The sequence below is a fragment of the Bradyrhizobium sp. CCBAU 53338 genome, assembly GCF_015291665.1.
Lineage (GTDB): Bacteria > Pseudomonadota > Alphaproteobacteria > Rhizobiales > Xanthobacteraceae > Bradyrhizobium.
The window spans coordinates 57672-170612 of sequence record NZ_CP030048.1; the positions used below are offsets into that span (position 1 = coordinate 57672).

The 112941-nt window shown below is 65.1% G+C and carries 104 protein-coding genes, 2 tRNA genes and 1 pseudogene (2 of these 107 running past the window's edge); 56 read left to right on the top strand and 51 right to left on the bottom strand.

What is annotated here, in order from left to right:
- A protein-coding gene (pnp, locus tag XH90_RS00255) for a polyribonucleotide nucleotidyltransferase (RefSeq protein ID WP_194478661.1) crosses the window boundary here: on the top strand, positions 1–1838 show its 3' portion. The gene continues 325 nt to the left of window position 1, outside the view; only the last 1838 of its 2163 coding nucleotides appear in the window; the start codon falls outside the window, past its left edge; the stop codon is at positions 1836–1838.
- Positions 1839–1913: 75 nt separating this feature from the next.
- Here the strand turns inward: pnp and katG are convergent, their stop codons facing one another.
- Positions 1914–4079 carry a catalase/peroxidase HPI gene (katG, locus tag XH90_RS00260; RefSeq protein WP_194478662.1) on the bottom strand — a complete coding sequence of 722 codons (2166 nt, stop codon included), beginning with the start codon at positions 4077–4079 and terminating at the stop codon, positions 1914–1916.
- A gap of 113 nt (positions 4080–4192) precedes the next feature.
- On the opposite strand from katG, the gene XH90_RS00265 reads away from it, so the two are divergent.
- The 3 genes from XH90_RS00265 to XH90_RS00275 are packed head-to-tail and all read left to right on the top strand — an operon-like array spanning position 4193 to position 6186.
- On the top strand, positions 4193–5119 hold the full coding sequence (locus tag XH90_RS00265) for a hydrogen peroxide-inducible genes activator (RefSeq protein WP_194478663.1): 927 nt from the start codon (positions 4193–4195) through the stop codon (positions 5117–5119).
- Between the two features lie 9 nt (positions 5120–5128).
- Positions 5129–5593 (top strand): GNAT family N-acetyltransferase, encoded by a 465-nt coding sequence (locus tag XH90_RS00270; protein WP_194478664.1) that lies wholly within the window; start codon positions 5129–5131, stop codon positions 5591–5593.
- Positions 5590–6186: a glutathione S-transferase family protein gene (locus XH90_RS00275; protein ID WP_194478665.1), complete on the top strand. Its 597-nt coding sequence runs from the start codon at positions 5590–5592 to the stop codon at positions 6184–6186. The genes XH90_RS00270 and XH90_RS00275 overlap by 4 nt, the downstream gene beginning before the upstream one ends.
- Here XH90_RS00275 and fabI read toward each other — a convergent pair.
- From fabI to fabA, 3 genes are all read right to left on the bottom strand, one after another.
- Positions 6183–6983, bottom strand: a complete 801-nt coding sequence (gene fabI, locus XH90_RS00280) for an enoyl-ACP reductase FabI (RefSeq protein WP_194478666.1) — start codon at positions 6981–6983, stop codon at positions 6183–6185. The two genes, XH90_RS00275 and fabI, sit on opposite strands and share 4 nt — an antisense overlap.
- Before the next feature lie 141 nt (positions 6984–7124).
- Complete coding sequence (gene fabB / locus XH90_RS00285; RefSeq protein ID WP_194478667.1) at positions 7125–8348, bottom strand: beta-ketoacyl-ACP synthase I; 1224 nt, start codon at positions 8346–8348, stop codon at positions 7125–7127.
- A gap of 40 nt (positions 8349–8388) precedes the next feature.
- Positions 8389–8910, bottom strand: coding sequence for a bifunctional 3-hydroxydecanoyl-ACP dehydratase/trans-2-decenoyl-ACP isomerase (fabA, locus tag XH90_RS00290; protein WP_194482543.1), 522 nt, complete (start codon positions 8908–8910; stop codon positions 8389–8391).
- Between the two features lie 369 nt (positions 8911–9279).
- Here fabA and irrA point away from each other — a divergent pair, with 369 nt between their 5' ends.
- Positions 9280–9768, top strand: coding sequence for an iron response transcriptional regulator IrrA (gene irrA / locus XH90_RS00295; RefSeq protein ID WP_194478668.1), 489 nt, complete (start codon positions 9280–9282; stop codon positions 9766–9768).
- Between the two features lie 87 nt (positions 9769–9855).
- On the opposite strand, the gene XH90_RS00300 is transcribed toward irrA, so the two are convergent.
- Positions 9856–10386: an SH3 domain-containing protein gene (locus XH90_RS00300; protein WP_194478669.1), complete on the bottom strand. Its 531-nt coding sequence runs from the start codon at positions 10384–10386 to the stop codon at positions 9856–9858.
- Positions 10387–10696: 310 nt separating this feature from the next.
- Here XH90_RS00300 and XH90_RS00305 point away from each other — a divergent pair, with 310 nt between their 5' ends.
- Complete coding sequence (locus tag XH90_RS00305) at positions 10697–11698, top strand: D-glycerate dehydrogenase (RefSeq protein WP_194478670.1); 1002 nt, start codon at positions 10697–10699, stop codon at positions 11696–11698.
- A gap of 37 nt (positions 11699–11735) precedes the next feature.
- The gene (locus XH90_RS00310) at positions 11736–12572 is read left to right on the top strand and encodes a hypothetical protein (RefSeq protein WP_194478671.1); all 837 of its coding nucleotides are present in this window, start codon (positions 11736–11738) and stop codon (positions 12570–12572) included.
- Positions 12573–12575: 3 nt separating this feature from the next.
- Here XH90_RS00310 and XH90_RS00315 read toward each other — a convergent pair whose 3' ends face one another.
- A complete protein-coding gene (locus XH90_RS00315) occupies positions 12576–13385 on the bottom strand; it encodes a molybdopterin-synthase adenylyltransferase MoeB (RefSeq protein WP_194478672.1) in 810 nt (269 codons plus the stop codon).
- A 91-nt stretch (positions 13386–13476) separates the two neighbouring features.
- On the opposite strand from XH90_RS00315, the pseudogene XH90_RS00320 reads away from it, so the two are divergent.
- A pseudogene (locus tag XH90_RS00320) lies at positions 13477–14837 on the top strand (serine protease).
- Between the two features lie 3 nt (positions 14838–14840).
- On the opposite strand, the gene ggt reads toward XH90_RS00320, so the two are convergent.
- Both ggt and XH90_RS00330 read right to left on the bottom strand, forming a co-directional pair.
- Complete coding sequence (gene ggt, locus XH90_RS00325; RefSeq protein ID WP_194478673.1) at positions 14841–16520, bottom strand: gamma-glutamyltransferase; 1680 nt, start codon at positions 16518–16520, stop codon at positions 14841–14843.
- The gene (locus tag XH90_RS00330; protein WP_194478674.1) at positions 16480–16644 is read right to left on the bottom strand and encodes a hypothetical protein; all 165 of its coding nucleotides are present in this window, start codon (positions 16642–16644) and stop codon (positions 16480–16482) included. The genes ggt and XH90_RS00330 overlap by 41 nt, the downstream gene beginning before the upstream one ends.
- Positions 16645–16767: 123 nt before the next feature.
- Here XH90_RS00330 and XH90_RS00335 point away from each other — a divergent pair, with 123 nt between their 5' ends.
- The gene (locus XH90_RS00335; protein WP_194478675.1) at positions 16768–17508 is read left to right on the top strand and encodes a ParA family protein; all 741 of its coding nucleotides are present in this window, start codon (positions 16768–16770) and stop codon (positions 17506–17508) included.
- Positions 17509–17769: 261 nt separating this feature from the next.
- Here the strand turns inward: XH90_RS00335 and mutM are convergent, their stop codons facing one another.
- Complete coding sequence (gene mutM, locus XH90_RS00340; protein ID WP_194478676.1) at positions 17770–18651, bottom strand: bifunctional DNA-formamidopyrimidine glycosylase/DNA-(apurinic or apyrimidinic site) lyase; 882 nt, start codon at positions 18649–18651, stop codon at positions 17770–17772.
- 81 nt (positions 18652–18732) lie between these two features.
- On the opposite strand from mutM, the gene ubiE reads away from it, so the two are divergent.
- The 4 genes from ubiE to dut all read left to right on the top strand — a co-directional run bounded on the left by ubiE (position 18733) and on the right by dut (position 23048).
- A complete protein-coding gene (ubiE, locus tag XH90_RS00345) occupies positions 18733–19494 on the top strand; it encodes a bifunctional demethylmenaquinone methyltransferase/2-methoxy-6-polyprenyl-1,4-benzoquinol methylase UbiE (RefSeq protein WP_194478677.1) in 762 nt (253 codons plus the stop codon).
- On the top strand, positions 19491–21065 hold the full coding sequence (gene ubiB, locus XH90_RS00350; protein WP_194478678.1) for a 2-polyprenylphenol 6-hydroxylase: 1575 nt from the start codon (positions 19491–19493) through the stop codon (positions 21063–21065). Before ubiE ends, ubiB begins: the two co-directional genes overlap by 4 nt.
- 67 nt (positions 21066–21132) lie before the next feature.
- Positions 21133–22593, top strand: coding sequence for a bifunctional phosphopantothenoylcysteine decarboxylase/phosphopantothenate--cysteine ligase CoaBC (gene coaBC, locus XH90_RS00355; protein WP_194478679.1), 1461 nt, complete (start codon positions 21133–21135; stop codon positions 22591–22593).
- Positions 22590–23048, top strand: a complete 459-nt coding sequence (gene dut, locus XH90_RS00360; protein WP_194478680.1) for a dUTP diphosphatase — start codon at positions 22590–22592, stop codon at positions 23046–23048. The genes coaBC and dut overlap by 4 nt, the downstream gene beginning before the upstream one ends.
- A gap of 225 nt (positions 23049–23273) precedes the next feature.
- Here dut and XH90_RS00365 read toward each other — a convergent pair whose 3' ends face one another.
- The gene (locus XH90_RS00365; RefSeq protein ID WP_371748261.1) at positions 23274–24494 is read right to left on the bottom strand and encodes an integrase core domain-containing protein; all 1221 of its coding nucleotides are present in this window, start codon (positions 24492–24494) and stop codon (positions 23274–23276) included.
- Between the two features lie 349 nt (positions 24495–24843).
- On the opposite strand from XH90_RS00365, the gene XH90_RS00370 reads away from it, so the two are divergent.
- The 7 genes from XH90_RS00370 to trxA all read left to right on the top strand — a co-directional run bounded on the left by XH90_RS00370 (position 24844) and on the right by trxA (position 37248).
- Positions 24844–27348: a PAS domain-containing sensor histidine kinase gene (locus XH90_RS00370; protein ID WP_194478681.1), complete on the top strand. Its 2505-nt coding sequence runs from the start codon at positions 24844–24846 to the stop codon at positions 27346–27348.
- A complete protein-coding gene (gene tsaE / locus XH90_RS00375) occupies positions 27345–28865 on the top strand; it encodes a tRNA (adenosine(37)-N6)-threonylcarbamoyltransferase complex ATPase subunit type 1 TsaE (protein ID WP_194478682.1) in 1521 nt (506 codons plus the stop codon). The genes XH90_RS00370 and tsaE overlap by 4 nt, the downstream gene beginning before the upstream one ends.
- Positions 28866–28952: 87 nt before the next feature.
- Positions 28953–29270, top strand: coding sequence for a PilZ domain-containing protein (locus XH90_RS00380; protein ID WP_194478683.1), 318 nt, complete (start codon positions 28953–28955; stop codon positions 29268–29270).
- 123 nt (positions 29271–29393) lie between these two features.
- Positions 29394–30116, top strand: a complete 723-nt coding sequence (locus XH90_RS00385) for a nucleotidyltransferase family protein (RefSeq protein WP_194478684.1) — start codon at positions 29394–29396, stop codon at positions 30114–30116.
- A gap of 92 nt (positions 30117–30208) precedes the next feature.
- Entirely contained in the window at positions 30209–33355 is a 3147-nt protein-coding gene (gene addB, locus XH90_RS00390) for a double-strand break repair protein AddB (RefSeq protein ID WP_194478685.1), read from the top strand.
- Complete coding sequence (addA, locus tag XH90_RS00395; protein ID WP_194478686.1) at positions 33349–36858, top strand: double-strand break repair helicase AddA; 3510 nt, start codon at positions 33349–33351, stop codon at positions 36856–36858. Before addB ends, addA begins: the two co-directional genes overlap by 7 nt.
- Before the next feature lie 69 nt (positions 36859–36927).
- Entirely contained in the window at positions 36928–37248 is a 321-nt protein-coding gene (trxA, locus tag XH90_RS00400; RefSeq protein WP_007598398.1) for a thioredoxin, read from the top strand.
- A 59-nt stretch (positions 37249–37307) separates the two neighbouring features.
- Here trxA and XH90_RS00405 read toward each other — a convergent pair whose 3' ends face one another.
- The 5 genes from XH90_RS00405 to trpA form a co-directional block, all read right to left on the bottom strand.
- Positions 37308–37739, bottom strand: coding sequence for an SRPBCC family protein (locus tag XH90_RS00405; protein WP_210348711.1), 432 nt, complete (start codon positions 37737–37739; stop codon positions 37308–37310).
- 35 nt (positions 37740–37774) lie between these two features.
- Positions 37775–38515, bottom strand: a complete 741-nt coding sequence (locus XH90_RS00410) for a metallophosphoesterase (protein ID WP_194478687.1) — start codon at positions 38513–38515, stop codon at positions 37775–37777.
- Positions 38516–38535: 20 nt separating this feature from the next.
- Entirely contained in the window at positions 38536–39879 is a 1344-nt protein-coding gene (locus XH90_RS00415; RefSeq protein WP_194478688.1) for a folylpolyglutamate synthase/dihydrofolate synthase family protein, read from the bottom strand.
- Complete coding sequence (accD, locus tag XH90_RS00420; RefSeq protein ID WP_128948769.1) at positions 39876–40817, bottom strand: acetyl-CoA carboxylase, carboxyltransferase subunit beta; 942 nt, start codon at positions 40815–40817, stop codon at positions 39876–39878. Before accD ends, XH90_RS00415 begins: the two co-directional genes overlap by 4 nt.
- 173 nt (positions 40818–40990) lie before the next feature.
- On the bottom strand, positions 40991–41827 hold the full coding sequence (gene trpA / locus XH90_RS00425) for a tryptophan synthase subunit alpha (RefSeq protein ID WP_194478689.1): 837 nt from the start codon (positions 41825–41827) through the stop codon (positions 40991–40993).
- A 15-nt stretch (positions 41828–41842) separates the two neighbouring features.
- On the opposite strand from trpA, the gene XH90_RS00430 reads away from it, so the two are divergent.
- Positions 41843–42244 carry an endonuclease domain-containing protein gene (locus XH90_RS00430; protein WP_246755665.1) on the top strand — a complete coding sequence of 134 codons (402 nt, stop codon included), beginning with the start codon at positions 41843–41845 and terminating at the stop codon, positions 42242–42244.
- A gap of 79 nt (positions 42245–42323) precedes the next feature.
- Here XH90_RS00430 and trpB read toward each other — a convergent pair whose 3' ends face one another.
- From trpB to aroA, 8 genes are all read right to left on the bottom strand, one after another.
- Positions 42324–43541 carry a tryptophan synthase subunit beta gene (trpB, locus tag XH90_RS00435; RefSeq protein WP_194478691.1) on the bottom strand — a complete coding sequence of 406 codons (1218 nt, stop codon included), beginning with the start codon at positions 43539–43541 and terminating at the stop codon, positions 42324–42326.
- Positions 43538–44197 carry a phosphoribosylanthranilate isomerase gene (locus XH90_RS00440; RefSeq protein WP_194478692.1) on the bottom strand — a complete coding sequence of 220 codons (660 nt, stop codon included), beginning with the start codon at positions 44195–44197 and terminating at the stop codon, positions 43538–43540. The genes trpB and XH90_RS00440 overlap by 4 nt, the downstream gene beginning before the upstream one ends.
- A 65-nt stretch (positions 44198–44262) precedes the next feature.
- The gene (locus XH90_RS00445) at positions 44263–44655 is read right to left on the bottom strand and encodes a lipopolysaccharide assembly protein LapA domain-containing protein (RefSeq protein WP_194478693.1); all 393 of its coding nucleotides are present in this window, start codon (positions 44653–44655) and stop codon (positions 44263–44265) included.
- A 71-nt stretch (positions 44656–44726) separates the two neighbouring features.
- Positions 44727–45032, bottom strand: a complete 306-nt coding sequence (locus XH90_RS00450; RefSeq protein ID WP_007598410.1) for an integration host factor subunit beta — start codon at positions 45030–45032, stop codon at positions 44727–44729.
- A 183-nt stretch (positions 45033–45215) separates the two neighbouring features.
- Positions 45216–46196, bottom strand: a complete 981-nt coding sequence (sppA, locus tag XH90_RS00455; protein WP_194478694.1) for a signal peptide peptidase SppA — start codon at positions 46194–46196, stop codon at positions 45216–45218.
- Between the two features lie 194 nt (positions 46197–46390).
- Positions 46391–48097: a 30S ribosomal protein S1 gene (gene rpsA, locus XH90_RS00460; protein WP_188099359.1), complete on the bottom strand. Its 1707-nt coding sequence runs from the start codon at positions 48095–48097 to the stop codon at positions 46391–46393.
- A gap of 270 nt (positions 48098–48367) precedes the next feature.
- On the bottom strand, positions 48368–49006 hold the full coding sequence (gene cmk, locus XH90_RS00465) for a (d)CMP kinase (protein ID WP_194478695.1): 639 nt from the start codon (positions 49004–49006) through the stop codon (positions 48368–48370).
- Entirely contained in the window at positions 49003–50388 is a 1386-nt protein-coding gene (aroA, locus tag XH90_RS00470) for a 3-phosphoshikimate 1-carboxyvinyltransferase (RefSeq protein ID WP_371748292.1), read from the bottom strand. Before aroA ends, cmk begins: the two co-directional genes overlap by 4 nt.
- A 112-nt stretch (positions 50389–50500) precedes the next feature.
- Between aroA and XH90_RS00475 the strand changes: the two genes are divergently transcribed.
- The 3 genes from XH90_RS00475 to XH90_RS00485 all read left to right on the top strand — a co-directional run bounded on the left by XH90_RS00475 (position 50501) and on the right by XH90_RS00485 (position 51460).
- Positions 50501–50911: a TIGR02300 family protein gene (locus tag XH90_RS00475; protein ID WP_194478697.1), complete on the top strand. Its 411-nt coding sequence runs from the start codon at positions 50501–50503 to the stop codon at positions 50909–50911.
- Between the two features lie 92 nt (positions 50912–51003).
- A tRNA-Ala gene (locus tag XH90_RS00480) sits at positions 51004–51079 on the top strand.
- A 153-nt stretch (positions 51080–51232) separates the two neighbouring features.
- Entirely contained in the window at positions 51233–51460 is a 228-nt protein-coding gene (locus XH90_RS00485; RefSeq protein WP_246755915.1) for a GIY-YIG nuclease family protein, read from the top strand.
- A gap of 9 nt (positions 51461–51469) precedes the next feature.
- Here XH90_RS00485 and XH90_RS00490 read toward each other — a convergent pair whose 3' ends face one another.
- Positions 51470–51928 (bottom strand): MarR family winged helix-turn-helix transcriptional regulator, encoded by a 459-nt coding sequence (locus XH90_RS00490; RefSeq protein ID WP_194478698.1) that lies wholly within the window; start codon positions 51926–51928, stop codon positions 51470–51472.
- 156 nt (positions 51929–52084) lie between these two features.
- Here XH90_RS00490 and XH90_RS00495 point away from each other — a divergent pair, with 156 nt between their 5' ends.
- From XH90_RS00495 to XH90_RS00545, 11 genes are all read left to right on the top strand, one after another.
- The gene (locus XH90_RS00495) at positions 52085–52510 is read left to right on the top strand and encodes an organic hydroperoxide resistance protein (RefSeq protein WP_194478699.1); all 426 of its coding nucleotides are present in this window, start codon (positions 52085–52087) and stop codon (positions 52508–52510) included.
- Between the two features lie 173 nt (positions 52511–52683).
- Positions 52684–53886 carry a CaiB/BaiF CoA-transferase family protein gene (locus tag XH90_RS00500; RefSeq protein ID WP_194478700.1) on the top strand — a complete coding sequence of 401 codons (1203 nt, stop codon included), beginning with the start codon at positions 52684–52686 and terminating at the stop codon, positions 53884–53886.
- 234 nt (positions 53887–54120) lie between these two features.
- Entirely contained in the window at positions 54121–55437 is a 1317-nt protein-coding gene (gene ugpB / locus XH90_RS00505) for a sn-glycerol-3-phosphate ABC transporter substrate-binding protein UgpB (RefSeq protein WP_194478701.1), read from the top strand.
- Positions 55438–55503: 66 nt separating this feature from the next.
- Positions 55504–56385 (top strand): sn-glycerol-3-phosphate ABC transporter permease UgpA, encoded by an 882-nt coding sequence (gene ugpA / locus XH90_RS00510; RefSeq protein ID WP_194478702.1) that lies wholly within the window; start codon positions 55504–55506, stop codon positions 56383–56385.
- A 2-nt stretch (positions 56386–56387) separates the two neighbouring features.
- A complete protein-coding gene (gene ugpE, locus XH90_RS00515; protein ID WP_194478703.1) occupies positions 56388–57236 on the top strand; it encodes a sn-glycerol-3-phosphate ABC transporter permease UgpE in 849 nt (282 codons plus the stop codon).
- 4 nt (positions 57237–57240) lie between these two features.
- Positions 57241–58323, top strand: coding sequence for a sn-glycerol-3-phosphate import ATP-binding protein UgpC (locus XH90_RS00520; protein ID WP_194478704.1), 1083 nt, complete (start codon positions 57241–57243; stop codon positions 58321–58323).
- 248 nt (positions 58324–58571) lie between these two features.
- The gene (locus XH90_RS00525; protein WP_008141238.1) at positions 58572–58997 is read left to right on the top strand and encodes an Hsp20 family protein; all 426 of its coding nucleotides are present in this window, start codon (positions 58572–58574) and stop codon (positions 58995–58997) included.
- 51 nt (positions 58998–59048) lie between these two features.
- Positions 59049–59321 carry a DUF1150 domain-containing protein gene (locus XH90_RS00530; RefSeq protein ID WP_194465218.1) on the top strand — a complete coding sequence of 91 codons (273 nt, stop codon included), beginning with the start codon at positions 59049–59051 and terminating at the stop codon, positions 59319–59321.
- A gap of 221 nt (positions 59322–59542) precedes the next feature.
- Positions 59543–60184, top strand: a complete 642-nt coding sequence (locus XH90_RS00535; protein ID WP_194478705.1) for a TetR/AcrR family transcriptional regulator — start codon at positions 59543–59545, stop codon at positions 60182–60184.
- Complete coding sequence (locus XH90_RS00540; protein WP_194478706.1) at positions 60181–62868, top strand: molybdopterin-dependent oxidoreductase; 2688 nt, start codon at positions 60181–60183, stop codon at positions 62866–62868. Before XH90_RS00535 ends, XH90_RS00540 begins: the two co-directional genes overlap by 4 nt.
- On the top strand, positions 62865–63794 hold the full coding sequence (locus XH90_RS00545; protein WP_194478707.1) for a xanthine dehydrogenase family protein subunit M: 930 nt from the start codon (positions 62865–62867) through the stop codon (positions 63792–63794). The genes XH90_RS00540 and XH90_RS00545 overlap by 4 nt, the downstream gene beginning before the upstream one ends.
- Positions 63795–63829: 35 nt before the next feature.
- Here the strand turns inward: XH90_RS00545 and XH90_RS00550 are convergent, their stop codons facing one another.
- From XH90_RS00550 to XH90_RS00560, 3 genes are all read right to left on the bottom strand, one after another.
- Positions 63830–65368 carry a long-chain fatty acid--CoA ligase gene (locus XH90_RS00550; RefSeq protein ID WP_194478708.1) on the bottom strand — a complete coding sequence of 513 codons (1539 nt, stop codon included), beginning with the start codon at positions 65366–65368 and terminating at the stop codon, positions 63830–63832.
- 195 nt (positions 65369–65563) lie between these two features.
- Positions 65564–66694 carry a DUF5938 domain-containing protein gene (locus tag XH90_RS00555; RefSeq protein WP_194478709.1) on the bottom strand — a complete coding sequence of 377 codons (1131 nt, stop codon included), beginning with the start codon at positions 66692–66694 and terminating at the stop codon, positions 65564–65566.
- Between the two features lie 37 nt (positions 66695–66731).
- Positions 66732–67535 carry an SDR family NAD(P)-dependent oxidoreductase gene (locus tag XH90_RS00560; RefSeq protein WP_194478710.1) on the bottom strand — a complete coding sequence of 268 codons (804 nt, stop codon included), beginning with the start codon at positions 67533–67535 and terminating at the stop codon, positions 66732–66734.
- A 276-nt stretch (positions 67536–67811) separates the two neighbouring features.
- On the opposite strand from XH90_RS00560, the gene XH90_RS00565 reads away from it, so the two are divergent.
- Entirely contained in the window at positions 67812–68489 is a 678-nt protein-coding gene (locus XH90_RS00565; RefSeq protein ID WP_246755666.1) for a TetR/AcrR family transcriptional regulator, read from the top strand.
- 73 nt (positions 68490–68562) lie between these two features.
- On the opposite strand, the gene ptsN is transcribed toward XH90_RS00565, so the two are convergent.
- The 8 genes from ptsN to XH90_RS00605 form a co-directional block, all read right to left on the bottom strand.
- A complete protein-coding gene (ptsN, locus tag XH90_RS00570) occupies positions 68563–69024 on the bottom strand; it encodes a PTS IIA-like nitrogen regulatory protein PtsN (protein ID WP_063681444.1) in 462 nt (153 codons plus the stop codon).
- A gap of 223 nt (positions 69025–69247) precedes the next feature.
- A complete protein-coding gene (gene hpf, locus XH90_RS00575; RefSeq protein ID WP_194478711.1) occupies positions 69248–69847 on the bottom strand; it encodes a ribosome hibernation-promoting factor, HPF/YfiA family in 600 nt (199 codons plus the stop codon).
- A gap of 83 nt (positions 69848–69930) precedes the next feature.
- Positions 69931–71571: an RNA polymerase factor sigma-54 gene (gene rpoN / locus XH90_RS00580; protein ID WP_194478712.1), complete on the bottom strand. Its 1641-nt coding sequence runs from the start codon at positions 71569–71571 to the stop codon at positions 69931–69933.
- A 90-nt stretch (positions 71572–71661) separates the two neighbouring features.
- Complete coding sequence (gene lptB / locus XH90_RS00585; protein WP_194482546.1) at positions 71662–72675, bottom strand: LPS export ABC transporter ATP-binding protein; 1014 nt, start codon at positions 72673–72675, stop codon at positions 71662–71664.
- Positions 72676–72898: 223 nt separating this feature from the next.
- Positions 72899–73618, bottom strand: coding sequence for an LptA/OstA family protein (locus XH90_RS00590; protein ID WP_194478713.1), 720 nt, complete (start codon positions 73616–73618; stop codon positions 72899–72901).
- Positions 73619–73623: 5 nt separating this feature from the next.
- A complete protein-coding gene (gene lptC / locus XH90_RS00595) occupies positions 73624–74346 on the bottom strand; it encodes an LPS export ABC transporter periplasmic protein LptC (RefSeq protein ID WP_194478714.1) in 723 nt (240 codons plus the stop codon).
- A gap of 153 nt (positions 74347–74499) precedes the next feature.
- Entirely contained in the window at positions 74500–75114 is a 615-nt protein-coding gene (locus XH90_RS00600) for a ribonuclease D (RefSeq protein WP_194478715.1), read from the bottom strand.
- Positions 75115–75224: 110 nt separating this feature from the next.
- Positions 75225–76550, bottom strand: coding sequence for a UbiA family prenyltransferase (locus tag XH90_RS00605; RefSeq protein WP_194478716.1), 1326 nt, complete (start codon positions 76548–76550; stop codon positions 75225–75227).
- 255 nt (positions 76551–76805) lie between these two features.
- Between XH90_RS00605 and XH90_RS00610 the strand changes: the two genes are divergently transcribed.
- The gene (locus XH90_RS00610; RefSeq protein WP_194478717.1) at positions 76806–78077 is read left to right on the top strand and encodes an MFS transporter; all 1272 of its coding nucleotides are present in this window, start codon (positions 76806–76808) and stop codon (positions 78075–78077) included.
- A gap of 107 nt (positions 78078–78184) precedes the next feature.
- On the opposite strand, the gene XH90_RS00615 is transcribed toward XH90_RS00610, so the two are convergent.
- Positions 78185–78271 (bottom strand) — tRNA-Leu (locus XH90_RS00615).
- A gap of 137 nt (positions 78272–78408) precedes the next feature.
- Between XH90_RS00615 and XH90_RS00620 the strand changes: the two genes are divergently transcribed.
- Positions 78409–79374: a complex I NDUFA9 subunit family protein gene (locus XH90_RS00620; protein WP_194478718.1), complete on the top strand. Its 966-nt coding sequence runs from the start codon at positions 78409–78411 to the stop codon at positions 79372–79374.
- A gap of 76 nt (positions 79375–79450) precedes the next feature.
- Here the strand turns inward: XH90_RS00620 and XH90_RS00625 are convergent, their stop codons facing one another.
- The 3 genes from XH90_RS00625 to XH90_RS00635 all read right to left on the bottom strand — a co-directional run bounded on the left by XH90_RS00625 (position 79451) and on the right by XH90_RS00635 (position 82424).
- On the bottom strand, positions 79451–80191 hold the full coding sequence (locus tag XH90_RS00625; protein ID WP_194478719.1) for an SDR family oxidoreductase: 741 nt from the start codon (positions 80189–80191) through the stop codon (positions 79451–79453).
- 3 nt (positions 80192–80194) lie between these two features.
- Positions 80195–81520, bottom strand: a complete 1326-nt coding sequence (locus XH90_RS00630; RefSeq protein WP_194478720.1) for an FAD-binding oxidoreductase — start codon at positions 81518–81520, stop codon at positions 80195–80197.
- Between the two features lie 97 nt (positions 81521–81617).
- The gene (locus XH90_RS00635; RefSeq protein WP_194478721.1) at positions 81618–82424 is read right to left on the bottom strand and encodes an undecaprenyl-diphosphate phosphatase; all 807 of its coding nucleotides are present in this window, start codon (positions 82422–82424) and stop codon (positions 81618–81620) included.
- Between the two features lie 169 nt (positions 82425–82593).
- Here XH90_RS00635 and XH90_RS00640 point away from each other — a divergent pair, with 169 nt between their 5' ends.
- The 3 genes from XH90_RS00640 to XH90_RS00650 all read left to right on the top strand — a co-directional run bounded on the left by XH90_RS00640 (position 82594) and on the right by XH90_RS00650 (position 85265).
- Positions 82594–83286 (top strand): glutathione S-transferase family protein, encoded by a 693-nt coding sequence (locus XH90_RS00640; protein ID WP_194478722.1) that lies wholly within the window; start codon positions 82594–82596, stop codon positions 83284–83286.
- Positions 83235–84410 carry a tRNA epoxyqueuosine(34) reductase QueG gene (gene queG / locus XH90_RS00645; RefSeq protein WP_194478723.1) on the top strand — a complete coding sequence of 392 codons (1176 nt, stop codon included), beginning with the start codon at positions 83235–83237 and terminating at the stop codon, positions 84408–84410. The genes XH90_RS00640 and queG overlap by 52 nt, the downstream gene beginning before the upstream one ends.
- Before the next feature lie 66 nt (positions 84411–84476).
- Positions 84477–85265 (top strand): acyl-CoA thioesterase domain-containing protein, encoded by a 789-nt coding sequence (locus XH90_RS00650; RefSeq protein ID WP_194478724.1) that lies wholly within the window; start codon positions 84477–84479, stop codon positions 85263–85265.
- 10 nt (positions 85266–85275) lie between these two features.
- On the opposite strand, the gene XH90_RS00655 is transcribed toward XH90_RS00650, so the two are convergent.
- Entirely contained in the window at positions 85276–85743 is a 468-nt protein-coding gene (locus tag XH90_RS00655) for a nuclear transport factor 2 family protein (RefSeq protein WP_194478725.1), read from the bottom strand.
- A gap of 34 nt (positions 85744–85777) precedes the next feature.
- Positions 85778–86578, bottom strand: coding sequence for a carboxylesterase (locus XH90_RS00660; protein ID WP_194478726.1), 801 nt, complete (start codon positions 86576–86578; stop codon positions 85778–85780).
- Between the two features lie 252 nt (positions 86579–86830).
- Between XH90_RS00660 and infC the strand changes: the two genes are divergently transcribed.
- Positions 86831–87370: a translation initiation factor IF-3 gene (gene infC / locus XH90_RS00665; protein WP_194482547.1), complete on the top strand. Its 540-nt coding sequence runs from the start codon at positions 86831–86833 to the stop codon at positions 87368–87370.
- Positions 87371–87435: 65 nt separating this feature from the next.
- Here the strand turns inward: infC and XH90_RS00670 are convergent, their stop codons facing one another.
- Positions 87436–87834 (bottom strand): hypothetical protein, encoded by a 399-nt coding sequence (locus XH90_RS00670; RefSeq protein ID WP_194478727.1) that lies wholly within the window; start codon positions 87832–87834, stop codon positions 87436–87438.
- Between the two features lie 276 nt (positions 87835–88110).
- Here XH90_RS00670 and rpmI point away from each other — a divergent pair, with 276 nt between their 5' ends.
- Together rpmI and rplT are read left to right on the top strand one after the other, a co-directional pair.
- Complete coding sequence (rpmI, locus tag XH90_RS00675; RefSeq protein WP_027535561.1) at positions 88111–88311, top strand: 50S ribosomal protein L35; 201 nt, start codon at positions 88111–88113, stop codon at positions 88309–88311.
- An 89-nt stretch (positions 88312–88400) separates the two neighbouring features.
- The gene (gene rplT / locus XH90_RS00680; RefSeq protein WP_092239381.1) at positions 88401–88760 is read left to right on the top strand and encodes a 50S ribosomal protein L20; all 360 of its coding nucleotides are present in this window, start codon (positions 88401–88403) and stop codon (positions 88758–88760) included.
- A gap of 29 nt (positions 88761–88789) precedes the next feature.
- Here the strand turns inward: rplT and XH90_RS00685 are convergent, their stop codons facing one another.
- The gene (locus tag XH90_RS00685) at positions 88790–89203 is read right to left on the bottom strand and encodes a hypothetical protein (RefSeq protein WP_194478728.1); all 414 of its coding nucleotides are present in this window, start codon (positions 89201–89203) and stop codon (positions 88790–88792) included.
- Between the two features lie 152 nt (positions 89204–89355).
- Between XH90_RS00685 and pheS the strand changes: the two genes are divergently transcribed.
- From pheS to XH90_RS00705, 4 genes are all read left to right on the top strand, one after another.
- A complete protein-coding gene (pheS, locus tag XH90_RS00690; RefSeq protein ID WP_194478729.1) occupies positions 89356–90438 on the top strand; it encodes a phenylalanine--tRNA ligase subunit alpha in 1083 nt (360 codons plus the stop codon).
- A 74-nt stretch (positions 90439–90512) separates the two neighbouring features.
- On the top strand, positions 90513–90977 hold the full coding sequence (locus XH90_RS00695) for an endonuclease domain-containing protein (protein WP_194478730.1): 465 nt from the start codon (positions 90513–90515) through the stop codon (positions 90975–90977).
- Complete coding sequence (gene pheT, locus XH90_RS00700) at positions 90974–93382, top strand: phenylalanine--tRNA ligase subunit beta (protein WP_194478731.1); 2409 nt, start codon at positions 90974–90976, stop codon at positions 93380–93382. The genes XH90_RS00695 and pheT overlap by 4 nt, the downstream gene beginning before the upstream one ends.
- Before the next feature lie 55 nt (positions 93383–93437).
- Complete coding sequence (locus tag XH90_RS00705; protein WP_194478732.1) at positions 93438–94208, top strand: sulfite exporter TauE/SafE family protein; 771 nt, start codon at positions 93438–93440, stop codon at positions 94206–94208.
- Positions 94209–94214: 6 nt separating this feature from the next.
- On the opposite strand, the gene XH90_RS00710 is transcribed toward XH90_RS00705, so the two are convergent.
- A complete protein-coding gene (locus XH90_RS00710; RefSeq protein WP_194478733.1) occupies positions 94215–95603 on the bottom strand; it encodes an NAD(P)/FAD-dependent oxidoreductase in 1389 nt (462 codons plus the stop codon).
- Positions 95604–95789: 186 nt separating this feature from the next.
- On the opposite strand from XH90_RS00710, the gene XH90_RS00715 reads away from it, so the two are divergent.
- Positions 95790–96737 carry a YiiX/YebB-like N1pC/P60 family cysteine hydrolase gene (locus XH90_RS00715; RefSeq protein WP_194478734.1) on the top strand — a complete coding sequence of 316 codons (948 nt, stop codon included), beginning with the start codon at positions 95790–95792 and terminating at the stop codon, positions 96735–96737.
- Positions 96738–96875: 138 nt separating this feature from the next.
- Here the strand turns inward: XH90_RS00715 and XH90_RS00720 are convergent, their stop codons facing one another.
- Positions 96876–97151, bottom strand: a complete 276-nt coding sequence (locus XH90_RS00720; RefSeq protein WP_007598521.1) for a metal-sensitive transcriptional regulator — start codon at positions 97149–97151, stop codon at positions 96876–96878.
- 50 nt (positions 97152–97201) lie between these two features.
- Between XH90_RS00720 and XH90_RS00725 the strand changes: the two genes are divergently transcribed.
- Together XH90_RS00725 and nikR are read left to right on the top strand one after the other, a co-directional pair.
- Positions 97202–99646 carry a heavy metal translocating P-type ATPase gene (locus tag XH90_RS00725; protein ID WP_194478735.1) on the top strand — a complete coding sequence of 815 codons (2445 nt, stop codon included), beginning with the start codon at positions 97202–97204 and terminating at the stop codon, positions 99644–99646.
- A 57-nt stretch (positions 99647–99703) separates the two neighbouring features.
- On the top strand, positions 99704–100150 hold the full coding sequence (nikR, locus tag XH90_RS00730) for a nickel-responsive transcriptional regulator NikR (RefSeq protein ID WP_194478736.1): 447 nt from the start codon (positions 99704–99706) through the stop codon (positions 100148–100150).
- Between the two features lie 40 nt (positions 100151–100190).
- Here nikR and XH90_RS00735 read toward each other — a convergent pair whose 3' ends face one another.
- On the bottom strand, positions 100191–101138 hold the full coding sequence (locus XH90_RS00735; protein WP_194478737.1) for a hydroxymethylglutaryl-CoA lyase: 948 nt from the start codon (positions 101136–101138) through the stop codon (positions 100191–100193).
- Complete coding sequence (locus tag XH90_RS00740) at positions 101135–102313, bottom strand: CoA transferase (protein WP_194478738.1); 1179 nt, start codon at positions 102311–102313, stop codon at positions 101135–101137. Before XH90_RS00740 ends, XH90_RS00735 begins: the two co-directional genes overlap by 4 nt.
- A gap of 120 nt (positions 102314–102433) precedes the next feature.
- Between XH90_RS00740 and XH90_RS00745 the strand changes: the two genes are divergently transcribed.
- Positions 102434–103366, top strand: coding sequence for a LysR family transcriptional regulator (locus XH90_RS00745; protein ID WP_194478739.1), 933 nt, complete (start codon positions 102434–102436; stop codon positions 103364–103366).
- Positions 103367–103536: 170 nt separating this feature from the next.
- A complete protein-coding gene (locus XH90_RS00750) occupies positions 103537–104952 on the top strand; it encodes an MFS transporter (RefSeq protein WP_194478740.1) in 1416 nt (471 codons plus the stop codon).
- Between the two features lie 43 nt (positions 104953–104995).
- Here the strand turns inward: XH90_RS00750 and XH90_RS00755 are convergent, their stop codons facing one another.
- Complete coding sequence (locus XH90_RS00755; protein ID WP_194478741.1) at positions 104996–106663, bottom strand: protease pro-enzyme activation domain-containing protein; 1668 nt, start codon at positions 106661–106663, stop codon at positions 104996–104998.
- Between the two features lie 270 nt (positions 106664–106933).
- Here XH90_RS00755 and XH90_RS00760 point away from each other — a divergent pair, with 270 nt between their 5' ends.
- Positions 106934–108103 carry a hypothetical protein gene (locus XH90_RS00760; protein ID WP_194478742.1) on the top strand — a complete coding sequence of 390 codons (1170 nt, stop codon included), beginning with the start codon at positions 106934–106936 and terminating at the stop codon, positions 108101–108103.
- A gap of 142 nt (positions 108104–108245) precedes the next feature.
- Entirely contained in the window at positions 108246–108986 is a 741-nt protein-coding gene (locus XH90_RS00765; RefSeq protein WP_194478743.1) for a sulfate transporter family protein, read from the top strand.
- Between the two features lie 42 nt (positions 108987–109028).
- On the opposite strand, the gene XH90_RS00770 is transcribed toward XH90_RS00765, so the two are convergent.
- From XH90_RS00770 to nth, 3 genes are read right to left on the bottom strand one after another with little or no spacing between them, the layout of a single operon-like run.
- Positions 109029–110657 carry an MFS transporter gene (locus tag XH90_RS00770; RefSeq protein WP_194478744.1) on the bottom strand — a complete coding sequence of 543 codons (1629 nt, stop codon included), beginning with the start codon at positions 110655–110657 and terminating at the stop codon, positions 109029–109031.
- A complete protein-coding gene (locus XH90_RS00775) occupies positions 110644–111780 on the bottom strand; it encodes an HlyD family secretion protein (RefSeq protein WP_194478745.1) in 1137 nt (378 codons plus the stop codon). The genes XH90_RS00770 and XH90_RS00775 overlap by 14 nt, the downstream gene beginning before the upstream one ends.
- Before the next feature lie 29 nt (positions 111781–111809).
- Positions 111810–112559, bottom strand: coding sequence for an endonuclease III (nth, locus tag XH90_RS00780; RefSeq protein WP_194478746.1), 750 nt, complete (start codon positions 112557–112559; stop codon positions 111810–111812).
- 22 nt (positions 112560–112581) lie between these two features.
- Between nth and XH90_RS00785 the strand changes: the two genes are divergently transcribed.
- Positions 112582–112941, top strand: partial view of a DUF2244 domain-containing protein gene (locus tag XH90_RS00785; protein WP_194478747.1) — the 5' portion only. It continues 174 nt past the right edge of the window; only the first 360 of its 534 coding nucleotides appear in the window; it begins with the start codon at positions 112582–112584; its stop codon lies beyond the right edge, outside the window.

Genomic DNA, 112941 nt, shown 5'->3' on the forward strand with positions numbered 1-112941 from the left:
ACGAAACCCAGGTGATCGCCACCGTGCTGTCGCACGACATGGAGAACGATCCCGACATCGTCGCGCTGGTGGCCTCCTCGGCCGCGCTGACGCTGTCCGGCGCACCGTTCAAGGGCCCGATCGGCGCCGCCCGCGTCGGCTTCGCCAACGACGAGTTCATCCTCAACCCGACGCTCGACGAGATGGTCGACACCCAGCTCGACCTCGTCGTCGCCGGCACCGCCGACGCCGTGCTGATGGTGGAATCGGAAGCCAAGGAGCTGAACGAAGACATCATGCTCGGCGCCGTGATGTTCGGTCACCGCCACTTCCAGCCGGTCATCAAGGCGATCATCGAGCTCGCCGAGAAGGCCGCCAAGGAGCCGCGCGAAGTCACTACAATCGACAACGCCGCGCTCGAGAAGGAAATGCTCGGCCTCGTCGAGCAGGAGCTGCGCGCCGCCTACGCGATTCCGGTCAAGCAGGATCGCTACGCCGCGGTCGGCAAGGTCAAGGAAAAGGTGATCGCGCACTACTTCCCCGAAGGGCAGGAGCCGAAATACGACAAGCTGCGCATCAGCGCCGTGTTCAAGGAGCTCGAGGCGAAGATCGTTCGCTGGAACATCCTCGACACCGGCAAGCGCATCGACGGCCGTGACTCCAAGACTGTGCGCAACATCATCGCCGAAGTCGGCGTGCTGCCCCGCGCCCACGGCTCGGCGCTGTTCACCCGCGGCGAGACGCAGGGCCTGGTCGTCACCACGCTCGGCACCGGCGAGGACGAGCAGTACATCGACGCGCTGTCGGGAACGTACAAAGAGACGTTCCTGCTGCACTACAACTTCCCTCCCTACTCGGTCGGTGAGACCGGCCGCCTCGGCGGCACCAAGCGTCGCGAGATCGGCCACGGCAAGCTCGCCTGGCGCGCGATCCACCCGGTGCTGCCGCCGCATCACGAGTTCCCCTACACGATCCGCGTGGTCTCGGAGATCACCGAATCCAACGGCTCCTCGTCGATGGCCTCGGTCTGCGGCGCTTCGCTCGCTCTGATGGACGCCGGCGTGCCGTTGAAGCGGCCGACGGCGGGCATCGCGATGGGCCTGATCCTCGAAGACAAGCGCTTCGCGGTTCTCTCGGACATCCTCGGTGACGAGGACCATCTCGGCGACATGGACTTCAAGGTCGCCGGCACCGAAGCGGGCATCACCTCGCTCCAGATGGACATCAAGATCGAGGGCATCACCGAGGAGATCATGAAGGTCGCCCTCGGCCAGGCCAAGGAAGGCCGCATCCACATCCTCGGCGAGATGGCGAAGGCGCTCACCAATGCTCGCGCCGAGCTCGGCGAATACGCGCCGCGCATCGAGACCTTCAAGATCGCGACCGACAAGATCCGCGAAGTGATCGGCACCGGCGGCAAGGTGATCCGCGAGATCGTCGAGAAGACCGGCGCCAAGGTCAACATCGAGGACGACGGCACCGTCAAGGTCGCCTCCTCCGATGGCGAGGCGATGAAGGCCGCGATCAAGTGGATCAAGTCGATCGCGTCCGATCCGGAAGTCGGCCAGATCTATGACGGCACCGTCGTCAAGGTGATGGAGTTCGGCGCTTTCGTGAACTTCTTCGGTTCGAAGGACGGCCTCGTTCACATCAGCCAGCTCGCTTCGGCGCGCGTGCAGAAGACCTCCGACGTCGTCAAGGAAGGCGACAAGGTCAAGGTCAAGCTGCTCGGCTTCGACGATCGCGGCAAGACCCGCCTGTCGATGAAGGTCGTCGACCAGACCACCGGCGAGGACCTCGAAGGCAAGGACAAGGGCGGCGAGGGCGAGAAGGCCCCGCGCGAAGCGGCCGGCGAGTAGTCGCTCCGCATATCAAAAACACGAAGGGCGGCCTTTCGGCCGCCCTTTTTGTTTGCCGCTCGCTGTGCGCTGGGATCAGGCCGCGAGGTCGAACCGGTCGAGGTTCATCACCTTGGTCCAGGCCTTGGCGAAGTCCTGCACGAACTGCTGCTTCGAGTCCGACGTCGCATAGACCTCGGCATAGGCGCGGAGCTGCGAGTGCGAACCGAAGATGAGATCGGCGCGCGTGCCGGTCCACTTCACCGCATTGGTCTTGCGGTCGCGACCCTCGTAGGAGCCGTCGGCAGCCGGGGACCACTGCGTGCTCATGTCGAGCAGGTTGACGAAGTAGTCGTTGGAGAGCGTGCCCACCTTCGAGGTGAGTACGCCCGCCTTTGACCCGTTCGCGTTGGCGCCGAGCACGCGCAGACCGCCGACGAGCGCCGTGAGTTCGGGACCCGTGAGCTTCAGAAGCTGCGCGCGATCGATGAGCGCTTCTTCCTGCTGCAGGAACTGGTGCTTCTTGCCGACGTAGTTGCGGAAGCCATCGGCCCGCGGCTCGAGCGGCGCGAAGGAGGCAGCGTCAGTCTGCTCCTGCGAAGCATCCATGCGGCCCGGCGTGAAGCCGACCTTGACGTCGACGCCGGCATCCTTGGCGGCCTTCTCGACCGCGGCCGAACCGCCGAGGACGATGAGGTCGGCGATCGAGACCTTCTTGGCGCCTGACGACGCGTTGAAGTCCTTCTGGATCGCTTCGAGCTTGCCAAGCACCTTCGAGAGCTGGGCAGGCTGGTTCACCTCCCAGTCCTTCTGGGGAGCAAGACGGATGCGCGCACCGTTGGCTCCGCCGCGCTTGTCCGAGCCGCGGAACGTCGAGGCCGAGGCCCAGGCGGTCGAGACCAGCTCGGACACCGACAGGCCCGAAGCCAGGATCTTGGTCTTCAGCGCAGCAATGTCCTGATCGCTGACCAGCTCGTGGTTCACGGCCGGGATCGGATCCTGCCAGATCAGCGTCTCCTTCGGCACCAGCGGGCCGAGGTAGCGCTGGATCGGACCCATGTCGCGATGGGTCAGCTTGAACCAGGCGCGGGCGAACGCGTCCGCGAACTGATCGGGGTGTTCGAGGAAGCGGCGCGAGATCTTCTCATAGGCCGGATCGAAGCGCAGCGAGAGGTCGGTGGTCAGCATCGTGGGCCGATGCTTCTTCGACTTGTCGAACGGATCCGGAATGATGGCGTCGGCACCCTTGGCCGTCCACTGGTTCGCACCTCCCGGGCTCTTCGTCAGCTCCCATTCGTACTTGAACAGGTTCTCGAAGAAGTTGTTGCTCCACTTCGTCGGCGTCGTTGTCCAGGTCACTTCGAGGCCGCTGGTGATGGAATCACCGGCGAGGCCCGACGCATGCTTGCTCTTCCAGCCGAGACCCTGGTCTTCCAGCGCGCCCGCTTCCGGCTCGGGACCGACCAGCGACGGATCGCCGGCACCGTGGGTCTTGCCGAAGGTGTGGCCGCCGGCGATCAGCGCGACGGTCTCTTCGTCGTTCATCGCCATGCGGAAGAAGGTCTCGCGGATGTCCTTCGCCGCGGCAATCGGATCCGGCTTGCCGTTCGGGCCTTCCGGGTTGACGTAGATGAGGCCCATCTGCACGGCGCCGAGCGGCTCGGCGAGCTGGCGTTCGCCGCTGTAGCGCTCGTCGCCGAGCCAGGTGCCTTCGGGACCCCAATAGAGCTCTTCCGGCTCCCAGACGTCGGCGCGACCGCCGGCGAAGCCGAAGGTCTTGAAGCCCATCGACTCCAGCGCGACGTTGCCGGCGAGCACCATCAGGTCGGCCCAGGAAATCTTGCGACCGTATTTCTGCTTGATCGGCCAGAGCAGACGGCGCGCCTTGTCGAGGTTGGCGTTATCGGGCCAGCTGTTGAGCGGAGCGAAACGCTGCTGACCGGCACCGGCGCCGCCGCGGCCGTCGGTGATGCGATAGGTGCCCGCGCTGTGCCAGGCCATGCGGATCATGAGGCCGCCATAGTGACCGAAGTCGGCGGGCCACCATTCCTGCGAATCCGTCATCAGGGCGGTGAGGTCCTTGACGACTGCGTTCAGGTCGAGCGTCTTGAATTCCTTGGCGTAGTCGAAGTCCTTGCCCATCGGATCGGACAGGCCGGAGTTCTTGTGCAGCATCTCGATGCTGAGGTTGGTGGGCCACCAGTCGCGGTTCGCTGGCACGCGTTTGCCGCCCGAAAACGGGCACTTCGAAGTGTCGTCCATGAATACCTCCTCTGGTGGCGTCGCACTGCGCCATTGACCAGGTAGAACCACTCTAAGCGTCGCGTTCGATCAGGGGAAGTTGACTTTAATGATCGCTGCGATAGGTTTTTCTGATGATCAATCTGACGCTGCGCCAGCTGCGATATTTTGACGCGCTGGCGCGTCATGGTCATTTCGGCCGCGCCGCGGAAGCCTGTTCCATCTCGCAGCCGGCATTGTCGATGCAGATCAAGGAACTGGAGGAGGCGCTCGGCGGGCTGTTGCTGGAGCGCAGCGCGCGCCAGGTCGCGCTGACCCGGTTCGGCGAGGAACTCGCACAGCGCGTCCGCGAGATCCTGCGCTCGGTCGACGAACTCGGCGACTTCGCCCGCGCCTCGCAGGACCGCTTTGCGGGCCGCTTGCGGATCGGCATGATCCCGACGATCGCGCCCTATCTGCTGCCCAAGATCACCAAGAATCTCACGCGCATGCATCCGGAGCTCGACATCCGCGTGCGCGAGACGATGACGCCGCGGCTGATCCAGGAGCTGGTCGAGGGCCGCCTCGACACCGCCATCGTCGCGCTGCCGGTGTCCGAACCCTCGCTCACCGAGGTCGCCTTGTTCGAAGAGAAATTCCTGCTGGTGCGGCCGGGCACGGATGCGGGCACCCCAGTGCCGTCGCGCGAGATGATGCGCGAGATGCGGCTGTTGCTGCTCGAAGAGGGCCATTGTTTCCGCGACCAGGCGCTGTCGTTCTGCAACATGCAATCGGCGCCGCCGCGCGAGATGCTGGATGCGAATTCGCTCTCGACGCTGGTCCAGATGGTCAGCGCCGGCATTGGCGTCACCCTGATCCCGGAGATGGCGGTGTCGGTGGAGACGCGATCGGCTTCGGTCTCGCTGTCGCGCTTCCGCGACCCGGAGCCGTCGCGTACCATCGGCATGGTCTGGCGCAAGACCAGTCCGCTGGCGCGCCAGCTGCTCCAGATCTCCGAGGTGGTGTGCCTGTCAGCAGGCAAGGCGCGCCCGCGGCAGACCGCGCGCGGCCAGAAAGCTTGAGAGGCCGCGATGGCAGATCCGATCATCCGTCCCGCCCGCACCGATGAATATGACGAGATCGGCCGCGTCTGGATGGAGAGCTGGGTCTCGACCGGGCTTGGCGAGGCCAGCGAATTCCTGCTGGCCAATCTGCGTGCGCGCATCCGGCGCGAGGTCGAGAATGGTTGGAGCCTGTTCGTCGCCGACGACACCGGCACCATCGCCGCGATGCTGGCGCTGCATCTGCCAAACCTCTATCTCGACATGCTGTTCGTCGGGCCTGCCTATCAGGGGCAATCGCTCGGTCGAAAGCTGCTTGCCTTCACGCGCACGCAAATGCCCGACGAGATATACCTGCGCTGCGTCCGCGAGAACGAAAAGGCCTGGCGCTGGTATGAGCGCGAAGGATTCGTGTTCGAGAAGGAAGAGATCGAGCCGTCGAACGGCTTCATGATGAAGTACTACCGGTGGAAGAACAAAGGGAATGCCCCATGATCAAGCTCTATTGGTCGCCTCGCTCGCGTTCGTTCTCGACGTTGTGGCTGATGGAAGAGAGCGGCCTTCCCTATGAGCGCGTGCTCACCGACATTTCGACCGGCGCGCAGAAAGCGCCGGACTATCTGAAGATCAATCCGATGGGCAAGGTACCGGCGCTCAGCGATGGCGATGCCGCGCTCGGCGAAGCCGCTGCGATCTGCGCCTACATCGCCGACCGCTATCCCGAAACGAAGCTGGCGCCTGATGTGACCGACCCGCGCCGCGCGCGCTATCTGCAATGGCTGTTCTTCTCGCCGAGTTGCATCGAGCCGGCGATCATCCAGATCTTCACCAAGATCGAGGTGCCGACCTCGACCGCCGCCTGGGGCAGCGCGACTCAGGTCTTCGACGTGATGGAAGCGGCGCTGGAAAAGGGGCCGTGGATTCTCGGCGAGGAGTTTTCCGCGGCCGACGTCACGATCGGCTCGGGCCTGAATTTCGCGGTGCGCCTGTTCAAGATGGTGCCGTCGCGCCCGGCCTTCGATGCCTATATCGCGCGCTGCATGGCACGGCCGGCGTTCCGGCGCGCAGAGACAATCGCGGCCGGTTAGCTTTCCGCCTTCAAATCGTCCGGCCTCGGCATCAGCACGATGTTGTAGCCGGAATCGACATAATGGATCTCGCCGGTCACGCCGCCCGAAAGTTCGGACAGCAGATACAGTGCCGAGCCGCCGAGCTCGTCGAGCGTGACGCCGCGGCGGAGCGGTGAGTGCTTTTGCATGAAGGCGAACATCGCACGCGCCTCGCCGATGCCGGAGCCGGCGAGCGTTCGGATGGGTCCGGCGGAGATCGCGTTGACGCGAATGCCGCGCGGTCCGAAATCGGAGGCGAGATAGCGCACCGAGGATTCCAGCGCCGCCTTGGCCACGCCCATCACGTTGTAATTCGGCATCGACCGCTCGGAGGCGCCGAAGGTCAGCGTGATCATGCTGCCGCCGTCCGTCATCAGATCGGCCGCGCGCTTTGCAACCTCCGTGAAGGAGAAGCAGGAGATCACCATGGTGCGCGAAAAATTCTCGCGGCTGGTGTCGGCGTAGCGGCCCTTCAGCTCGTTCTTGTCGGCAAATCCGATCGCGTGAATGACGAAATCGAGCTTGCCCCACTTCTCGCGCAAGACGTCGAACGTGGCATCGACGCTGGCGATGTCCTCGACGTCACAAGGCAGTACCAACTCGACACCAAGAGATTCCGCAAGCGGCTTGACGCGCTTGCCGAGCGCTTCGCCCTGGAAGGTGAAGGCAAGCTCGGCGCCATGGGCGTGCAGCGTCTTCGCCATGCCCCAGGCGATCGAATGATCATTGGCGATGCCCATGACCAGACCGCGCTTGCCTTTCATCAAACCTTCCATTGCAGGATCACCTTCCGCTTTCATGCCGGGCGCCGGGTTCAAAACGTGGATGGCCGGGACTCAGGCGAGCGAAGCGACGCCGTCCTTCGGACGGCTATGCCCGGCCATGACGAGAAAATCAACGATGCGCCAACAATGCCGTCACACATCCATCCGGCTGAACACCAGCGTGGCGTTGGTGCCGCCAAAGCCGAACGAGTTCGAGAGCACGGTGCCGATCTTGACGTTGTCGATCCGCTTGCGCACGATCGGCATGTCGGCGAACACCGGATCGAGCTCCTGGATGTGAGCGCTTTCGCAGATGAAGCCGTTGTTCATCATCAGCAGCGAGTAGATCGCCTCCTGCACGCCGGTCGCGCCCAGCGAGTGGCCGGTCAGCGCCTTGGTCGCCGAGATCGGCGGGCACTTCTCGCCGGAGCCGAAGACGCGGCGGAGCGCGTCGATCTCGGGCGGATCGCCGGCCGGCGTCGAGGTGGCGTGCGGGTTGATGTAGTCGACCTTGGTCTTCACCGTCGACATCGCCATGCGCATGCAGCGCTCGGCGCCTTCGCCCGATGGGGCGACCATGTCGTAGCCGTCCGAGGTCGCGCCATAGCCGACGATCTCACCGTAGATGCGCGCGCCGCGCGCCCTGGCATGCTCGAGCTCTTCCAGGACGAGCACTCCCGCGCCACCGGCAATGACAAAACCGTCGCGGTTGACGTCGTAGGGCCGCGAGGCGGTGGCGGGCGTGTCGTTGTACTTCGAGGACATCGCGCCCATGGCGTCGAACAGCACCGAGAGCGACCAGTCGAGCTCCTCGCAGCCGCCGGCGAAGACGACGTCCTGCTTGCCGATCTGGATCGTCTCATAGGCATTGCCGACGCAATGGTTCGACGTCGCGCAGGCCGAGGAGATCGAGTAGTTCACACCCTTGATCTTGAACCAGGTGGCGAGCGTTGCGGACGCCGTGGACGACATTGCCTTCGGCACTGCAAACGGACCGACGCGCTTCGGTCCCTTGGTGCGGGTGATGTCGGCGGATTCGACGATGGTGCGGGCCGACGGTCCGCCGGAGCCCATGATGATGCCGGTGCGGATGTTGGAGACTTCGTCGGGCGATAGACCGGAGTCCTGAATCGCCTGCTCCATCGCGACGTGGTTCCACGCGGCGCCCTGGCCGAGGAAACGCATCGCGCGCCGGTCGACCACCGTCGAAGGATCGAGCGTGGGCGCACCTTGTACCTGCGAGCGGAAGCCGAGCTCGGCATATTTCTCGGCCCGCGAAATGCCCGACTTCGCCTCGTGAAGGCTCGCAAGCACTTCCTGGGTGTTGTTTCCGATCGACGAGACGATACCCATCCCGGTGACCACAACCCGCCTCATGACAGCCTCGCCTATATCGTTGTCTTCTTGATGATGCGCGTTAGCCCAGGTTCACGCCCTGCTTGAACAGACCGACCTTCAGATCCTTGGCGCGATAAATAATCTGGTCGTCGACCGAAAGCCATCCGTCGGCAATGCCGAGCACGAGCTTTGAACGCATCACGCGCTTGATGTCGACGTTGTACACAACCTTGCGGGCCTCGGGCAGCACCTGGCCGCTGAACTTTAATTCGTTCAGGCCGAGCGCGCGGCCACGCCCTTCGCCTCCGGTCCAGCCGAGGTAAAAGCCGACCATTTGCCACAGCGCATCGAGGCCGAGGCAGCCTGGCATCACGGGGTCGTTCTTGAAGTGGCAGCCGAAGAACCAGAGGTCGGATTTCACGTCGAGCTCGGCGCGTACCAGGCCCTTGCCGAACTCGCCGCCATTGTCGTTAATTTCCGTGATGCGATCGAACATCAGCATCGGCGGCAGCGGCAACTGAGCGTTGCCCGGACCGAACATTTCGCCGCGGGCACAGGCCAGCAGATCTTCGTATTCGTAACCGTTGCGCCTGTTCAGCATGCGGAAGCCTCTGTTTGAACCCCGATTGAGCGGCGTTTCTGGCAAAAATGGGCCCCGTTTCGTTCGGAAAGCAACGCCTTTCGCCGTCGTCAGCAGGCGCGAATGCCGAGAGCCCGGATGGTCCTGCGAACCATGGACTTGCGAACCCGGCCTCAATGCCCGGCCGCGCCACATCAGGCTCAGCGGAACCGCGCGCTCTCTAACACAGGCCATTTCGGTGGCAAAGCAATCTCATGAAGGTAAAATGACGGGACTCGGGTCCGGTTCCTTGCGGGATTAGAACCGCTCTAGTTGCGAGAAACTTGCATCTGCATCTATCTGTCCTTATATTGCAGGCAGATAGTGTCAACGCGTGCCTGAATTTTGGAAATGAGCGAGAACAACGCGCCCCGTCGCGACGATGACGTCCATGCGGCCCTTCTGTCCGGCCGCCAGCCGGCCCTGACGGGTTGCCCATGGCACGACGTCAATGAAATGCTCCAGTCTGCCGGCCTGCGCCCGACGCGCCAGCGCATGGCTCTGGGCTGGCTGCTGTTCGGCAAGGGCGCACGCCACCTCACGGCTGAAATGCTCTATGAGGAAGCGACCCTGGCCAAGGTCCCGGTCTCGCTCGCAACCGTCTACAACACGCTGAACCAGCTGACCGATGCCGGCCTGCTGCGCCAGGTCAGCGTCGACGGCACCAAGACCTATTTCGACACCAACGTCACCACCCACCACCATTACTACCTCGAGAACAGCCACGAGCTGGTCGATATCGAGGACCCGCATCTGGCGCTGTCCAAGATGCCGGAGGTGCCCGAGGGTTACGAGATCGCGCGCATCGACATGGTCGTGCGCCTGCGCAAGAAACGCTGAGAGCGATCCAAACCGCTGAATTGGTCGTCATGGCCGGGCTTGTCCCGGCCATCTACGTTCTTGGGCTAGGCGCTGGAGCCTGCCGCGTCAGTTCACCTGCTCGTCGGCATAGACGCCCCAGAGGCGTTCCTGCTGAATCCAGCCGTCAAAGCCGCTGCCGGTGACGTGGCACCAGCTGGTGGTGCATTTTTTCACCGTCGTGACGACGCCGGCCTGGAGTTTGGCCGCCACTGCGCTGTCGGAATCGGCGCGGTCGTAGATCGGCGCAAGCTCGTCCTTGTGCTTCATGGTGACCACCGCAGTGCGACGGCCCGACAGCAGCGAGTGATAGACCCAGCCCTCGGCGCCTTCGGAATCGCGCACCCGGCGCCAGTTCTCGAACTCCGCGGTGATTTCGACCGGCAGGCCGGCACGGGTGTAGACCCAGGCCACATCATTGTCCTTGGTCGGGCCGGCGCGAACGTTCACGTGATCCGATTTGAGGCTGACATAGCGCGGCACCGGCAGGCCGCTCGCGGTCTGGGGTGTGGTATCCTTGGCCGAGTGCCCGGGGCTGACCGAAGCGCTCAACCAGGTGCAAACGAGCGTCATCACCGAACAAAAACGCCCCAACGCCATCAACCCGTCTCCTGTCGAGGACCCGGCTGGGCCAGGTTCCTCACCCCGAATTCCAAAACCTGCCGCGCAATCCCTCCCGCCCCACGCGGTGTTCCCGAAGCCAACTTGTCTTGGCCCGGCCTTCTGCTAGAGAGGACGGACACTTGAACAACCAGTTTGTCCCGATTTTCCGGCCGGAAATCTCGGGAGAGCTTGAAGGAAACGCCGGGGACCACACGGCCAAGGCAGTGTCGAACAACCGGGTTAATGAGGCCTCAACGGCCGGCCTTTGGCGACAGAGGCGGCCTGCAACGCCTCATGAGGGCAGGACATGTCGGTGAAGAAAAAGCCCCTTGTCGTGGTGACGCGCAAATTGCCGGACTCGATCGAGACCCGGATGCGCGAACTGTTCGACGCCCGCATCAATCTCGACGACACGCCGATGTCCGCCGAGCAGATCGCCGAAGCTGCGCGCACCGCCGACATCCTGGTTCCCACGGTCACCGACCACATCAGCGCCGACATCGTCAACCAGCCCGACTGCAAGCTCCGCCTGATCGCCAATTTCGGCAACGGCGTCGACAATATCGACGTCGAAGCCGCGCATGCCCGCGGCATCACCGTCACTAACACGCCGAAGGTGCTGACCGAAGACACCGCCGACATGACCATGGCGCTGATCCTGGCGGTGCCGCGCCGGATGATCGAGGGCGCTTCGGTGCTGACGGAAGGAAAGCCCTGGGCAGGCTGGTCGCCGACATGGATGCTCGGCCACCGCATCGGCGGCAAGCGCCTCGGCATCATCGGCATGGGCCGTATCGGCCAGGCGGTGGCACGCCGCGCCCGCGCCTTCGGCTTGCAGATCCACTATCACAATCGCCGTCCCGTCGCCCCGAAGATCGCCGAAGAGCTTGGCGCGACCTATTGGGAAAGCCTCGACCAGATGCTGGCGCGGATGGACATCATCTCGGTGAACTGTCCGCACACGCCGGCGACCTACCACCTGCTGTCTGCGCGGCGGCTGAAGCTGATCCGCAAGGACGCCTACATCGTCAACACCGCGCGCGGCGAAGTCACCGACGAGGACACGCTGATCAAGCTGATCGAAGGCGGCGAGATCGGCGGCGCCGCCCTCGACGTCTATGAGCACGAGCCTGCGGTCAATCCGAAGCTGGTGCGGCTTGCGAAGGCCGGCAAGGTGATCCTGATGCCGCATATGGGCTCGGCCACGATCGAGGGCCGCGTTGAGATGGGCGAGAAGGTGATCATCAACATCCGCACCTTCCTCGATGCCCACAAGCCGCCGGATCGCGTGCTGCCGAGCATGCTCTGAGGGCGCCGCGGTCCTCCCGTTGAAGAAGGGTTGCCGCATGGGCGCAGGGGACACGGAGCTGTCATCGCGCGTGACCCCTTCGCCGCAGAGAGACCATGTCCTCACCGTGTTGGCCGCCGGGCTTCTGGCGGCAACTCTTGCGGCGATCTGTCACGAAACGGTTGGGCACGGCCTCGGCTGCATTGCCGCAGGCGGTGAGATCCAGTTGCTGACATCCATCTGGTTCCGCTGTCACGGAGCGACGTCGCTGACCGATGCAGGCGGCGCCATATCCGGCTTGGTGTTTGGCGGGCTGGTCCTCGCGCTGCCGATGCGCCGTGTCGGCAACTCCGCGATGAGAATGACGCTGTTCATGTTCAGCGCAATCAGCTTGCTGTGGGTAGCAGCCCAGATCATCGCTCATCCTGCTCTTGATCGGGACGATTGGCACTTCATCGCAATGCGCTGGCACTGGCCCCTGGTCTGGCGTCCGTTGCTCGCCACTGTCGGCGTACTCTCCTATGTGGCAATCGTGCGCTGGATCGCCTTGCTGCTTCGTGATCCCGCGGCGCCGAGCGCGCGTGCGATCTATCTGGCCTATGTCGCGGCGGCGATTTCAGCCGTACTGGCCGGATGGATGTGGGCGCCCCTGCCCACCCGCAGCGCGCTGGAAGGTCTTCTGACACTGGGGGTGGCGCCCATGGGCTTGCTAGTCGCGGCGGCACGTATCAACCCAGATCATTCCGGTGGCGCCCCCATCGCAAAGTCGTGGCTCTTCGTCGCCATCAGTCTGTTGGTGTTCGCAGCGTTCGCCCTGATCCAGGGAAGGGGACTGGGGCCGCTCGCCGATTGTTCCGGGAGCCGGTCCGCACCGACGGAGTGGTGCGTGCTCTGAGCGTCACCCTCCGACGCGATGGGCGCTGAGATCTGACATCACAGGCCCGTCGCCATTGAGCGGATTGGCCGGGTCGCGCGCGTAGCGCAGCGTTTCGAAGCGCATCGCGCGCGCATCGATCATCAGGAGGCGGCCGACCAGGCCGTCGCCGAAACCGACGATCTCGCGGATTGCCTCCAGCGCCATCATCGAGCCCATCACGCCCGCAAGCGCACCCATGACGCCGGCTTCGGCGCAGGCCGGCACGGTGCCGGGCGGCGGCGCCTCCGGAAACAGGCAGCGATAGGTCGGATTGAACTCGCCCTGCTCGTTCGTCTCGTGCGCACGGATGGTGGTGAGTGAACCATCGAACGTGCCGAGCGCCGCGGTAATCAGCGGCCGCTTCGCAAAGAAGCAGGCGTCCGAGGCCAGATAGCGGGTCGAGAAATTGTCGGACCCGTCGAGCACGAGATCGTAATCGCCGATCAGGCTCAGCGCATTGTCGGCATTGAGCCACGTGGCATGACCAACGAAATTCACATGCGGATTGAGCGCCGCGATCCGCTCAGCCGCGCTCTCGACCTTGTGCCGGCCGATGTCGGGCGTCGTGTGGATCACCTGGCGCTGAAGATTGGACAACGACACCACGTCGTCATCGACCACGCCGAGCGTTCCGACGCCGGCGGCAGCCAGGTACATCAGCGCGGGCGCGCCGAGCCCGCCGGCGCCGATCACCAGCACGGAGGCCCGCTTCAGCGCGGCCTGGCCGGGGCCGCCGACATCGCGCAGCACGATATGGCGGGCATAGCGTTCAAGTTCGTCCGGGCTCAGCACTGTCTCTTACTCCTGAACCACCCCGAGATTGTTCGCGACCAACGAGATGTGCTTCAATGGCAGCGCGTTCAATGGGCTGGCTGGATTTGTCATGAGATCGATGCTTGCGGCAACACTGATGTTGGCGTCGGCCACAGGCGCCGGCGCCCAGATGACGACGCCGCAGGTCCCCGGCACCAAGCCAAAGGCGGTCCAGACCGTGCCGATCAAGCCGCCCGCCCTGCAGACGCCGTCGGAAACGGCCGACGCGATGGCGCAGGCCGAGCGGCTGTCGCTGCAATCCGACCTCGCCTGGGTCGGCGAATATAACGGCGCCATCACCGGCGACGTCAGCTCGCGCATGGTCGACGCCATCAAGGAATACCAGAAGGCCAAGGGCGGCAAGCCGACCGGTGTGCTGAATCCGCAGGAGCGCGCCGCGCTCGCCGAGACCGCACGGCGCAAGCAGGACAGCGTCGGCTGGAAGATCGTGACGGAGATGACAAGCGGCGCGCGGCTCGGCATTCCCTCCAAACTGGTGCCGCAGCAGGCCACCGACGCCAGCGGCTCGAAATGGAGCTCGCCCACGGGAACGTTGCAGGTGCTGCTCAGCCGCCGCAAGGAAGCGAACCCGACCAGCGCAAAACTCGCTGAAACAGAGAAAAAGGAGCCGGCCGGGCGCAAGGTCGACTACACCGTGGTGAAGCCGGGCTTCTTCGTGCTTTCAGGGTTGCAAGGTCTGAAGAAGTTTTACGTGCGCGGGACCTTCAAGGGTGACGAGGTCCGGATCATGACGATCCTCTACGACCAGGCGACCGAAAACACGGTCGAGCCGGTCGTGATCGCGATGTCGAGCGCGTTCAATGCGTTTCCCACGGCGCCCCAGGCCGGACCGCCGCCGCGCAAGACCGTCGATATGGCACCGGCCTCGTCGTCAGCGACGATGGTGCGATCGTCACGGATCGTCTCGTCACCGATTCCTGCCTCGCGATCACAATCGGCGGCTACGGCAATGCCGATCGCCTCGCCGAGGACAAGGAGCACGACCTCGCGCTGCTGCACATCTATGGCACGCGCGGCTTGAAGCCGCTCAGCCTCGCTGGCGGCGCGGCGAAGGCAAGTGTCGATGTCGTCGGCATCGCTGATCCCCAAAACCAGGGCGGCGCAGCCGGCGTGTCGAGCGTCAGGGGAGCGCTCGCGCCGGTGACGGCGAGCGACTCCGCGCTGTCGCCACCGCCCGCCGTCGGCTTCTCCGGCAGCCCGACCATCGACAACGATGGAAAATTCGTCGGCATCGCGCTGCTGAAGCCGGCGATGGTCGCGGGTCCTTCGACAGCTGTGCCGGCGTCACAGGCGGTGATGGTCTCCGCCGATACCGTGCGCGATTTCCTGAAGGCGAACGCGGTTACCGCGAACGGCACGTCGACTGATGCGAAGGCCGCCGTCGTGCGCGTGATCTGTGTGCGGAAATAGTAATCAACTCAGCCTGAACCGGATCCCGCTCTTCGCGAGGCCGCCGGAGATCCCGACCGGCGTGCCATCCGCGCGCCAGCAGGCGGCGCCGGTCATGGTGCCGTCGTCGTGGAAGGCGATGCCGTTCATGCCGCCGGCAACCGTTGCGACAGGCTGAACCTTGTGGCCGAGCGTCGCGAGTTTTTCACGCACGGCCTCGGGCACGGCCTGCTCGACCTCGAGCGCGTTGCCTTCGGTCCAGACGCGCGGCGCCTCGACCGCTTCCTGTAAGCTCATGCCGTGGTCGATCAGGTTGATCAGCGCCTGCATCGCGCTCGGGAAAATGCGCTTTCCCCCGGGCAGGCCCAGCGCATAGCGCAGCTTGCCGTCGCGTAGCGCCATCATCGGCGACATCGAGGTCGTCACGCGCTTGCCCGGCGCCAGCGACAGCGCGTGGCCCGGCCGCGGATCGAACAGGTTCATGTAATTGTTGGCGATGGCCCCCAAGCCCGGAATCATGATCTTGGCGCCGAACAGGTTGTTGATGGTCTGCGTGGTCGCGACCACGTTGCCGAAACCATCGGCCGCCGTCATGTGCGTGGTGTGCGCGCTTTCGAGCTGCATGACGCCGGCGCCCCAGGCTTGCGCCCGCGCCGGATCGATCGCGCCGCGGCGCTCCTCGGCGTAAGCCTTCGAGGTCAGCTTCTCCACGGGCACCCCGACATAGTCGGGATCGCCGCTGGCGGCGGCGCGATCAGCGAAGGCGATCTTCAGGACTTCGGCGAGATAATGAATTGTCTCTGATGTGCCGAAGCCGAGGCTGCCGATGTCATAGCCCTCAAGAATGTTCAGCATCTGCGCGATGTGCACGCCGGAGGCCGCAGGCGGCGGCGGCCCGAAGATGGCCCAGCCGCGATAGTCGGCGCGGATCGGTTGCCGCTCGACGGTCTTGTAGCTGGTCAGATCGTTGCGGCGGATGAAGCCGCCGGCCTTTTCCATGTAGTCGGCGAGGATGTCGCCGAGCGGCCCCTCGTAGAGCGCTTGCTCGCCGTGCTCGGCGATGTAGCGGAGCGTCTCCGCATATTCGGCCTGCACCACGCGCTCGCCGACCTTGAGCGGCTCACCGCCGGGCAGGAAGATCGCCGCGATCGGCTTGTCCTTGCGCATCTCGGCGGCGCTTTCGCTGATGCATTCGTGCAAATAGGGCGTCGCCGCGTAGCCGCGCGCGGCGTGCTTGATCGCGGGCTGCATGACGTCGGCGAGGCTCATGGTGCCGAAGCGCCGCAGCGTCTCGCACCAGGCTTTCAGCGAGCCCGGGGTCGCAACCGCTTTCGGGCCGTTGAGGTTCTCGTTGCCGACGGTGTCGAACACGTCGTGAGCCGAGCCCGGCCTGGAGGTGTAGGTGGTGTCGCGTACCGAAGCGGGCACCGTGCTCTGGCCGTCGATAACGCGATGGCTGCCATCGGCGAGCCTGATATGGGCCATGCCGCCGCCGATGATGCCGACCATCATCGGCTCGACAACGGTCAGCGTGAACAGCGTCGCAATCGCGGCATCGATGGCGTTGCCGCCGGCCGCCAGCATCTCGGCGCCGGCGCTGGAGGCGAGCGGGTGGTTGCTCACCACCATGCCGCGGCTCGAGACCGCCGGCATCTTCTGGCATTCAAAAGTGGTAGCCGTCCGGTCCCGCCAGTTGCCGCTCATGCCGCTTACCCTTCTTCTTGTTCACGATGGCGAGCACATCATACGCACTTCTACGGGTCCAGTACTGGTACGGATTAACTGGCATTCCTGATTCTGCCATCATCGTCAGTGTTGATTCGGACATCCGCGGTCCCCTTTGGATCGGGCAGGGCACGTCCTGAGCGAGAAGAGCTCAGCATCCAGAAGCGATGCACGTTCGCGTGGCGTTACCCCAAAGACCCAGGCACTCCAAAGGATTCATCGTCCAATGCACACGATCGTACTGGCCACCCAAAAGGGTGGCAGCGGCAAGAGCACGCTCGCCATCGGCCTCGCGCTGGCTGCCAGGCAGGCCGGCTTCACCGTCCGCCTGATCGAGACCGACCCGCAGGGCACCCTGTCCAACTGGGCCCGCCGCCGCAACAACGACGATCTCGTCGTCGAGCCGATCTATCACGCCGCCGATTTCGCGCCGCGGCTGAACATGCTGGCCGACAGCGGCCTCCAGCTCGCGATCGTCGACACCGCGGCCGGCCTCTCCGCCGCGACCACCGCCGCGATCCGCCATTCCGATCTCTGCCTGATCCCGGCCCGCCCGAGCGTCGCCGACATCGAGGCGACCGCCTCCACCGTCAGCGTCGCGCGCGCCTGGAAGCGTTCCTATAGCTTCGTGCTGAACCAGACGCCGATCCGCGGCCAGCGCATCGACAACGCGGCCAACACGCTCGCCGAGGAAGCCGCGCTCGATCTCGCCGAAGTGCTCGCACGCCCGCTGATCGCGATGCGCAACGACCACCAGGACTCGCTCGCCTCGGGCCTCGCCGTCAGCGAGTTCGCGCCGAACGGCAAGTCGACCGAGGAGATCCGCGGCCTCTGGCGCTGGATCGAGACTCGTCTCGAGCTCTCCACCGGCAATCTGCTGATCGATCAGGTGCTGTCGGCAGCGGACGGGATGATGCACGCCGCCGGCGAGCGGTCGGCGGACGAGACCACCGTTCTGGCGTCCTGAGCGGGGCGATCGCTCGAGGCCAGACGGGCTCTTCGCCGTCCGGTGGATGAGCCCAGGCGACGAAGCAATCCGGCCTACAGCCCGGCCGGATTGCTTCGCTTCGCGGTTTCAGGCGAGGACCAACGCGCCCTCGAACGAGATCTCGAAAACAACCCCATGCACAGTAGAAGCGCTGCTTGCCAAGCTATCGCGGCGACGGCGCGCAGGCGTCTGACTCGTCAGGCAAAATGGCCGTGCGCCAGCATTTGTAGCCGCACAGCGTCACTTCTGACACTTCGGACACCAGAAGGTCGAACGACCGTTCTGGGTGAAACGCTTGATCGTGCCGCCGCAGCGCGGCGTCGCGCATGTCTCGCCTTCGCGGTCATAGACCTTGAAGGAATGCTGGAAATAGCCGAGCTCGCCCGAAGTCTGGCGATGGTCGCGCAGTGACGAGCCACCGGCTTTGATGGCGTCGTTCAGCACGGTGTGGATCGCACCGACCAACCGCTTGGCGTGATCGGTCGCTTCCCCCTTCTTCGTCGACAGCGTCGCGGCGATCCGGCGCGGCGACAGATGCGAGCGGTGCAGGGCTTCGCAGACATAGATGTTGCCGAGGCCCGCGACGACGCGCTGGTCGAGCAGCGCGGCCTTCAGGCTGGTGGTCTTGTCCCGGCAGGCGCGCGCCAGCATCGCGGCGTCGAACTCGTTGCCGAGCGGCTCGGGGCCGAGGTCGCGTAAGAGCGGCTCGTCCTCGATCGCATTGCGCGCGATCACTTTCATGTAACCGAAGCGGCGCGGATCGTTGAAGACGATGTCGGCGCCGGAAGACATCCGAAACAGCACATGGTCGTGCGCGGAGTCCTTGCCCTTGGGATGGTGAAACTCGCCTGGCGCGGCCTCGTTGTCGGGCTTGATGACGCGGAATGAGCCCGACATGCCCAGATGCATCAGCAGCACGTCGCCGGAGCCGAGATCGGCCATGAGATATTTTGCACGCCGGCCGAGCCCCGTGACGATCTGCCCCTGCAGCCGGGCGACGAAATCGGGCTGGAACGGAAAGCGCAAGTCCGGCCGGCGGGCCTCCGCGACGACGATTTTCGCACCCTCCATGACGGGCTGAAGGCCGCGGCGGACGGTCTCGACTTCGGGCAATTCAGGCATGGTCAGGCATTCACCTTATGAGGGCGGTGTGATAGCGCCATTGCGGCGGGCGGGCTATGGTCCGCCCATTGGAGTAGAGTAATGGATCGGCCGGGCGAAACCACGCATTTTGGCTTCAGGGACGTTCCCCTGGGGGACAAGCAGACGCTGGTGAACGATGTGTTTCACAGCGTGGCGTCGCGCTATGACTTGATGAACGATTTGATGTCCGGTGGCCTGCACCGGGTCTGGAAGGACATCATGATCAATGCGCTGGACCCGCCGCGAAGCGACCGGCCGTTCAAACTGCTCGACGTTGCCGGCGGCACCGGCGACATCTCGTTCCGCGCCGCCAGGGCGGCAGGTTCCGGCTTCCATGCCACCGTCTGCGACATCAATTCCGACATGCTGGCGGTGGGCCGCGAGCGTGCCGCCAAGCGCCACCTCGACACCCAGGTCGATTTCGTCGAAGGCAATGCCGAAGCGCTCGCCTTCGCCGACCGCAGCTTCGACGCATATACGATCGCCTTCGGCATTCGCAACGTGCCCCAAATCGACAAGGCGCTGCGCGAGGCCTATCGCGTGCTCAAGCCCGGCAGCCGCTTCCTCTGCCTGGAATTCTCCACCGTCGAGATGCCCGGCCTCGACAAGCTCTACGACCTGTTCTCGTTCAAGGTGATCCCGCCGCTCGGCCGCATGGTCACGGGCGATGCCGAATCCTACCAATATCTCGTCGAATCGATCCGCAAGTTTCCGAAGCCGAACGCCTTCGCGGACATGATCCGCGACGCCGGCTTTTCCCGCGTGAGCTGGCAGACCCTGACCGGCGGCATCGTCGCACTGCATTCGGGCTGGCGTTTGTGATCTCTGCCATCACCCACATCACGCGCCTGATCCGCGCCGCGTTCGTGTTTGCGCGCGAGGGCGTGTTCGGCTCCGTCGACCCGAGCCTGGTGCCGCCGCCCGGACAGCTCGCGCTGAAACTGGCACGCCTCGTCGAACGGCGCGGCGACAAGCACGGCCCGCGGATCTCGCGCGCGCTGACGCGGATGGGCCCGGCCTATCTCAAGCTCGGGCAATTCCTGGCCACACGCCCCGATGTCGTCGGCCTCAATATCGCGCGCGATCTCGAAAGCCTGCAGGATCGCCTGCCGCCGTTCCCGCAAGCCGAAGCCGAAGCTGCAATCGCGACCTCCCTGGAGCGGCCGCTGAAAGAAGTGTTCGTCAGCCTGAGCGCGCCGGTTGCCGCCGCTTCGATCGCGCAGGTGCATCGCGGCGAGATCGAGCGCGACGGCATCCGCAAGCCTGTCGCGGTCAAGGTGCTCAGGCCGAACGTGTCCGCGCGCTTCCGCCGCGACCTCTCCGATTTCTTCTTCGTCGCGCACAAGGCCGAGACCTATTCCGCCGAGGCGCGACGGCTGCGCCTCGTCGAAGTCATCAACACGATGTCGCGCTCGGTCGCGATGGAGATGGACCTGCGGCTGGAAGCTGCGGCGCTGTCGGAGATGGCGGAGAACACGCGCGACGATCCGGATTTTCGCGTGCCCGAAGTCGACTGGGACCGCACCACCCACAACGTGCTGACGATGGAGTGGATCGACGGCATCGCGCTGAACGATCACAAGCGCCTGGCCGAAGCGCAGGTCGACCTGCCCGATCTCGGCCGCAAGGTGATCCAGAGTTTCCTGCGCCACGCGCTGCGCGACGGCTTCTTCCACGCCGACATGCATCCGGGCAATCTGTTCCTCGATGACGCCGGCCGTCTCGTCGCGGTCGATTTCGGCATCATGGGCCGGCTCGGCATGAAGGAGCGGCGCTTCCTCGCCGAAATCCTGCTCGGCTTCATCACCCGCGACTATCGCCGCGTCGCCGAGGTGCATTTCGAAGCGGGCTACGTGCCCTCGCATCACTCGGTCGAGAACTTTGCACAAGCCATCCGCGCCATCGGCGAGCCGATCCACAATCGCACCGCCGAGGAAATCTCGATGGCGCGGCTGTTGACGCTGCTGCTCGAGGTCACCGGCCTGTTCGACATGACGACGCGGCCCGAGCTGATCCTGCTGCAAAAGACCATGGTCGTGGTCGAGGGCGTGGCGCGCGGCTTCGATCCCAGGCTCGACATCTGGAAGGTCGCCGACCCCGTCGTGCGCGAATGGATCGAGCGGAATCTCGGCCCGATCGGCCGGGTGCAGGGCGCGCTGGCCGGCGGCGGCGACCTCGCCAAGGTGCTGATGCGCCTGCCCGACATCGCCCAGCGCTCGGTCGCGGTGCTCGAGCAGCTCGAGACCATGACGCGGGAAGGCATCCGCCTGTCGCCGGAGAGCATCGCCGCGATGGGGCGCAGCGAGGGCCGCAAGAACCGCTGGCGCACCGTGGCAGTCTGGATCATCGCGGTGACCTTCATAGGCATCCTGATCGCCGTCCGGAATCTGTGATCGCCGAATGATTGCATTGATATCACTAAAATGATATCATCGCCATCATCTCGTGCTGGAGGGCGCCATGGCAAGCCTGACCATCCGCAAGCTCGACGACACCGTCAAAGCCTATCTGCGCCTGCGCTCGGCCAGGAACCGCAGGTCGGTCGAGGAAGAGGTTCGGGTCATCCTGCGAGAGTTGATCGAGGGCCGCGAGGAGCCGCTGACGCCGTTCGCGGTACCGCCCGAGGCATCCCCCGCACCCGCATCCCTGCGCCCCGGCGCCGTCCCTGAGGCCAGCGTCACGCTGATCATCGGCGGCGGCATCGCGGCCTTCAAGTCGCTCGACCTGATCCGCCGGCTGAAGGAGCGCCGCATCGAGGTCCGCTGCGTGCTGACCAGGGCCGCCGAGCAGTTCGTCACCCCGCTCTCGGTCAGCGCCCTCTCCCATGAGCGCGTCTACACCGATCTGTTCGATCCGCAGAGCGAGTTCGACGCCGGCCATATCCGCCTCGCGCGCGACTGCGATCTGATCGTGGTGGCGCCCGCGACCGCCGATCTGATGGCGAAGATGGCGAACGGCCATGCCGACGATCTCGCCAGCGCCATCCTGCTCGCCACCAACCGCAAGGTCCTGATTGCACCGGCGATGAATCCATTGATGTGGAACAACGCCGCGACACGCCGCAATGTCGCGCAGCTTCAGCGCGACGGCATCCTGTTCATCGGGCCCAATTCCGGCGAGATGGCCGAAGCGGGCGAGGCCGGCGTCGGCCGCATGTCGGAAGCCATCGAGATCGCCACTGCCGCCGAGAAATTGCTGCGGCCGCCGGTGCCGCGGCCGCTGGCCGGCAAGCGCGTGCTGATCACGGCTGGTCCGACGCATGAGCCGATCGATCCGGTGCGCTACATCGCCAATCGCTCCTCCGGCAAGCAGGGCTTTGCGATTGCTGCCGCAGCCCAAGCTGCGGGCGCAGAGGTGATCCTGGTGAGCGGCCCCGTCGATCTCGACGATCCCGCCGGCGTCACGGTGAAGCACGTCGAATCCGCGCGGCAGATGCTGGAGCAGGTGCAGGCAGCGCTGCCCGCCGACATCGCGATCTTCGCCGCTGCCGTCGCCGACTGGCGCGTCGCCAACGAGGGCGAGCAGAAGCTGAAGAAGACCTCCGCCGGCATGCCGCCGCTTCAGCTCGTCGAGAACCCCGACATCCTCGCCACGATCTCGAAACTCGCCGACAAGCGCCCGCCGCTGGTGATCGGCTTCGCCGCCGAGACCGAGCATCTCATCGACAACGCGAAGTCAAAACTCGCGCGCAAGGGCTGCGACTGGATCGTCGCCAACGACGTCTCGCCCTCGACCGGCGTGATGGGCGGCGACCGCAACACCGTGCACCTCATCAGCAAGAATGCCGAGAACAACGGCGAGATCATTGTTGATTCCTGGCCTGTCATGACCAAGGAACAGGTCGCCATCGAACTGGTCGCGCATATCGCAAAGAGCGTGTCCGACACATCCGTCGACGAATCCCTGGAGCCGGCATCTTGAGCAGCAAAGTCACGGTCGAACTGCAGCGCCTGCCCCATGCGGACGGCCTGCCGCTGCCGGCCTATCAGACCGCGGAGGCCGCCGGCCTCGATCTGATGGCGGCGGTGCCGGAGGACGAGCCGATGACGCTCGCATCGGGTCAATATGCGCTGGTGCCGACCGGCCTTGCCATCGCCCTGCCGCCGGGACACGAGGCGCAGGTGCGGCCACGCTCCGGGCTTGCGGCCAAGCACGGCGTCACCGTGCTGAACACACCGGGCACTGTCGACGCCGACTACCGCGGCGAGATCAAGGTGATCCTGATCAACCACGGCGCCGCCCCCTTCGTGATCAAGCGCGGCGAGCGCATCGCGCAGATGGTGATCGCGCCCGTGCTCCAGGCCACGCTGGTTCCAGTGGCGACACTGTCCTCGACCGATCGCGGCGCCGGCGGCTTTGGGTCGACGGGGCGGTAAGCGCATCGAATCCAATCAACAGCGACGCTCTCTCCGTTCCCTCCCCCACAAGGGGGGAGGGACAGGGAGGGGGGTGCCACACGGGGACTCTTTCAATCGGACACCCGTCTTCCTCACATCATCAACAACTGGCGCTTCCTGCTTTGCTACCCCTCTCCCTTGAGCAACCGGCGACATAGGTAACAGATCAAACCGACGACATGGGTAACACAATTCTCGTTTCGTTCAGGTCTGTTGTTGTTGGGGCTGTGGACCCTGGGGGCAACGCGCAGCGTTGTCCCCAAGTCCACGGCCTTTGCGTTTAGGGCGTCGCAGTTCGTCTGCATGGTGAGCGATGGTGCCGAGCGTGATCGGGCCGTAGCTGACTATCCAGCCATCTTCAGCTTCAGCCAGGCCGACCGGCTCACCCGCCAGAGCTGCGGTGATGTAGATGAACTTGCCGTCGAGTTTGATCTCTCCGTTGTGCCGAACCCGGCGCACCTCCCGATCTCCATACTCCGGCGAGCGCAGGATGCCGTCGAAGCGTCGCGGTGAAGCTCGATAGCGCTCGGCCGGCGTCGCATCGTCGAGTGACTGGTGCGGACGTTCTTCGTTGTAGAGCCGCTGGAAGCTGCGTAGTCGCTTCAGTTGTTCGCGCATGCTGTGCGCCGGCGGATTGGCCACATCCTGCAACAGAGTGAGATGCATGCGCTCGTGACGGCCGTTCTGCTGCGGCTTGCCCGGGGCAATGCGTTCCGGCGTCACGCCGGCCTTGATCAGTTTCACCGACAGTTGCGACAGCCCGCCCGCGCCGGTCGACGCAAAGGGAGAGCCGTTGTCCGACCGCAGGTAACGGGGCAGCCCGAACTCGCGGAAGGCCGCATCCAGCACCGGCCAGACATGGTCGGTATCCGTCCGGGAGAGGGCCTGGCAGCGCAACAGGTAGCGGCTATGAGCGTCGGTCAACGTCAGCGGTTCACACCGCTTGCCGTCGCCGGTCAGGAACCAACCCTTGAAGTCGATGCACCAGACGTCGTTGGCGGCCTCGCAACCGGCAAACGGCGCACTCGATGGCGGGCTACGCCGGCGCAGCTTGCGCTTCACCGTCAACCCCTCGCGGTCGAACAGCTCCCCGATCGTGCTCGTCGCCGGCCAAGCCGTTTTGGGCGCGGCGCGCTTCAAATAGGCCCGAACCTTCCTCGGCCCCCAGGTCGGATGTGCCCGACGCACCTCGAGGCAGCGCTCCGCGACCTTCGGGACAATTGCTTGCGGATGATGCGCCGGCGCTCGCGAACGGTCGAGCAGACCGGCAACCCCTTCCTCTTCGAAGCGCGCCAGCCACTTGTATCCAATCCGGCGGCTTACATCGAACCGCCGGCAGATCGCGGCAAACGACTCCTCGCCCTTCTCAACCGCCACCATAAAGCGCATCCGCTCTTCCACGGCACAGGTCTCCTTCCAACCCATCGGCAGGGTCCTCCCTGCCGACAGTTGACCTGTTACCCATGTCGCCGGTCTATTCTGTTACCCATGTAGCCGGTTAGGACCCCCTAGCCCTCCCCCACAAGGGGAGAGGGAACGCACCTCCGTTGGAGCGTGATCGAGTCTCATCCCGTCAACGCTAACACCCGGCATCTCCAACCGAATCATCCGCAGAATTACGTGAGGGCGGAACCCGCGCCCGGCATTTTTGTGGGACCGCCTTTGCGTTCACGGTCTGGACTCTTACCGGTGGAGTCGCGGTGAGGGTATTGTCGTTTGATTCGCGCACGACGGGGGTCGCAGCGCGGTCAATTCGTGCGGTCTTGGGGCAACTATGTCAGGCGTGATCGTGTCGATGCGTCGGACGCTGCTGTCGTGCACCTCGCTGGTGCGCAACAGCTTGTTGGGAGGCGCTCTCGCAGCGCTGCTGCCGGCTGAGCCGGCTGATGCCGCCGACCTTGTCGACACACTTTCGATATTGCTGGATTTCAACCGGCAGGAGCTCGCGGTGCTCGCCACCGCGCTGGCCCTGCTCGGCTTCACGGTCGTGGCCGCGATCCTGTTGATGCGAACGCGCGTGCGCACCGCCAAGAACGAGGCGGGGCTGCGCTTGCGGATTCGGGAACTCCAGTTGCAGGCCGACCGCTTCGGCGCGCTGCTGTTCGCCGAGCCGCAGGTGCTGATCTCCTGGCCGGCCGGCGACAATCGCGCGCAGATCTCGGGCGATATCTCGATGGTGCTGCCGCGCGATTCGTCGCCGCAGCGCGTGCTCGCGTTTGGAACCTGGCTGCCGCCGGAACCGGCACTGCAGATGGATCACGCCGTCGACGGCTTGCGCGAGCGCGGCGACGGCTTCCAGCTCACGCTGACCACCGCCAACGGCCACACGCTGGAAGCGATCGGCCGCGCCATCGGCGGCCAGGCCATTGTCCGGATTCGCGAATTGTCCGGCCTGCGGCGCGATCTGGCCGAGACCAATCTGCGCTACAAGGCACTCTCCGACGAGACCGAGATGCTGCGCGGCTTCGCCGCTGCCGCGCCATGGCCGATCTGGGCCAAGAGCGGGAACGGCGCGCTGGTCTTCGCCAACCCCGCCTATGTCCGCGCGACGGAAGCGACCAGCATCATCGACGCCCAGGAGCGCAGGCTCGAGCTGCTCGACAGCGCCGACCGCGCCGCGATGGAGCGCAGCCTGAAGGAGGCAGCTCACTTCACCTCGCGGCTGCCGATCGTGATCGGCGGCGAGCGGCGCATGTACGATGTGCGGGCCGCCAATGTCGGCCACGGCAGCGTCGGCGTCGCCATCGACGCATCGGAGGCGGACGCGCTGAGCGCGGCGCTGGTGCGGATGGCGGAAGCGCATCGCCGCACCCTCGACCAGCTCTCTTCCGGCGTGGCCGTGTTCGACGGCCAGCGCCGGCTCGCCTTCTACAACGATTCCTACCGGCGGCTGTGGGACCTCGACCGCACCTTCCTCGACGCCCACCCTGACGATTCCAGCGTGCTCGACCGGCTCCGCGCCGCGCGCAAATTGCAGGAGCAGCCGGACTTCCGCGCCTGGAAGGCCAAGCTGCACGAGGCCTACCGCGCGGTCGAAGCCGCCAAGGACACCTGGTATTTGCCCGACGGTCGCGCGCTGTCCGTCGTCACCACGCCCAACCCCGAAGGCGGCGTCACCTACCTGTTCGACGACGTCACCGAGAGCCTCGAGCTGGCCCGTCGCTTCGACGGCATGATCCGGGTCCAGCGCGAGACCCTCGACAGCCTCGCCGAGGGCGTCGCCGTGTTCGGCAGCAACGGCAAGGCGCAGCTGTTCAATCCGGCCTTCCTGCGGATGTGGAAGCTGTCGAACGACGCCATGCGCGAGGAGCCGCACATCCAGACCGTCGAGGGCTGGTGCCACCAGCTGTTCGACGACCCGCTCGTCTGGCGCCAGATCCGCGAAGCCATCACCTCGATCGAGAATCGCGCCGACGTGCCGCTGAAGCTGGAGCGCAAGGACGGCAGCGTGCTCGACGGCATGATCCGTCCGCTGCATGACGGCGCGACCATGCTGACGTTCCTCGACATCACCGACACCGAGAATGTCGAGCGCGCGCTGCGCGAGCGCAACGAGGCGCTGGAAGCCGCCGACCAGATGAAGGTGGATTTCGTCCACCACGTCTCCTACGAGCTGCGCTCGCCGCTCACCACCATCATCGGCTTCGCTCATTTCCTCAGCGACCCCTCGACCGGACCGCTGACGCCGAAGCAGGCCGAATATCTCGACTACGTCACCAAATCGACCAACGCGCTGCTGGCGCTGACCAACAACATTCTCGATCTCGCCACCATCGACGCCGGCGCCATGAAGCTGGAGCTCGGCCCGGTCGACGTCAGCAAGACCATCGAACTCGCCGCCGAAGGTATCCAGGACCGGCTCGCCACCGACCGCATCCGCCTCAAGGTCGAGATCGCACCCGATGTCGGCAGCTTCATAGGCGACGAGAAGCGCGTGGTGCAGGTGCTCTATAACCTCCTCGCCAACGCCGTCGGCTTCTCGCCGCCTGACTCCACCGTCGGCATCAGTGCGCGCCGCACCGACCGCAGCGTGGTCTTCATTGTGACAGATTCCGGACCTGGAATACCCGCCGACATGAAGGACAAGGTGTTCAACTGGTTCGAAAGCCGCTCGCAGGGCTCGCGTCATCGCGGCGCCGGGCTCGGGCTGTCGCTGGTGCGCTCCTTCGTCGAGCTGCATGGCGGCAAGGTGCAGGTGGATTCGATCGTCGGCAAGGGCACGGTCGTGATCTGCGATTTCCCGACCGACCAGGCGGCGCATCGCGACGCCGCCGAATGAGCGAGCCCACCAAACTCTCCGTCGCGCTTGTCAACGAGACGGCCACCGCGCAATTGATGGCCGATCTCGCTTTGCTGGTCGGTCCCGGCGACACCATCACGCTGACAGGCGATCTCGGCGCCGGCAAGACGGCCGCGGCCCGCAGCCTGATCCGCTATCTCGCCGGCGACGACGAGCTGGAAGTGCCGAGCCCGACCTTCACGCTGGTGCAGGGCTACGAGCTCGCAGCCTTTGCGGTGATGCATGCCGATCTCTATCGCGTCGAGGACGAGAGCGAACTCGAGGAGATCGGGCTGTCGCCGCTGCCGGACGCGACGCTGGTTCTGATCGAATGGCCCGAGCGTGCGCCGTCCGCGATGCCGGAAGATCGCATCGACATCGCCCTGACGCATCGCCCTGCGCTCGGCTCGAATGCACGCGCCGCCGACATCACAGGTTACGGCAAGAGCGCGGCGACGGTTGCGCGGCTGAAGACGCTGCGCGAATTCCTCGAAGTGTCGGGCTATATCGATGCGACGCGCAAGCGCATGGCCGGAGACGCCTCGACGCGCTCCTATGCGCGGCTGATCCGCGACGACGGCGTCGTCATCCTCATGAACTCGCCGCAGCGCCCCGACGGCGCCGCGATCTACAATGGCAAGTCCTACAGCGCCGCGGTGCATCTGGCGGAAAACATCAAGCCGTTCGTCGCCGTGGACGAAGGCCTGCGCGCCGCGGGGATCTCGGCGCCGAAGATCCATCATTTCGATCTCGACCACGGCTTCCTGATCTCGGAGGATTTCGGCAGCGAAGGCGTGATCGAAGGCGATCCGCCGCGGCCGATCACGGAGCGCTATGAGGCCGCGACCGACGTGCTGGCCGCGCTGCACGGCAAGACGCTGCCGGAAACGCTGCCGCTGGACGGGCAGGCCTACACCATTCCCGCTTGGGACACCGACGCGCTGCTGATTGAAATCGGTCTGATGCCGGAATGGTATCTGCCCGACCGCAACGCGCCGCTGAGCGACGAGAGGCGCGCGGAATTCTTTGCGATGTGGCGCGAGCTGCTGAAGAAGCCGCTCGCCGCACCGAAAACCTGGATCATCCGCGACTACCACTCGCCCAATCTGATCTGGCTTGCGGATCGGACCGGCATGGCGCGCGTCGGCGTGATCGACTTCCAGGACACCGTGCTCGGGCCGCACTCCTATGACGTGGTGTCGCTGCTTCAGGACGCGCGCATCGACGTGCCTGAGACCCTCGAGCTGACGCTGCTGTCGCGCTACATCAAGGCGCGCCGCACCGATGATGCGAGCTTCGATGCGGCCGGCTTCGCCGAGCTCTATGCCATCATGTCGGCGCAGCGCAACACGCGTCTGCTCGGCACCTTCGCCCGGCTCAACCGCCGCGACGGCAAGCCGCATTACCTGCGCCACCAGCCGCGGATCTGGACCTATCTCCAGCGCTCCCTCGCCCATCCCGCGCTCGCGCATCTGCGCGACTGGTACATCGCAAACGTGCCGCCGCCGCGATCCTGAGCCGGAACCGGTTTACCAGCCGTTAGCCATCGCATCAGTATGATCGGCCGCGGGCAGCCGGACAAAGACGGGGCTGGAGCGGGGCAGATGGCGGTCAAGACGGACCAGCGCGGGAACAACAGGGTTGTGTTCGAACGTGGGATTGCGGCCCAGATGATGGGCATCGACGGCACCTGGCGGCGCGAATGCACCATGGAGGACGTCTCCGAGACCGGCGCCAAGCTGACCATCGACGGCTCGGTCGAAGGCCTGCACCTGAAGGAATTCTTTCTGCTGCTGTCCTCGACCGGACTTGCGTACCGGCGCTGCGAACTGGCCTGGGTGAATGGCGACCAGATCGGCGTCAATTTCCTGAAAGTCGGCGACAAGAAGAAAAAGGCGCGTTCCACAGCCGTGAGTGCGTGAGCGCAACACACGTCGCACAACCGTCACGGCGGGTGGCTAAGGCCGTCGAGATGCGGTGCGGCTGATCCCGGCCCGTGCTAGGATTGCTGCAAACGCGAATTTGAGGTTCGAGAAAGCTCAAGCATGTCCGTCAAACCGACCAAAGCCATGGTGCTCGCCGCAGGGTTCGGCCTGCGCATGCGTCCGCTGACGGACAAGATGCCGAAGCCGATGGTGCCGGTGGCCGGCCAGCCGCTGCTCGACCACGTGCTCGACAAGCTCGGCCAGGCCGGCGTCACCGACGCGGTCGTCAACGTGCACTATCTGCCGGACCAGATCATCCAGCACACCGCAACGCGCCAGCACCCGCGCGTGACCATCTCGGACGAGCGCGACCAGGTGCTCGGCACCGGCGGCGGCGTGGTCAAGGCGCTGCCGCTGCTCGGCGATGCGCCGTTCTTCCACGTCAATTCCGACACGCTGTGGATCGACGGCGTCCGCTCCAACCTGACGCGGCTCGCGGAAAATTTCGACCCTGCAAGCATGGACATCCTGCTGCTGATGGCGCCGACGGCGACCAGCATCGGCTATAGCGGCCGCGGCGATTACGGCATGCTGCCGGACGGGAGCCTGCGCAAGCGCAAGGAAAAAGAGATCGTCCCGTTCGTCTATGCGGGCGCGGCCATCCTGTCGCCGAAGATCTTCGAAGGCGCGCCGCAGGGCGAGTTCTCGCTGACGAAGATGTTCGACCGCGCCAATGAGCAGGAGCGCCTGTTCGGCCTCCGCCTCGACGGCGTCTGGATGCATGTCGGCACGCCCGACGCAGTCCAGGCCGCGGAAGAGGCGTTCCTGGAGAGCGTCGCGTAAGGTCGCGAACAGCGGGGACGACTTTCTCTCGCCCCATGACCATTTGAATCCGCCTGCCTATATTGGCGCCTGATCCCCGAATCAGGCAGCACATGCGCGTTTTCAGCGTTCCCCTCTCAGTTCCGTTCCTGCGCACCATCGTCGCGGCCCTGCTCGACGGGCGGCTGGTCGACGGATTCGAGGCGCGCAAGGAACCGGCGCGGCTGGCGGACGCCACGCTCTATCTGCCGACGCGGCGCGCCATGCGCGTCGTCCGCGAGATCTTCCTCGACGAAATGGCCGCGGACGCCGTGGTGCTGCCGCGCATCGTCGCGCTCGGCGACATCGACGAGGACGAGCTGGCCTTTGCCGACGAAGGCGAGCAGTTTTCCGGCGCAACGCCGCTCGACATTCCGCCGCGGCTCGGCGAGCTGGAGCGGCGGCTGACGCTGGCGCAACTCGTCGCCGCCTGGGCCAAGGGCCCGGTGCTGGCGCCGCTGGTGGTCGGCGGGCCCGCGTCGACGCTGGCATTGGCCGGCGACCTCGCCCGCCTGATCGACGACATGGTGACGCGCGGCGTCGCGTGGAGCGCGCTCGACGGCCTCGTGCCTGACATGCTCGATCGCTACTGGCAGCACTCGCTCGAATTCCTGCGCATCGCCCGCATCGCCTGGCCCAATCATCTCGCGGAGATCAACCGCATCGAGCCCGCGGCACGGCGCGATCTCCTGATCGCGGCGGAAGCCAAACGCCTGACTGCGCATCCGCATGGACCCGTGATCGCAGCCGGCTCCACCGGTTCGATGCCGGCCACCGCAAAGTTCTTGCATGCGGTCGCCTCGCTGCCGCACGGCGCCGTGGTGCTGCCGGGCCTCGACACCGATCTCGACGACGACGCCTGGCGGACGATCGGCGGCGTGCGCGATTCGCTCGGCAAGTTCGCGGAGCATCCGGCGTCGAATCATCCGCAATATGCGATGCATGCGCTGCTGGATCGCTTCGGCATCAAGCGCAGCGACGTCGAGATCCTGCAGCCGCCGGCGGACGGTGGCCGCGATCTGCTCGCGTCCGAATCGATGCGGCCGTCGGCGAACACGGAAGTCTGGCACGACCGCCTGAAGCAACCTGACGTCGCCGCGAAGATCGCGGGGGGCATGACAAATCTCGCAGTCGTCGAGGCGCCCAATCCGGAAATGGAAGCGCTCGCGATCGCCATCGCGATGCGCGAGGCGCAGCATCTCGACAAATCAGCGGCGCTGGTGACGCCGGATCGTGCGCTGGCGCGGCGCGTGATCGCCGCGCTGACCCGATGGGATCTCGCCTTCGACGATTCCGGCGGCGACGTGCTGATGGAAACCTCCGCGGGCGTGTTTGCACGGCAGGCGGCCGAGGCTGCGACCAGGGGACTGGAACCACCGACGCTGCTGGCGATGCTGAAGCATCCGCTGTGCCGGCTCGGCCGTGCGCCCGGCGCGTGGAAGCTGGCGATCGAGGGGCTCGAGCTCGCAGTCCTGCGCGGCCCGCGCCCGCCTGCGGGCACGGGTGGCCTGCTGCGCGAATTCAACCGCTTTCGCGAGGAGCTGGCCAAGCTCTGGCGCAAGGAGGTTTCTGCGCTGCACGCCGCCGAACCTCGCGCACGCCTCGAGGCCGAGGATCTCGATCGCATCCAGGCGCTGATCGAGGCCTTGCAGAAGGCCTTGGCTCCGATCGAGAGCCTGGCGTCGTCGAGGCCGTTCGACTTCGCCGAGCTCGCACATCGGCATCGCGAGATCATGATCGAGCTGTCGCGCGACGAGCAGGGCATCCCGCTCGCCTTCGAGGAGCGCGAAGGCCTCGCGCTCGCCGGCGCCTTCGACGATCTCCTGCGCGGTGGCACCACCAGCGGCTTGATGGTGACGCTGCCCGACTATGCCGAACTGTTCCAGACCGCGTTCAGCGACCGCGCGGTGCGTCGGCGCGACAAGCCCGGCGCGCGCCTGCAGATCTACGGCCCGCTGGAATCGCGCCTGATGCAGGCCGACCGCGTCATCATCGGCGGCCTGATCGAGGGCGTGTGGCCGCCGGCGCCGCGGATCGATCCCTGGCTGAGCCGGCCGATGCGGCACGAGCTTGGTCTCGACCTGCCGGAGCGCCGTATCGGCCTCTCCGCGCACGACTTCGCGCAGCTGCTCGGCGGCGGCGAGGTGATCCTCACGCATTCCGCCAAAGCCGGCGGCGCTCCCGCGGTGGCCTCGCGCTTCCTGCACCGGCTCGAGGCCGTCGCCGGCGACGATCTCTGGAAGGCGGCGGTTCGCGCGGGCCAGAAATACTTGCAATTCGCGGGCGCACTGGACCAGCCCGCCAAGGTCGAGCCGATCGAGCAGCCGGAGCCGCGGCCACCGCGCGCGACGCGGCCGCTGCGGATGTCGGTGACCGCGATCGAGGACTGGCTGCGCGATCCCTACACGATCTACGCCAAGTACATCTTGCGGCTCGATGCACTCGATCCCGTGGACATGCCGCTGTCGGCCGCCGATCGCGGCTCGGCGATCCACGATGCGCTCGGCGAGTTCACCGAGACATTCGCCACGCGCCTGCCCGATGATCCCGCCCGCGTGCTGCGCGCGATCGGCGAGAGATACTTCGCGCCGCTGATGGAGCGGCCCGAGGCGCGCGCGCTGTGGTGGCCGCGCTTTCAGCGCATCGCGCAATGGTTCGGCGAGTGGGAGACGGCGCGGCGCGATGCGATCGAGGCGATTACCGCCGAGACCCGCGGCGAGATCTCGATCCCGCTCGACAGCGAGCGCAGCTTTAAGCTCACCGCCCGCGCCGACCGCATCGAGCGGCGCCAGGGCGGCGGCTACGCCATCCTCGACTACAAGACCGGGCAGCCGCCGACCGGCAAGCAGGTCCGCATGGGCCTGTCGCCGCAGCTGACCCTGGAGGCTGCGATCCTGCGCGAGGGTGGTTTCCCCGACATCGACGCCGGCGCGTCGGTCAGCCAGCTCGTCTACGTTCGTCTCAGCGGCAACAATCCGCCGGGCGAGGAGCGCATCCTCGAGCTCAAGTACAAACCGGGCGACGAGCCGCAGCCGCCGGATACGGCTGCAGCCGAAGCGCGGGCCAAGCTGGAAGCGCTGATCCGGGCCTTCGACGATCCGAACCAGCCCTATACCTCGCTGAACCTGCCGATGTGGACCAACCGCTACGGCGCCTATGACGATCTCGCCCGGATCAAGGAATGGTCGGCGGCCGGCGGATTGGGGATCGAGGAATGGTAAAGGCGCCCCGCCCCATCCCGGACGAAGTGCGTGCGCGGCAGGCGCGCGCATCCGATCCGACCGCGTCGGCCTTCGTGTCGGCCAACGCCGGCTCGGGCAAGACTCATGTGCTGGTGCAGCGCGTGATCCGCCTGCTGCTGTCAGGGGTGCCGCCGGAAAAGATCCTCTGCATCACCTTCACCAAGGCCGCCGCCGCCAACATGGCCGAGCGCGTGTTCACCACGCTTGGCCAGTGGGTGACGCTCGACGATGCCGGGCTCGATGCCGCGATCCGCGCCGTCGGTATTCCGCACCCGGACCGAAAACTGCGCCGCGAGGCGCGAAAGCTGTTTGCCTGCGCACTGGAGACACCGGGCGGGTTGAAGGTGCAGACCATCCACGCGCTGTGCACACGCCTGCTCCAGCAATTCCCGTTCGAGGCCAATGTGCCGGCGCGCTTCGCAGTCATGGACGACCGCGACCAGACCGACATGATGGAACGCGCCAATCTGAAGGTGTTCTTGGAGGCCGCGCGCGAACCCGACAGCGTCACCGGCCGCGCGCTGCTGACCGCGATGGCGAGTGCGGCCGACGTCACCTTCAAGGAGGTGGTGCGCGAGGCTTGTCTGAGCCGTGACCATTTCATGGCCTGGACCGATGAGGCCGGCAATGCGGGCGCGGCCGCCGAGCAGATGGCAGCCGTGCTGGGCGTCGATGCGAACGACCGCATCGACGACGTCGAGAGCGAGATTCTCGATGGTCCGTTCCTGCCGCGGTCACGCTGGGACGACATCGCCTTTGCATTGGAGGACGGCAGCAAGTCCGACAACGACCAGGCCAGCCGCCTCCGCGAGGCGAAGGCCTTCTCCAGCGCGGCGCAGGTCGATGCTTATCTGTCCGTCTTCCTCACCGACGACAAGCTGCCGCGCAAGGCGGTGCTGACCAAGAAGTTCGGCGAGCACAATCCCTCCGTCGCGCGCCTGTTCGAGAACGAAGCGCTGCGCATCAGTGAACTGGTCGAGAAGCGCCGCGCGTTGACCGTACGTGACCGCACCGCGGCTCTCCTGCATATCGCGACCGCCGCTGCCGCGAACTACCGCCGCGAAAAGCAAGAGCGCGGGCTGCTCGACTACGACGATCTCATCGACAAGACGTTGGCGATGCTCGACCGCATCTCCTCGGGCTGGGTCCATTACAAGCTCGACCGCGGCGTCGATCACGTGCTGATCGACGAGGCCCAGGATACCAGCCCGCGGCAATGGGACATCGTCGCGCATATCATCTCCGAGTTCACGGCCGGCGAAGGCGCGCGCGAGGGGTTGAACCGCACGGTCTTCGCCGTCGGCGACGAGAAGCAATCGATCTTCTCGTTCCAGGGCGCGGCGCCCCACGAATTCGACGCGCGCCGGCGCGAGCTGCATCGAAAGTTCACCGCAGCGGGGCTGAAGTTCGATCCTGTTGCCTTCACTTACTCGTTCCGCTCGGGCGCCGCGATCCTGCATTCGGTCGACCACGTCTTCCGCGATCCCGCGATCTACAAGAGCATCCATTCGATCGAGATCGGCCATCCCCTGCACAATGCGCTCGCTGACGCCGGTCCCAGCGTGATCGAGCTATGGGATCTCGCCGAAGCCGACGATCGGCAGGAGATCGAGGGCTGGCGTGCGCCGTTCGATGGCGTCGCCGTCACCAGTCCGGAGGTCAAGCTCGCGCGCCGTATCCAGGCCGAGATCAAGCGGCTGGTCGAGAGCGGCACGCTGACCGGACATGAAGGCGAGCGGCGACCCCTGCGGTACGGCGACATGCTGATCCTGGTGCGCCGGCGCGGCAACGCGTTCGACGCGGTGATCCAGGCGCTGAAGCACGCTGGCGTCCCCGTCGCCGGTGCCGACCGGCTCAAGCTGACCGAGCACATCGCCATCATCGACCTGATGAACCTCGCCGACGCGCTGCTGCTGCCGCAGGACGATCTCGCGCTGGCGGTGGCGCTGAAGAGCCCGCTGTTCGGTCTCGACGACGACGACCTGTTTCAGTTGGCGCATGATCGCAGGGGATCGCTGCGTCGCGCGCTCGGCGAGCATGCCGCCGAAAGCGAGAAATTCGCGACCGTGCTGCGGCGCCTGGAAGCCTGCGAGATTCGTGCGCGCGAGGAAACGCCCTTCGCGTTCTACGCCTGGCTGCTCGGCGGTGACGGCGGCCGCGCGCGCATCCTGCGCCGGCTCGGCTTTGAAGCCAACGATGCGCTCGACGAATTTCTGGAGCTGGCGCTGAACTGCGAGCGCAAGGCACCGGCCTCGCTGCAAGGTTTCATGGCCTGGCTGCGCTCCGCCGACACCGAGGTGAAGCGCGACATGGAGATCACGCGCGACGAGGTGCGGGTGATGACGGTGCACGGCGCCAAGGGCCTCGAGGCTTCCGTCGTGTTCATGATCGACACCACATCGTCGCCCGCGGACTCGCAGCGGGTCCGGCTGATCCAGGTGCCGCGCGGCAATGGCGGCGAGGTGGTCGTGTGGGCCGGCCGCAAGGCGGACGATCCAAAACCCGTCGCAGACGCGCGCAAGGCGATGCTGGAGGAGACCGAGGACGAATATCGCCGCCTGCTCTATGTCGCGATGACGCGCGCAGCCGATCGTCTGATCGTCGGCGGCTGCATGCCCGGCAATATGAAGACGGTCCGCAAGCTGAGCTGGTACGATCTCGTCGACACCGGGCTATCGGGCTCTGGCCTGGACAGGCAGACGATCGAGACCCCGCTCGGCAAGGTCATCCGGTTCTCCCGGCCGGAGGATGTCGCGGCGCTGGGCGCGCCCGCGACCACAGTGGCGCATTCGATCACCCTGCCGGACTGGCTGCGGACGCCGGCACCGCGCGAAATCATCGAGGAGGATCCGGTGCGCCCCTCCGGCCATTCGGCCGAGGACGGCCGCAGCGTGCGATCGGGCGAATCGGTGCAGTCGCGCGCGCTGGCGCTGCAGCGGGGCACGCTGGTGCACCGGCTGCTGCAATCCCTTCCCGACATCGCCGCCGAGCGTCGGCGCGAGGCCGCGCTCGGCTTCATGGCGCGCAATGCCGCCGACTGGACCGAGGCCGACCGCACCGCGCTGGCTGAAAACGTGCTCGGCTTGATCGCCGAGCCGCGCTTTGCCCCGGTCTTTGCCGCCGGCAGCCGGGCCGAAGTCGCCGTCGTCGGCAAGCTCGACCGGCCGGGCCGCCCGCCGGCGCTGGTGTCCGGTCAGATCGACCGGCTGGTGGTGACGCCGGACGAGGTCCTGATCGTCGATTTCAAGACCAACCAGACCGCGCCCAGAAGTGCCACTGATGCGCCTGCCGCCTATGTCCGGCAGCTGGCGCTGTACCGGGCGGTGCTTTCAAGGCTTTATCCCCAAAAGCCCATCCGCGCCGTCCTGCTCTGGACCGAGGCCCTTGAATATATGGAGATTTCAGCCCCCGCGCTGGACGCGGCGCTGGCATCCCTTCATCTCGGTGTGAGCGTCCTTGACCCGGCAAGGGGCCGTTCATAGGTTGACGCCATGATCCCCGGCGCGATTCCAGGTCGCGCCGATTCTCTTTCAACCGAACGAGGTACTCCCATGGCCGTTGGCAAGGTTTCCGACACCGATTTCGAAGCCGAAGTGCTCAAGGCGAACGGCCCTGTCGTCGTCGATTTCTGGGCCGAGTGGTGCGGCCCCTGCCGCATGATCGCACCCGCCCTCGACGAGATCGCCGGCGCGATGGGCGACAAGGTCAAGATCGTGAAGCTCAACGTCGACGAGAGCCCGAAGACCGCGTCGAAGTATGGCGTGATGTCGATCCCGACCCTGATGATCTTCAAGGGCGGCGAGATGGCGTCCCGCCAGGTCGGCGCTGCGCCGAAGGCGAAGCTCCAGCAGTGGATCACCTCCGCAGTCTGATCCACCTCGCGACACGATGATTGTTCGACGACGGCCGGCGCTTCGCCGGCCGTTTTGCCTTAACCGCTGTCCCTGGCCTCCGCGAGCCTGGCAAGGCTCGCCAGGACCTCGGGAAAATCCGACGCAACGGCTGGACCGATCTCGGCCGCTTGCGGGCCATTGGCATCGACAGCGTAAACGATGCGCGTGCGCGCGGGGCCCAGCCGCTCGATGCGATGGGCGACCTTGATGGCGAGATCGCCGACCCGCGTTTCGTCGACGAAGCCGGCGTTCTCACGCACGTCGATCAGTTGCGAGCGAAGTGCCTCCTCGCCGGGCGGCTTCATCGTGAACCAGGTGCCGACCGCGAACGGCCCGTCAATCTCGATCTGCTCGACACCCGCATTCCAATTTTTCCAGCCGGGCACATCGCGAAAGATGCGCCAAATCGTCTCTGCGGGTGCAGACGTCTCGATGGCATATTCGTGTCGCCAGATGTTGTCGTCGCTCATGGCAATATCTCCCGTTGGCTCCTACGAAGCGACCTCTACCTGATCCACCCCGTCGCCAGCGCGTTCGCGAGCTCCGGCTGGTTGTTGCGGCGGGCGAGCCCGGCCATCGTTTCATGGTCGTAGGTGATCTGGCGGAACGTCACCTGCCAGGCACCGTCGACAAGCTCGAGGATCGCGTAGCGCGCGTGCGGCGTGCCGGCTTCGACGAGGTGCGGAAACGGATGCACGTCGCGATAGCCGGGGCTGCCGACGCTGCCGGGATTGACGATCAATCGGCAATCGCGCAACCGAACGGCGCGGGCGAGATGGGTGTGGGCGCAGAGGGTCAGCGATTGCGTGATGCCTTGTGCGAACTGCTCGATGAGGTCGAGCGGCGACTGCGCCACCGTGCCGTCGGGATGCACGGTGTCGAGCCAATAGATTTCGTCATCCTTTGGCGTTGCGTGACAGAGGAATACCTGATCCCGAAACACGCGCGTCATCGGCTGCGCACGCAGCCAGTCGAGTTGCGCCGCATTAAGCTGCGCATGCGCCGGGCGGTCCCACGAACCCATCTTCTCCGGCGGACGATCGAGCAAATAGCGGTCGTGATTGCCGAGCACATGCACGGCGTCCAGCGACATCAGGATCTCGATGGTGCGCCGTGCGTCGAGCGGGCCGCTCAGCATGTCGCCGAGATTGACGATGTCGGTGACCCCAAGCGCGCGGATATCGGCCAGCACCGCCTCCAGCGCGAGATAGTTTCCGTGGACGTCGGCGATCGCGGCAAAACGCATTGGAAGTTCCTGTAGCCCCTCTATGCAGGAGGCGTGCCGTTGAGGCCGAGCACGTGGCCGGCGAGATAGAGCGAGCCAGTGATCAGGATGCGCGGCGGCACCTCGTAGGCGAGCTTCGCGAGGGAACGCAGCGCGGCCTCGATGCCGGGCGCGATCTCAACGCGCATGCCGAGGCTGCGGACGGCATCGGCAAGGCGATCGACCGGCATCGCGTTCTCGGTCTCGGGAATCGGCACCGCGACGATGTGACGGGTCAGGCCGGCGAAATTGGCCAGAAACGCCTGCGCGTCCTTGTTGGCCATCATGCCCGCGATGACGACAAGCGGCCGCGACACCCGTTCCTCGAGATCGCCGAGCGCGGCAGCCGCGACGCGGCCACCTTCGGCATTGTGCCCGCCGTCGAGCCAGATCTCGCTGCCCTGCGGCCCCCATGAGAGCAGCTCGCCCGAGGTGAGACGCTGCATCCGCGCCGGCCATTCGGCGCCGATGATGCCGGCCTCGAACGCGGCCTGATTGACCTTGAAAGTCTTGATCGCGCGCAACGTCGCAATGGCAAGGCCTGCATTGTCGAACTGATGGCGACCGAACAGGCGCGGCGCGGCGAGATCCATCAAGCCGCGCTCGTCGGAATAGACCAGGCGGCCATGCTCGACATTGACGTGCCAGCTTTCGTTCGCGGCAAACAGCGGCGCGCGCATGCGCCTGGCCTGCGCCTCGATCACAGCCATCGCCTCGCCCGTCTGCTCGGCGCAAATCACCGGCACGCCGCGCTTGATGATCGCGGCCTTCTCGCCGGCGATCGACGCCAGCGTGTCCCCGAGGAAATCCATGTGGTCCATGCTGACAGGCGTGATCACGCAGGCCGCGGGCGTATCGACCACGTTGGTCGAATCGAGCCGGCCGCCGAGGCCGACTTCGAGCAGCACGGCATCGGCGGGATTTTGCGCAAACAACAGGAAGGCGGCCGCGGTCTTGAGCTCGAACACCGTCGCAGGCTCGCCGGCATTGACGCGCTCGACCTCTTCCAGCGCCCCGCGCAATTCGTCGTCGGAGACGAGCACGCCGCCGCCGACGCGGCCGAGGCGGAAACATTCGTTGATGCGAACCAGATAGGGCGAGGTGTAGGCGTGGACGCGCAGACCCGCCGCCTCCAGCGTCGCGCGCAGATAGGCCACCGTCGAGCCCTTGCCGTTGGTGCCGGCGACATGGATCACCGGCGGCAGCTTGCGTTCGGGGTGACCGAGCCGCTCGAGCAGGCGATGCATCCGCTCCAGCCCGAGATCGATGCGCTTCTGATGCAGGGCCGACAGCCGCCCGATCAATGCATCGAGCGGCTTCTTTGCGCTGTCAGGGGACGCGTTCACGCGTGCGGCGCAGCCGGTGCCGTCTCGGGAGCCGAGACGATCTGTGCCGGGGTCGTCACCGGCTGGACCGATTTCGAGGCACCATCAAGCGCCGGCGCCCTGGTCAGCAGACGGCACAGCCGCGCAAGCGTCGGGCGCAGCTCGTGGCGGTGCACGACCATGTCGACCATGCCGTGCTCTTTCAGATATTCGGCGCGCTGGAAGCCTTCGGGGAGCTTTTCGCGAATGGTCTGCTCGATCACGCGCGCGCCGGCAAAACCGATCAGCGCGCCGGGCTCGGCGATCTGGACGTCGCCGAGCATCGCGTAGGATGCGGTGACGCCGCCGGTGGTCGGGTTGGTCAGCACGACGATGTAGGGCTGCTTGGCTTCGCGCAGCATCTGCACTGCGACCGTGGTGCGCGGCATCTGCATCAGCGACAAAATGCCTTCCTGCATGCGCGCACCGCCCGAGGCGGCGAACACGATGAAGGGCGACTTCTTCTCGACCGCGAGCTCGAGCCCGCGCACGATGGCCTCGCCCGCGGCCATGCCGAGCGAGCCGCCCATGAAGTCGAAATCCTGCACGGCGACGACGACGCCCGCGCCTTCGAGCTTGCCGTAGCCGACCTTGATCGCGTCGTTCAGATTGGTGCGCGCCCGCGCATCCTTGATGCGGTCGACGTATTTCTTCTCGTCGCGGAACTTGAGCGGATCGGGCGTGACATCGGGGAGAGCAACGTCGAACCAGGTCTCGTTGTCGAAGATCGACTTCAGCCGCGCCACCGCGCCCATGCGCATGTGGTAGTTCGAGCCGGGAATGACGAACTGGTTGGCCTCGACGTCCTTGTAGAACACGAGCTGTCCGGAATCCGGGCACTTGATCCAGAGATTCTCCGGCGTCTCACGCCGCAGCATGTTGCGGATCTTCGGCCGGACCACATTGGTAAGCCAGTTCATGGTTTGCTCCGATGTGCGACCCCGCTGGGGACCGCCTGAAAGGATATATGGCGGCCGGGCCTTTGCCCGGCAAGCCGCCGTGTCGCCCGCCTAAGAGCATGATCCGGAAAAGTGTGAAGCGGTTTTTCCGGCAAGATCATGCTCAAACTAAAGAGCTAAAGCGGAATTATGGCCTATCCGGCCGCCTGTTTCGCAGCCCTGACGCCCTGGGACAGGGCCGCGGTCAGCTCGGCCACGGCGTTAACGGTTTTGGCGGTCGCGCGACCCTCGCCATCGAGGCTGTTCTTGAGCGCATCGACCAGCGCAGTGCCGACCACCGAACCATCGGCCTTCTCGGCAATGGCGCGCGCCGCCTCCGGCGTGCGGATGCCAAAGCCGACGCAGATCGGCAGCTCGGTATGCCGCTTGATGCGCGCGACGGCCTCACCGACGGCATTCGCGTCCGCTGCCGCCGCACCGGTGATGCCGGCGATGGAAACGTAATAGACAAAGCCCGACGTGTTCGAGAGCACCGCGGGCAGGCGCTTGTCGTCGGTGGTCGGGGTCGCCAAGCGAATGAAGTTCAGTCCTGCCTTCAGCGCGGGAATGCAGAGCTCGTCGTCTTCCTCCGGTGGCAAATCGACGATGATCAGGCCGTCAACGCCTGATGTCTTGGCGTCAGCCAGAAACTTGTCGACGCCGTAGATGTAGATCGGATTGTAATAGCCCATCAGCACCAGTGGCGTGACGTTGTCGTCCTTGCGGAAGCCGCGCACCAGCTCCAGCGTCTTCTTCAAGGTCATTCCCACCTTGAGCGCGCGGAGCCCGGCGGCCTGGATCGACGGACCATCCGCCATCGGATCGGTGAAGGGAATGCCGAGCTCGATGACGTCGGAGCCTGATTTCGAGAGCGCCTTGACGATCTCGAGCGACGTCGCCGGATCGGGATCTCCGGCCATCACATAGGTGACGAAGGCCGCGCGGCCCTGCTTCTTCAGCTCGGCGAAACGGGTATCGATACGCGTGGTCATGATTCGGCGGCCGCTGTGCTATACCTCTCCCCACCGGGGAGAGGTCGGCTGCGAAGCAGCCGGGTGAGGGGGATGGAAAGGTTCAAATCGAGGGCGCGAAGGCTCCGCGAGTCGCAGACGAGCGCCGAAGCAAGGCTTTGGCAGGCGCTGCGCAACAGGCAGCTCGCCCACTGGAAATTTCGCCGCCAGCATCCGGTCGATCGGTATGTCGTCGACTTCGTGACGCTGGATGGGAAGCTCATCGTTGAAGTTGATGGCGTCACGCATTCGAGCCCGAGCGAAATCGAACGAGATGAAGCGAGGACCAAAGTGCTCGAAGCCTGCGGCTTCTTCGTCCTTCGCGTCTCAAACACCGATGTGTACGAAAATATCGAAGGCGTCCTCGAGCTGATCCGGTCATCACTAAGGTTCGACTGAGCGGAGAGGCCCCTCACCCGGCTGCTTCGCAGCCGACCTCTCCCCGGCGGGGAGAGGTGAAGAGAGTGCGATCCTCGCCTCACTTGCTCTTGCCCTTCAGGATGTCGCCGACCTGCGGAACGTCCTTGTCGCCGCGGCCGGAGAGATTGACGACCATCAGGTGGTCTTTCGGCCGCTTCGGCGCGAGCTCCATCACCTTGGCGATGGCGTGCGCGGGTTCGAGCGCGGGAATGATGCCTTCGAGCTTCGAGAGCAGCTGGAACGCGGCGAGCGCCTCGTCGTCGGTCGCGGAGAGATAGTTGACGCGGCCGACCTCGTGCAGCCAGGAGTGCTCCGGGCCGATGCCGGGATAGTCGAGGCCGGCCGAGATCGAATGCGCGTCCTGGATCTGGCCATCGGCATCCATCAGCAGATAAGTGCGATTGCCGTGGAGCACGCCGGGGCGGCCGCCCGCGATCGACGCCGCATGCAGCTGCGTCAGCCCATGGCCTGCGGCTTCGACACCGAAAATTTCAACGCTGGGATCATCGAGGAAGGGATGGAACAGGCCCATCGCGTTCGAGCCGCCGCCGATGCAGGCGACCAGCGAATCCGGCAGGCGACCCTCGACCTCCTGCATCTGCGTCCTGGCTTCAATACCGATGATCGACTGGAAGTCGCGCACCAGCGTCGGATAGGGATGCGGGCCGGCCACCGTGCCGATGCAGTAGAAGGTGTTGTGCACGTTGGTGACCCAGTCGCGCAGCGCCTCGTTCATCGCGTCCTTCAGCGTGCGCGTGCCCGACTGCACCGGGATCACCGTCGCGCCCAGCATCTCCATGCGGATCACGTTGGGCTGCTGCCGCTCGACGTCGACGGCGCCCATATAGACCACGCATTCGAGGCCGAAGCGGGCGCACAGCGTCGCGGTGGCGACACCGTGCTGGCCGGCACCGGTCTCGGCGATGATGCGCTTCTTGCCCATGCGCCGCGCCAGCATGATCTGGCCGAGCACATTGTTCACCTTGTGCGAGCCGGTGTGGTTGAGCTCTTCGCGCTTCAGGTAGATTTTGGCGCCGCCGAGATGTTCGGTGAGGCGCTCGGCGAAATAGAGCGGCGAGGGCCGGCCGACATAGTTCTTGAGATAGCCGTTCATCTCGGCCTGGAAGGACGGATCGGCCTTGGCCGCGGTGTAGGCCTTCTCGAGGTCGAGGATCAGCGGCATCAGGGTTTCGGCGACGAAGCGTCCGCCGAAAATGCCGAAATGGCCGCGCTCGTCGGGTCCGCTGCGATAGGAATTTGGTTTGGCGATGTTCATCGAACGCTCAACTCTCGGGTGGCGCGCGCGGCGCGAATGAAGGCCTTGATCAGCTCCGGGTCTTTCACGCCGGGAGCGCTCTCGACACCGGATGACACGTCGACGCCGCCGGCGCCGGTCACACGGAGAGCTTCCGCGACATTGTCGGCGTGAAGTCCGCCCGACACCATATACGGCAGATCGAGCTCCAGGTTTTGCAGCAATTGCCAGTCGAACGGAGCGCCGAGCCCGCCGGGACGCGTCGCATCCTTGGGCGCACGCGCATCGAACAGGATGCGGTCGGCAACTGCGGCATAGCCGGGCAGCACGGCGAGATCGGCCGCGCTTGCGACCGGCACGGCCTTCATCACGGGGCGGCCGAACTTCTGCTTGATGTCGCGCAGCCGCGCCACGCTCTCATGGCCGTGGAGCTGGAAGATGTCGGGCGACAGCGCGTCCATGATGTTGTCGAGCGTGGCATCGTCGGCGTCGACGGTGAGCGCCACCTTGAGCGCGCGCCGCTTCACCTGCCGGCCGAGATCGCGCCCCGTCTCCAGCGAAACATGCCGCGGCGAGGGCGGAAAGAACACGAACCCCACCATGTCGGCGCCCGCGTCGAGCGCCGTTTGAAGCGTCTCGCGCGTGGACAGGCCGCAGATTTTGACGAGCAGGGACATGGTCTCAAAGCAGATGGAGGCCGCAAGTGGCGGCCGGGAAACGGGCTTTTCGGTTGGGGCCGCTTCTACAACGTCGCGCGCTGCTTGTCTCGCCCGATAGGCCCGTAAAGGCCCACCCCTGATGGCACCGGGAGGCGCTGGGTTTCGGGCCTGGCCGCGGCCGTCTGGGCCCGGTGTCCAGCCAATTCGACCTGGGCAGCGCGGGCATCCGCCTCGTGCCGGCGCGCGGCGCGCCGCCAGTGCCGCTGGCCGAACCAGACGGCAAAGCCGCCGGCGACGACACCCACGGCCGCCACCAGGATCAGCAGCAGGAACAGCGGCAGCGTGACCGACAGGGCCGGATCGGCCGCCATGAAGGGATCGAAGGAGACGGTGACGAAATGCCGGTTGGCCACCGCAAAGGTCACCAGGACCAGGGCCAGCGGAATCACGATCAGCGCGGTCAGGAATTTTCGCATCGCGATCGCTCGTCTTGAATCAAGCTTGCGGCCGCATCATGCGGCCATTTGGTTAGGCCCGGACGACAGACCTAATCGGGCGCGCCCGGATCCGGATGGTCGCGGTTGAGCCGCTCGCGCATTTCCTTGCCGGTCTTGAAGAACGGAACGCTCTTCTGATCGACGGGGACATGGGCGCCGGTGCGCGGATTTCGGCCCGCACGTGCGGGGCGATGTTTGACCGAGAATGCGCCGAAGCCGCGCAGCTCGACGCGGTCACCGCGCGCGAGTGCCGCTACGATCTCTTCGAGAATCGCATTCACAATGTTCTCGACATCCCGCTGGTACAGATGCGGGTTGTGCTCGGCGATACGCTGAACAAGTTCGGATTTGATCATCGAGAGATAGGACCCGGAAGCGTGCGGATGACCATTTCCGTGAAAATGCCTTGATCTGTCAAGACGCTAAATGAAGGTTGAGTGTCGGGAAAATGCGTGACATTTGCCGAAAAAGCGGGCTGCACGGCCACCCGCCAGACGGGAAAAAGATACCGGGCTCGCGTTGTTCCCGGCTATTTCAGGTCAATTCGACGCAGCCGGCTGCCACAAGGCCAGCATTCCATCCAACCCGGCGCGATCGACCGCCTGCGCAACGCCGGTTTGCTCGATCTGATGCGCAATCGAGCTGAATCCAAGCGCTTCCAGGGTCACCGAGGCCGCCGTCTTGAGGAACGTCAGATCGCCGAAGCGGGGCTCCAGCTTGTAGTCGCGTACCGAAAGACCCTTCTTGACGCCCTTCTGCTGCTCCAGCCAGGCCACGGCGGTTTTCTCGTCGCCGAGCTGATCGATCAGCTTGAGATCGATGGCCTGACGGCCGGTGAAGACGCGGCCGTCGACGACTTTTTCGAGCTGCGTGTCATCCATGCCACGGCGCTGCTTCACCAGATCCTTGAACCAGGCATAGGAATCCTTCACCAGCGCATCCAGCGCGGCGCGGGCTTCCGGGCTGGTCGGCTCAAAACCGTTGGGCGCGGCCTTCAGCGGCGTGGACTTCACTTCCTCGACCTTGACGCCGATCGTCTTCAACAGCTCGCTGAAATTGGGAAACTGGAACAGCACGCCGATCGAGCCGACCAGCGAGCTCTGCTGGGCGATGATGTGGTCGCTCGCAATCGCGGTGATGTAGCCGCCGGACGCGGCAAGACCTTCGACCACGACGACCATCGGCTTCTTCGCCTTCAGGCGCGTCAGGGAATCATAGAGCTGCTCGGAGCCGGCGGTGGTGCCGCCGGGCGAGTTGATGTGAACGATGACGGCGGCGGCCTGCGAGTTCTCCAGCCGCTCCAGCGCCCGCGTGCGTTCGGAATCGCTGCGGATCAGCCCGTCGATCTGCACGCGCGCGATCGCGCCGGCGGAGGCGAAGGTGCCGCGCGCGCCCGGCGTCGCGATCATCGCAAAGCCCGCGATCGCAGCGATCGCGATCAGCGCGGCCATCACGCGCCAGAACGTCAGCTTCCGGCGGATCCTGCGGCGATCGACGATGATGTCCGAATCGAGCGACATCGGGATATCTCCAAATGAAAGGCCGCTGGCGGTTGTGCCGTCACGACGTGACCATAAGCTTGTCTGGATACATCAATTGCGGCGCAATTTGAAGAAAACAAGGCTGTGAGCAGGTAGCCCGGGGCATCGACGACGGCAGCAAAAAAGCCCCGGCTCGCGCCGGGGCTCCGATGTCGGCAAAACAATCGTTTTGCTTACTTGCTGTCGCGGTTCTTGAGCGCGGTGCCCAGAATGTCGCCGAGCGTCGCACCCGAATCCGAGGAGCCGTACTGCGCGATGGCTTCCTTTTCTTCGGCGACTTCGAGCGCCTTGATCGACACCTGGACCTTGCGGGCCTTCTTGTCGAACTGGATCACGCGGGCATCGACCTTCTCGCCGACGGCGAAGCGTTCGGCGCGCTGGTCGTTGCGGTCACGCGCGAGCTCCGAGCGCTTGATGAAGGTCGAGAAGTCGGTACCGGTGATCTTCACCTCGATACCGCTTTCCTTCACTTCGAGCACTTCGCAGGTCACCACCGCGCCCTTCTTGACATCGCCCGGCTCGGCGAACGGGTCGCCTTCGAGCTGCTTGATGCCGAGCGAGATACGCTCCTTCTCGACGTCCACATCGAGCACCACGGCCTTCACCATGTCGCCCTTCTTGTAGTTGTCGATCACCTGCTCGCCCGGAAGCTTCCAGTCGAGGTCGGAGAGGTGGACCATGCCGTCGACGTCGCCCTCGAGGCCGAGGAACAGACCGAACTCGGTCTTGTTCTTGACTTCGCCCTCGACCACCGAACCGGTCGGGTGACCTTCGACGAAGACCTCCCAGGGATTGCGCATGGTCTGCTTGAGGCCGAGAGAGATGCGGCGCTTGACGGAATCGACTTCCAGCACCTGCACGTCGACTTCCTGCGAGGTCGACACGATCTTGCCGGGGTGCATGTTCTTCTTGGTCCACGACATCTCGGAGACGTGGATCAGGCCTTCGATGCCCGGCTCGAGCTCGACGAACGCACCGTAGTCGGTGATGTTGGTGACGCGGCCGGTGAAGCGGGCACCCAGCGGGTACTTGGCTTCGATGCCCTGCCACGGATCGTCCAGCAGCTGCTTCATGCCCAGCGAGATGCGGTGCGTCTCGTGGTTGATCTTGATGATCTTGACCTTCACGGTCTGGCCGATCGAGAGCACCTCGGTCGGGTGGTTGACGCGGCGCCACGCGATATCGGTGACGTGCAGCAGGCCGTCGATGCCGCCGAGATCGACGAACGCACCGTAATCGGTGATGTTCTTGACCACGCCGTCGATGACCTGACCCTCTTCGAGGTTCTGCACCAGCTCCTGACGCTGCTCGGCGCGGGTCTCTTCGAGAACCGTGCGGCGGGAGACGACGATGTTGCCGCGGCGGCGGTCCATCTTGAGGATCTGGAACGGCTGCGCGTTGTTCATCAGCGGCGCAACGTCGCGGATCGGGCGGATGTCGACCTGCGAACGCGGCAGGAACGCAACGGCGCCGTCGAGGTCGACCGTGAAGCCGCCCTTGACCTGGTTGAAGATGACGCCCGTGACCTTCTCGTTGTTCTGGAACGCCTTCTCCAGCTTGCCCCAGCTCTCTTCGCGGCGCGCTTTGTCGCGCGACAGCACGGCTTCGCCGAGGGCGTTCTCGATGCGATCGAGGAACACTTCCACCTCGTCGCCAACCTTGATTTCGCTGTCACGGCCGGGGCCGGAAAATTCGCGCAGCGCGACGCGGCCTTCGGTCTTCAGGCCGACGTCGATGACGGCCATGTCCTTTTCGATTGCAACCACCTTGCCCTTGACGACCGAGCTCTCCTGCAGGTTGCCACCTGCGAAGGACTCGTCGAGCATCGCGGCGAAATCGTCACGCGACGGGCTATAGGTATCAGCGGAAGTCGAAGCCATTTGTTCTCCAGTTGCGGAATGTCTTGCCGGCCGTTGGGTTCATGGGCGTATCGCGCACGCAGTGTCGGAAGGCCCGCAAGACCTTCGAGCGACCGCTCGTTGCTCCGGCCTGGAGAGGCGGAACAGCGGAAGCGGGCCGGCAGAGGCCCGCGCGTTCGATACGTGGAAATCCTTATGTCCGGAACCTGGATCGCGTCGGCCCCAAACAGGGACCGAGTGTATCGACCTCAAAGAGCGGGAGCGGGCGCTTCCTCCAATGACATCCGCGGCTTAACCCCGCGAACGGCCCGCTCGGACGGCCTCGATAATGTCGATGGCGGCCCGGACGCCGCCTTCTATATCCAGTTGGGAGTTATCTAGCAAGTAAGCATCCGCGGCCGGCTTCAGAGGTGCAATCGGCCGGTTCTTGTCGCGCTCGTCGCGCCGGATGATGTCGGCGAGCACCGCCGCCTCGTCCGCCTCCTCGCCGCGCGCCTTGGCCTCCATGGTGCGGCGGCGGGCACGGACCTTGGGGTCGGCCACGACGAAGATCTTCACGTCGGCATGGGGACAGATCACGGTTCCAATGTCCCGGCCATCGAGCACCGCGCCGGGCGGATCGGCGGCGAATTGCCGCTGGAAATTGACCAGGACCTCGCGAACCCTGGGAATCGCCGACACGATGGAGGCGCCCTCGCCGGCCTCCTGGGTCTTCAGGGCGGGATTGCCGAACTTTTCAGGATCGAGTTCCAGGGCGGCCTGCACCGCCGCGGCCTCGTCCCGGAGATCATGGCCGGACTGCATCAGCGCGTACGCGACCGCGCGATAGATCACACCGGTATCGAGATGACGGTAACCGTAGTGATGGGCGAGGCGCTTGCCGAGCGTGCCCTTGCCCGAGGCCGCGGGTCCGTCGATGGCGATGATCATGAAAACTCGGCCCCCAACGATCGCATCATCGGAATGAAATCAGGGAAACTGGTGGCGATGAAGGCGGTGTCGTCGACCGTCACCGGCTGATCGGAAGCGCAGCCCATCACCAGCGCGGACATCGCGATGCGATGGTCCATATGCGTGGAGACCGTGCCGCCGCCCGGCACGTGGCCGCGACCCTCGACGATCAGATCGTCGCCCGACACCATCACCTTCACCCCGTTGACGCGGAGCATGTCGGCGGTGGCCTCGAGCCGATCGGACTCCTTGACGCGCAGCTCCTGCAGGCCGCGCATGATGGTGGTCCCTTCGGCGAACGACGCCGCCACCGCCAGCACCAGATATTCGTCGATCATCGAGGGCGCGCGCTCCGGCGGCACCTCGACGCCGCGCAGCTTTGAGGCGCCCACGCGCAAGCGCGCCATCGGCTCGCCGGCGTCACCGCGGACTTCGCTTTCCTCGATGGACGCGCCCATTTCACGCAGCGTCGTGAACAGACCGGTGCGCAACGGATTGGTCATCACATCGGACAGAACGATGTCGGAGCCTTCGACGATCAGCGCCGCGACGATAGGAAAGGCCGCCGACGAGGGATCGGCTGGCACGATGACGGTGGCGCCATGCAGCTCGGGCTGGCCGACCAGCGTGATGCGGCGGCCGTGCCCCCCCTCGGCGACAGAGGTGATGTCCGCGCCAAAATGCTTCAGCATCAGCTCGGTGTGGTCGCGGCTGGCCTCGCTCTCGATCACGGTCGTGGTGCCCGGCGCGGCGAGGCCCGCCAGCAGCACCGCCGACTTGATCTGGGCCGAGGCGACCGGCGTCTTGTAGGTGATCGGCAGCGGATCGCGCGCGCCCTGGAGGGTCAGCGGCAAACGGCCGCCTTCGCCTCCGGACACGACCTTGGCGCCCATCTTTTCGAGCGGATCGAGGATCCGGCGCATCGGGCGGCTGCGCAGCGAGGCATCGCCGTCGAACACCGCGGAGATCGGGCAGCCGGCGACGGCGCCCATGACAAGCCGGCAGCCGGTGCCGGAGTTGCCGAAATCCAGCGCCGCCTTGGGCTGGGCGAAGCCGCCGACGCCCACGCCCTGGACCGTCCAGGCGAAATCGCCGGTACGCTCGACCTTGGCGCCGAGCGCCTGCATCGATTTGGCGGTGTTGAGGACGTCCTCGCCCTCCAGGAGGCCGGTAATGCGGGTCTCGCCGACCGCGAGCGCGCCGAGGATCAGGGCGCGGTGGGAGATCGATTTGTCCCCAGGCACCCGTACTTTTCCGGTCAGGGGACCGCTCGAGCGCGACTTCAGCGGCGTCGGCTTGTCGGAATGGGTCAAGATTGTGTCCTTGGATGGGCCCTGTGAGGCTGCGGGCAGGTACCACATGGTCTCCCCGCCGTCACGAGCATGTCTTTCTCTCGTAATGCGCTATTGACAGCGGGCCGCCAACTAGCCAAGTGAAGCACCGCTTTTCAGACATTCCCAGGATTCCTCTGCCGTGGCCAAGTCCGAACTCGGAACCAAACGTATTTGCCCGACCACGGGCAAGAAGTTCTACGACCTCAACAAGAATCCAGTGATCTCGCCCTATACCGGCGAGGTCGTGCCGATCGCGCCGATCGCGCCCGCCCGCGCGACCCGTGGCAGCGCGGAATCCCGCAACGTGCCCCAGGATACGGCGCCGGAGCCGGCCGAGAACGAAGAGTTGGTCTCGCTCGAGGAGGCCGATGCCGAGGAGAACACCGGCAAGGTCAAGGCCGTCGTCCCCGAATCCGAAGACGATATCGAGGTCGACGAGACCCTCGACGACGACGATGACGATGATTCGACCTTCATTGCCGACGAAGAAGAGGGCGATGAGGACGTGACCGACATCATTGGTGATGTCGGAGGCGATGAAGAGACTTGAGATCAGTCCTGATCTGTGAAAAAGGGTGCACCGCGCGAGTCACCAGGCTCGCCGGTCGGGAGTGATCCGGAAGGGTCGTCCCAAAAGTTTAAGGGGCCATAGCTCAGCTGGGAGAGCGCTTGCATGGCATGCAAGAGGTCGGCGGTTCGATCCCGCCTGGCTCCACCACGCTTCGCCCTTCGGGCTACGCGTGGCGCAGCCACGACGGAGCCTGCAGGGCGAAGCGTGGTGTCCGGCGAAGCCCACAGGGCGAAGACGGACTGGTGATGAGATCCCATCGAACGACTACCCAGGCGATAGCCGTCAATGTGGTACGTCTAAATCCTCCGCAGCATCGAGTTTCCTGACCAAGAGTATGTTGGGGCCACTGAGAATTTGAAGCGACGGATTCCTGAGCACAATGCCGGCAAATCCAGCCACACCGCCAAGTTCAAACCGTGGAAGCTGATCTGGTACTGCGCCTTCCCAGACAAGCACAAGGCGCTCGCGTTCGAGGCCTATCTGAAGTCGCACTCGGGTCGCGCATTCACGAGGAAGCGGCTGTGTTAGGGCGCCCCCCTACTCCCCAATCACCGCATTCAGCCGATCCCTTAACGCGACGATCTCGTCCTTCATTGCGACGAGCTCCGACACCGAGCAATCCGATGCAGCGAGGATCGACTGCGGGACGCTGCGCGCCTTCTCCTTCAGCGCATGCCCTTGCGGGGTCAGCGCGATCAGCACCTGGCGCTCGTCCTCGCTGGAGCGCGTACGCTTGACCAGGTGCGCGGCCTCGAGCCGCTTCAGCAAGGGCGTCAGCGTGCCCGAGTCCAAAAACAGCCTCTCGCCGATCTCCTTCACCGGCACGTCGTCGCGCTCCCACAACACCAGCATCGCCAGATATTGCGGATAGGTCAGGCCGAGCCGGTCGAGCAGCGGCTTGTAAACGCGGTTGAAGGCGTGCGCGGCCGAATAGACGGCGAAGCAGATCTGGTTGTCGAGGCGTTGCGGATCGAGCGCCGATAGTTTCCGGGCCATGGAGAATCTCTCGGGATTTGCCTCATTGTGGGGCCAGGCGGCCGTACATTCAATTGCGAACAATTAAATGTGAGGCATGCAAATTTCAATTGCGCACAATCAAATTGCTTGCAATACAGATGCCACCCCAACCCGAAGCCCCCAAGGGAGACGAAAATGTCCGTGAACGTCCTCTACAAGACCAGTGCAAAAGCCACCGGCGGCCGCGATGGCCATGCCGCGACGCTCGACGGCGCGCTCGACGTCAAGCTCACCACGCCGAAGGAGCTCGGCGGTGGCGGCGGCGCCGGCAACAATCCCGAGCAGCTGTTTGCGGCCGGCTATGCCGCCTGCTTCATCGGCGCGATGAAGTTCGTGGCCTCGCAAGGCGGCCCGAAGGTTCCCGCCGACGCTTCCGTGACCTCGACCGTCGGCATCGGCCCGCGCTCGGCCGGCGGCTTCGGCCTCGACATCGATCTGGCCGTCTCGCTGCCGGGCCTGTCCCGCGCGGATGCCGAGGCGCTGGTCGAGAAGGCGCACCAGGTGTGCCCGTACTCCAACGCGACGCGCGGCAATGTCGACGTCCGCCTGACGGTCGTCTGATCCGACGGTGAATCGGCTGGCCCGAGATCCCCTCGGGCCAGCCTCTTCCGTTTGAATTCCCGCGCTGCGGCATTGCCGCGACGACGCATAAGCCCCCAACGCGACAAGCCATTGCTGGCATCCACGAACCTCGCTAGGCCTGTGATCAACATCGACACAGGGGAAGCGAAGGCATGACTGAAGCCGTCTTGGGCGCAATGAGCGGACTGCGCGTCGTCGACCTCACGCGCGTGCTCGGCGGTCCCTACTGCACCCAGATCCTCGCCGACCATGGCGCCGACGTGATCAAGGTCGAGCCGCCCGCGGGCGACGAGGTGCGCGACTGGGGCCCTCCCTTTCACGACGACGACGCCGCCTATTTCATCGGCATCAACCGCAACAAGCGCTCGATCGGCCTCGACCTCGCCTCCGAGGGCGGCCGCATCGTGCTGCTCAAGATGCTGGAGACGGCGGACGTCCTGATCGAGAATTTCAAGCCGGGCACGCTGGAGAAATGGGGCATCGGCAACGACGTGCTTGCCCAAAAATTTCCGCGCCTCGTGCATTGCCGGATTTGCGGCTTCGGGGCCGACGGGCCGCGCGGCGGCAATCCCGGCTATGACGCCATCATCCAGGCCATGACCGGCATGATCGCCGCGACCGGCTCGGTCGAGAGCGGGCCGATGCGGATCGGCGTGCCGCTGGTGGACATCACCACCGGTCTTTATGCGGCAATCGGCATCCTGATGGCGCTCTCCGAGCGGCAGCGCTCGGGCAAGGGCCAGTTCCTTGAGACGACGCTCTACGAGACCGGCCTTGCCATCATGCATCCGCACACCGCGAATTACTTCATGCATGGCAAGCCGCCGAGCCTGACCGGCAACGAGCATCCGAACCTCGTGCCCTATGCGATCTTCCCGACCAAGACCGACAACATCTTCATCGGCGTCGGCAACGACGGCACCTTCCGTAAGCTCGCCAAGGAGATCGGCAAACCCGAACTCGGCACCGATCCGCGCTTCGCCCGCAACAAGGACCGCATCGCCAATCGCGAAGCGCTGCGCGCCGAGCTTGCCGCGGTGTTCAGCCAGCACGAGGCCGAGCCGCTGTGCAATCGCCTGCTCGCGGCTGGCCTGCCCGCAGGTCCCGTGCAGAAAATCGATCAGGCATTGACCAATCCGCACACGATCGCCCGCGGCGATGTCATTGAGAAGGACTGGTACAAGGGCGTGGCCTCGCCGATCCGGCTCGATCGGAGCAAGCCGAGCCTGCGCCGCCTGCCGCCGAAGTTCAGCCAGCACGCCCAGGAGGTGCTCGGCGAGTTCGGCTACTCGAAGGCGGAAATCGACGCGATGGTCGAGACGGGCGTGGTCTGCGGACCCCAGCGCAAGCGCTAGTCTAGGGCCCGGCCTCCTCACCCAACCAAATGCCGCAGTGCGGCGCGGGCACGCATGTGCAGCGCGAACGGCGAAGGTTGCCCGGCACGCCTTCGCCTATTTGACGACTTCCCTTTTGGCCGCGCTTGCTGCTTTCGTTTCGGCCGCTTACACAGTCATGTGAACGTCATACGGCGCTGCTAGCGCAAGCGCTTCGTTTTTGACGGCCAATGGACGGCCAAGGGAGGTTACTTGATGGCTCTTCGACATTTTGGAGCGGCGACCGCGTTCGCCGTCACGGTTGGCATGACGGCTTCGCCGGCACTGGCCGCGACTGAGATCCAGTGGTGGCACGCGATGACAGGCCCGAACAACGACGTCGTGGTCAAGCTTGCCAACGATTTCAACGCGTCTCAGAGCGATTACAAGATCGTTCCGACCTTCAAGGGCAGCTATGCCGACACGCTGAACGCGGGCATCGCGGCGTTCCGCGCCGGCAACGCACCGGGCATCATGCAGGTGTTCGAGGTCGGCACCGCGACCATGATGGCCGCCAAGGGCGCCATCAAGCCGGTCTCCGACCTCATGAAGGAGCAAGGCGAGAAGTTCGACCCGCAGTCCTATCTGCCGGCCATCACGGGTTACTACTCGACCGCAAAGGGCGAGATGCTCTCGTTCCCGTTCAACTCGTCGAGCATGGTGATGTGGGCCAATCTCGACGCACTGAAGAAGGCCGGCATCGACGCGCCGCCGAAGACCTGGCCCGAGGTGTTCGCCGACGCCAAGAAGCTGCATGCGACGAGCCCGACTTGCGGCTTCTCCTCGAGCTGGATCACTTGGGGCCTGATCGAGCAGTTCTCGGCCTGGCACAACATTCCGATCGGCACCAAGGCCAACGGCCTCGACGGCTTCGACACCGTGCTGGAATTCAACAACCCGCTCGAGACCAAGCTGCTCGAAAACCTCGTCGAGCTCCAGAAAGACAAGAGCTACGACTATTCGGGCCGCACCAATACCGGCGAAGGCCGCTTCACTTCGGGCGAATGCCCGCTCTACATGACGTCGTCGGCCTTCTATCCGAACGTCAAGGCGAACGCGAAGTTCAACTATACGGCCGTTCCGATGCCGTATTTCCCGGACGCAAAGGATGCGCCCCAGAACTCCATCATCGGCGGCGCCTCGCTCTGGGTGATGGGCGGCAAGTCGAAGGAAGAGTACAAGGGCATCGCCAAGTTCTTCACCTTCCTGTCCGACACCGATCGTCAGGTCTATCTGCACGAGGTCTCCGGCTATCTGCCGATCACCAAGGCGGCCTACGACAAGACCAAGGCCTCGGGCTTCTACGAGAAGAACCCGATCCTGGAAGTGCCGTTGAAGGAGCTCACCAACAAGCCGCCGACCGAGAACTCGCGCGGCCTGCGTTTCGGCGGTATGGTGCAGATGCGCGACGTCTGGTCCGAGGAGATCGAGGCGGCGCTCGCCGGCAAGAAATCGGCCAAGGAAGCGCTCGACGCCGCGGTCTCGCGCGGCAACCAGATGCTGCGTCAGTTCGAGCGGACCGCGACCAAGTAAGATCGCATCAATCGTGGCTGCGGACGGTCCGCAGCCACGACTTTCACAGGGTGAGGCGGGGGCTTCATGGAGAACCGGGCGATATTCTCAGGCAGGCTGCTGGCCTGTCTCCTGGTGTTCCCGCAGCTTGCAATCTCCCTGATCTTCTTCTACTGGCCGGCCGCGCAGGCCCTCTGGCAATCCTTCCTGGTGCAGGATGCCTTCGGGCTCTCGACCGAGTTCGTCTGGTTCGAGAACTACGTCAACCTGCTGAAGACGCCCGAATACTATCACGCGGTCGGCACCACGTTCCTGTTCTCGCTGCTGGTCGTGTTCTTCTCGCTTGCGATCGGCCTCCTGCTCGCCGTGATGGCGAACCGCAACATTGCGGGCGTGCAGATCTATCGCACCTTTCTCATCATTCCCTACGCAGTCGCGCCTGCGGTCGCGAGCGTGCTGTTCATCTTCATGTTCCAGCCCGGGCTCGGCATGATCGCGCGCGCCCTGCAGCGTAACGGCATCGACTGGAATCCGGTGCTCAACGGCACGCATGCCATGATCCTCATCGTCATCGTCGCCGTCTGGAACCAGATCAGCTACAATTTCCTGTTCTTTCTCGCCGGCCTGCAGTCGATCCCCAAGAGCGTGATCGAGGCCGCCGCGATCGACGGCGCGCGGCCGATGCGGCGGTTCTGGACCATCGTGTTCCCGCTGCTGTCGCCGACGACGTTCTTCCTGATCGTCGTCAACATCACCTACGCCTTCTTCAACACGCTCGGCATCATCGATACCGCGACCGAAGGCGGCCCGAACGGCTCCACCTCGACGCTCGTCTACAAGGTTTTCCTGGACGGCAAGGCCGGCTCCGACCTCGGCGGCTCGGCCGCGCAATCCGTGATCCTGATGATCATCGTCATCGCGTTGACCGCGATCCAGTTCCGCTACGTCGAAAAGAAGGTCCATTACTGACAATGGTCGAGCATCGACGATTTGGAAATCTGTTGCCGCACCTGGTGCTGATCGCCGGCGTGATCGTGGTCGCGTTCCCGGTCTATCTCGCGATCATCGCCTCCACCCACGACAACACCGTCATCGCCAACGGCCAGATGCCGCTCTATCCGGGCAGCCACGGGCTGGAGACCTACTGGAACACCATCATGTCCGGCACCGGCAGGACCACGCGCGAGCCGGTCGGCAGCATGCTGGTGTCGAGCTTCATCATGGCGGTCGGCATCGCGGTCGGAAAGATCGCGATCTCGATCATCTCGGCCTATGCCATCGTGTTCTTCAACTTCCCGTTCCGGATGGCGACGTTCTGGACCATCTTCATCACGCTGATGCTGCCGGTCGAGGTTCGCATCTTCCCGACCTACAAGATCACCTCCGACCTGCACATGCTGGATTCCTATTCCGGCCTGATCCTGCCTCTGATCGCATCGGCGACCGCAACGCTGCTGTTCCGGCAGTTCTTCATGACGGTGCCGAAGGAGCTGGTCGAGGCCTCGAAGATGGACGGGGCCGGGCCGATCCGCTTCTTCTTCGATACGCTGCTGCCGCTCTCGGTGACCAACATCGCCGCGCTGTTCGTGATCCTCTTCATCTACGGCTGGAATCAATATCTCTGGCCGCTGCTGATCACGACGCGCGACGACATGCAGACCATCGTGATCGGCATCAAGAAGATCATCGATGTGAAGGACGCACTCACCGAATGGTCGGTCGCGATGGCCACCGCGGTGCTCGCGATGCTGCCGCCGGTGCTGGTCGTCGTGCTGCTGCAACGCCTGTTCGTCAAGGGCCTGATCGAAACGGAGAAATAGGCCCATGGCCAATGTGACACTGCGCGACGTCCGAAAGGCCTATCCCAACGGCTTCGAGGCCATCAAGGGCGTCGACGTCGACGTGGCCGACGGGCAGTTCTGCGTGCTGGTCGGCCCGTCGGGCTGCGGCAAGTCGACCCTGCTCCGGATGGTCGCGGGGCTCGAGACCATCACCTCCGGCGAGATCGACATCGGCGGCCGTGTCGTGAACCAGGTCGAGCCGGCCGACCGCGACATCGCGATGGTGTTCCAGAACTACGCGCTCTATCCGCATATGAGCGTGTTCAACAACATGGCTTACGGCCTGCGCAATCGCGGCATGAAGGAAGCCGAGATCAAGACCCGCGTCGAGGAGGCCGCGCGCATTCTCGAGCTCGGCACGATGCTCACCCGCAAGCCGGGACAACTCTCCGGCGGCCAGCGCCAGCGCGTCGCCATGGGCCGCGCCATCGTGCGCCAGCCGAAGGTGTTCCTGTTCGACGAGCCGCTCTCCAACCTCGACGCCAAGCTGCGCATCGCGATGCGGGTGGAGATCCGCAAATTGCAGCGCCGGCTCAACACGACGTCGATCTACGTCACCCACGACCAGCTCGAGGCAATGACGCTCGCCGACGTTCTGGTCGTGATGAATGGCGGCCAGGTCGAGCAGGTCGGCAATCCTCTCGCGATCTACGAGAAGCCCGCGACGACCTTCGTCGCCTCCTTCATCGGCGCACCGCCGATGAACCTGATGTCGACGCGCGCGGATGAGATCAGGTCGCAGCTCGGTGGCGCTGACGACGCCGGCATCCTCGGCATCCGTCCCGAAGATTTCGTCATCACCGACCAGACGCCAACAGGCGGCGTCGCACTCGCTCTTACCGTGGAAGCAATCGAGCGCGTCGGCGCAGAGACTTTCGTCTACGGCTCGCGCGCCCATGACGAGCAGCGCGTTGCTGCCACCCCGGGCGAGCTGCCGCCCGGCGAGGTCATCGTCCGCATCCCCGGAACCGAGGCGCCTGCCATCGGCCAGAGGATCCGTGTCGCCGCAGTCCGCGCCAAGCTGCATCTGTTCAGCGGTGACGGCCGCAAGCGGATCGAGGCCTGACCGGTTCTGAAAGACCGTGCCGACCCGAAACGAGAAAACAACCCCATGCACAGTAGACGGGGCACTGTTTTCATTGGGATAAATCGCACGGCAAATTCAGCATCGCTGCGCGACGCCGGAAGCAGTGAATCCACAGCCCCCGCTACGTGCTTGAACCCGCACGGGGATATGCCCATATTGCTGACCAAGGGGTGCCTTGATCGGGCCCCGAAACACCAAAGTCGCTTTCCGCGAGGACTTTGTAAACTATGTCTCGTGTTCCCACGCTTTCCAGTCCGTTCCTTCTGGGCTTCGACGAAATCGAGCGCGTGCTCGATCGCGTCGTCAAGGGCGCCGACGGCTATCCTCCCTACAATATCGAGAGGTGCGGCCAGGCGGACGGCCAGCCCGAGCGCCTGCGCATCACGCTGGCGGTCGCCGGCTTCACCCGCGACCAACTCGATGTAACCATTGAGGAAAACCAGCTCGTCATTCGCGGGCGTCAGCAGGACGACAAGACCCGGCAATACATCCATCGCGGCATCGCCGCGCGCCACTTCCAGCGCACTTTCGTGCTGGCGGAGGGGATGCTGGTGCTGGGTGCGGATCTGAAGAACGGGTTGTTGTCGATCGACCTGGCCCGGCCAGAACCGGAGAGGATCGTTAAGACAATCGCTATCAATGAGCACGAATAATGGAACGAGTAGCGGACTCGACCGCTTAGTTTCTGTGAAGGAGTCGAGACCATGAGTGAAGGTCACGTTGTATTCGAACACGAAGCCAGGAACGCCTCGCCCGAGACGCTGGCGAACCTCGGCGAAGGCCACATCGCCTATGTGAAGCAGATCCGCTCCGAGGATGTGCCCGGCCTGTTCCCCGAAGCCCCGAAGATCGCGCCCGGCCTCAAGCTGTTCGCGCTCCACGCCGCCGACGGCACGCCGATCATGCTGACCGACAGCCGCGAAGCCGCAGTCGCCAACGCCTGGAGCAACGAGCTGCAAGCGGTGAGCGTGCACTGAGCGCGACGCACGTCGCACGAAGAGAGATTCGAGCGGGCACGCCTTCATACGAAGGCGTGCCCGTTTTCATTTGAGAGGTGGTGTTTTCGCGTCGCTATCGCGGGCCAACGGGAATTCGGCGATGTCCCTGCCCGCATGCGGGGCGGCCTCGGCCCATGCGCGCACGGACCGTCGTCAATCCGTGATTTGACATTTCATCCATCTTTGTCAAATCTGACAAAATGCAGGCCAAGGCCCCTCCCCAGGACCGTATCCTCGACGCCGCCATGCGCGTGTTCCGGCGCCACGGCTTCCGCCGCTCCTCGATCGAGCAGGCGGCGGAGGAAGCCGGGCTGACGCGGCAAGCGCTCTATCATCACTTCGCCTCCAAGGAGGCGCTGTTTCGCGCCGTGCTCGAGCGGCTCTACGAGCAGGGGCTCGCTGCCGAAATCGCGGCAGCGAAGGCGGCGGAAGAAGCGGGCCTCGAGCTTGCCGACATCCTGGTCGCCGAGATCGGCGCGCGGATGCAGTCGCTGCTCGCTTCGCTCAAGGACTCGCCCCATACCGAGGAGCTGTTTTCCGAGCACCTCGCGCAGGCGCGCGACCTCTACCAGAGCTATTCCAATCGTTTCGCCGACGAGATCGCAACCACGATCGCGCGGGTGTGCCGCAAGCGAAAGCTCACGCTCCAAAGCGGCGTCAGCGTGCGCGAGCTTGCGCGCTGCGTCGAGATGGCGGTCCACGGCACCAAATCCGCTTTCCCTTCCATGCAGCCGGTCGACGCGTTCCTGAAACAGCTCGAGACCATGCTGCGCATGCTGATCGCCGGCGCGATGGCGCCCCTCGCGAAGAAGTCCCCACGCAAAACGGGAGTTCGAAAATGACCACCACGACCGTCAATGGAAGGCCTTTTGCGCTACCCGACGATCCGGATGCGCGCTTGATCGACGTCATCCGCGATGGCGGCCTCACCGGCACCAAGCTCGTCTGCGGCTCCGGCGTCTGCGGCGCCTGCACCGTGCTGCTCGACGGCACGCCCGTCGTGAGCTGCCTGCTGCCGGCGCAGGCGGCCGCCGGCAAATCGCTGACGACCATCGAGGGCATAGGAAGCACCGGATTGCATCCGGTGCAGAAGGCGTTCATGGCGCACGACGCCCTGCAATGCGGCTTCTGCACGCCCGGCTTTGTCGTCGAAGCCACCGCCTTCCATGACGGCTGGCGCGCGAGCAAGGGCGTGGCGACACCCTCGCGCGAGGAGATCGCCGCCGCGCTGTCGGGGCATCTCTGCCGCTGCGGCGCCTATGAAGGCATTTTTCGCGCTGTGGCGGAGGCTTGTTCAGGCCGCTTCGACGGCAACGATCCCATCGCGCCGCGGCTGGAAGCCCGCGACAAGGTGACGGGGCTGGCCCGCTACACCGTCGACATCCACCATGACGGCCAGCTCGAAGGCGTCATCCTGCGCGCGCACGTCGCGCATGCGAGGATCACCGGGCTTGATCTGGCGCCGGCGCGCGCCATTGCCGGTGTTGCCGCGGTGGTTCCGCTGCTCGACGATGACAACATGATCCGCTTCGTCGGCGCGCCGATTGCAGCCGTCGCGGCCAAGGATCGCCGCACGGCACTGAAGGCCATCGCCGCGATCACCTTCAGGCCCGAGCCTTTATCCGCGGTGATCGGGCTCGATGCAGCGCGACGCGACGATGCGCCCGTCGTGTTCGAAAAGAAGGACCGCAAGCGTGCCGGCAACGTGTCCGAGGGCGCCGGCGGCGCTCCGGTGTCGTGGAAGGGCAATGTGCGCGGGCCTTCGGCGCCGTTCTCGCAGAAAGCCAAGCAGGCCAGGAGCTGGCTTGACGAGGCGCGGGCGCAACGCAATCCGCTGCTGGTCGAGGAAACCTTCCGCGTCTCGACGCAACAGCACGCAAGCCTCGAACCACATGCCGCCGTGGCCAGGTTCGATGGCGATCAGCTCACCGTGCACATCTCGACCCAGGCCATTCACGAGAGCATGGAGAAGATCGCCAAGCGTTATGGCCTTCCGCACGACAAGGTGCGTGTGATCGCCGATCATGTCGGCGGCGGGTTCGGCTCCAAGGGCAGCGTCGGGCTGGAGACCATCGCCGCGATCGAGCTTGCGCGCGCCGCGAAGGCGCCGGTGCGTGTCGCCTTCGATCGGGAGGAGGAGCTTTCCGTCACCGGCTATCGTCCGGCCGCCGAGCTGAAGCTGTCCCTGCTGCCTTCGCCGGAGGGCCGCCTCAAGGCGCTGTCGCTCACCGCGCATGCCGACACCGGCGCCGCCGTGAATTCGCTGATCGCCGGCCTGGCGCGGCTGATCTATCCGGCCGAAGCAAAAGAGCTCGTCGACTTCGACGTGCTCAGCAATTTGCCGCCCGGCGCACCGTTCCGAGGACCCGGCGGTCCGCCGATGTCGTTTGCGCTGGAGCAGGCGGTCGACGAAGCGGCGCTGCGCATGAGGGTCGATCCGATTCAGCTGCGCAAGCTCTGGGACCCGGATCCCAACCGCCAGCGATTGTACGACTGGGCCGCCGGCCTCGACGTCTGGAAGAGCCGCAAGCCGGCCGCCTCGCAAGAAGGCCGCTACCGGCGCGGCGTCGGCGTCGCCACCGGCTACTGGCTCTATCTCTGGCAGACCGGCTCCTCGGTCGAACTCGCGGTCGAGGGCGGCCGCATCGTCGCAAGCTGCGCGGTACAGGATATCGGCACGGGCACGCGCAGCGTGATCGCGAACACCGTCGCGAAGGCGTTCGATCTCGAGCCGCAGGATGTGGAAGTTCGTATCGGCCGCTCCAACCTGCCGCCCGGACCGGGCTCCGGCGGCAGTCGCGTGACCGCTTCGGTGGTGCCGCCGACCTTGCTCGCCATCGACAAGCTGAAAGCGGAAATCAAGCGCACCGCGTCTCGCACACCTGCTCCGGGCTCGAACGCGCCGTGGCGCGAGATGATCGCGGCTTCTCCCAACATTGCCGTGTCGGCAAAACGCCAGGAGGACGGCAGGCCGCCGCCCGGCGTCAGGCCCGCGCTGCACGAGGCGGGCATCATGGGCCGGGTGTTCGGTTGGGTGCTGCGCCTGATGAACCACATGGTGGTCGGCGCCGGCGTGCCGAGCTCGGTGCAGGTGATGGAAGTCGAGGTCGATACCTGGCTCGGCCATGTACGCGTGCTCAATGCCTATACGGGCCTCGCGATCGGCAAGCTCGCCGCGCCGACGCTGGCGCGAAGCCAGGCCGCAGGCGCGGTGATCCAGGGCATCGGCTACGCACTCTATGAGACGCGGGAGATCGATCCTTCGAGCGGCCATATCCTGAGCGGCAGCATGGAGGATTACCGCATTCCGGGGATTGCCGACATGCCGAAACTGGACGTGCATTTCGACGAGGCCGGTTTCGAGCATGTGCCGGGCGGCAGCGTCGGCATCGGCGAAGTCGCCACCGTGCCTACCTCCCCGGCGATCGCCAACGCCATCCGCGATGCGATCGGCGTGAGGCTGACCGAAATTCCGTTCCGGCCAGATCGTCTGGTGGCCGCGCTGAAAGGGAGGGATGCAGCATGAGTGTCGGCGTCATGACCGCCAACCCGACTGTCGAGCCCACGCCTGAATTCCGCGCCGGAGGCACCGACTTCAGCGAACGCCGCCGCAGCGGCGTGTCGCAGGGAACGCTGATCGACATCTCGGCCACCGGCTACAAGGCGATCGCCTGGGACGCCGATGGAGCAGCCCGGATCGGCGCGCTCACCACCATCGCCACGATCGCGACGGACGCGCGCATCGCAGCTGCCTATCCCGGCATTGCGGCGAGTGCGCAAGGCCTCGCCACGCCGCAGGTGCGCCATGTTGCAACGCTCGGCGGCAATCTCGCGCAGCGTTCGCGCTGCTGGTATTTCCGCCGGGCCGACATCGATTGCCTGAAGAAAAGCGGCAGCACCTGCCCTGCCCGATCTGGCAATCACCTCTACGGCGTTGTCTTCGATCTCGGGCCTTGCGTCGCGCCGCATCCCTCGACCATGGCAGCGGCTCTGCTCGCCTATGATGCGACCATCACCACGGATCGGCGCGGATTGACGATCGCCGGCCTGCTCGGCGATGGCTCGGTCTCGCACGCCGATCATACACTGGAAGCAGGCGAGATGATCAGGAGCATTGACCTTCCTGCTCCGCTTGAAGGCGAGCGTGCTTGCTACAAGCGCGCGATCAGCCGGAGCTATGCGGAATGGCCGCTGGTGGAGCTCTGCGCCCGCGTCGTGATCGCCGACGGCAAGTTCCAGCTCGTGCGTCTCGCTGCCGGCGGCGTCGCGCCCGTGCCGCTTCGCCTCACCGCGGCGGAAGTCGTACTCAGTGGCAAGACTGCCAACACGGCATCGATCGCAGAAACGGCGAAAGCGGCGACCTCGGGCGCCAAGCCGTTGCCGATGACGGCCTACAAGCTCGATCTTCTGCAAGGGCTGGTGCGCGACGTGCTGGAGCAGCTTTTGGACTAGCTGGTCGCGCACGTGGCCCCCCGTCACGCTCTAGACTAACCGCCTGAGCGGCCCGCCAGCCGCGCACGGATGTCGGGCTTCAGCACCTTGCCGACCTTGGAGCGCGGCAGATCGTCCCAGACTTCGATCTGCTTCGGCGTCTTGAGGCTGCCGATCCGCTGCTTGACGAACGCCGCCAACGCCGTCGCATCGACGCGCTGGCCGGCGCGGGGCTGCACCACGGCGACGATCCGTTCACCCCATTTCTCGTCCGGAAGGCCGATCACGGCGCAATCCTGCACCGCCTCGTGCGCCCGCAGCGCGTTCTCGACCTCGATCGAATAGACGTTGAACCCGCCGGTGATGATCATGTCCTTGGCGCGATCGACGATATAGAGGTAGCCGTCGCCGTCGATGTAGCCGATGTCGCCGGTGTGGTGCCAGCCATGCGCGGAGGCCTCCGCCGTCGCCTCCGGATTCTTGTAATAGCCCTCCATCACCAGCGAGCCGCGGACCACGATCTCGCCGCGTGCGCCTGACGGCAGCAGATTGCCCTCGCCATCCATGATGCCGGCCTGCACCAGCGGGCTGATCCGCCCGGCCGAAGCGAGGCGCTCCATGGCGATGGTGCCGTCGGCATTGTAATGCTCGGAAGGCGCCATCATCGAGATCATCATCGGCGCTTCGGTCTGGCCGAACAACTGCGCCATCGGCCCGATGCGCCGGAGCGCCTCCGCAAGCCGCGTCGCCGAGATCGGCGCAGCGCCGTACCAGAAGCATTGCAGCGATTCGAGGTTGGCGGAGTCGAGCCTGGGATGATCGAGCAGCATGTAGATCACGGTCGGCGGCAGGAAAGTGTGCGTGACCTTGTAGCGTTCGATCAGGTTGAGGAACTCGCCGATATCGGGGTGATGCATGATCACGATGCGGCCGCCGAGCGCCATGATCGGGAAACACAAGACGCCGGCGGCATGCGTCAGCGGCGCCAGCGCGAGATAGACCGGGCGGCCCCTGAAGGGATAGCCCATCAGCGTCAGTGCGGTCATCGCCTCGATGTTGCGGCCCGACAGCATGACGCCCTTCGGCTTGCCGGTGGTGCCGCCGGTGCCGGGAATCATCGCGAGGTCGTCGACCGTCTCGCGTTGATAGAGGTCTTCGGAAAGGCCCGCGAGCCAGCCCTCGAACGAGGGCGCGAAGGGTAACTCGGCATCGAGGCAGACGAGGGCGCGCAGCTTCGGCAGCTCCGCACGCACCGCCTCGACCATCGGCGCGAAGCTTGAATGAAACAGCAGCAGGCTGCAGTCGAACTGGTCGAGAATGATGCGGTTTTCGGCCGCCTCGTTGCGCGGATTGACCGGGCACCAGACCGCGCCCGCGCGGGAAATGCCGAACACGCAGGCAAAGGCGACCGGATCGTTGCCGGAGAGGATCGCGATCTTCTCGCCGGGCTCGATCCCCGATCGCGCGAGCCCGCGCGCGATGCGGTAACTCAAACGCTGCACTTCGCGATAGCTGAGATCGCGCCCGTCCATGGTGAGGCACGGCGCATCGGCGCCGAGCGAGGCACCTTTGTCGAGGTAGTCAATGAAGCGCATGGTCGCCCCCGAAGCATCGTGATGTTGGCTGGACACGTTCCACGGCGAAGATCCACCTCTCCCTTGGGAGAGGTCGGCGCCCAGCGCCGGGTGAGGGTTTACGGTCTCTCGTTGAGCCGCGGCCCCTCACCCGATTTGCTGCGCAAATCGACCTCTCCCCGATGGGGAGAGGTAAAGAACGATCGCTCGCGTCTCCTAATCGTGCACAGTGAGAATCGGCTTGCTGACCAGACCGAAACTGCGCAGCTGGCCGAGCAGTTCGTGGTGACCGAACGCCTGGCAGCCTGAGGCGAAGCCGACGCGCCTGGGCGGCTGCTGGAGCAGGTGTGCCGCGGCATAGGCCTGGAGCAGGCCGGTCTGCTTGTAGTTGCTGTTGCCGTTGATGACGCAGTGCGCGCGCCCCAGCGGGCCGGAGGCGTGCACCGAATCCAGCGACTTGTTGACGCGCGGGTTCTCGCGCGGCGGCATCGTGTTCATGACGCCGGCGGCGGTCTGCGCCAATGCGGCGTAGCGGTCGTCGGGGTTCATGTCCTTGGTCGCATCAAGCGCGGCGGCGACGATCTGCGGCACGCCCAGCATCAGCGCGCGGTTGAACACGCCGCCAAGCACCTTCACATTGGCCACGCGCGGGTCGCGCTTGAACCACACCGGATGCGAGGTGCCGCCCCAGGGCAGCGCCAGCGCCAACTCGTGCTGGCCGGGGATGGCGAGGTTGTAGAGGCCGGCATCCACCTGATGCTCGACATATTTGTTCTGCTCCAGATAGTAGGCCTTGGCCATCGCGGCGTTGACCAGGATGGTCTGCGTCGATGCGATGGTCGGGCTGCCGCCCCAGAACACGGCGATATCGAGCGTATCGAGGCCTGGAGTCTCCAGGCATAGCTGCGCGGCGATCTCGCCGGTGGTGTACATCTGCGCGATGCCGGGCGCGAGCAGCAGGCCGGCATTGGCGAACTTGGTGCCCCACTCCTGCTCGAGCGTGATCAGCCAGTCCTGCTCGCCTGTCGTGTCGGTGTAGTGACATCGGGACGCCCAACACGCCTGCACCACCTCGCCGCCGAACTTGGCGAAGGGGCCCACGGTGTTGAGCACCACCGAGGCGCCGTTGAACAACTCCGCCAGTGCGCTCACGGTGTGCGGCACTTCCACCACCTGGTAGTCGGCGGTCTCGATGCCGGGCACGTTGGCCTTCATCGCGGCGTTGAGCTTCTCGGCGCTGCGCCCCGCGGCGATGAAGGGGATGTTGTATTCGCGCAGATATTCGCAGACCAGCCGGCCGGTGTAGCCGGACGCGCCGTAGACGATGACGGGCTTCTTCGCGCTCATTGCGTTCCTCCGAAATGTTCGTGGTTCGGTTCTTTGCTCACATGCCCATGCCGCCATCGACCGGCAGTCCGATGCCGGTGATGAAGCGTGCCTCGTTCGAGCACAGGAACACCGCGGCACTGGCGATGTCGCCGACCTCCGCGAGCTTGCCGAGTGGAGTCTGCTCCACCACCGAGCCGACCGCGGCGTTGACGTCGGGCGCAAGACCGATCTTCACGATGTCGTTGGCGAGCTGCAGGCCCATGTCGGTCGGGATCAGGCCGGGATAGATGCAGTTGACGCGCACGCCGAAACCAAGCTTGCCGGCTTCCATCGCGCCAACCCGCGTCATGCGGTCGACCGCGGATTTGGTGCCGGAATAGACCGCGATGCTCGGAAAGGCGATCGTCGCCGCGACGGAGGCGATGTTGACGACAGCGCCGCCCTTGCCGGCCGGTCCGCCCGGCCGCATCGCACGGAAGGCGTGCTTCATGCCGAGCACGGTGCCGACGATGTTGACGTCGCACATCCGCCGCGCGTCCTCGGCCCTGACCTCCGAGATCAGCGAGGTGATCTCGATGCCGGCATTGTTGATCAGGATGTCGTAGCCGCCGAGGGTGGCGATCGTCGCAGCGGCCGCTTTCTCCCACTGCGCATCGTCGGTGACGTCGAGATGCACGAAGCCGGTCTTCACGCCGAGCCTTGTGATCTGGCCGGCACTGTCCCTGCCGACGTCATCGAGGATGTCGCCGATCATGACCGCCGCACCGGACCGCGCCAGTGCCTCCGCGATTGCAGCTCCTATCCCGCGGGCTCCGCCGGTGACCAGGGCTTTGCGGCCATCAAGACTCTTCTCACTCATCGCACGTCCTCCCTTTGCTTGAACTGATCTTTGGACTGATCTGTTGGACTGATCTCTTCGCTGATGATCGGTGCGTGCTGCGATCGGCAGCACGGTGCCGGCGCGGTGCGCAACGGCATGCGAGTCCGTTCCGGCGGCGCGGCGCCGGTGGGTGCATTTCCTCCATTGGCTGACGTCTTGACGACTGTCCAAATTCTTGACGCGCACCCTCCTCCCGGAACTTGACAGTTGTCAAGGTAAAAATTTGACAGTTGTCAAAGAGGATGGTCTGTAGAGATGACGGATCGTGGTGACCAAGAGACCGGAGACAGCGCAACGATGGCGCGGCAGGCGACAGGAGCGGCGAAGCGAGAGGCCGTGGCGGAGATCGTGCGGGACGACAAGTTCAACGCGCGACGCATCGAGCTTGCGGAGGCCGCGTTGGAGACGCTCGGAGAGCTCGGCTTCGCCCGCACCAGCCTGCGCGAGATCGCGCAGAACTCGGCGTTCACGCACGGCGTGTTCCACTATTATTTCAGCGACAAGCTCGACCTGATCTGCTGCTGCGTGCGCCACTACAAGGCGAAGTGCGTGACGCGATATGACGAGGTCGTCGCGACGGCTACGAGCCGCGACGAATTGACGGAGGGTTTTCTCGCGAAGCTCGCGGCAACGCTGCAGAACGAAGCCCGCATGCACCGGCTCTGGTACGATTTGCGCTCGCAGGCGATGTTCGAGGCGGCGTTTCGCAAGGACGTGCTCGAGATCGACAAGAGCCTGGAAGCGATGATCTGGCGCATCGCCTGCCGCTATGCCGAGCTCGGCGACAGGCGGCCGGCGTCGTCGCCAGCCGCGCTCTATGCGCTGTTCGACGGTCTATTCCAGAGTGCGCTGCTCAAGCACCTCGCGGGTGACAAGACGGCTGTCCCCGAATTGCTCGACGAAGTCCGGCGTCTGCTGCCGACGGTCTGCTGACGCGCGGGAGCGGCGTCCACGAACGCGTGGCTGAAAACTTCAGTCCAGGAATGGCCGCGGTGAATGCGAGGCGTTACGCCGCGGTCGCCGGCGGCAGGGCCAGCACCGAGTAGATCGCCTGGGCGTCGCGCGAGGCGCGCAGCTTCTTGGCGATGTCCTGGTCGCGCAAGAGACGGGCGATGCGGGCGAGCGCCTTGAGGTGATCGGCGCCGGCGCCTTCGGGGGCAAGCAGCAGGAAGACGAGATCGACCGGCTGGCCGTCCATCGCCTCGAAATCGATCGGACGATCGAGCCGGGCGAACAGGCCGAAGATCTTCTCGAGCTTGGGCAGCTTGCCGTGGGGAATGGCGACACCGTAGCCGACCGCCGTGGTGCCGAGCTTCTCGCGCTGGAGCAGCACCTCGAACACGGCGCGCTCGTTCTGGCCGGTCAGCTCGGCGGCCTTGGCCGCGAGTTCCTGGAGCGCCTGCTTCTTGCTGTTGACCTTCAATGCCGGGAGAATCGCCTCGGGTGCGACCAGATCGGTAATCGGCATGGAAGTTTTCCGAGGTGAATTAAACCGTCAGGTTCCGAATTGGCCGGCTCGATCGGATCGAGCCCGGCCGGCGTCAAGAAGGTCAAGCAGAAGGGGGACTTAGCCCCGGTCTTGATGTGGGGCGCTTCTACTCCAACGCAATCCCGGTGCCAACTGCTGCGTGCGGCTTTGCCCCGGCATTGTTAAGACCTGTGGTTGATACGGGGATACCCCTTCCGCCGGCCTAACCGCCTGATTTGTCACCCGGCGGGTCGATCCAGCCGACATTGCCGTCCGCCCGGCGGTAGATGATGTTCACCCGGCCCGACGAGCCATGCTGGAATACCAGGCAGGGTGCCCCGCTGAGGTCGAGTTCCATGACGGCTTCGCTGACCGAGAGCTGCTTGAGCGACGTCGTCGCTTCCGCGATGATCACGGGGCTGTAGCCGGTCACCTCCTCCTCGTCGTCCCCCTCGCCGGGGGCCTCGAGCACGTAAGCCGTGGCGTCCAATGCGGCCAGCGCCGCGGAGGCGACATGGGCCTTGCGGGCCGAGCGATCCTTGAGCCGGCTCTTGTAGCGCTTGAGCCGCTTCTCGATCATGATCAGCGCCTGGTCGGCGCTGGCATAGGCATCCTGCGCGTTCGAATCGGCCTCCAGCGTGATGCCGGAATCCAGATGCAGCGCACAGTCGGTGCGGAAACCGAAGCCGTCCTTGCTGAGCGTGATGTGGCCGGAATAATTGCCGTCGAAATACTTACGCAGGACCTCTTCGGTCCGGTCGGTGACGCGGCCGCGGAGGGCCTCGCCGACGCTAACGCTCTTGCCCGAGATCCGAAGAGTCATGTGATGCCTCGCTTGGTTTGCTCGCCCAGCTTGGATCGGTCGCGATGGGGAAGTGAGAGTAGCGCGATTTCGCGCCAGCGCAATCAGGCCGGTTCGGTGTTGCGGGAGCGATCGGACATTGCGGTGGAAAGGACGTTACCAAGAGCGCTCTGCTTGTCACGACGGCGTTGCACCGAGGATGGAATGCGCATGGCTTCGCGGTACTTCGCGACCGTGCGACGGGCAATATCAATGCCCGAGGCGCGCAAGCGTTCCACGATGGTGTCATCCGACAGGATTGCGGACGGTTCTTCCGAATCGATCAGTTGCTTGATGTGGTGCCGCACGGCTTCGGCCGAGTGCGCCTCGCCGCCGTCGGCCGAGGCGATCGACGCCGTGAAGAAATATTTCAACTCGAACGTGCCGCGATTTGTCGCCATGTATTTGTTGGCGGTGACGCGCGACACCGTGGACTCGTGCATCTGGATGGCGTCGGCAACCGCCTTCAGGTTCAGCGGCCGCAGGTGCGCGACACCATGGGTGAAGAAGCCGTCCTGCTGGCGCACGATCTCGGTCGCAACTTTCAGGATGGTGCGGGCGCGCTGGTCGAGCGCGCGCACCAGCCACGTCGCGTTCTGCAGCGCGTCGGTGAAATAGGATTTGTCGCCGTCCTTGCCGATCTTCTTCGACAGCTCGGAATAGTAGGTCTGGTTCACCAGCACACGCGGCAAGGTGTCGCTGTTGAGCTCGACGTGCCAGCCGCCGTCGGGACCCGGGCGGACATAGACGTCGGGCACCATGGTCTGAAGCCGCGCCGAGCCGAACTTCATGCCGGGCTTGGGATTGAGCCGGCGGATCTCGCCGATCATGTCGGCGATGTCCTCGTCGTCGACGCCGCAGAGCTTGCGCAAGCTGGCGACGTCTCGCTTGGCGAGGAGATCGAGATGCTCGACAAGGGCCTGCATCGCGGGATCGTAACGGTCGAGCTCGCGGAGCTGGATCGCCAGGCACTCGCTCAAATTGCGCGCGCAGACGCCGGGCGGATCGAATTTTTGCAGCACGGCAAGGACGTCTTCGACATCCCGTTGCGTTGCGCCGAGACGCTCGGCCGCCTGGCCGAGATCGGGCGGCAGATAACCGGCTTCGTCGACGAGGTCGATCAGGTACTGCCCGATCATGCGCTGCGCCGCGCCGGTGAAGGCGACCGAAAGCTGCTCGGCCAGATGGTCGGAGAGCGTCATCTCCGCCGCGACGAAGGCTTCGAGATTGTAGTCCTCGTCACCGGAGGCGCCGCCGCCCCATTCCGTATAGGTGGTCGGTGCGGCGTCCTGGGCGTTGCGGGCGGCGGCCTCGGCCGGCTCCTCGGAGAAGACGTTGTCCAGGCCCGTGTCCAGGGTCTGCTCGATCTCGGCGCGGGTGCCGAGATCCTTGCTCATCCATTCTTCCTGGCCGGGTTCGAAGGCGTCACCGCTGCCGCCAAAGCCGTCATCGGCGCCATGACCGTCACCCTGGCTGCCTGAATCATCGCCATCGCCGTCGCTGAACTGGGCGGTCTCGGCTGGGGCGTCGCCGCCGGGAGCCTCGTCATTGGCCCGCTCCAGCAGGGGATTACGCTCGAGCTCCTCCTCCACGAAGGTCGTGAGATCGAGATTCGACAGCTGCAGCAGCTTGATCGCCTGCATCAGCTGCGGCGTCATGACCAGCGACTGCGATTGCCGGAACTCTAATCTCTGCGTCAGCGCCATCTAACAAGAACCGTTCCCGAAAATTGGTCCGATTCTTGCTTATCCTAGTCCTGGCGCGATGTACACGCCTTGACGCGGCGGAAAAAAGGGCTAGAGGCGGAATTCCTCGCCAAGGTAAAGGCGACGAACATCCGGATCCGCGACGATCTCGTCCGGGCTCCCCTCCGTCAGGATCTCACCGGCATAGACGATATAGGCGCGATCGGTGAGGCCGAGCGTCTCGCGCACATTGTGGTCGGTGATCAGGACGCCGATGCCGCGATTGGTGAGGTGGCGGACGAGGTCCTGAATGTCGCCCACCGCGATCGGATCGATGCCAGCGAAGGGCTCGTCGAGCAGCATGTAGTTCGGACGCGTCGCCAGCGCGCGCGCGATCTCGACGCGGCGACGCTCACCACCCGACAGCGCGATCGAAGGCGATTTTCTAAGGCGCGTGATGTTGAATTCGTCGAGCAGCGAGTCGAGCTGCTGCTCGCGCTTCTTGCGCGACGGCTCGACCACTTCGAGCACGGCGCGGATGTTCTGCTCGACGGTGAGGCCGCGGAAGATCGAGGCTTCCTGCGGCAGATAGCCGATGCCGAGCCGCGCGCGCTGATACATCGGGAGCTTCGTGACGTCGTGGCCGTCGAGCTCGATCGCGCCGCGATCGGCCTTGATCAGGCCTGTTATCATGTAGAACACGGTGGTCTTGCCGGCGCCGTTCGGGCCGAGCAGGCCGACCGCTTCGCCCCGGCGCACATAGATGCTGACGCCCCGCACGACCTGGCGGCTGCCGAAACTCTTTTCCACGCTATGCACAGCCAGGAAGCCCGGCCGCCGCAACAGCTGCGGTCCGCCCGTGCCGTTCGTCTTCGAACCGGACTTGGCGCCGGGTCTGGCTTGGGGCGGCTGGGGGGCTGCCGGCCGCGCCCGCGGCGGCGCCTCGACGCCATAGGGATCCGGGGCCTGCATGGGCTGGTCACGGGCAATCGGCGGCGCGTCCCTGACAGGGCTCGGCACCAGGCCGCCGACGCTGTCACCGAGTGCGGTGATGTCCTGACGGGCAAATCCTGGCCGGCCGCGTTTGGCGGGGCGCCGACGGAACATGCTGAATAGATCGACCATCCCCGCCTTCCAGCGTTTCGCGATCGTCACGCGATCTGCCGCGCCGGCCTTTCGATTCGCCGACGCAGCATGAGTTTAGGGATGTCTCATGCCCAGTGAAACACGCCCGAAAAGCGGCGGACCCCGCTTCGAAAGCCCTGCGCGCTAGATACAGCCTCGCCGCGCAAGCTTCAACCTCGGATCGGCTTAGTGAAAGCCAAACTATTGAAGTTACACTTGGAATTTACTTTTTCTTGGTCGAGCCCGGCAATTGCAAGGGTGAACCCGCGCCCGGGGCCACGGGCGTTCCGCATTTGCCGTCCCCGCCCCCCTGGGACTGGATGAACAGGCCCTGCACCTTGCCGCTGTCGGATTCCACCCGGGAGACGCCGGTGGTCATGTCGACCATCAGGCGGTCGCCACGCAGCACGTTCTGGCACTGGGTCAGGACCACCTGGCCCCCGGCTCCGCCGAGCATGGTGATGAGGTTGGTCTTGGTGTCGAACACGGCGGTCTCGCCTGTCACCACCTGGTCCTTCTGGGTGACGACGACATTGCCGCGCGCTTCCAGCCGCTTGATCGAGGAGGCGCCGCCCGGTCCCGGCGTCGCCGACTGCATCGGCGCCGCCGCCTTCGCGCCCTTGGCAGGAGCCGCCTGCGGCGCGGCCGGCTTGTCGCTCTTGGATTCGTAGAACACCACCAGCGTCTTCGAGGTCATGGTGGTGTCGCCCTGCACGACCTTCACATTGCCCGCGAAGGTCGCTTCCTTCTTCTTGTCGCGCATCTCGAGCGAAGCGGCCTCGATCTGGATCGGCTGATCGCGGTTCTGCGAGAAGCCCTGCATCGCGTTGGGCACGCCTTGCATCGCGGTCTGCGCCACGGCAGCACCACCTGTCACGATCAACGCGGCCGCCGCGACGATGGCGCGACGCTTGACGACGTTGCGGGAAAAAAGACCGATCATGAAAATCACTTTGAGTTCGCAGACTTGTTCTTCTTCGCCGGCGGCGGCGGTGCGGGCTGCTCGACGGGCGCGGGCGTCGCCTCATCCGTGCTGATCTTGTCGAGGTGCATCACCACGTTGCCCTCGAAGCGGACGACGTCGCCGCCTTCGGTAATGCGCAGCTTGTCCGCCGTCAGCGTGCCGTTGGTCAGCTTGACGTCGACACGCTCGTCCGACGAGACGGTGCCCTTGTTCATGTCGACGAAGGCCGAGTTCAGCCGCGCCTCGTAGCCGGTCGAGGTGCGCAGGAAGATGTCCTTCGCAAGGCTGAGCTGCTGCTGCTTGTTGTCGAAGCGGCCGTAGCGGGAATCGAGGAACAGGGTGGACTGATCTTCCATCAGCACTTTCGCGCGCAAATCATTGAGGTCGACATGATCGGCGTCGGTAATGTCCTGCGTCGCGGTCTTGGCCCAGAGCTCGTAGGGGCGCTGATCCGGCGTGTAGCCCGAGAGATGCGGCGTTTCCATCGTGATCTTGGTGCCGGTCACCACGAGGTTTCCGGAGTCGAGCTTGATGGGAATCTTGAAGGGATTGAGGAAGGTCGAGACCGCGACGATCGCGGCCAGGGATGCAGCCACGGTCGCCGGCACCGCGATGCGCAGAATCCGCACCAGGCGGCTGTGGCGCGCCGCGCTGGCAAACTTCGCCGCAAGCGCGGCGTCGTAGGCGGGATTGTGGGCCGAATTCACCGCTGCTCCGGGGTGTCGCTCGCCTTATCCGGTTGAAGGCCGCGCCATTGTACCCGGCAACGCCCGAATATGCAGCCTTGGACATATCGGCCATGGAGAGGCCGCAGGAAAGTGTCCGAAACGGGGCGTTGCCCGAGCCCAACGGTCGAGGGCTCAGGAATGCGCGAAAATGTCCTCTTCCTCCCAGCCCTGGAGGTCGAGCAAAGCGCGGGTCGGCAGGAAGTCGAAGCAGGCCTTGGCCAGCGCGGTGCGGCCCTCCCGGACCAGCATGGCGTCGAGCCGCTCGCGCAAGCCATGCAGGTGCAGCACGTCGGAGGCGGCGTAGGCGAGCTGAGGCTCGGTCAGGCTGTCGGAACCCCAGTCGCTGGATTGCTGCTGCTTGGAAAGGTCGACATTGAGCACCTCGCGCACGAGGTCTTTCAGGCCGTGGCGATCGGTATAGGTGCGGGTCAGGCGGGAGGCGATCTTGGTGCAATAGATCGGCCCGGTCATGACGCCGAAGGTCTGGTACAGCACCGCGACGTCGAACCGCGCGAAATGGAAGATCTTGGTGATGGCGGGGTTGGCGAGCAGGGCCTTCAAATTCGGCGCATCGGTGTGACCTTTGGGGATCTGCACCACGTCGGCGCTGCCGTCGCCCGGCGAGAGCTGGACCACGCAGAGCCGGTCGCGGTGCGGGTTGAGCCCCATGGTCTCGGTGTCGATCGCCACCGCGCCGGTGTAGCGGGAGAGGTCAGGCAGGTCGCCGCGATGCAGGCGTACGGTCATGGCGTTTCAAACCCTTTGGTCAAATCGGTCGCGTCGTCATCATAGGCCAACCGGATGGTCCGCGATGTATCCACTGCGGAGGGGCGGCGCAAGCGCAGATCCGGGCCTGATCAGATCGCCGCCAGCATGATGCAGACCATCGCCGCCACCGTGGTGCGGCTCGCACTGTCCCGGAAGGCGTAGATGATGGGGTCGTCGGGCATCTCGCGGCGATGCGCGATCATCAGCGCCCGGCCGAACCAGTAGAGCAGCAGGGGCGCGAGCAGCCAGAGCATCCAGGGGCGGCTGTAGAGCGGCGTCACCGCGGAAGACGAGACGTAGAGCGTAAACACCGTCACCGCATTCATGGCGCTCGCCGCCGCCATCGCGGCGATGATGTGCAGGTCGCTGATGCGGTAATCGCGGTTGGAGGGATCGGAAAGGCCCTCGCCCTGGCGCATGCTGAGCTCGCTGAAGCGCTTGATCAGGGCGAGCGAGGTGAACACGAACAGCGAGAACACCATCAGCCATTCCGACAGCATGACGCCGGCCGCGACCCCGCCGGCGACGATGCGCAAGGAGTAGAGACCGGCGAGCGTGACCACGTCGACCAGCATCTTGCGCTTGAGCACGAGCGAATAGGCGATCGTGGTGGCGAGATAGGCGGCGAGCACGCCGAGAAACAGCGGCGAGATGCAGAGACTCGCGACAAGCGCGAATCCCCACAGCGCGGGGATCGCAAGCAGCGCCGACGAGATCCTGAGGTCGCCCGAGGCGAGCGCGCGATGGCGCTTGGTCGGATGCTGGCGATCGGCGGCGAGGTCGAGCAGATCGTTCATCAGATAGGCGCCGGACGCACAGGCCGAGAACGCCAGGAACGCCAGCAGCGTGATGCCGAGAGTGGCAAGAGTCATCTGATGCGCGGTTATCGCTGGCACGAACAGCAGCGTGTTCTTGGCGTATTGATAGAGCCGCAGCGCCTTGGCCCAGGTTTTCAGACCGGCGCCACTTTCGCGACGCGACTCGATGCGCTCGATCGGCTCGCGATCGAACGGCAGATTGACACCGTTCGCGAGAGCGGCTGGCGTCACGACACCGTCAAAACCGAGATGCGCGGCGATGCCCGCGGCATGACCGGCGAAGCGGCCCGCGACCAGAAAGATCTTCGCACCCCGCGCCCGCGCCGCCAGCGCCCGGTTCAGCACGTCGGCATCATAGGGCAGGTGAGCGTAGTCGAGTTCGGCACGCGCCAGGATATCCGTGAGCGCCGCCATGCCGGCGCGGCCGCCCGCCCCGAAGCGGGCCAGCATCCGTGCGGGGCTGGAGAACAGCGCTTCCATCAGCAGTTCGGAGCGCAAGAGCGCGCCTTCGAGATCGATCACCAGCGTGCGGCCGGGCACCGGGACAGATTCCGGTGCGGCTTCACTCCGATCATGCTGCCAGGCAGGCTGCTCCATCCGAAAACGCTCTGAATTGAGTGCGAAGGCCGACCTGCGGGCCGGCCGTTTTCGCGGGAAAGGACCGCCGCGAGCCTAGGCGGCATTGGCTAAGGGCGGCTTAACCAGCTGGAAACGGATCGGGCGCCGGCCTGTTGCGGGGATCCCACAATCCGGCGCCGGCTGGATATACCAGCGGAACTTCGGCCCTCCGCCGGTGGTAATCGGCCACGCCCACCCTATCTGAGGCCAGCTTCCCACCATGCTCCAGGTGCCATGACAGACCAGACGCTCGCCGCGCCGATCGACGATCAGCAGGAACGCCAGCGCGGCTTTTCGCGCTACCAGTCACTCCTGGTGGCGCTGCTCGCGTTCGCCCAGTTCACCATCATTCTCGACTTCATCATCATGTCGCCGCTCGGCGCCATCATGATGCCCTCGCTCAACATCACGGCCGGGCAATTCGGCGTCGCGGTGTCGGCCTACGCGTTCAGCGCCGGACTATCGGGCATCCTGGCCGCCGGCTTTGCCGATCGCTTCGACCGCAAGCGGCTGCTGCTGTTCTTCTATGCGGGCTTCACGCTCGGCACTTTGTTGTGTGCGCTGGCGCAGACTTATCATGTGCTGCTGCTCGGCCGGATCGTGACCGGATTGTTCGGCGGCGTGATCGGCTCGATCGTGCTCGCCATCGTCACCGATCTGTTCGCGCTGCACTTGCGCGGCCGCGTGATGGGCTTCGTCCAGACGGCATTTGCCGCGAGCCAGGTGCTCGGCGTGCCAGCCGGCCTGTTTCTCGCCAATCACTGGGACTGGCATGTCTGCTTCTTTGCGATCGTCGGCCTGTCGATCCTGGCCATCGCCGTGATCGCCTTTGCGATGGAGCCGGTCGACGCGCATCTGAAGCTGAAGCAGGACCGGAACCCGTTCCATCACCTGGTCGCGACCATCTTCGAGCCGCGCTACACGCTGGCCTTCGGCGTCACGACGCTGCTGGCGACGGGCGGCTACATGCTGATGCCGTATTCCAGCGCCTTCACGGTGAACAATGTCGGCATCGACATCGCGCATCTGCCGACGATCTACCTGGTCTCCGGCCTGTTCAGCATCGTCACCGGACCGCTGGTCGGCCGCGCCAGCGACACCTTCGGCAAATACCCGACCTTCGTGTTCGGCTGCGCGATGACCGTCTTGATGGTGCTGATCTACACCCATCTCGGCCACGTCTCGCTGGTGACCGCGATCACCGTCAACGTGCTGATGTTCGTCGGCATCTTCTCGCGCATGATCCCGTCGCAGGCGATCATCTCGGCGATCCCCGATCAGAGCCAGCGCGGCTCGTTCAGCGCGGTCAGCGCCTCGCTCCAGCAACTCTCCGGCGGCCTCGGCTCGGTGCTCGCGGCTGCGATCATCGCCCAGCAACCCGACGGCTCGCTGCTGCATTTCGAGCGGATCGGCTACGTCGTCGTCACGACGACGATCATCACGCTGATCGCGATGTATTTCGTGCAGAAGGCGGTGGCGACGAGGGCGGGGAGGAGCGTGGTGTGAGGGATTCTGGTCCCATCACGATCCCCGCGGCGAGCGGTGCGAAGGTCGCCGTCCGGCCAGCCACGATGATCGAAAGCAGGCCTATTTGGGGACCAAATCCCGCAAAATGGTGCCCAGGAAAGGACTCGAACCTTCACGGCCGTTAAGCCACTGGCACCTGAAGCCAGCGCGTCTACCAATTCCACCACCTGGGCATGCCGTTTGGGGCACGGAGGCGGTTACTACGGTTCGGTGACGCCGTTGTCAATTCATGGTTCTGGATGCCGATTGCGCATTGCACACCGGGCCGATACAAGCCTGATATCTCGCACTTCTTCGCAGGAACGGACCTATGGCATCGAATCTGGAAACGCTCGTCACGGTTTTCGGCGGATCGGGGTTTTTGGGCCGGAACGTCGTCCGCGCGCTGTGCCGGCGGGACTACCGCGTCCGGGTCGCGGTACGGCGGCCGGAACTGGCCGGATACCTCCAGCCCTCGGGCAAGGTCGGCCAGGTCCACACCATCCAGGCCAATCTGCGCTATCCTGGATCGGTCGAGGCGGCGGTGCGTGATTCGCATGTCGTGATCAACCTGGTCGGCATCCTCGCCGAGAGCGGTGCCCAGACCTTCGACGCGGTCCAGGCCAAGGGCGCCGAGACTGTCGCCAAGGCGGCGGCGGCTGCGGGGGCCAGCCTGATCCACGTCTCGGCGATCGGCGCCGACGCTGATTCGCCCTCGCACTATGCCAGGGCCAAGGCCGCCGGCGAGGCCGCGGTGAGCGCGGCGGTGCCGTCGGCGACGATCTTCCGCCCCTCCGTGATGTTCGGCCCCGAGGACCAGTTCACCAACCGCTTCGCGGCGCTGGCGCGGATGTCCCCGGTGCTGCCGCTGATCGGCGGCGAAACCAAGATGCAGCCGGTCTATGTCGGCGACGTCGCCACCGCGATTGCGGACGCCGTCGACGGCAAGGCCAAGGCGGGCGCCACCTACGAGCTCGGCGGACCCGAGGTGCTGACGATGCGCGAGATCATCGAGGCGATCCTCGAGATCACCGACCGCGAGCGCGCGCTGGTGCCGCTGTCGTTCGGCCTCGCCCGCCTCAAGGCCGCCTTCCTGCAGTTCGCCCCGGGCGCGTTCAAGCTGACACCGGACCAGGTGACGCTGCTCCAGCGCGACAATGTCGTGTCCGATGCGGCGAAGGCCGCCGGACTGACGCTGGAAGGCCTCGGCATCACGCCCGATTCGCTGGAAGCAATCGCCCCGCAATATCTCTGGCGCTTCCGCCCGCAGGGCCAGTTCCAGCGCAAGAGCGCATAACCTACGTCAACGGCGGTCCTTCTTAACTTCTCCCGCAAGCCGGGCGAGGGCGCGCACCGTCCGCGCGGCGATAGCCTCAGAACTTCAGCTTCTTGAACACCGCCTCCGGCAGCGTCTTGATGATCAGCATCACGAGGCGCCATTTGCCGCTGACGTAGACGACATCGACCTTCTTCTCGACCGCGTTCAGGATCGCATCGCCGACGACGGGCGCGTCGACGGTGAGCGGGCCGATCAGCTTCATGCCTTCAGTCATCCTGGTGCGGACGAAGCCGGGCTTCACGGTGACGACATGCACGCCGCCGCGGCTGACGCGGGCGCGCAGGCCCGAGAGGAATGCGGAGAAACCCGCTTTCGCCGAGCCGTAGACATAGTTCGAGGCGCGGCCGCGATCGCCGGCCACCGACGACACGCCGACAACAGTGCCGCTGCCGCGCGCAAGAAATCTTTCGGCGAACAGGCCGAGGATCAGCGACGGTCCCTCGTAGTTCGAGCGCATGATCGTGGTGGCATGGGCGAGATCGCTCTCCGCATTTTGCTGCACGCCCAGCAGGCCGACGATCGAAATGACGACGTCGGGCAGGGCGGGAAGGCCGGCAACGAAGCCCTCGAACGAGGCGGTGTCGAGCACGTCGAATGTCCAGGTGTTCGCTTCGATGCCGTAGCGCGCGCGCAGATCGGCGGCGTCAGGCTCCAGCGCGGCCGCGTCGCGACCTGCGAGGCCGACATCGTATCCGGCCTCGGCAAAGGCGCGCGCCGCGGCGCGGCCGATATCGGAGGAGCCACCGAGCACCAGAACTGACATGCGTGACGTCACGGCTTAAACCTCATCGAACAGGCGTTGTGACAATTTCGAGCGGATGTTTCCTGCGGGATCGAGTGATTTGCGGATCGCGTTGAAGCGCGACAACGCGCCATAGCCGGCCTCGAACGTCGCGCGCGACTGCCGCGCATCCTTGGCGAGATAGATCCGGCCGCCGGCCGCGACGACGATGCGATCGATCTCGTCGAGGAAATTCAGGATGTCGCCCCTCACCGGGAAATCCAGCGCCAGCGTGTAGCCGGGCAGCGGAAACGACAGCAGGCCGTCGCCGTGGCCGAGCTTCTTCAGCACCGCGAGGAACGAGGCATCGCCGCGCCTGGAGACACGATCGAGGATGTCAGCGAGCACGGCGCGCGCGTCGGCTTGCGGGATCACGCATTGATGCTGCAGGAAGCCGCGCCGTCCATAGATGCGATTCCAGTCTGCGATGCCGTCGAGCGGAAAGAAGTAAGGATAGAGCGAGACCACGTGGTCGCGGCCCGCGCGCCTTGCGCCCATGCGGTAGTAGAGCTCGTTGAAGGCCCGGATGCTCAAGCGGTTCAGCGTCATCGAGGGCAGGTCGACGGGCACAGCCAGGCCGGGAGTCTTGCCGAGGGGAAATCGATCGGCGCCGTCGGCAAGTTCATCGGCGCGTGCGTGCTCGCCGAGATAGATCAGCGAGCGGCCGAGATCGTTGCCGCGCGCCACGCAATCGATCCAGGCCACCGAGTAGGTCGCGGAATCGCCGGCCTCGAGCGCGCGCATGGCGGCATCGAGATCGGATGCGGAAATCACGTGCTCGCGGATCCAGCCGGTTTCGACGTGGCGCAGCCGCATCGTCGCTTCGAGAACGACGCCGGTGAGGCCCATGCCGCCGACGGTTGCGAAGAAGGCATCGGAATTCTGCTCGCGCGAGATCTCGAGGGTCTCGCCCTGCCCGGTGCGCAGCAGGATGCTGTCGACATAGCGGCCAAAACCGCCCTCGCCATGATGGTTCTTGCCGTGGACGTCGGCGGCGATGGCACCACCGACCGAGACGAACCGCGTGCCGGGCACGACGAAGGGCAGGAAGCCGCGCGGTCCAAAGCTATCGATCAGGTCGGACAGCAGCACGCCGGCTTCCAGCCGGATGCATCCCGTCGCCGGATCGAACGACCTGATACGGTCGAACCCGGTCATGCCGATGGTCCTGGCAACGCCGATCGCGGCATCGCCATAGGCGCGGCCGTTACCCCGCGCCACGGAGCCGGCGACGACAGCCTCTCCCACCGCCCCGAACGAACGCGGTCGCAGCACTTCGCTATCGACGACCGGGAAGCGTCCCCAGCCGCTGACGAGGGTCATCGTTCAGCTCCGTCCGCGGGCCACCCCCGCTTTCGGACACTGCCTACCGGTCAAAAGCTGATATTGCGTTGAGGCGTATCAGCTGGTTTTCGAGAAGTTAACGGCCCAGCGCCAGCGCGATCAGGCCGAGCGTGCCGACGATGACGCGCCACCAGGCGAACACCACGAAGCCGTGGCGGGTGACATATTCCAGAAACGACTTCACCACGATGATCGCAGTGATGAACGACACGATGAAGCCGATCGCGACGATACCCATGTGGTCCATCGTCATCTCGGCGCGGCTCTTGTAGAAATCGTAGGCGAACGCGCCGATCATGGTCGGAATGGCGAGAAAGAACGAGAACTCCGCCGCCGCCCGCTTGTCCGCGCCCAGGAACATCGCGGCGACGATGCTGGCGCCGGAGCGCGACACGCCGGGAATCATCGCAATGCACTGCGCGATGCCGATATAGAGATACATCAGCAGCGGAAACTTCGTGGCATCATGCTCGCGCGGCTTGAGGTCGAGCTTGTCGACCCAGAGCAGGATGGCACCGCCGACGATCAGCGTGAAGCAGACGACCCAGGGGTTGAACAGCAGGGTCTTGATGTACTTGCCGGCGATGAGGCCGACGACGACAGCCGGCAGGAACGCGACCAGCACGCCGATCACGAAGCGGCGGGAATAGGAATCGCCGGAGAAGAAGCCGATCACGACGTCCCACAGCTTCTTGAAGTAGAGCCCCACGATCGCGAGGATCGCGCCGAGCTGGATCAGAACCGTAAACGAATCCCAGAAGGCGCCTTCGCCGAGGCCGAAGAATCGCTCCGCAAGCAGGAGGTGGCCGGTCGAGGACACGGGAAGGAACTCGGTCACCCCCTCGATGATGCCGAGGATCACTGCCCGTATTGTATCTGACATATTTACGGTCCATTTCCGCTGGAAAAGCGGGGTTCTTCTCGCCTATTCGCCCCTCGCTCGCAATCGCAAAATGCGCTATCGCGCCCTTGCCTCGCGGTTTTGAAGGACTAGTGTGGCGCCGCACAAACATTGATGGATTCTTAAGCACCATCAAATAGTCAAAGGCTTCATGTTTACGCTGTTTCATCATCCGTTCTGTCCGCATTCGCGATTCATCCGCCTGATCGCGGGCGAATACGGGCTCGAACTGAAGCTGGTCGAGGAGCGCAGCTGGGAACGGCGCGAGGCGTTTCTGCTGCTCAACGCGGCCGGCACCACGCCCGTTCTGGTGGACGACGAACAGCCGCCGATCCCGGGCGGGGCCATCATCGCCGAATATATCGACGAGGCCTATGGCGCTGAGATGGGCCCCAAGCGGCTGATGCCGGAGACGATCGCCGAGCGCGTCGAGGTGCGCCGGCTGATGGCCTGGTTCAACGAAAAGTTCTTCGAGGAGGTCTCCCACCCGCTCGTCACCGAGCGCATCTACAAGCGCTTCATGAGCGAGGGCAATGGCGGCGGCCCGCCCTCGCCCGACGTGATGCGCGCCGCCAAGGCCAACGTGCGCTATCATCTGGCCTATATCGGCTGGCTGGCGCAGACCCGTAACTTCCTCGCCGGCGACCGGCCCACTTACGCGGATCTCGCCGCCGCGGCGCATCTCTCGGCGATCGACTATCTGGGCGACGTGCCATGGAGCGAGGACGACGCAGCAAAGGCGTGGTACGCGCGGGTGAAATCCCGTCCGTCGTTCCGCCCGCTGCTGAGCGAATGGCTGGCGGGCGTGCCGGCGTCGCGGACCTACGTGGACCTGGATTTCTGAACTCCGATCCGACTGAACTGAAGACGGCGCTGGCGCGCGAGGCGCGCGCACTCGGCTTCGACTGCATCGGCGTCACGGCGCCCGGCACGATCGACAGCGCCGGACGGCGCTTCCTCGAATTCATCGCCTCCGGCGGCCATGGCGACATGGACTGGCTCGCGAGCCAGCCGGAACGCCGCGTCGATCCGCGCGGGCTGTGGCCGGATGTGCGCAGCGTGATCATGCTCGGCGTCAATTACGGCCCCGACTCCGATCCGCTCGCAATCCTCAAGCAGCGCACGCGCGCGGCGATCTCGGTCTATGCGCAGGGCGACGACTATCACGACCTCATCAAGAAGCGGTTGAAGGCGCTGGCCCGCTGGCTGGTCGCGACCGCGCCGAGCGAAGTGAAGGTGTTCGTCGACACCGCGGCGGTGATGGAGAAGCCGCTGGCGCAAGCCGCGCATCTCGGCTGGCAGGGCAAGCACACCAATCTGGTCTCGCGCGAGTTCGGATCGTGGCTGTTTCTCGGCGCCATCTACACCACGCTCGACTTGCCGCGCGACGATGCCGAGATCGATCATTGCGGCTCGTGCCAGGCCTGCCTCGACATCTGCCCGACCTCGGCGTTTCCCGCGCCTTACCAGCTCGATGCGCGGCGCTGCATCTCCTATCTCACCATCGAGAACAAGGGACCGATCCCGCAGGAATTTCGCAAGGCCATCGGCAACCGCATCTATGGCTGCGACGATTGCCTCGCGGCGTGCCCCTGGAACAAGTTTGCGCAGGAGGGACGTGAGGCCAAGCTCGCCGCGCGCGACGAATTACGCGCGCCTGGTCTCGGCGAACTTTCACGGCTTGACGACGCAGGGTTTCGCGCGCTGTTCACGAAGTCACCGGTGAAGCGCATCGGGCGTGACCGGTTCTTGCGGAACGTGCTGGTTGCGATTGGTAACTCGGACGATGCGGCGCTGGCGAAGGAAGCGTGTCGCTTGCTTGATGATGCGAGCCCGCTGGTGCGCGGCGCTGCAGTTTGGGCGCTAGGGCAGTTGGCGCCGCAGGACGAGCTTGCGGCGGTGAAGAACGCTGCGATGAGCAACGAGCCCGATGAGAGCGTGCGTGAGGAGTGGCGCACCACCTCCTAGTTCTCGCTCTCACCACCCTTGATTTCCCCGCACGTTCCCGCAAAGTCGCGCACCATGACAACAAACATGCCTTTCTTCACCCGCGACGGCGATACATTCCATCCGACGGAAGTGGCCAACGGTCCGTGGGACCCGAAATCGCTGCACGGGCGCGTCATCATCGGCCTGATCGGCTTCGCCATCGAGGAGCGCCATTCCGGCCCTGAGTTCGTGCCTGCGCGGCTCACCGTCGACATGTTTCGGCTGCCGACCATCGACAAGCCGATTCACGTGACGACGCGGCTGGTGCGCGACGGAATGCGCATCCGCGTCGTCGAGGCGGAGTTCCTCTCCGGCGGCATCAGCATGGCGCGCGCCTCCTGCCAGCTGCTGCGGCGAACGCAAAACCCCGAGGGCAATGTCTGGTCGCCGCCGAACTGGGACGTGCCGAAGCCATCAGACATTCCAAAGCCGACCGACCCCAGGCTCGGCATGAACGGCAAATGGACGACGCGCCCCATCGTCGGCCACATGGGCTCGCTCGGTCCGCGCCGACTCTGGATGAGCGAGGTGCGCGAACTCGTTGCCGGCGTGCCGATGACGCCGTTTGTCCATGTCGCCACCGGCGCCGACTTCGCAAGCCCGTTCGCCAATGCCGGCGACAAGGGACTCGGCTACATCAACAGCGACGTCACGATCTATCTGCACCGCCTGCCGGTGACGAACTGGATCGGATTCGACGTGGTGAACCACCAGGCCACGGACGGCGTCGCGATCGGCGAATGCTGGCTCTACGACGAGCAGGGCCCGATCGGCACCGCGACGGTCGCCGCGCTGGCGCAGCGCAAGCCGATGGCGAAGCCACCTCCGCCGTAGTTCGACGACGTCACACCAGATGCCGCTTCATCTCCGTTCGCGCCTTCAGCTCGGCGCCCTGCTTGGCGACGATCTTGGCGATCCGCTCCGGCGCGAACTTCAGATCGAGGAACGCCGGCGCGGTGTTGGCGACCTCGTGATAGGTCGCGATCTTGCCGCCGCGCAGCGTCATGATCGCGACGCCCTCGAACATCGCGCGCGCGCCGCTCGCTTCCGGCAGGGTTGATTTGTAGCTGAACGTGTAGCGCGCATACAGCGTGGTGCCGTTGCCGACGGGGTCATGCATGTCCCAGCGGAAATCGGTCGCCGTGCGATAGAACCAGTCGTCGACCATTCCAGCGATTTTGTCGCGCCCTTCGAAAGCGCCGTAGAACACGTCGTGATAGACGCCGTCCTCGGTGAAGAGATCGGCAAAGGCACGACCGTTGCGCTGTTCGACAGCGTCGCAGAAAGCACGCAGCATGGCGGTGGTGGTCATGAATTGCCTCCCGTGTTTCTTGTTGCGGCCTACTTCACCCGATCTCCGCCACCGCGGCAAGAATGCGCGCGATGTCCTGCGGGCGGGACAGGCGGTGATCGCCGTCCTGGATCAGGGTGAGCACGACGTCGTCGGCCGGCAGGCGGTGCGTCAACGAAAACGCGTGCTGCCATGGCACATCAGGATCCTGCGCGCCTTGCAGGATGCGGACGGGACAGCCGAGATCGATGGCGCTGCCGAGCACGAGATGGTTGCGCCCCTCCTCGATCAGCTTGCGCGTGATCGGATAGGGCGTGCCGTCGCCATATTCGGATGGCCTGAGCCAAAAGCCCTTAGTCTCGATCTCCTTCTTCACCTCGGGTGAAAAATTCTTCCACATCAGCTCTTCGGTGAAGTCGGGCGCCGGTGCGATCAGCACCAGGCCCGCCAGCGAGGCTTTGCCGGAACGCTTCCTGATCTCCCGCGCGAGCAGCAGCGCCATCCAGCCGCCCATGGACGAACCGATCAGGATTTGCGGACCGGTGCAGAACCGCTCGAACACCGCGACGCTGTCCTCGAGCCAGCTGCCGATGGTTCCGTCGGCGAAATCGCCGCTGGATTCGCCATGGCCGGAATAGTCGAACCTGACGGCGGCACGGCCGCGCTCGCCGGCCCAGGCGTCGAGCGCCACCGCCTTGCCGCCCTGCATGTCCGACTTGAAGCCGCCGAGCCAGACGACGCCGGGCCCTTGACCAGATCCCTGGCCGGCGCGGTGACGCACCGCGATTTTGCGCGCTGACGGTCCTTCGCCAACATCGATGAAGTCGAGCACGGCATCGGGAATTGCTGGGGTCATGGAACGTTTACTCTTGCTGTGGGGTTTGAGGGCGTGGTCCCCGTTCCACGAAGCAACCCTATAGTGGTATTGTCCCTTTGGGACGCTTGCGGAACAGGGGCAAGGTGTCTATGTCGAGCACCGTGCCGATGGGCGTGACCAAAATGCCTCGCATTTGAGGGTTTTTCGCTTCTCGCACGAGCGACTTGCTTGCCGGCAAACGCATCTTCCTTCAAAATAGCCGCTTCCTTTCACAACTTTGGAGAACCACCCATTCGCCGTCCCAATAGAGCCCCGGCCCCTGCCGCCAAAGACGGGCCGCGCATCAATGATGATATTCGCAATGCGCAGATCCAGCTGATCGACGCTGCCGGTGACAACAAAGGCACCGTCGAGACGATGCTCGCCATCAAGATGGCCCAGGAAGCTGGCATGGATCTCGTCGAGATTTCGCCGAATACCAGCCCTCCCGTCTGCAAGATCATGGACTACGGGAAGTATAAGTATTCCGCCCAGAAGAAAGCCGCCGAAGCCCGCAAGCGGCAGAAGACCGTCGAGATCAAGGAGATCAAGCTCCGCCCGATGATCGACGACCACGATTACGACGTGAAGATGCGCGCGATGCTGCGGTTCTTCGAAGAGGGCGACAAGGTCAAGATCACCCTGCGCTATCGCGGCCGCGAAATGGCGCACCAGGAGATCGGCACCAAGCTGCTGGACAAGATCAAGACCGACGTCGCCGAGCTCGCCAAGGTCGAGCAGGACGCCCGGTTCGAGGGCCGTCAGGTCGTCATGGTACTGGCGCCGCGCTGAGTGCAGCTTCTCGGGACTGAGAATTCAACGGCCCGTCCGGATCGTCCGGCGGGCCGTTTACGTTTTCAGGACCGCGTCGCCTGCCAGGTGCCGCTGCACTGGTCGCCGGAGATGACGCCCCGCCAGGAGCCGGCTCCGGCTGCGCCGCCGAGACGACCACCTCCACTGGCATGGGAGGCGCCGACCGACACCTGGACCGCTACGGCGCCGCCGCGATTGACGGTGCCGGACACCCGGCCGCCACCGGCGGACGAGACCCGGCTGCCAGTCACGGTGAAGGGGACGCTGTAGCCCGAGCTGCAGACGCCGCGGGTGGTGGCGAAGGTGACGTTCCAGACACCGTCATACCCGGCGATGCGGGCATCGGCAGTCGATGGGACGGCCGCCGCGGCGAGTACGGCCAACAGCGCCAGGTGGCGCGGACGTGTGACAACGGACAAAATCGATCGGGAAAAATGGGCCATTTTGGTCCTGCTCCGGACGGGACGGCGTGAACAAGGGGTGGCAACACCCAATAGTCGGCGGGCAGGTTTCGCCGGTTCATCATCGTTGCCAATTCGCCCGTTCTCTGTCATAAGCCCGACCTTCATCGCCCGGCTGATTAAGGGCTGCCGTGGCGGTGTTTCGTGCGGGTTTCGCGCTTGTTCGCAAAAACCTGAGCACAATCAACGCTCTAACGAGCATTTTTGACGGCCACGCCGCCTTCGCGGGCGGATGTCGTTGGCCATTAGGAGAGCCAAATGCCCAAGCTGAAGACCAAATCGGGCGCTAAAAAGCGCTTCAAGGTGACTGCCACCGGCAAAGTGATGTTCGCCCATCGCGGCAAGCGTCACGGCATGATCAAGCGGACGAAGAAGCAGATCCGTCAGCTTCGCGGCACCAGCGTGCTGTTCAAGACCGACGGCGACAACGTCAAGAAGTACTTCTTGCCGAACGCCTGATCGCGTCCAAGATCGACGAAGATCATTGCCATCTCTGCCGCACCTTTCGCGGCAATCCGAAACAAAGTCATCTCTGAAGGATTTTTGTCATGTCTCGCGTCAAACGCGGTGTGACCGCCCACGCCAAGCACAAGAAAGTCTACAAGGCCGCCAAGGGCTTCTACGGCCGCCGCAAGAACACCATCCGCGCCGCCAAGCCGGCCGTGGAAAAGGCCCAGCAGTACGCTTTCCGTGACCGCAAGCGCAAGAAGCGCACCTTCCGCGCGCTCTGGATCCAGCGTCTCAACGCAGCGGTCCGTCCGTTCGGCCTGACCTACAGCCGATTTATCGACGGTCTCGCCAAGTCGGGCATCACCGTGGACCGCAAGGTGCTGTCGGATCTCGCGATCCACGAGCCCGCGTCGTTCCAGCTGATCGCCGAGAAGGCCAAAGCTGCGCTAGCCGCCTAAAAGGCTGCTCTCGCGGCCTGAGGCTTGCGCTAGCGGCCCGTCTGGCCCGCAGCCTTCAGCGCGCGCTGCGAGTAACGCTGGGCGACCTCCGCCCGGCAGAAAGCCGTAAACGAGAGATACATGGTGCCGGACTTGTTCCGGTACTTGACGTCGCATGCGTGCATCTCGCGCTTGTAGGCCTGGCTCTGCGCGGCACTGAGGCCGGACTTGAAGTCCACCTCGCATTTCCTTTCGACAGCGGCGCCGAGCTGAACATCGCCACTCGCGGTCAGTTCGCAATCCTTGAAGACCTTCATCGCGCTTTCGCAGCCCTTCTGCGCGCTGATGGTGTCCGCGACCTCGTCCAGCGTCATGGATTTGTCCATGCAGACCATGGCGCGCGCAGGCGTCGCGGCAGCCGACAGAACGATGGCCAGGACGGCCAAACAGCATTTCGAAAGCATCGCAAAGGTCTCCTCGTATCCTGTCTTGGTGCCGGGTCCCCGCGCGAGGTTCAACCCAGCCGCTCGAGAAGCGGAAATGACCGGCTTTTTGCTTGACGTTACGCCCTTCGGGCGGCGACAACCCAGCCGAATTTGGCAGCAAGGATTTGACTGTGTCCGACCTCGCAACGCTTGAAACATCCATCCTCGACCAGATCGCCGCCGCCGGCGACGAAGCCGCGCTCGAAGCGGTGCGCGTCGCAGCCCTCGGCAAGAAGGGCTCGATCTCGGCGCTGCTTGCCACGCTCGGCAAGATGTCGCCCGACGAGCGCAAGACGCAGGGCGCGGCGATCAACCAGGCCAAGGACAAGGTCACCGAGGCGCTCGGTGCACGGCGCGACGTGCTGAAGTCGGCAGCGCTCGATGCGCGGCTCGCATCCGAGACCGTCGACGTCACGCTGCCGCTGCGCGATGCGCAGGCCGAGGCCGGCCGCATCCATCCGCTGAGCCAGGTCTGGGACGAGCTCACCACGATCTTCGCCGACATGGGTTTCTCGGTCGCCGAAGGCCCAGACATCGAGACCGACGACTACAACTTCACCAAGCTGAATTTCCCTGAAGGCCATCCGGCGCGCGAAATGCACGACACGTTCTTCTTCTATCCGAAGGAGGACGGCTCGCGCATGCTGTTGCGTACCCACACCTCGCCGGTGCAGGTGCGCACGATGCTGAGCCAGAAGCCGCCGATCCGCGTGATCTGCCCGGGCCGCACCTACCGCATCGATTCGGACGCGACCCACACGCCGCAATTCCACCAGGTCGAAGGGCTCGTCATCGACAAGCATTCTCATCTCGGCCACCTCAAATGGATCCTGCACGAGTTCTGCAAGGCGTTCTTCGAGGTCGACCACATCAACATGCGCTTCCGTCCCTCGTTCTTCCCGTTCACGGAGCCGTCGCTGGAAGTCGACATCCAGTGCCGCCGCGACAAGGGCGAGATTCGCTTCGGCGAGGGCGAGGACTGGCTCGAGATTCTGGGCTGCGGCATGGTGCATCCGAACGTGCTGCGTGCCTGCGGCATCGATCCCGACGAGTACCAGGGCTTTGCCTGGGGCATGGGCATCGACCGCATCGCCATGTTGAAATACGGCATCGCCGATCTCCGCCAACTGTTCGACAGCGACGTCCGCTGGCTCAGCCATTACGGCTTCAAGCCGCTCGAAGTGCCGACGCTCGCGGGAGGGCTGAGCTCGTGATGCTCGCTCGCACGAAGATTCTCTCCGTTCCCTCCCCCCTTGTGGGGGAGGGTCAGGGAGGGGGGTAGCCGCGGATGCCGCACGCAGTTGTGAGCGAGCGTCAGCGCAGCCGGGCGAAGCAACTTCGCCGGTCGATGACGCGCGCTGAAAAACTGCTGTGGCGCTACCTGAAGGCTAATCGCATCGACGGTTTGGGCATCCGCCGTCAAACCCCAATCGGAAACTACGTCGCCGACTTCGTCTGCTTCTCCTCCAAACTCATCATCGAGCTCGACGGAGAATCGCACGACTTTGAAGAGCGGCAAAAAGCAGATCAACGTCGCGACGCGTTCTTCACCGCTGAGGGTTTTCAGGTTCTTCGCTTCACCAACGAGCAGGTGATGACGAACCTCGAGGGGGTTGTTCAGACGATCGGCCAGGCAGCTTCTGTCGGAGCCCGCGGCTTACCCCCCTCCCTGACCCTCCCCCACAAGGGGGGAGGGAACACTAGCACTGACCAGAGCAATTCAACCGACAAGAGCCGAGGCAACCAGCCATGAAATTCACCCTCTCCTGGCTGAAGGATCATCTCGACACCGATGAGTCGCTGGAAAAGCTTGCCGACAAGCTCACCATGATCGGGCTCGAGGTCGAGAACATCGAGGACAAGGCGAAGGCGCTGAAGCCCTTCACCATTGCGAAGGTGATCTCGGCCGAGCAGCATCCCAACGCCGATCGCCTGCGCGTCTGCATGGTCGACACCGGTGACGGTGGCGCGGCGGTGCAGGTCGTGTGCGGCGCGCCGAACGCGCGCGCCGGGCTCGTCAGCGTGTTCTCGCCGCCCGGCACCTACATTCCCGGCAAGGACATCACGCTCGGCGTCGGCACCATCCGCGGCGTCGAAAGCCGCGGCATGCTGTGCTCGGCGGCCGAGTTGCAGATCTCCAACGACCATGACGGCATCATGGAATTGCCGGCGGACGCACCGATCGGTGCCGGCTACGCCGAATGGGCCGCGCTCGGCGATCCCGTGATCGAGATCAATCTGACGCCGAACCGGCAGGACTGCACCGGCGTGCACGGCATCGCGCGCGATCTTGCCGCCGCCGACATGGGCAAGTTCAAGGATCCCACCGTCAAGCCGATCAAGGGCGAATTCCCCTGCCCCGTGAAGGTCACGGTCGAGGACGCCAGGCTGTGTCCGGGCTTTGCACTGCGCCTCATCCGCGGCGTGAAGAACGGACCGTCACCGGACTGGCTGCAGAAGCGGCTGACTGCGATCGGACTGCGTCCGATCAATGCGCTGGTCGACATCACCAACTTCATGACCTACGACCGCGCGCGCCCGCTGCACGTGTTCGACGCCAGGAAGGTGAAGGGCAATCTCGTGGTGCGGCACGCCCGCGACGGCGAAACGCTGCTCGCGCTCGACGGCCGCACCTACAATCTCGATCCCTCGATCTGCGTCATTGCCGACGAGCACGGCGTCGAATCGCTCGCTGGCATCATGGGCGGCGAGGCCTCGGGCTGCGACGAAAACACCACCGACGTGCTGATCGAGTCGGCGCTGTGGAACGAGATCAACATCGCCCAGACCGGCCGCAAGCTCGGCATCAACTCCGATGCGCGCTACCGCTTCGAGCGCGGCGTCGATCCGGCCTTCATGGTGCCAGGGCTCGAGCTCGCCACGAAACTCGTGATGGAGATGTGCGGCGGGACGCCATCGGAGAACGTCGTGGTCGGCAAGGCCTTCGGCGATGACCGCATCATCGACTTCCCCGTGACCGAGGTGAAGCGCCTGTCCGGCATCGAGGTGCCGATGCCGGAGATGAAGCGCATCCTCACCCACCTCGGCTTCATGATGGCGGGCCCCGGCCCGCTCGTGAAGGTCGCGGTGCCATCGTGGCGCTCCGACGTGCATGGCAAGGCTGACCTCGTCGAGGAAGTCGTCCGCATCTACGGCGTCGACAAGGTGCCGATGACGCCGTTCGAGCGTGGCGAAGACGCCCGCAAATCTGTGCTGACGCCGCTCCAGCTCCGTACTCGCCGCGCACGGCGCGCGCTCGCGAGCCGCGGTATGACCGAGGCCGTGACGTGGTCGTTCATCACCAAGCCCGCGGCCGAGCTCTTCGGCGGCGGCCAGCGCGAGCTCGAAGTCGCCAACCCGATCGCGGCCGACCTCTCCGACATGCGGCCGAGCCTGTTGCCGGGCCTGGTCGCCGCGGCACAGGCCAATGCCGACCGCGGCTATGGCGACGTCGTGCTGTTCGAGGTCGGACAGGTCTTCAAGGGCGATCGTCCGCAGGATCAGTTCATGGCGGCGAGCGGCGTGCGGCGCGGCCTTGCATCGTCGGAAGGATCGGGACGGCACTGGTCGGGCTCGGCGCAGACCGACGTGTTCGACGCCAAGTCCGATGCGCTCGCGGTGCTGGCTGCGGCCGGCGCCCCGATGCAGGCGCTGCAGATCGTCGCCGGCGGTCCCGCCTGGCTGCATCCGGGCCGCTCCGGCACGATCCAGATCGGGCCGCAGAACGTGCTCGGATACTTCGGCGAGATGCATCCGCGCGCGCTGGAGGCGCTCGGCGCCGACGGCCCGCTTGTCGTGTTCGAGGTCACCCTCGACCGCATTCCGGAAGCCAAGAAGAAGCCGACCCGCGCCAAGCCGCTGATCGAGCTGTCGGCATTTCAGCCCGTGTCACGCGACTTCGCCTTCATCGTCGACCGCACCGTGAAGGCCGGCGACATCGTCCGCGCCGCGCAAGGCGTCGACAAGAAGCTGATCACCGGCGTCATCGTGTTCGACGTCTATGAAGGCAAGGGCATCGACGACGGCAAGAAGTCTGTTGGCATCGCGGTGACGATCCAGCCGCGCGAGAAGACGCTGACCGACCAGGAAATCGAGGCCGTCGCCGCGAAGATCGTGGCTGAGGTCACGAAGAAGACGGGCGGCACGTTGAGAGCATGACGCCGAAAGGTGTGAAGCCGCTTTCGGACAACGTCATGCTCGAGAGACATGGAGCATGACGCTTACGGACTTCCTTCCCAGGGACGTCAGTCTCACCATCGCGATGGCGCTCTGCGCCATCGCTTTCGTTTCGGGCACCGCGCGCGGCTTCTCCGGCTTCGGCTCGGCACTGATCTTCATGCCGCTGGCGAGCAGCGTCGCGGCGCCGCGGCTGGTTGCGGCACTACTTCTCGTCATCGATTTCGTCGCGGCCGCGCCGCTGCTGCCCGACGCGTGGCGCAAGGCGGACCGCAAGGCGACCGCGGTGATCGTGCTGGGCGCCCTGGTCGGCGTGCCCGTCGGCACCTATTTCCTCAACGTGCTCGAGCCCGTCACCACGCGCTGGATCATCTCCTGCTTCGTCGCCGCGCTGCTTCTGCTGCTGCTGTCGGGCTGGCGCTATCGTGGCAAGGACCACGTGTGGCTCTCGATTGGTATCGGCGGTCTCTCCGGCTTCTGTAGCGGGCTGGCCCAGACCGGCGGGCCGCCGATCGTCGGCTATTGGCTCGGCCGCCCCATCGCCTCGATCGTCGCCCGCGCCAACATCCTGCTGTTCTTCGGCGCCTCGGACTTCTTCTCGATGGTCAGCTATGCCACGACCGGCCTGATCTCGCGCGAGTCGCTGGTGCTGTCACTGATCGTCGGGCCGGTCTACGCGATCGGCGTCGCCTTCGGCGCATCGCTGTTCGGTCGCGCCAGCGAGACGATCTTCCGCAGGATCTGCTACGCTCTGATCGCAATCGCGGTCATCACCGGGCTGCCGGTGCTGGACGGGATTTTGCGGTAGCTCTCGTCACCGCCGTGGTGCGCGGCGCTTCTTCGTCGATTGCGTCGGCACGTCGGCCGGCTCGGCCTTCAGCGCACCGATCTTGCGCAGCGCGGCGTCCGCGGCGCGCTCGCCGCTGTCCCAGGCGCCGTCGACCGTGCCCCACAGCGTGTCATGCGTGGCTTCGCCGGCGAGGAACATGTTGCCGATCGGCTCGGTCAAAACTCTTCGCGCGAGTTGTCCGCCGGGCGAGGCCGCCGACATCGCGCCCATGACATAGGGCGAGGCGTTCCAGCGCGTCACCGCGGTCTTCTGCACGGCGGCCGCCGCCTCGCTGCCGAACAGTTTTGTGATCCACTCCTTCGCGAATGCCGTCATCGCCTTCTCGCCCTGCTCGGCGAGATCGCGGCCGAACGAGCCGCCGACGTCGATCGAGCACAGCGAGGATCCCCCGATATTGGCGTACATCAGTGCGGTGCGCGTCGAAGTGCTCTGCTCGACGAGAACATCGTCGCGCGCGAGGCCCAGCGGGTTGCCTGGCAGCTGCAGCACGATGCGATCGTAGCTGCCGAGGGTGAGCTTCGATACCGCATCGAGCGTGCGCTTGGGAATGTCGGGCGCGAACTTGAGCGCACCCGACGTCAGCACATTGGTCGATACCGTGACGATGGCCGCGCGCGCGGCGATCTTGCCGGATGGCGTCTCCACGCTGACGTCGCGGTTGCTCCAGGCGATGCGGCTGGCCGGCGTCGAAAGCACCGTCGGCACCTGCTCGCCGAGCCTGGCGATCAACGTGCCCAGACCCTGGCGGCAGGCGATCGGGGCATTGCGGTCCTGCGCGCGCGCCTTGTCGATCGCCGACAGCTCCTTCAGATCCTTGCCGGCAAAGCTCGCGCCGAGGACGAATTCGGCGGCCCCCGCCCAGTCGCCGAGATCCTTCGGCAGCACAGACGCGCAGGAGGTATCGAGCTTGCCGCGCGCGGCCTCGTCGATGGCACGGTTGGTGCGCACCAGTGCCGCCAGAAACTCCTCGGTCTCGCCCGCGCGCGCATTGCGGCGGCCGATGCGCATCTTCTGACCCGACGGTGCAGGGGACACATCGAGCCCGGCACTGCGCGCGAGCCGGATCATCGGATTGGTGTCGGGATTGTGCATCCAGCGTGCGCCGCGATCGAACGGCACGTCGAAGGTGGTCGTATCCGTGATGCAGCGCCCGCCGACTTGCGACGCCGCCTCCACCACCACGACCTTGCGATTGGCTGCCATGACGCGCCGCGCTGCAGCGATGCCGGCCGCTCCCGCACCGATCACGACAATGTCAGCCTCGCGCGGCAGGGGTGCGGCCGTTGCGCGCAGGACCGGCGCTGCGGCAAAGGCTGCCGACGCCGATAGGAAGCTGCGGCGCGTGATTGTCATGTCATGGTTTCCGGGGACTTGCAGCGAACGGGAACAGCCAGCGAACCTTGCCGTATCTGATGTTGCGCAGCAACCATCATGGTGAATCAATCGTGCTCGACCTCACAGACCCATGAACCGAATTGCAACAGGTTTCGACCATGATACAGATGGAAAAAAGATGGCCAGAAAGGCCCGGGGGAGTTCATGGGGACGGTCCTAGATTCAGTCGGCAAATTGATAGCCGCGTACCTCTCGAAGGAGGTGCCGGGCTACGAGCCGTTCACGCCGAGCGACCCCGAGCACCTGCGCGGCGTGATCCAGCCCGGCGACGTCATGCTGGTCGAGGGCAACAACCGCATCTCCGGCATCATCAAATATCTGACGCAGTCGACCTGGTCGCATGCCGCGCTCTATGTCGGCCCGGTCGAAGGCGCGCAGGAGCCTGATGGCGAGCCGCATGTGCTGATCGAGGCCAATATCGGCGAGGGCGTCACCTCCGCCCCGCTGTCGAAATATTTCCCCTATCACACCCGACTCTGCCGCCCGGTCGGGCTCTCCTACGAGGATCGCACCACCGTGTGCCGCTATGCGATCAACCGCATCGGCTTCGGCTACGACACCAAGAACATCATCGACCTGATGCGCTTCCTGTTCCCGCTGCCGGTGCCGCAGCGCTGGCGGCGGCGCATGATCGCGATCGGCTCGGGCGATCCGACCAAGATCATCTGTTCGGCGCTGATCGCGCAGGCCTTCGACGCCGTGCGCTATCCGATCCTGCCGAAGATCACCAAGGCCGGCAGCCGCGCCGCGCGCCGCGAGATCCTGCACATCCGCGACTCCTCGCTCTACATGCCCCGCGACTTCGACATCTCGCCCTACTTCGAAGTCGTCAAACCCACCATCGTGCACGGCTTCGACTACACAGCCTTGCACTGGGCCGACAAGCAAAAGCCGCTCGAGGAGGTAGCGGGCTCATTCGGTGTGTTTCCAGAAACGGTCAGTTCGCCGCCGCTCGTTCCTGAAGCGATTGACGAAGAAGCGCCGGCTGAGGTTTCGGCTGAGCAAATGAGCGCCGCGCATGTCTCGTTACTGAAGAAGCTGGCGATGTATCGCCCGCGGCGCCGAGGTCGGACGAGAGAGCGGGCGGCATAGCTCTGCCGTCTCCTGGCGAAGGCCAGGACCCATCACTCCAATTGGCAGATTGCGAAGATTCGGCGTGCGGTACGGCTACCGGACGCAATTGATGGATTCCGCGGGATGGTGCTGGCTTGCGCCAGACGACGGAAGAACCTACCGCTCCGCCCTGCCAATCACCGCCATCAGCTCCGCGATCTTCTCGCGCTGATCCGCCTTGTCGCCGCTCGCAATCGCGTGCTCGACGCAGTGCGCGACGTGGTCCTTCAAGACCTCTTCCTCGACCCGGCGCAGTGCGGCGCGCACCGCCGAGATCTGCGTGACGATGTCGATGCAATAGCGGTCTTCCTCTACCATTTTCGACAGGCCACGAACCTGGCCCTCGATCCGGCCGAGACGTTTTCCGACGGAAGCCTTGATGTCCTTGCGCATGACCTCTATATACCCCTACCGGGTATAGGTTACAAGGCCGGAGTGCAGGAATGAGCGACACGAACCACAGCCATCATCACCGGAACACGCAGTCCGGATGCGGCTGCTCCACCAAGATCGCGGCGACCGCGCCCAAGCCCGCCGTCTCGTCCTGCTGCGGCGGTCACGGCGATCATGCTCAGCATCACGGTCATGACCACGGCGCGACAAAGGTGCTCGATCCCGTCTGCGGCATGACGGTCGATCCCGCGACCTCGAAGCATCGCTTCGAGCACCACGGCGAGACTTTCCATTTCTGCTCCGCCGGCTGCCGCGCCAAGTTTGCCGCCGATCCCGCCAAGTACCTCTCAAAGGACAAGGCGTCCGAGCCGGCGATGCCTGAAGGTACGATCTACACCTGCCCGATGCATCCGGAGATCCGCCAGGTCGGACCCGGCAGCTGCCCGATCTGCGGCATGGCGCTCGAGCCGGAAGTCGCGAGCCTGGAGACCGGACCCAATCCGGAACTCGCCGACATGACGCGGCGGTTCTGGATCGGCGGTACGCTGGCACTGCCAGCCGTCGTACTGGAAATGGGCGGCCATCTCGCGGGGCCGCACAACTGGATCGATCCGACATTGTCGAACTGGATCCAGCTCGTGTTCGCCACGCCCGTCGTGCTGTGGGCCGGCTGGCCGTTCCTGGTGCGCGGCTGGCAGTCGCTGCTGACGCGCAACCTCAACATGTTCACGCTGATCGCGATGGGTACCGGCGTTGCCTATGTCTACAGCCTGATCGGCACCATCGCGCCGCAGATCTTCCCCGCCACCTTCCGCGGCCACGGAGGCGCAGTCGCCGTCTATTTCGAAGCGGCCGCCGTCATCACCGTTCTGGTCCTGCTCGGCCAGGTGCTGGAACTGCGCGCCCGCGATGCGACGTCGGGCGCGATCAAGGCGCTGCTCCAGCTCGCGCCGAAAACCGCGCGGCGCGTCGATGCCGATGGCTCCGAGCACGAGGTCGAGATCGATACGCTTCGCGCGGATGACCGCTTGCGCGTCCGTCCCGGTGAGAAAGTGCCAGTCGATGGCGTAATCCTCGAGGGTCGCTCCTCGCTCGATGAATCGCTCGTCACGGGCGAATCGATGCCCGTCACCAAGGAGGCCGGCGCCAAGGTGATCGCCGGTACGCTCAATCAATCCGGCAGCTTCGTCATGCGCGCCGACAAGGTCGGGCGCGAGACGCTGCTGTCGCAAATCGTGCAGATGGTCGCTGACGCCCAGCGCTCGCGCGCACCGATCCAGCGGCTGGCCGATCAGGTCGCGGGCTGGTTCGTGCCGACCGTCATCGCGGTTGCCGTCATCGCGTTCGCGGCATGGGCCTGGTTCGGACCGGAGCCGCGGCTGGCGTTCGGTCTGGTGGCTGCCGTCAGCGTGCTGATCATCGCCTGCCCCTGCGCGCTGGGCCTCGCGACCCCGATGTCGATCATGGTCGGCGTCGGCCGCGGTGCGCAGGCCGGCGTCCTGATCAAGAATGCCGAAGCGCTGGAGCGGATGGAGAAGATCGACACGCTCGTCGTCGACAAGACCGGCACGCTGACCGAGGGCAAGCCCAAGGTGGTGTCGATCGTGCCGGCTACCGGCTTTGCCGAGGACGACATTGTCCGACTCGCGGCCAGCGTCGAGCGCGCCAGCGAGCATCCGCTGGCCGACGCGATCGTGCGCGCGGCCAAGGAGAGGCAGCTTGCGCTCGGCCAGGTCGAAGAGTTCGATTCGCCTACCGGCAAGGGCGCGACCGGCCAGGTCGACGGCAGGACCATCGTGCTCGGCAACGCCAAATACCTGACGTCGATCGGCATCGACACCAGGGCGCTCGATGCCGAGGCCGAACGCTTGCGCGGCGACGGCGCCACCGTGATCAACATGGCAATCGACGGCGCGCTTGCCGGCCTGTTCGCCATCGCCGATCCGGTCAAGGCCTCGACCCCGGAGGCCCTGAAGGCGCTCGCGGCCGAGGGCATCAAGGTCATCATGCTGACCGGCGACAACCGCACCACGGCGGAGGCGGTGGCGCGCCGGCTCGGCATTGCCGATGTCGAAGCCGAGGTGCTGCCCGACCAGAAGAGCGCGGTCGTGATGAAGCTGCAAAAGGCCGGACGCAGCGTCGCGATGGCCGGCGACGGCGTCAACGACGCACCGGCGCTGGCGGCGGCCGAGGTGGGCATCGCCATGGGCACCGGCACCGACGTTGCAATGGAAAGCGCCGGCGTCACCCTGCTGAAGGGCGACCTCACCGGCATCGTGCGTGCGCGAAAGCTGTCGCAGGCGACGATGAGCAATATCAGGCAAAATCTGTTCTTCGCCTTCATCTACAACGCTGCCGGCATTCCGATCGCCGCCGGCATCCTCTATCCCGCCTTCGGCCTGCTGCTGTCGCCGATCATCGCGGCCGCGGCGATGGCGCTGTCCTCGGTGAGCGTGGTCGGCAATGCGCTAAGGCTGCGTGCGACGAAGCTGTGAGGGCGACGAAATCCGTGTAGAACAGGTCCATTCGGCGGTACCCGCAGAGAGGGCCTGATGCAGCGGATTACGATCACGATCGAGGACGATCTTTTAGCGGAGATCGACGCTGCCGCCGAGGCGCGCGGCTACCAGAACCGCAGCGAGGTCATCCGCGATCTCGCCCGCGCCGGGCTGCAGCAATCGAGCGAGGACACCGCGCAGAGCGGCCCCTGCGTTGCCGGCCTCGTCTATGTCTACGATCACGCCGCGCGCGACCTCTCGAAGCGGCTGGTGCAGGAATTCCACGGCCATCACGACCTCGCGCTCGCCACCCTGCACGTCCATCTCGACGACGACAATTGCATGGAGATGACGGCGCTCCGCGGTGACGCCGCCGAGGTCAGACACTTTGCCGATCACATCATCGCCGAGCGCGGGGTGCGTTATGGGCGTGTGGTGATGATTCCGACGGGGGAAGGCAAGCCTTCCAAGATGCGGAAGCACGGGCATCGGCACGATTGATTCTTCCCCCTCTCCCCGCAGGCGGGGAGAGGCGCACCACTCAAGCCGCCTTCGCTGCAGTCCCGCTCGGCAATCCTGCGCGCGCGAGACCACCATAGAGCTGCTCGTTCGGCATTTCCTCGCGCAGGATCTTGCGCACCGTAATCAGCTTCTCGAGATCGATTCCCGTCGCAAAACCCTTGCTCTCGCACAGGAACACGAGGTCCTCGAACACGACATTGCCGGTCGCGCCGGGCGCGAAGGGGCAACCGCCGAGGCCGCCGAGCGAGCCGTCGAGGATGCGGACGCCTTCGTCGAGGGCGGCAGCGGCGTTGGCGATGCCCATGCCTCGGGTGTCGTGGAGATGGATGCAGATCGGCCTTTTCCCCGCGAGCTTGACCGCGGCGCGCGACAAGTCACCGACCTGCTTCGGCCCGGCATAGCCGACGGTGTCGGCGATCGCGACGAAATCGACGCCGGCCTCGAGGCACTTGTCGACGAGCCGCAGCACTTCCTCGGGATCGACCGCGCCTGTTATCGAGCAGCCGAGCGCCATCGAGATCGCGGCATTCACCAGCGGCTTGTGGGTGCTGGCATCGCGCATCTCGCACAGGCGCTTGATGTTGGCGATTGCGGACTCGCGCGAGCGATGCGCGTTGGCCTGGCTGTGCTCCTCGGTGGCTGAAACCACCGAGGCGATCTCGCCGACCCCTGATTCCAGCGCCTCGTTGACGCCGCGCTCGTTGAGCGCGAGCGCGATGCCGTGGGCACCGGGCAGGCTCGCCACCGTCGCGATGACATCACGGACATCGGCGAATTGCGGAAAGGTCTTTGCCGGGAGGAACGAGCCGACCTCGAAATGCCTGACGCCCGCGGCGTATTCCTCGCGGACCCAGCGCTGCTTGGCCTCGGTCGACGGAAACTTCTTCACGAGCTGGAGCCCGTCGCGCAAGCCGACTTCGCGCACGCTGACGCGATCCGCGGGATAAATCGTCTCGATCCGGCTCATGCGCGCCTCCCAGCGGCTTTTGACGTGACGTCGTTGTTGTCGTCGATCTCGGCACGGACAGCGGACGTGTCGGCGCCGAGCGGCGCGACCTTCAGGCCTTCGCCGAGATGGTTGCCATTCCACTCGATCGGCAGCGTCGGCACATGGAACGATTTGCCGTCGGCGTTGACATTCGTGACAAGCCCGCCGGGCCGCAGCACATGCGGGTCGGTCAGCAGATCCTCGGGCCGGTTGATCGGCGAGAAGCAGATGTTGAGCGCGTCGAGCTTTCGCGACAGCTCGCCCACGTTCCATTGCCGGATGATCTCGGCGACGCGCGGGAGAATCCGCGGACGCGCCAGGATGCGGTCGGTGGTGGTGCGCAGGGCGGGATCGTCGAGAAACTCGCTCAAGCCGAACTCGCGGCAGAACGCCTGCCAGTGCCCCTCCGTCACGACGCCGATGAAGATGCGGCCATCGCCGGCGGCGTCGAAAATATCGTAGATCGGCCATGCATGCTCGCGCTCGGGCATCGAGCGCGGCTTGTTGCCGGTCATCTCGTACTCGACCATGTGCTGGGCGACCAGGAACAGGCAGTTCTCGAACAGACCGATACGGATGTCGGCGCCGTCACGCTTGCCACCGCGCTTCTGGTAGAGCGCAGCCAGGATGGCGATCACGCCGAACATGCCGCCCATGATGTCGTTGGCGGAGGAACCGACGCGCTGCGGCTTCTCCTTGGTGCCGGTCATGGCAGCGAGCCCCGACATCATCTGCACGACCTCGTCGAGCGCCGGACGATGCTCGTAGGGGCCGGACAGAAAGCCCTTGTGGCCGGCGACGATCAGATGCGGATGATGGCGGCGCAGCTCCTCGACACCCAACCCCTGCTTCTCGAGCAGGCCGTCGCGAAAATTCTCCAGGAACACGTCGGCCGTTTCCAGCAGCCTATGCATGGTGTCGCGATCCTCTGGCTTCTCGAAATCCAGTACCACGCTGCGCTTGCCGCGGTTGAACAGCGGGAAGAACGCCGTGCCCATGCCGCCGAGGGAGCGGGTCTTGTCGCCGGCGGGCGGCTCGACCTTGATTACCTCGGCGCCAAGCTGCGCCAGGATCATGCCGCAGGTCGGGCCCATCACCATGTGGGTCATCTCGACGACCCGCACGCCTTCGAGCGGCAATCCGGTTTCAGCCATCCGTCACTCCATGTCCGTACGGGTTCGAAGACTAGGTCTTCACAAGCCTTCTTAAAAATATAATCTGTCGAAGAATGCCTTCGCGCTTATAGAACGCTTCACCGCCAATGGCGATCTGACATGGATTCGCGCCAGCTCCGCTATTTCATCGCCGTCTACGAGCAGCGGAACCTGTCGCGCGCCGCCGACCAGGTGAATGTCGCCCAATCCGCGCTCAGCCACCATATCTCGAACCTGGAAGCCGAGTTCGCAACGCCGCTGTTCGAGCGCAAGTCGCGCGGCATGGACCCGACCGCGGCCGGCGAGCGGCTCTACGAGCACGCCCGCATCATCCTGCGTGCGATGGCGGAGGCCGAGACCGAGGTGCGCGAGGGCGCCCGCGTCATTGCCGGCGAGATCTCGATCGGCATGGCGAATTCCGGCGTCAAGGCGATCGGCGTCGAGCTGATGCGCACGGTGCTGACCAAGTATCCCAAGCTGAAGCTGTCGCTCACCGAGAGCCTGTCCGGCGCGACGCTGATGCATCTCATGGTCTCCAACGTCGACCTCGCGCTGGTCTACAATCCGCCATCGGAGAAAGAGCTGATCACGGAGGCCGTGCTCGAGGAGGAGATGTTCCTGGTCGGCATTCCCAGGCTCGTCGGCAAGGCCAAAACGCCCATCCGCTTCGAGGAGCTGAGCCGGCTGCCGCTGATCCTGCTGCGCTACGGCCTCGGCCTGTCCTCGCGCGCGCTGCTCGACGATCCCGTGCTGCTCAAGCGGCTGGAGGGCGGCGCGATCCTGCACGCCAATTCGATCACCGGCATGACCGGCGCGCTGGTGGAGGGGCTCGGCTGCACCATCGCGACCAAGCTGTTCGCGCGGGAAGAACTCGCTGCCGGCCGCCTTGTCGCGCGCGAAGTGATCGCCCCGAAACTCACCCGTACGCTCTATCTCTGTCGCCTGCGCAACCGCCCGATGACCTACGCGATGGAAGAGATGCGCCGCCTGATGCTGTCGCTGATTGCCGAGCAGGTGCGCAACGGCGGCTGGCAGGCGACGCTGGTGGAGTAGGGAGACGCGGACTCTCCCGAGTTCGAAAATCTCGAACGCTTCGATCGATATGTTCGTCTGGATTTCTGGCGTCGCCCGGCCAACATGGCGCGGTCCGGCAAGGTTCGCGAAAACCACAGAGATGAGCCGCCGGGAACCGCGCGCGATTGGCGCGCCACGGGGAGGACATCATGAGCGTTGTCGGCATCGACACAGGCTTTGAGCTGGGCGCTGCACCTTCAGGACCGGACGAGATCTCGCGACGACTGGAGGCGATGCCGGCGACAGGCCATGTCTGGCGGCTCGTCATCCTGCTCTCGCTCGGCGGCTGCTTCGAGATCTACGATCTGTTCCTGACCGGCTACATCGCGCCGGGTCTCGGCCGCAGCGGACTGTTGAGCACGACGACGCAGGCCTTCTTCGGCTTCTCCGGCATCGGCGCCTTCGTCGCCGCGACCTTTGCCGGCCTGTTCGTCGGCACCTTCTTCCTCGGCTTCCTCGCCGACCGGTTTGGTCGCCGCGCGATCTTCACCTATGCACTGCTCGGCTATACCGCGGCCTCGGCGATCATGGCCTGCCAGACCTCGTCGGGCGGACTGTTGCTGTGGCGCTTCCTCGCCGGCATCGGAATCGGCATCGAGGTCATCACCATCGACGCCTACATCACGGAGCTGGTGCCGAGCCGGATGCGCGGCCGTGCCTTCGCGGTGAACCAGGCGATCATGTTCGTCGCCGTGCCTGTGGTCGCCTTCCTCGCCTGGTGGCTGGTGCCGCTCGCGCCCTACGGCGTCGAAGGCTGGCGCTGGGTGGTGCTGATTGGCGCCGCCGCCAGCATGATCATCTGGGTACTGCGCCTGTTCCTGCCCGAGAGCCCGCTCTGGCTGGCGCGCCACGGCCGCACCGATGAGGCGTTCCGGATTCTCACAACGCTGGAATCCAGAGGCGGCGTCGCAACGGCGAGCCCCTCGGCTTCGCTCGCGCGGCCAACGGCGCAGACCACAGCACGCGTCGGCTTCGCTGATCTGTTCCGGTCGCCCTATCTCTCGCTCGTCGTCCTGTTCATGGTGTTCAACCTCTGCCAGGCCTTCGGCTTCTACGGCTTTGCCAATTGGGTGCCGACGCTGCTGGTGGAGAAGGGCATCACCGTCACCAAGAGCCTGCAATATTCCTTCATCGTCGCCTTCGCCTACCCGATCTCCCCGCTGCTCGCCGCAAGCTTCGCCGACAAATTCGAACGCCGCTGGATCATCGCCGTCGCCTGCCTTGCCATCATCGTGTTCGGCATGGCGTTCGCGCAGCTGACCGAGCCGGCGCTGCTGATCGTCTGCGGCGTGCTGCTGACCGCCTGCAACACGACGATGTCCTACGCGTATCATGCCTACCAGACCGAGGTGTTCCCGACCCAGATCCGCGCGCAGGCGTCCGGCCTCGTCTATTCGATGAGCCGGCTGAGTGCGACATTCTCGGGCTTCATCGTCGCCTACATGCTGAAGGAGGCCGGCGTCATCGGCGTGTTCGGCCTGATCACCGTGGCCATGCTCATCGTGGTGATCGCGATGACGCTGTTCGGCCCCAACGTGCGCGGCAAGGCGCTGGATACGGTTTGACTCTCCCCCCGTAAGAACGGGGAGAGGGTCGAGGAAGCGTCGCTCACGCGGCGAGCAGATTCTGCAACGCCGCACCGTTGGGAACGCCGAGGCCGGAGCAGGCATCCCAGCCGGGGCCGGCCTTGTACATGCCGTGCAAGGAACCGGTGATGTCGTTGTTGCCGACGGTGATGTCGCGGAACACGCCATGCGCATGCGAGGCGTAGATCAGCGGATTGATGAAGCCGACCGTCTTGCCGAATTTCCTGGTCGTGGCCTCGTTGATGCGGGCGATCAGTCCGGCCATCAAGGGCGCCACCGCACTGGTGCCGCCGATCGTGGTCATGACGCCGTTGAGGAAGATCTGGTAGCCGGTCGCGGGATCGGCATCGCCAGCAACATCGGGCACGCCGCGCCCGACCGAATGTGACGGCGATTTCGGCACATGCGCGTTGGCCTGGTATTGCGGCCGCGGGAATACGATGCTGACGCCGCCGCCGCCCGCGCCGTCCTGCGGACCGCCGTTCCAGACCGTCTCGGTAATCGCACCGTTCGAGGCCTTCAGATTGGTGCCGCCGCAGGCCAGTGCGAACGGGCTCGAGGCCGGGAAATCGGCATGCGGCTTGCCGTCCCATCCGTCGGCCATGTCAGCCGAGCCGTTGTCGCCGGAGGCGACGCAGACTGTGACGCCCATCGCGGCGCCATCCCGGATCGCCTCATTGAGGCCGTCGAGGAATTGCTGCGAGCCGGCCGGATCTTCCGGTCCGCCCCAGCTGATCGAGATCACCGAGGGCTTTCGCACGGTGTCGTGGACGGCGGCCTTCACCGCATCGATGAAGCCGTTGGTGGTGTTGGGTGCAAAGTAGACCACGATCCTGGCGCCGGGTGCGATCGCGCCGGCCACCTCGATATCGAGCACGACCTCGCCATCCGCATCGGAATGGCCGGGCTTGTTGGCGCCGCCGTCGACGCTCGCGGGCACGATCTGCGGCATCGGGATGTTCGCCTTCTTGAAGAAGGTTTTCAGGTCCGAGGTCTTGTAACCGGCGCCCGTGGGATGGCCCTTGGTGTCGATGTCGTTCAGCTCGATGATGGCGATGCACTGGCCGGCGCCGGTCTCGCCGCCCGGGAAGTCGTAAAGCTTTGCGATCTCCTCGACCGAGAAGCTGCCGCCCTGCCCCGCGCGCGCCGTGGCGCCCTTCTTCGCTATCTTGCCAGTGGTCTTGCCAGCCATCCTGCGCCGGAAATGCGGCTGCGCCACCGGCCGGTTGTCAAGGCCATGCACGCCGACCACGATGCCTTCGAGCTCGGCCGGGATCTGCACGTTGCCCTTGCGCATGCGATAGGTCGCGCCCTCGTGCTTGACCTTGTTGAGCTTGACGCCGAAAGCCGCGCCCATCGCCTTCACCGTGCCGGTCAGCTTCACCGTGCGGGAGGCCAGATGCACGCTCTTGACGTTGAGATCATGGTGATGGGCGAAATCGTCGATCTTGGCGACGTCCGCCGGATCGGCGCCCATCTGTTCGGCGAACTCCGTGCGGGAAAGATATTGCCGCTCGCGCGGCGGTTGTGCGCCGAGCGCCATCACCTGTTCGTCGTCGGCGCGCTTGGCGCGTAGGCGGACGCTGATCTCGATTTCCTGCTTGGGATCGGCCGCGCCGACGAGCTTGGCCCCCGTCGGCAATTTCCGGGCGCTGTTCGCCAGCGTGACACGCTTAGTCGAGCTTGCCATGACTTCCTCCGTTTGTGATTGGAAGGCGGATTGATGCACCTCAACTATAGGTGTAATCTCAAATTCCGATTGGTTCAGATGATTGATCGATTTTTTTCAGAAAAGCACTTGTTTTGCAGAGCGGTTTCTCTGCCGTCTCAAATCGGCACGGAATTGGTCAATAACCCCGACCATTCTGTGAATAGGTTTTCGATCTAAAATTGCAACCGTCGGCTGATCCGGCCGACCCATGAATGACGCTTGTCAAAATCAATTGGCGGAGACCGTCTAATGCCTGCTGACCGCAAATGGGTTGAGAGAAATCTTGGGTTCGATCCGATCACCACGCCGCCGCCGCGCCAGACCTTCGTCGTCAAGCGCATCGCGGATGCCGCCGTGAAGAAGACCGCGAAGGTCGCGCCCGAGGACTTTCAGCGCGAGATCATCGATTTCGATTCCGAATCGATCGAAGGCCGCGCGTTCATGGCCTTCTCGACCGCGACCGGGCTGTCGCGGTTCACCGACATTCCCTGGCCCAAGGGGCTCGCGCCGCAGACCGGGCCGAAGCCGGGCAACGGCAAGGGCCCGCTGCCGCGCGCCGACGTGCTGGTCGTGACCTGGACCGTCGACGAAGGCCACGCAACCAGCCGCGTGCTGACGCCTGGCAAGGATTCGCACAACGACTACGTGCCCTACACGCACAATTACGCGACCATCTCCAAGAAGATGCGCAACGGCTGTCCGGCCAGGGAGCTGAAGCGGCTCGGCGCCTTCTGGACCACGACGATCGGCGGGAAGAAGGTCGTGGTGTTCAAATCCGACTCGCACATGTCGCAGGACGGGCCGCAGCTGCCGAACATCGACGTCTGGCGCCAGATCATCACCGAGGTGCAGCCGACGCTCGTGATCACCACGGGCACGGCCGGCGGCATCGGGAAACGAGTCGAGGTCGGCGACGTCGTGGTCAGCCCGATCGTGCGTTTCGACTGCCTGTCGAAGTTCAAGAAGCAGCCGTTTGCGCAGGCGCATTTCTCCAGCAAGCCGGCCAAGACGACGAAGTTCGCCACGGCGAAGACGCTGTTCAAGGCCAATGCCGGGCAACTGCCGAAGACAAACACCCGGCCGCCGAAGATCTTCGTGGTCAAGCCGAGCGAGCTGTCGTCCTCCGTGGTCACGACCGATTTCTTCGGCTTCGACACCTCGGACAATCACTTCAAGCTCCAGGGGCTTGGCGACGTCTCCGAGATGGGCGATGCCATTCTGGGCCTCGTGGCGCAGGACATGGGTGCAAAGGCGCCGCGCTGGCTCGCCATCCGCAACGTCTCCGACCCGCAGATCAAGGCCGAGGGCACGCTGAAGCAGCAGGAGCAGGTCGCAGCCCAGATCTACAAAGGATTCGGCCGCTGGAGCACGGTCTGCAGCGCCATCGCCTGCTGGGCGAGCATCGTGGCGGAGCCATAGGGCATGATCCGGAAAAGTGTGACGCGGTTTACCGACAAGATCATGCCCAAAATATAAAGCCGCAGAACCTGGCAGGTCAGCCTCCCTTGCCGAAGCGAGCCGGGGTGTCTACCTCTCGCTGGTGATTTCGTGAGAGGTTCCCATGCTGGATGCCGCCGCCAAGGCGCTGTCGCAAATGATGTCGCCGCCGATGCGCTCGATCCTGTGGCGGTCGATCGGGCTGGCGCTCGTACTCATCGTCGTGCTGGCGATCGGGTTGCAGCGATTGCTGAGCTGGTTCGCGACCTATGGCGAGGTCTGGCTGGAGGGCCTGCTCGGGCCCAGCTGGCACTCGTCGCTGGAAGTTCTGTCCTGGATCATCTCGATTGCGGCCGGTTTCGGCGTCGTGTTCGGCAGCGTGTTCCTGATGCCCGCGATCACCTCGCTGGTGGCGAGCTTCTTCGTCGACGATGTCGCCGACATCGTCGAACGCGAATATTATCCGGCCGAGCGGCCGGGCACGGCACTGCCCTTCAACCAGGCCATCCTCGAAGGCATCAAGACCGCGCTGCTGACCATTTTGGTCTATCTCCTCGCATTGCCGCTGGTGTTCCTGGCGGGCGCCGGTTTCCTGATCTTCTTCCTCGCGGCCGCCTGGCTGCTCGGCCGTGAATATTTCGAGCTCGCGGCGATGCGCTTCCGCTCGCCGGAAGACGCCAAGACGATGCGGCGCGACAATGCCGCGACGATCTTCACTGCGGGCCTGTTCATCGCGGCCTTCGTCTCGATCCCGATCGTGAACCTGGCGACGCCGATCTTCGGCATGGCCTTCATGGTCCACATGCACAAGCGGCTGTCAGGACCGCGGCCCGAGCTGATCGAGCCGGCGCGGCAGATGCGGTGACGATGCCCCCCCTCTCCCGCTCGCGGCAGAGGTGAACGGGCGCTACGCGACCTTGACTCCGCATTTCCGGAGCACTGTCTTGGCAAAGCCGAATGGCGCCGGCGTGAACGGCCCCGGCGGCGCGCGGGTGATCAGCGCGATGAAGCCGAGCGCTGATATCGCCAGCCAGAAGCATAGCCAGAAGCCGTCGATATAGGCGAGCACATTGGCCTCGCGCGCGACGAAGCTCGCCAGCGTCCCGACCGCGCGTGCCGGCGCCGAGCCGGCGCCATGGGCCGCGAAATGCTCGGTGAGCTGCTTCAGCGCACGCACGACATTGACGTCGCCGACCTCGAGATTCTGACCGATATAGAAGGAATGGATCTGCTCGCGAACGCGCAGCCACGTTCCCATCAGCGCCACGCCGATCTCGGCGCCGCCGAGCCGCATGATCTGGATATAGGCGGCAAAGGCCGTGGCACGGCTAGGATCGGAATTCGACAACAAGGTGATGATAAGCGGCAACAGCGTCAGCGACTGTCCGACCGCTTGGAGCAATACGATGCCGATGAAGTCCTCGCGCGCCCAGTCGTGGGTGAGTTGAGTCCCCCAGAGATTGGCCGCAGCAAAGCAGGCAAATCCCACGACCACCACCGTGCGCGTATCGAAATGCCGGAGCAGCCATATCGAAACAGGCACCAGCACGAACATCGGCAACGCGCCGAAGGTGAGCAGCAGCCAGCCGCTCTGCTCGGGCCTGAGCTGCCCGACGGCGCCGAGGAAATTCGGCACCAGCGACGCGTTGGATAGGCTGGTCAGCGTGTAGAGCAGGATCAGGATCAACCCCAATCCGACATTGCGCGAGAACAACACGTTCACATGCGCCCAGGGCTGCCGTACCAGTGATTCGTTGACGAGGAAGGCGACGAACAGCGCGCTGCCGCCGACCAGCAGCGCCATCACCGTGCCGGAGCCGAGCCAGTCCAGGCGATTGCCCTGATCGAGGCCGGCATAGATCATCCCGACGCCCGCACCGAGCAGCAGCATGCCGCCCCAATCGGCCTCGCGCAGCAGTGCGCGATTGACCGGCTCGCCGGGCGTGCCGAGATAGACCATCAGGCCCATCAGCGGCGCGATCACCACGCCCTGCCAGTACAGCCATTGCCAGCCGAGGTGATCGACATAGAACCCGACCAGCGAGGTCGACGAATCCAGCGCAAAGCCGACGCGGATCGAATAGAGCGCGATCGCCGGCAGCCACCAGCGGATCGGCAGGTTGCGGAACACGATCATCAGCGTGGCCGGCACGAAGGTGCCGAGCAGGAGGCCATGCACGACGCTCAGCGCGATCAAGGTCGGATAGTCGCGCACGAGCGGAATGATCAACGAGACGAGCGCGTAGACGAGGCTGGGAATGCCGAGCACACGGCGCAGGCCGAACACGGTCGCGAGCCAGGCCACGGCTGGCGCAATGAAGATCTGCGAGTCGATGCCGGCGGTCGAAAGCCAGGCACCTTCGTCGAAGCTGAGTCCGAAGGCACCGCGCAGATCGGGCAGGCCGACCGTGGTCAGCCGGCTGTCGAAATTGGCGAGGAATGAGCCGAGCAGCACCGCGGCCACCGCAAACAGCGGCTGCGGCGCGATGCCTCCGCGCGAGACGGGCCCGCGACCGGCATCGTCATTTTCCGCCATCCGCACCCTTCGTATCGATGCTGGTGACGACGGACATGCCCGGTACGAGCCGCGCCAGCAGCGGCTGGTTGTCGTCGAACTGGATGCGGACGGGAATGCGCTGCACGACCTTGGTGAAATTGCCGGTGGCATTGTCCGGCGGCAGCAGCGCGACCTGCGCACCGGTGGCCGGCGCGATGCGTTCGACCTTGCCGCGCAACTTCTCGCGCGGGAAGCTGTCGACGGTGATCTCGACCGGCTGCCCCGGCGCAACGTGCGTGAGCTGGGTCTCCTTGTAGTTCGCGATTACATAGACCTTCGGCAGCGGCACCACATTGATGAGGTTGGTTCCGATATTGACGTAGTCGCCGGGCTGCGCCTGCCGCTCGCCGACAACGCCGTCGAACGGCGCCGTGATCCTGGTGTAGCCGAGCTTGAGTTTTGCACTCGCCAGCGTCGCCTTGGTGGCGTCGAGATCGGCGGCGCGCTGCTTCTTCGTACCTTGCAGAACCTCGAGCTGATGCTGCTGGGCGGCGATCACGGCGCGGCTGGCGCGCACATCGGCCTGCGCCTTGGCAAGGCCTGCGACGGCCTGCTCGAGCCGCTGCCGCGTGCCGGCTTCGGTCTGCGACAGCGATTGCTGGCGCTCCTGCTCCTGCTTGGCCTCGACCTCCAGCGCCTCCGCCGACACGCGCGAGGCTTCGGCCTGCGCGATGGTCGCATATTGCAGCTCGATCTGGTTGGAGAGATTGTCGAGCACGGCTTGCGCGGCGGCAACGGCCGCCTCGGACTGCGCGACCTGGGCCTGATAGTCCGCGGGATCGATCTGGATCAACAGATCGCCGGCCTTGACGCGCTGGAAGTCGGTGACTGCGACCGTCAGCACCTCGCCGGAGACCCGGCTCGCGAGCCGCGTCAGCTCGGCGCGGACATAGGCGTCGTTGGTGGTCTGGACCACTTCATTGCCGACCCATTCGTCGAAGCGCAGCGTCGCCAGCGCGACGAAGGCAAGCGCGACGATCACCGCGAACAGCGGGATCGCCAGCCGGCTCCAGAGCGAGCTCGCCGGCCGCCGTGTCGACTTGGGCGGCGGATCCGGTGGGGCTGTGGGCGGTGACGTTGAAACCTGTTCCTGCTGACTCACGCCGTGTCCCCAAAACCGCTTTGCCTTTCTCAGACCGTCTTCTCCGGCCACCGGCAGAGATCGTTGATCAGGCAAACCTCGCAGCGCGGCTTGCGCGCGAGGCAAGTATAACGGCCGTGCAGGATCAGCCAATGATGGGCGTGCAGCATGAACTCGGCCGGGATCACCTCTTCGAGACCAAGCTCTACCTCGAGCGGCGTCTTGCCGGGCGCGAGGCCGGTGCGATTGCCGACGCGGAAGACGTGCGTGTCCACCGCCATGGTGTGCTCGCCGAAGGCCATGTTGAGCACGACGTTTGCGGTCTTGCGCCCCGCGCCGGGCAGCGATTCGATCTCCGCGCGCGTGCGCGGCACCTCGCCGCCGAAATCGCTGAGGACTTTTGCCGACAGCGCAATCACGTTCCTGGCCTTGGTACGGTAGAGGCCGATGGTCTTGATGTAGTCGCGCAGGCGCTCCTCGCCGAGGTCGAGCATCTTCTGCGGCGTGTCGGCGACCTCAAACAATTCCCGTGTCGCCTTGTTGACGCCGGCGTCGGTTGCCTGCGCCGACAGCACCACGGCCACCAGCAGCGTGAAGGGGTTGACGTGCTCGAGCTCGCCCTTCGGCTCGGGATTGGCCTTGCGGAAACGGCTGAAGACCTCGCGAACTTCCGCCGGCGTCCAGGGTTTTGTTGCCTTGAGCGATTTCCTGGCCGGCGCCTTCGGTTTGGCGGTGGCCGCCTTTGCTTTTTTCTTCGGCACCGCTTTGCGCGAGGCCGGCTTGCGGGTGATTTTCGCCATGATCGGGATATACTGAGGGACGATGAGCACAGGCAACGAAATTGAGCGCCAGGATCTTGAAGGTCCTGCCGAGCAGCAGATATTCTCCGCGCTGCTGACGCCGCACCGTTCGCTGAACCGCACCGGCTTCCTCGCCGTGATGCTGTTCCTGAGCGTCGTCAGCTTCGTCACCGGCATTGTCTTCCTGATGAAGGGCGCCTGGCCTGTGCTCTGCTTTTTCGGCCTCGACGTGCTCGTGGTCTGGTGGGCCTTCAAGGTCAATTTCCGCAACGCCCGGGCGCGCGAGGAGATCACCGTCACGACCTCGGAATTGCGCGTGCGCCGCATCAGCCATCGCGGCCAGGTCGCCGAATGGAGCTTCAATCCGCTCTGGGTGCGCCTC

What these genes read in the sequence shown, in the direction of transcription:
- katG (WP_194478662.1), bottom strand. Translation starts at nt 4,079, where the DNA reads ATGGACGACACTTCGAAGTGCCCGTTTTCGGGCGGCAAACGCGTGCCA.
- XH90_RS00265 (WP_194478663.1), top strand. Translation starts at nt 4,193, where the DNA reads ATGATCAATCTGACGCTGCGCCAGCTGCGATATTTTGACGCGCTGGCG.
- XH90_RS00270 (WP_194478664.1), top strand. Translation starts at nt 5,129, where the DNA reads ATGGCAGATCCGATCATCCGTCCCGCCCGCACCGATGAATATGACGAG.
- XH90_RS00275 (WP_194478665.1), top strand. Translation starts at nt 5,590, where the DNA reads ATGATCAAGCTCTATTGGTCGCCTCGCTCGCGTTCGTTCTCGACGTTG.
- fabI (WP_194478666.1), bottom strand. Translation starts at nt 6,983, where the DNA reads ATGGAAGGTTTGATGAAAGGCAAGCGCGGTCTGGTCATGGGCATCGCC.
- fabB (WP_194478667.1), bottom strand. Translation starts at nt 8,348, where the DNA reads ATGAGGCGGGTTGTGGTCACCGGGATGGGTATCGTCTCGTCGATCGGA.
- fabA (WP_194482543.1), bottom strand. Translation starts at nt 8,910, where the DNA reads ATGCTGAACAGGCGCAACGGTTACGAATACGAAGATCTGCTGGCCTGT.
- irrA (WP_194478668.1), top strand. Translation starts at nt 9,280, where the DNA reads ATGAGCGAGAACAACGCGCCCCGTCGCGACGATGACGTCCATGCGGCC.
- XH90_RS00300 (WP_194478669.1), bottom strand. Translation starts at nt 10,386, where the DNA reads ATGGCGTTGGGGCGTTTTTGTTCGGTGATGACGCTCGTTTGCACCTGG.
- XH90_RS00305 (WP_194478670.1), top strand. Translation starts at nt 10,697, where the DNA reads ATGTCGGTGAAGAAAAAGCCCCTTGTCGTGGTGACGCGCAAATTGCCG.
- XH90_RS00310 (WP_194478671.1), top strand. Translation starts at nt 11,736, where the DNA reads ATGGGCGCAGGGGACACGGAGCTGTCATCGCGCGTGACCCCTTCGCCG.
- ggt (WP_194478673.1), bottom strand. Translation starts at nt 16,520, where the DNA reads ATGAGCGGCAACTGGCGGGACCGGACGGCTACCACTTTTGAATGCCAG.
- XH90_RS00330 (WP_194478674.1), bottom strand. Translation starts at nt 16,644, where the DNA reads ATGTCCGAATCAACACTGACGATGATGGCAGAATCAGGAATGCCAGTT.
- XH90_RS00335 (WP_194478675.1), top strand. Translation starts at nt 16,768, where the DNA reads ATGCACACGATCGTACTGGCCACCCAAAAGGGTGGCAGCGGCAAGAGC.
- mutM (WP_194478676.1), bottom strand. Translation starts at nt 18,651, where the DNA reads ATGCCTGAATTGCCCGAAGTCGAGACCGTCCGCCGCGGCCTTCAGCCC.
- ubiE (WP_194478677.1), top strand. Translation starts at nt 18,733, where the DNA reads ATGGATCGGCCGGGCGAAACCACGCATTTTGGCTTCAGGGACGTTCCC.
- coaBC (WP_194478679.1), top strand. Translation starts at nt 21,133, where the DNA reads ATGGCAAGCCTGACCATCCGCAAGCTCGACGACACCGTCAAAGCCTAT.
- XH90_RS00365 (WP_371748261.1), bottom strand. Translation starts at nt 24,494, where the DNA reads ATGGGTTGGAAGGAGACCTGTGCCGTGGAAGAGCGGATGCGCTTTATG.
- XH90_RS00370 (WP_194478681.1), top strand. Translation starts at nt 24,844, where the DNA reads ATGTCAGGCGTGATCGTGTCGATGCGTCGGACGCTGCTGTCGTGCACC.
- tsaE (WP_194478682.1), top strand. Translation starts at nt 27,345, where the DNA reads ATGAGCGAGCCCACCAAACTCTCCGTCGCGCTTGTCAACGAGACGGCC.
- XH90_RS00380 (WP_194478683.1), top strand. Translation starts at nt 28,953, where the DNA reads ATGGCGGTCAAGACGGACCAGCGCGGGAACAACAGGGTTGTGTTCGAA.
- XH90_RS00385 (WP_194478684.1), top strand. Translation starts at nt 29,394, where the DNA reads ATGTCCGTCAAACCGACCAAAGCCATGGTGCTCGCCGCAGGGTTCGGC.
- addB (WP_194478685.1), top strand. Translation starts at nt 30,209, where the DNA reads ATGCGCGTTTTCAGCGTTCCCCTCTCAGTTCCGTTCCTGCGCACCATC.
- addA (WP_194478686.1), top strand. Translation starts at nt 33,349, where the DNA reads ATGGTAAAGGCGCCCCGCCCCATCCCGGACGAAGTGCGTGCGCGGCAG.
- trxA (WP_007598398.1), top strand. Translation starts at nt 36,928, where the DNA reads ATGGCCGTTGGCAAGGTTTCCGACACCGATTTCGAAGCCGAAGTGCTC.
- XH90_RS00405 (WP_210348711.1), bottom strand. Translation starts at nt 37,739, where the DNA reads ATGAGCGACGACAACATCTGGCGACACGAATATGCCATCGAGACGTCT.
- XH90_RS00410 (WP_194478687.1), bottom strand. Translation starts at nt 38,515, where the DNA reads ATGCGTTTTGCCGCGATCGCCGACGTCCACGGAAACTATCTCGCGCTG.
- accD (WP_128948769.1), bottom strand. Translation starts at nt 40,817, where the DNA reads ATGAACTGGCTTACCAATGTGGTCCGGCCGAAGATCCGCAACATGCTG.
- trpA (WP_194478689.1), bottom strand. Translation starts at nt 41,827, where the DNA reads ATGACCACGCGTATCGATACCCGTTTCGCCGAGCTGAAGAAGCAGGGC.
- trpB (WP_194478691.1), bottom strand. Translation starts at nt 43,541, where the DNA reads ATGAACATCGCCAAACCAAATTCCTATCGCAGCGGACCCGACGAGCGC.
- XH90_RS00440 (WP_194478692.1), bottom strand. Translation starts at nt 44,197, where the DNA reads ATGTCCCTGCTCGTCAAAATCTGCGGCCTGTCCACGCGCGAGACGCTT.
- XH90_RS00445 (WP_194478693.1), bottom strand. Translation starts at nt 44,655, where the DNA reads ATGCGAAAATTCCTGACCGCGCTGATCGTGATTCCGCTGGCCCTGGTC.
- XH90_RS00450 (WP_007598410.1), bottom strand. Translation starts at nt 45,032, where the DNA reads ATGATCAAATCCGAACTTGTTCAGCGTATCGCCGAGCACAACCCGCAT.
- sppA (WP_194478694.1), bottom strand. Translation starts at nt 46,196, where the DNA reads ATGTCGCTCGATTCGGACATCATCGTCGATCGCCGCAGGATCCGCCGG.
- rpsA (WP_188099359.1), bottom strand. Translation starts at nt 48,097, where the DNA reads ATGGCTTCGACTTCCGCTGATACCTATAGCCCGTCGCGTGACGATTTC.
- cmk (WP_194478695.1), bottom strand. Translation starts at nt 49,006, where the DNA reads ATGATCATCGCCATCGACGGACCCGCGGCCTCGGGCAAGGGCACGCTC.
- aroA (WP_371748292.1), bottom strand. Translation starts at nt 50,388, where the DNA reads ATGTGGTACCTGCCCGCAGCCTCACAGGGCCCATCCAAGGACACAATC.
- XH90_RS00490 (WP_194478698.1), bottom strand. Translation starts at nt 51,928, where the DNA reads ATGGCCCGGAAACTATCGGCGCTCGATCCGCAACGCCTCGACAACCAG.
- XH90_RS00495 (WP_194478699.1), top strand. Translation starts at nt 52,085, where the DNA reads ATGTCCGTGAACGTCCTCTACAAGACCAGTGCAAAAGCCACCGGCGGC.
- XH90_RS00500 (WP_194478700.1), top strand. Translation starts at nt 52,684, where the DNA reads ATGACTGAAGCCGTCTTGGGCGCAATGAGCGGACTGCGCGTCGTCGAC.
- ugpB (WP_194478701.1), top strand. Translation starts at nt 54,121, where the DNA reads ATGGCTCTTCGACATTTTGGAGCGGCGACCGCGTTCGCCGTCACGGTT.
- ugpA (WP_194478702.1), top strand. Translation starts at nt 55,504, where the DNA reads ATGGAGAACCGGGCGATATTCTCAGGCAGGCTGCTGGCCTGTCTCCTG.
- ugpE (WP_194478703.1), top strand. Translation starts at nt 56,388, where the DNA reads ATGGTCGAGCATCGACGATTTGGAAATCTGTTGCCGCACCTGGTGCTG.
- XH90_RS00520 (WP_194478704.1), top strand. Translation starts at nt 57,241, where the DNA reads ATGGCCAATGTGACACTGCGCGACGTCCGAAAGGCCTATCCCAACGGC.
- XH90_RS00525 (WP_008141238.1), top strand. Translation starts at nt 58,572, where the DNA reads ATGTCTCGTGTTCCCACGCTTTCCAGTCCGTTCCTTCTGGGCTTCGAC.
- XH90_RS00530 (WP_194465218.1), top strand. Translation starts at nt 59,049, where the DNA reads ATGAGTGAAGGTCACGTTGTATTCGAACACGAAGCCAGGAACGCCTCG.
- XH90_RS00535 (WP_194478705.1), top strand. Translation starts at nt 59,543, where the DNA reads ATGCAGGCCAAGGCCCCTCCCCAGGACCGTATCCTCGACGCCGCCATG.
- XH90_RS00540 (WP_194478706.1), top strand. Translation starts at nt 60,181, where the DNA reads ATGACCACCACGACCGTCAATGGAAGGCCTTTTGCGCTACCCGACGAT.
- XH90_RS00545 (WP_194478707.1), top strand. Translation starts at nt 62,865, where the DNA reads ATGAGTGTCGGCGTCATGACCGCCAACCCGACTGTCGAGCCCACGCCT.
- XH90_RS00550 (WP_194478708.1), bottom strand. Translation starts at nt 65,368, where the DNA reads ATGCGCTTCATTGACTACCTCGACAAAGGTGCCTCGCTCGGCGCCGAT.
- XH90_RS00555 (WP_194478709.1), bottom strand. Translation starts at nt 66,694, where the DNA reads ATGAGCGCGAAGAAGCCCGTCATCGTCTACGGCGCGTCCGGCTACACC.
- XH90_RS00560 (WP_194478710.1), bottom strand. Translation starts at nt 67,535, where the DNA reads ATGAGTGAGAAGAGTCTTGATGGCCGCAAAGCCCTGGTCACCGGCGGA.
- XH90_RS00565 (WP_246755666.1), top strand. Translation starts at nt 67,812, where the DNA reads ATGACGGATCGTGGTGACCAAGAGACCGGAGACAGCGCAACGATGGCG.
- ptsN (WP_063681444.1), bottom strand. Translation starts at nt 69,024, where the DNA reads ATGCCGATTACCGATCTGGTCGCACCCGAGGCGATTCTCCCGGCATTG.
- hpf (WP_194478711.1), bottom strand. Translation starts at nt 69,847, where the DNA reads ATGACTCTTCGGATCTCGGGCAAGAGCGTTAGCGTCGGCGAGGCCCTC.
- rpoN (WP_194478712.1), bottom strand. Translation starts at nt 71,571, where the DNA reads ATGGCGCTGACGCAGAGATTAGAGTTCCGGCAATCGCAGTCGCTGGTC.
- lptB (WP_194482546.1), bottom strand. Translation starts at nt 72,675, where the DNA reads ATGGTCGATCTATTCAGCATGTTCCGTCGGCGCCCCGCCAAACGCGGC.
- XH90_RS00590 (WP_194478713.1), bottom strand. Translation starts at nt 73,618, where the DNA reads ATGATCGGTCTTTTTTCCCGCAACGTCGTCAAGCGTCGCGCCATCGTC.
- XH90_RS00600 (WP_194478715.1), bottom strand. Translation starts at nt 75,114, where the DNA reads ATGACCGTACGCCTGCATCGCGGCGACCTGCCTGACCTCTCCCGCTAC.
- XH90_RS00605 (WP_194478716.1), bottom strand. Translation starts at nt 76,550, where the DNA reads ATGGAGCAGCCTGCCTGGCAGCATGATCGGAGTGAAGCCGCACCGGAA.
- XH90_RS00610 (WP_194478717.1), top strand. Translation starts at nt 76,806, where the DNA reads ATGACAGACCAGACGCTCGCCGCGCCGATCGACGATCAGCAGGAACGC.
- XH90_RS00620 (WP_194478718.1), top strand. Translation starts at nt 78,409, where the DNA reads ATGGCATCGAATCTGGAAACGCTCGTCACGGTTTTCGGCGGATCGGGG.
- XH90_RS00630 (WP_194478720.1), bottom strand. Translation starts at nt 81,520, where the DNA reads ATGACCCTCGTCAGCGGCTGGGGACGCTTCCCGGTCGTCGATAGCGAA.
- XH90_RS00635 (WP_194478721.1), bottom strand. Translation starts at nt 82,424, where the DNA reads ATGTCAGATACAATACGGGCAGTGATCCTCGGCATCATCGAGGGGGTG.
- XH90_RS00640 (WP_194478722.1), top strand. Translation starts at nt 82,594, where the DNA reads ATGTTTACGCTGTTTCATCATCCGTTCTGTCCGCATTCGCGATTCATC.
- queG (WP_194478723.1), top strand. Translation starts at nt 83,235, where the DNA reads ATGGCTGGCGGGCGTGCCGGCGTCGCGGACCTACGTGGACCTGGATTT.
- XH90_RS00650 (WP_194478724.1), top strand. Translation starts at nt 84,477, where the DNA reads ATGCCTTTCTTCACCCGCGACGGCGATACATTCCATCCGACGGAAGTG.
- XH90_RS00655 (WP_194478725.1), bottom strand. Translation starts at nt 85,743, where the DNA reads ATGACCACCACCGCCATGCTGCGTGCTTTCTGCGACGCTGTCGAACAG.
- XH90_RS00660 (WP_194478726.1), bottom strand. Translation starts at nt 86,578, where the DNA reads ATGACCCCAGCAATTCCCGATGCCGTGCTCGACTTCATCGATGTTGGC.
- XH90_RS00670 (WP_194478727.1), bottom strand. Translation starts at nt 87,834, where the DNA reads ATGGCCCATTTTTCCCGATCGATTTTGTCCGTTGTCACACGTCCGCGC.
- rpmI (WP_027535561.1), top strand. Translation starts at nt 88,111, where the DNA reads ATGCCCAAGCTGAAGACCAAATCGGGCGCTAAAAAGCGCTTCAAGGTG.
- rplT (WP_092239381.1), top strand. Translation starts at nt 88,401, where the DNA reads ATGTCTCGCGTCAAACGCGGTGTGACCGCCCACGCCAAGCACAAGAAA.
- XH90_RS00685 (WP_194478728.1), bottom strand. Translation starts at nt 89,203, where the DNA reads ATGCTTTCGAAATGCTGTTTGGCCGTCCTGGCCATCGTTCTGTCGGCT.
- XH90_RS00695 (WP_194478730.1), top strand. Translation starts at nt 90,513, where the DNA reads ATGCCGCACGCAGTTGTGAGCGAGCGTCAGCGCAGCCGGGCGAAGCAA.
- pheT (WP_194478731.1), top strand. Translation starts at nt 90,974, where the DNA reads ATGAAATTCACCCTCTCCTGGCTGAAGGATCATCTCGACACCGATGAG.
- XH90_RS00705 (WP_194478732.1), top strand. Translation starts at nt 93,438, where the DNA reads ATGACGCTTACGGACTTCCTTCCCAGGGACGTCAGTCTCACCATCGCG.
- XH90_RS00710 (WP_194478733.1), bottom strand. Translation starts at nt 95,603, where the DNA reads ATGACAATCACGCGCCGCAGCTTCCTATCGGCGTCGGCAGCCTTTGCC.
- XH90_RS00715 (WP_194478734.1), top strand. Translation starts at nt 95,790, where the DNA reads ATGGGGACGGTCCTAGATTCAGTCGGCAAATTGATAGCCGCGTACCTC.
- XH90_RS00720 (WP_007598521.1), bottom strand. Translation starts at nt 97,151, where the DNA reads ATGCGCAAGGACATCAAGGCTTCCGTCGGAAAACGTCTCGGCCGGATC.
- XH90_RS00725 (WP_194478735.1), top strand. Translation starts at nt 97,202, where the DNA reads ATGAGCGACACGAACCACAGCCATCATCACCGGAACACGCAGTCCGGA.
- nikR (WP_194478736.1), top strand. Translation starts at nt 99,704, where the DNA reads ATGCAGCGGATTACGATCACGATCGAGGACGATCTTTTAGCGGAGATC.
- XH90_RS00735 (WP_194478737.1), bottom strand. Translation starts at nt 101,138, where the DNA reads ATGAGCCGGATCGAGACGATTTATCCCGCGGATCGCGTCAGCGTGCGC.
- XH90_RS00740 (WP_194478738.1), bottom strand. Translation starts at nt 102,313, where the DNA reads ATGGCTGAAACCGGATTGCCGCTCGAAGGCGTGCGGGTCGTCGAGATG.
- XH90_RS00745 (WP_194478739.1), top strand. Translation starts at nt 102,434, where the DNA reads ATGGATTCGCGCCAGCTCCGCTATTTCATCGCCGTCTACGAGCAGCGG.
- XH90_RS00750 (WP_194478740.1), top strand. Translation starts at nt 103,537, where the DNA reads ATGAGCGTTGTCGGCATCGACACAGGCTTTGAGCTGGGCGCTGCACCT.
- XH90_RS00755 (WP_194478741.1), bottom strand. Translation starts at nt 106,663, where the DNA reads ATGGCAAGCTCGACTAAGCGTGTCACGCTGGCGAACAGCGCCCGGAAA.
- XH90_RS00760 (WP_194478742.1), top strand. Translation starts at nt 106,934, where the DNA reads ATGCCTGCTGACCGCAAATGGGTTGAGAGAAATCTTGGGTTCGATCCG.
- XH90_RS00765 (WP_194478743.1), top strand. Translation starts at nt 108,246, where the DNA reads ATGCTGGATGCCGCCGCCAAGGCGCTGTCGCAAATGATGTCGCCGCCG.
- XH90_RS00770 (WP_194478744.1), bottom strand. Translation starts at nt 110,657, where the DNA reads ATGGCGGAAAATGACGATGCCGGTCGCGGGCCCGTCTCGCGCGGAGGC.
- nth (WP_194478746.1), bottom strand. Translation starts at nt 112,559, where the DNA reads ATGGCGAAAATCACCCGCAAGCCGGCCTCGCGCAAAGCGGTGCCGAAG.